Annotated in this window: 96 protein-coding genes, 1 tRNA gene and 1 pseudogene (2 of these 98 running past the window's edge); 57 read left to right on the top strand and 41 right to left on the bottom strand. The window is 63.2% G+C overall.

From position 1 onward, the window contains the following. The 5 genes from xylB to BLP76_RS14520 form a co-directional block, all read right to left on the bottom strand. A protein-coding gene (xylB, locus tag BLP76_RS14540) for a xylulokinase (protein ID WP_092814797.1) crosses the window boundary here: on the bottom strand, window positions 1-50 show its beginning. It extends 1,405 nt beyond the left edge of the window; 50 of the gene's 1,455 nt are visible here — the first part of the coding sequence; the start codon lies at window positions 48-50; its stop codon lies beyond the left edge, outside the window. A 117-nt stretch (window positions 51-167) separates the two neighbouring features. Next, entirely contained in the window at window positions 168-1,406 is a 1,239-nt protein-coding gene (locus BLP76_RS14535) for a matrixin family metalloprotease (protein ID WP_092814794.1), read from the bottom strand. Between the two features lie 193 nt (window positions 1,407-1,599). Further along, the gene (locus tag BLP76_RS14530; RefSeq protein ID WP_171904411.1) at window positions 1,600-2,772 is read right to left on the bottom strand and encodes a GNAT family N-acetyltransferase; all 1,173 of its coding nucleotides are present in this window, start codon (window positions 2,770-2,772) and stop codon (window positions 1,600-1,602) included. A gap of 115 nt (window positions 2,773-2,887) precedes the next feature. Continuing rightward, window positions 2,888-3,439 (bottom strand): DUF924 family protein, encoded by a 552-nt coding sequence (locus BLP76_RS14525; protein WP_092814788.1) that lies wholly within the window; start codon window positions 3,437-3,439, stop codon window positions 2,888-2,890. 8 nt (window positions 3,440-3,447) lie between these two features. Continuing rightward, on the bottom strand, window positions 3,448-5,286 hold the full coding sequence (locus BLP76_RS14520; protein ID WP_244514595.1) for a long-chain-acyl-CoA synthetase: 1,839 nt from the start codon (window positions 5,284-5,286) through the stop codon (window positions 3,448-3,450). A gap of 74 nt (window positions 5,287-5,360) precedes the next feature. Here BLP76_RS14520 and BLP76_RS14515 point away from each other — a divergent pair, with 74 nt between their 5' ends. Then, window positions 5,361-5,615, top strand: coding sequence for a sulfurtransferase TusA family protein (locus BLP76_RS14515; RefSeq protein WP_207145419.1), 255 nt, complete (start codon window positions 5,361-5,363; stop codon window positions 5,613-5,615). A 42-nt stretch (window positions 5,616-5,657) separates the two neighbouring features. Here BLP76_RS14515 and BLP76_RS14510 read toward each other — a convergent pair whose 3' ends face one another. Beyond that, window positions 5,658-6,953, bottom strand: coding sequence for a D-alanyl-D-alanine carboxypeptidase family protein (locus BLP76_RS14510; protein WP_170130569.1), 1,296 nt, complete (start codon window positions 6,951-6,953; stop codon window positions 5,658-5,660). Window positions 6,954-7,140: 187 nt separating this feature from the next. On the opposite strand from BLP76_RS14510, the gene BLP76_RS14505 reads away from it, so the two are divergent. From BLP76_RS14505 to pyc, 7 genes are all read left to right on the top strand, one after another. Beyond that, window positions 7,141-8,187, top strand: coding sequence for a TAXI family TRAP transporter solute-binding subunit (locus tag BLP76_RS14505; protein WP_200170614.1), 1,047 nt, complete (start codon window positions 7,141-7,143; stop codon window positions 8,185-8,187). Window positions 8,188-8,525: 338 nt separating this feature from the next. Next, on the top strand, window positions 8,526-10,718 hold the full coding sequence (locus BLP76_RS14500; protein ID WP_092814778.1) for a TRAP transporter permease: 2,193 nt from the start codon (window positions 8,526-8,528) through the stop codon (window positions 10,716-10,718). A gap of 88 nt (window positions 10,719-10,806) precedes the next feature. After that, entirely contained in the window at window positions 10,807-11,970 is a 1,164-nt protein-coding gene (locus BLP76_RS14495) for a M20 aminoacylase family protein (protein ID WP_092814775.1), read from the top strand. 114 nt (window positions 11,971-12,084) lie between these two features. Beyond that, the gene (gene treZ / locus BLP76_RS14490; RefSeq protein WP_092814771.1) at window positions 12,085-13,866 is read left to right on the top strand and encodes a malto-oligosyltrehalose trehalohydrolase; all 1,782 of its coding nucleotides are present in this window, start codon (window positions 12,085-12,087) and stop codon (window positions 13,864-13,866) included. After that, window positions 13,859-16,564: a malto-oligosyltrehalose synthase gene (treY, locus tag BLP76_RS14485; RefSeq protein ID WP_170130570.1), complete on the top strand. Its 2,706-nt coding sequence runs from the start codon at window positions 13,859-13,861 to the stop codon at window positions 16,562-16,564. The genes treZ and treY overlap by 8 nt, the downstream gene beginning before the upstream one ends. 134 nt (window positions 16,565-16,698) lie before the next feature. Beyond that, window positions 16,699-16,974: a glycine zipper domain-containing protein gene (locus tag BLP76_RS14480; protein ID WP_370642387.1), complete on the top strand. Its 276-nt coding sequence runs from the start codon at window positions 16,699-16,701 to the stop codon at window positions 16,972-16,974. A gap of 113 nt (window positions 16,975-17,087) precedes the next feature. After that, window positions 17,088-20,570 carry a pyruvate carboxylase gene (pyc, locus tag BLP76_RS14475; protein WP_092814899.1) on the top strand — a complete coding sequence of 1,161 codons (3,483 nt, stop codon included), beginning with the start codon at window positions 17,088-17,090 and terminating at the stop codon, window positions 20,568-20,570. A 9-nt stretch (window positions 20,571-20,579) separates the two neighbouring features. On the opposite strand, the gene BLP76_RS14470 is transcribed toward pyc, so the two are convergent. Both BLP76_RS14470 and BLP76_RS14465 read right to left on the bottom strand, forming a co-directional pair. Continuing rightward, complete coding sequence (locus BLP76_RS14470) at window positions 20,580-21,167, bottom strand: O-acetyl-ADP-ribose deacetylase (protein ID WP_092814762.1); 588 nt, start codon at window positions 21,165-21,167, stop codon at window positions 20,580-20,582. A gap of 42 nt (window positions 21,168-21,209) precedes the next feature. Further along, window positions 21,210-21,989: a 3-hydroxybutyrate dehydrogenase gene (locus BLP76_RS14465; RefSeq protein WP_092814759.1), complete on the bottom strand. Its 780-nt coding sequence runs from the start codon at window positions 21,987-21,989 to the stop codon at window positions 21,210-21,212. A gap of 163 nt (window positions 21,990-22,152) precedes the next feature. On the opposite strand from BLP76_RS14465, the gene ku reads away from it, so the two are divergent. From ku to BLP76_RS14450, 3 genes are read left to right on the top strand one after another with little or no spacing between them, the layout of a single operon-like run. Beyond that, window positions 22,153-23,094 carry a non-homologous end joining protein Ku gene (gene ku, locus BLP76_RS14460; protein ID WP_092814756.1) on the top strand — a complete coding sequence of 314 codons (942 nt, stop codon included), beginning with the start codon at window positions 22,153-22,155 and terminating at the stop codon, window positions 23,092-23,094. A 6-nt stretch (window positions 23,095-23,100) separates the two neighbouring features. Continuing rightward, on the top strand, window positions 23,101-25,746 hold the full coding sequence (gene ligD, locus BLP76_RS14455; RefSeq protein ID WP_420867635.1) for a DNA ligase D: 2,646 nt from the start codon (window positions 23,101-23,103) through the stop codon (window positions 25,744-25,746). 47 nt (window positions 25,747-25,793) lie between these two features. Then, entirely contained in the window at window positions 25,794-26,690 is an 897-nt protein-coding gene (locus BLP76_RS14450; RefSeq protein ID WP_092814751.1) for a glucosamine kinase nucleotide-binding domain-containing protein, read from the top strand. 35 nt (window positions 26,691-26,725) lie between these two features. Here the strand turns inward: BLP76_RS14450 and BLP76_RS14445 are convergent, their stop codons facing one another. From BLP76_RS14445 to BLP76_RS14435, 3 genes are read right to left on the bottom strand one after another with little or no spacing between them, the layout of a single operon-like run. Next, entirely contained in the window at window positions 26,726-27,592 is an 867-nt protein-coding gene (locus BLP76_RS14445) for an SDR family oxidoreductase (protein WP_092814748.1), read from the bottom strand. After that, window positions 27,592-28,716 carry a tRNA epoxyqueuosine(34) reductase QueG gene (gene queG, locus BLP76_RS14440; RefSeq protein ID WP_092814896.1) on the bottom strand — a complete coding sequence of 375 codons (1,125 nt, stop codon included), beginning with the start codon at window positions 28,714-28,716 and terminating at the stop codon, window positions 27,592-27,594. Before queG ends, BLP76_RS14445 begins: the two co-directional genes overlap by 1 nt. Window positions 28,717-28,727: 11 nt before the next feature. Continuing rightward, the gene (locus BLP76_RS14435) at window positions 28,728-29,420 is read right to left on the bottom strand and encodes a glutathione S-transferase family protein (protein ID WP_092814745.1); all 693 of its coding nucleotides are present in this window, start codon (window positions 29,418-29,420) and stop codon (window positions 28,728-28,730) included. A gap of 156 nt (window positions 29,421-29,576) precedes the next feature. Here BLP76_RS14435 and BLP76_RS14430 point away from each other — a divergent pair, with 156 nt between their 5' ends. Beyond that, window positions 29,577-30,383: an undecaprenyl-diphosphate phosphatase gene (locus BLP76_RS14430; protein ID WP_092814742.1), complete on the top strand. Its 807-nt coding sequence runs from the start codon at window positions 29,577-29,579 to the stop codon at window positions 30,381-30,383. A gap of 106 nt (window positions 30,384-30,489) precedes the next feature. On the opposite strand, the gene BLP76_RS14425 is transcribed toward BLP76_RS14430, so the two are convergent. The 4 genes from BLP76_RS14425 to cysQ form a co-directional block, all read right to left on the bottom strand. After that, window positions 30,490-31,467 (bottom strand): complex I NDUFA9 subunit family protein, encoded by a 978-nt coding sequence (locus tag BLP76_RS14425; RefSeq protein WP_092814893.1) that lies wholly within the window; start codon window positions 31,465-31,467, stop codon window positions 30,490-30,492. A gap of 81 nt (window positions 31,468-31,548) precedes the next feature. Then, entirely contained in the window at window positions 31,549-32,421 is an 873-nt protein-coding gene (locus BLP76_RS14420) for a TrmH family RNA methyltransferase (protein ID WP_092814739.1), read from the bottom strand. Next, window positions 32,418-33,317 (bottom strand): class I SAM-dependent methyltransferase, encoded by a 900-nt coding sequence (locus tag BLP76_RS14415; RefSeq protein WP_200170613.1) that lies wholly within the window; start codon window positions 33,315-33,317, stop codon window positions 32,418-32,420. Before BLP76_RS14415 ends, BLP76_RS14420 begins: the two co-directional genes overlap by 4 nt. After that, the gene (gene cysQ / locus BLP76_RS14410; protein WP_171904409.1) at window positions 33,307-34,143 is read right to left on the bottom strand and encodes a 3'(2'),5'-bisphosphate nucleotidase CysQ; all 837 of its coding nucleotides are present in this window, start codon (window positions 34,141-34,143) and stop codon (window positions 33,307-33,309) included. The genes BLP76_RS14415 and cysQ overlap by 11 nt, the downstream gene beginning before the upstream one ends. A 140-nt stretch (window positions 34,144-34,283) precedes the next feature. On the opposite strand from cysQ, the gene BLP76_RS14405 reads away from it, so the two are divergent. The 10 genes from BLP76_RS14405 (at window position 34,284) to gyrB (ending at window position 47,090) form a co-directional block, all read left to right on the top strand. After that, window positions 34,284-35,069, top strand: coding sequence for an SRPBCC family protein (locus tag BLP76_RS14405; RefSeq protein WP_092814734.1), 786 nt, complete (start codon window positions 34,284-34,286; stop codon window positions 35,067-35,069). 78 nt (window positions 35,070-35,147) lie between these two features. Further along, window positions 35,148-35,639: a (2Fe-2S)-binding protein gene (locus BLP76_RS14400; RefSeq protein WP_092814731.1), complete on the top strand. Its 492-nt coding sequence runs from the start codon at window positions 35,148-35,150 to the stop codon at window positions 35,637-35,639. 81 nt (window positions 35,640-35,720) lie between these two features. Continuing rightward, entirely contained in the window at window positions 35,721-38,093 is a 2,373-nt protein-coding gene (locus tag BLP76_RS14395; RefSeq protein ID WP_092814728.1) for a xanthine dehydrogenase family protein molybdopterin-binding subunit, read from the top strand. Window positions 38,094-38,104: 11 nt separating this feature from the next. After that, window positions 38,105-38,923, top strand: a complete 819-nt coding sequence (locus tag BLP76_RS14390) for an FAD binding domain-containing protein (protein ID WP_092814725.1) — start codon at window positions 38,105-38,107, stop codon at window positions 38,921-38,923. Between the two features lie 313 nt (window positions 38,924-39,236). Beyond that, window positions 39,237-39,500 (top strand): 30S ribosomal protein S20, encoded by a 264-nt coding sequence (gene rpsT, locus BLP76_RS14385; RefSeq protein WP_092814887.1) that lies wholly within the window; start codon window positions 39,237-39,239, stop codon window positions 39,498-39,500. A 666-nt stretch (window positions 39,501-40,166) separates the two neighbouring features. Continuing rightward, on the top strand, window positions 40,167-40,601 hold the full coding sequence (locus BLP76_RS14380) for a rhodanese-like domain-containing protein (protein ID WP_092814884.1): 435 nt from the start codon (window positions 40,167-40,169) through the stop codon (window positions 40,599-40,601). 68 nt (window positions 40,602-40,669) lie between these two features. Further along, window positions 40,670-42,115, top strand: a complete 1,446-nt coding sequence (gene dnaA / locus BLP76_RS14375; protein ID WP_244514593.1) for a chromosomal replication initiator protein DnaA — start codon at window positions 40,670-40,672, stop codon at window positions 42,113-42,115. 174 nt (window positions 42,116-42,289) lie between these two features. Next, on the top strand, window positions 42,290-43,405 hold the full coding sequence (gene dnaN, locus BLP76_RS14370) for a DNA polymerase III subunit beta (RefSeq protein WP_092814722.1): 1,116 nt from the start codon (window positions 42,290-42,292) through the stop codon (window positions 43,403-43,405). A 4-nt stretch (window positions 43,406-43,409) separates the two neighbouring features. After that, window positions 43,410-44,555, top strand: coding sequence for a DNA replication/repair protein RecF (gene recF / locus BLP76_RS14365; RefSeq protein ID WP_092814719.1), 1,146 nt, complete (start codon window positions 43,410-43,412; stop codon window positions 44,553-44,555). 99 nt (window positions 44,556-44,654) lie between these two features. Beyond that, window positions 44,655-47,090, top strand: coding sequence for a DNA topoisomerase (ATP-hydrolyzing) subunit B (gene gyrB, locus BLP76_RS14360; RefSeq protein WP_092814716.1), 2,436 nt, complete (start codon window positions 44,655-44,657; stop codon window positions 47,088-47,090). A gap of 64 nt (window positions 47,091-47,154) precedes the next feature. On the opposite strand, the gene BLP76_RS14355 is transcribed toward gyrB, so the two are convergent. Both BLP76_RS14355 and nirK read right to left on the bottom strand, forming a co-directional pair. Further along, complete coding sequence (locus BLP76_RS14355) at window positions 47,155-48,015, bottom strand: SUMF1/EgtB/PvdO family nonheme iron enzyme (protein ID WP_092814713.1); 861 nt, start codon at window positions 48,013-48,015, stop codon at window positions 47,155-47,157. 99 nt (window positions 48,016-48,114) lie between these two features. Continuing rightward, window positions 48,115-49,239, bottom strand: a complete 1,125-nt coding sequence (nirK, locus tag BLP76_RS14350) for a copper-containing nitrite reductase (RefSeq protein ID WP_092814710.1) — start codon at window positions 49,237-49,239, stop codon at window positions 48,115-48,117. 334 nt (window positions 49,240-49,573) lie between these two features. Between nirK and BLP76_RS14345 the strand changes: the two genes are divergently transcribed. The 4 genes from BLP76_RS14345 (at window position 49,574) to BLP76_RS14330 (ending at window position 53,124) form a co-directional block, all read left to right on the top strand. Then, window positions 49,574-50,389: an APH(3')-I family aminoglycoside O-phosphotransferase gene (locus BLP76_RS14345; protein ID WP_092814707.1), complete on the top strand. Its 816-nt coding sequence runs from the start codon at window positions 49,574-49,576 to the stop codon at window positions 50,387-50,389. A 135-nt stretch (window positions 50,390-50,524) separates the two neighbouring features. Then, the gene (locus BLP76_RS14340; protein ID WP_092814704.1) at window positions 50,525-50,767 is read left to right on the top strand and encodes a DUF2249 domain-containing protein; all 243 of its coding nucleotides are present in this window, start codon (window positions 50,525-50,527) and stop codon (window positions 50,765-50,767) included. A gap of 10 nt (window positions 50,768-50,777) precedes the next feature. Continuing rightward, window positions 50,778-51,986: an NnrS family protein gene (locus BLP76_RS14335; protein WP_092814701.1), complete on the top strand. Its 1,209-nt coding sequence runs from the start codon at window positions 50,778-50,780 to the stop codon at window positions 51,984-51,986. A gap of 229 nt (window positions 51,987-52,215) precedes the next feature. Next, complete coding sequence (locus BLP76_RS14330; RefSeq protein ID WP_244514592.1) at window positions 52,216-53,124, top strand: MBL fold metallo-hydrolase; 909 nt, start codon at window positions 52,216-52,218, stop codon at window positions 53,122-53,124. A 78-nt stretch (window positions 53,125-53,202) separates the two neighbouring features. Here BLP76_RS14330 and BLP76_RS14325 read toward each other — a convergent pair whose 3' ends face one another. From BLP76_RS14325 to BLP76_RS14310, 4 genes are all read right to left on the bottom strand, one after another. Further along, window positions 53,203-54,318: a class II histone deacetylase gene (locus BLP76_RS14325; RefSeq protein ID WP_092814696.1), complete on the bottom strand. Its 1,116-nt coding sequence runs from the start codon at window positions 54,316-54,318 to the stop codon at window positions 53,203-53,205. A 78-nt stretch (window positions 54,319-54,396) separates the two neighbouring features. Next, window positions 54,397-54,810: an alternative ribosome rescue aminoacyl-tRNA hydrolase ArfB gene (gene arfB / locus BLP76_RS14320; RefSeq protein ID WP_092814693.1), complete on the bottom strand. Its 414-nt coding sequence runs from the start codon at window positions 54,808-54,810 to the stop codon at window positions 54,397-54,399. A gap of 82 nt (window positions 54,811-54,892) precedes the next feature. Further along, on the bottom strand, window positions 54,893-55,243 hold the full coding sequence (locus BLP76_RS14315; protein ID WP_092814690.1) for a carboxymuconolactone decarboxylase family protein: 351 nt from the start codon (window positions 55,241-55,243) through the stop codon (window positions 54,893-54,895). Between the two features lie 94 nt (window positions 55,244-55,337). After that, window positions 55,338-55,958, bottom strand: a complete 621-nt coding sequence (locus tag BLP76_RS14310) for a class I SAM-dependent DNA methyltransferase (protein WP_092814687.1) — start codon at window positions 55,956-55,958, stop codon at window positions 55,338-55,340. Between the two features lie 359 nt (window positions 55,959-56,317). Between BLP76_RS14310 and BLP76_RS14305 the strand changes: the two genes are divergently transcribed. Further along, window positions 56,318-56,394, top strand: a tRNA-Arg gene (locus BLP76_RS14305). A gap of 89 nt (window positions 56,395-56,483) precedes the next feature. Here the strand turns inward: BLP76_RS14305 and BLP76_RS14300 are convergent. From BLP76_RS14300 to BLP76_RS14290, 3 genes are all read right to left on the bottom strand, one after another. Then, on the bottom strand, window positions 56,484-56,807 hold the full coding sequence (locus BLP76_RS14300; RefSeq protein WP_139163754.1) for a hypothetical protein: 324 nt from the start codon (window positions 56,805-56,807) through the stop codon (window positions 56,484-56,486). 172 nt (window positions 56,808-56,979) lie between these two features. After that, window positions 56,980-59,091, bottom strand: a complete 2,112-nt coding sequence (locus tag BLP76_RS14295; RefSeq protein ID WP_092814681.1) for a KAP family NTPase — start codon at window positions 59,089-59,091, stop codon at window positions 56,980-56,982. Window positions 59,092-59,107: 16 nt separating this feature from the next. After that, entirely contained in the window at window positions 59,108-59,329 is a 222-nt protein-coding gene (locus BLP76_RS14290) for a hypothetical protein (RefSeq protein ID WP_092814678.1), read from the bottom strand. A 166-nt stretch (window positions 59,330-59,495) separates the two neighbouring features. Here BLP76_RS14290 and BLP76_RS14285 point away from each other — a divergent pair, with 166 nt between their 5' ends. After that, window positions 59,496-59,870, top strand: coding sequence for a helix-turn-helix transcriptional regulator (locus BLP76_RS14285; protein ID WP_092814675.1), 375 nt, complete (start codon window positions 59,496-59,498; stop codon window positions 59,868-59,870). A 174-nt stretch (window positions 59,871-60,044) separates the two neighbouring features. On the opposite strand, the gene arsH is transcribed toward BLP76_RS14285, so the two are convergent. The 3 genes from arsH to BLP76_RS14270 form a co-directional block, all read right to left on the bottom strand. Further along, window positions 60,045-60,761, bottom strand: a complete 717-nt coding sequence (gene arsH, locus BLP76_RS14280) for an arsenical resistance protein ArsH (protein ID WP_092814672.1) — start codon at window positions 60,759-60,761, stop codon at window positions 60,045-60,047. Between the two features lie 113 nt (window positions 60,762-60,874). Next, entirely contained in the window at window positions 60,875-61,237 is a 363-nt protein-coding gene (locus BLP76_RS14275) for an ArsR/SmtB family transcription factor (RefSeq protein ID WP_092814878.1), read from the bottom strand. Window positions 61,238-61,541: 304 nt separating this feature from the next. Continuing rightward, complete coding sequence (locus BLP76_RS14270; protein ID WP_092814670.1) at window positions 61,542-62,702, bottom strand: mandelate racemase/muconate lactonizing enzyme family protein; 1,161 nt, start codon at window positions 62,700-62,702, stop codon at window positions 61,542-61,544. An 80-nt stretch (window positions 62,703-62,782) separates the two neighbouring features. Between BLP76_RS14270 and BLP76_RS14265 the strand changes: the two genes are divergently transcribed. The 4 genes from BLP76_RS14265 to BLP76_RS14250 all read left to right on the top strand — a co-directional run bounded on the left by BLP76_RS14265 (window position 62,783) and on the right by BLP76_RS14250 (window position 68,870). Next, window positions 62,783-63,199, top strand: coding sequence for a hypothetical protein (locus BLP76_RS14265; RefSeq protein ID WP_092814667.1), 417 nt, complete (start codon window positions 62,783-62,785; stop codon window positions 63,197-63,199). A 273-nt stretch (window positions 63,200-63,472) separates the two neighbouring features. After that, window positions 63,473-64,123 (top strand): hypothetical protein, encoded by a 651-nt coding sequence (locus tag BLP76_RS18825; protein ID WP_092814664.1) that lies wholly within the window; start codon window positions 63,473-63,475, stop codon window positions 64,121-64,123. Between the two features lie 115 nt (window positions 64,124-64,238). Then, a complete protein-coding gene (locus BLP76_RS18820) occupies window positions 64,239-64,847 on the top strand; it encodes a hypothetical protein (RefSeq protein WP_170130564.1) in 609 nt (202 codons plus the stop codon). 252 nt (window positions 64,848-65,099) lie between these two features. Beyond that, window positions 65,100-68,870, top strand: a complete 3,771-nt coding sequence (locus tag BLP76_RS14250) for a beta strand repeat-containing protein (RefSeq protein ID WP_170130565.1) — start codon at window positions 65,100-65,102, stop codon at window positions 68,868-68,870. A 132-nt stretch (window positions 68,871-69,002) separates the two neighbouring features. On the opposite strand, the gene BLP76_RS14245 is transcribed toward BLP76_RS14250, so the two are convergent. After that, window positions 69,003-69,839, bottom strand: coding sequence for a PfkB family carbohydrate kinase (locus tag BLP76_RS14245; RefSeq protein ID WP_092814655.1), 837 nt, complete (start codon window positions 69,837-69,839; stop codon window positions 69,003-69,005). Next, the gene (locus BLP76_RS14240; RefSeq protein ID WP_092814652.1) at window positions 69,826-70,839 is read right to left on the bottom strand and encodes an SIS domain-containing protein; all 1,014 of its coding nucleotides are present in this window, start codon (window positions 70,837-70,839) and stop codon (window positions 69,826-69,828) included. Before BLP76_RS14240 ends, BLP76_RS14245 begins: the two co-directional genes overlap by 14 nt. Before the next feature lie 283 nt (window positions 70,840-71,122). On the opposite strand from BLP76_RS14240, the gene BLP76_RS14235 reads away from it, so the two are divergent. From BLP76_RS14235 to BLP76_RS14200, 8 genes are all read left to right on the top strand, one after another. Continuing rightward, window positions 71,123-71,818 (top strand): GntR family transcriptional regulator, encoded by a 696-nt coding sequence (locus BLP76_RS14235; protein WP_244514591.1) that lies wholly within the window; start codon window positions 71,123-71,125, stop codon window positions 71,816-71,818. A gap of 143 nt (window positions 71,819-71,961) precedes the next feature. Then, window positions 71,962-72,804: a sugar phosphate isomerase/epimerase family protein gene (locus tag BLP76_RS14230; protein WP_092814649.1), complete on the top strand. Its 843-nt coding sequence runs from the start codon at window positions 71,962-71,964 to the stop codon at window positions 72,802-72,804. A gap of 815 nt (window positions 72,805-73,619) precedes the next feature. Then, complete coding sequence (locus BLP76_RS14225; protein ID WP_244514590.1) at window positions 73,620-74,852, top strand: ABC transporter substrate-binding protein; 1,233 nt, start codon at window positions 73,620-73,622, stop codon at window positions 74,850-74,852. A gap of 118 nt (window positions 74,853-74,970) precedes the next feature. Further along, window positions 74,971-75,819 carry a carbohydrate ABC transporter permease gene (locus tag BLP76_RS14220; RefSeq protein WP_244514589.1) on the top strand — a complete coding sequence of 283 codons (849 nt, stop codon included), beginning with the start codon at window positions 74,971-74,973 and terminating at the stop codon, window positions 75,817-75,819. Further along, entirely contained in the window at window positions 75,813-76,673 is an 861-nt protein-coding gene (locus BLP76_RS14215; protein ID WP_092814639.1) for a carbohydrate ABC transporter permease, read from the top strand. Before BLP76_RS14220 ends, BLP76_RS14215 begins: the two co-directional genes overlap by 7 nt. 140 nt (window positions 76,674-76,813) lie before the next feature. Next, window positions 76,814-78,232: an NAD(P)/FAD-dependent oxidoreductase gene (locus tag BLP76_RS14210; RefSeq protein WP_092814637.1), complete on the top strand. Its 1,419-nt coding sequence runs from the start codon at window positions 76,814-76,816 to the stop codon at window positions 78,230-78,232. 125 nt (window positions 78,233-78,357) lie between these two features. After that, window positions 78,358-79,506, top strand: a complete 1,149-nt coding sequence (locus BLP76_RS14205; protein ID WP_092814634.1) for an ABC transporter ATP-binding protein — start codon at window positions 78,358-78,360, stop codon at window positions 79,504-79,506. A 587-nt stretch (window positions 79,507-80,093) separates the two neighbouring features. Beyond that, the gene (locus BLP76_RS14200) at window positions 80,094-81,644 is read left to right on the top strand and encodes a hypothetical protein (RefSeq protein WP_092814631.1); all 1,551 of its coding nucleotides are present in this window, start codon (window positions 80,094-80,096) and stop codon (window positions 81,642-81,644) included. Window positions 81,645-81,697: 53 nt separating this feature from the next. On the opposite strand, the gene BLP76_RS14195 is transcribed toward BLP76_RS14200, so the two are convergent. From BLP76_RS14195 to BLP76_RS14185, 3 genes are all read right to left on the bottom strand, one after another. After that, window positions 81,698-82,909: a thioesterase domain-containing protein gene (locus tag BLP76_RS14195; protein WP_092814628.1), complete on the bottom strand. Its 1,212-nt coding sequence runs from the start codon at window positions 82,907-82,909 to the stop codon at window positions 81,698-81,700. Between the two features lie 42 nt (window positions 82,910-82,951). After that, entirely contained in the window at window positions 82,952-84,685 is a 1,734-nt protein-coding gene (locus tag BLP76_RS14190) for an amino acid adenylation domain-containing protein (protein WP_092814625.1), read from the bottom strand. A gap of 66 nt (window positions 84,686-84,751) precedes the next feature. Continuing rightward, window positions 84,752-85,990: a polysaccharide biosynthesis/export family protein gene (locus BLP76_RS14185; protein ID WP_092814622.1), complete on the bottom strand. Its 1,239-nt coding sequence runs from the start codon at window positions 85,988-85,990 to the stop codon at window positions 84,752-84,754. A gap of 156 nt (window positions 85,991-86,146) precedes the next feature. On the opposite strand from BLP76_RS14185, the gene BLP76_RS14180 reads away from it, so the two are divergent. The 3 genes from BLP76_RS14180 to BLP76_RS14170 all read left to right on the top strand — a co-directional run bounded on the left by BLP76_RS14180 (window position 86,147) and on the right by BLP76_RS14170 (window position 90,471). Next, a complete protein-coding gene (locus tag BLP76_RS14180; protein WP_092814619.1) occupies window positions 86,147-86,890 on the top strand; it encodes a sugar transferase in 744 nt (247 codons plus the stop codon). Further along, window positions 86,880-88,844, top strand: coding sequence for a tyrosine-protein kinase domain-containing protein (locus BLP76_RS14175; RefSeq protein WP_170130531.1), 1,965 nt, complete (start codon window positions 86,880-86,882; stop codon window positions 88,842-88,844). The genes BLP76_RS14180 and BLP76_RS14175 overlap by 11 nt, the downstream gene beginning before the upstream one ends. A 217-nt stretch (window positions 88,845-89,061) precedes the next feature. Further along, on the top strand, window positions 89,062-90,471 hold the full coding sequence (locus BLP76_RS14170; RefSeq protein ID WP_170130530.1) for an O-antigen ligase family protein: 1,410 nt from the start codon (window positions 89,062-89,064) through the stop codon (window positions 90,469-90,471). A 52-nt stretch (window positions 90,472-90,523) separates the two neighbouring features. On the opposite strand, the gene BLP76_RS14165 is transcribed toward BLP76_RS14170, so the two are convergent. Beyond that, window positions 90,524-91,984, bottom strand: a complete 1,461-nt coding sequence (locus BLP76_RS14165) for an oligosaccharide flippase family protein (protein ID WP_092814611.1) — start codon at window positions 91,982-91,984, stop codon at window positions 90,524-90,526. Then, entirely contained in the window at window positions 91,975-93,306 is a 1,332-nt protein-coding gene (locus tag BLP76_RS14160) for a glycosyltransferase (protein ID WP_092814608.1), read from the bottom strand. Before BLP76_RS14160 ends, BLP76_RS14165 begins: the two co-directional genes overlap by 10 nt. 327 nt (window positions 93,307-93,633) lie before the next feature. On the opposite strand from BLP76_RS14160, the gene BLP76_RS14155 reads away from it, so the two are divergent. After that, window positions 93,634-94,833 (top strand): glycosyltransferase, encoded by a 1,200-nt coding sequence (locus tag BLP76_RS14155; RefSeq protein ID WP_170130529.1) that lies wholly within the window; start codon window positions 93,634-93,636, stop codon window positions 94,831-94,833. A gap of 490 nt (window positions 94,834-95,323) precedes the next feature. Here BLP76_RS14155 and BLP76_RS14150 read toward each other — a convergent pair whose 3' ends face one another. Further along, a complete protein-coding gene (locus BLP76_RS14150) occupies window positions 95,324-95,668 on the bottom strand; it encodes a hypothetical protein (protein WP_092814602.1) in 345 nt (114 codons plus the stop codon). An 817-nt stretch (window positions 95,669-96,485) separates the two neighbouring features. Between BLP76_RS14150 and BLP76_RS18815 the strand changes: the two genes are divergently transcribed. Next, window positions 96,486-96,977 (top strand): 4'-phosphopantetheinyl transferase family protein, encoded by a 492-nt coding sequence (locus BLP76_RS18815; protein WP_170130528.1) that lies wholly within the window; start codon window positions 96,486-96,488, stop codon window positions 96,975-96,977. On the opposite strand, the gene BLP76_RS14135 is transcribed toward BLP76_RS18815, so the two are convergent. Further along, window positions 96,972-97,778: an IclR family transcriptional regulator gene (locus BLP76_RS14135; RefSeq protein ID WP_092814594.1), complete on the bottom strand. Its 807-nt coding sequence runs from the start codon at window positions 97,776-97,778 to the stop codon at window positions 96,972-96,974. The two genes, BLP76_RS18815 and BLP76_RS14135, sit on opposite strands and share 6 nt — an antisense overlap. Before the next feature lie 112 nt (window positions 97,779-97,890). On the opposite strand from BLP76_RS14135, the gene BLP76_RS14130 reads away from it, so the two are divergent. The 12 genes and pseudogenes from BLP76_RS14130 (at window position 97,891) to BLP76_RS14075 (ending at window position 109,215) form a co-directional block, all read left to right on the top strand. After that, on the top strand, window positions 97,891-99,243 hold the full coding sequence (locus BLP76_RS14130) for a UbiD family decarboxylase (RefSeq protein ID WP_092814591.1): 1,353 nt from the start codon (window positions 97,891-97,893) through the stop codon (window positions 99,241-99,243). Beyond that, entirely contained in the window at window positions 99,230-100,261 is a 1,032-nt protein-coding gene (locus BLP76_RS14125; RefSeq protein ID WP_092814588.1) for a DUF4392 domain-containing protein, read from the top strand. Before BLP76_RS14130 ends, BLP76_RS14125 begins: the two co-directional genes overlap by 14 nt. Further along, window positions 100,246-100,974 (top strand): maleate cis-trans isomerase family protein, encoded by a 729-nt coding sequence (locus BLP76_RS14120; protein WP_092814585.1) that lies wholly within the window; start codon window positions 100,246-100,248, stop codon window positions 100,972-100,974. Before BLP76_RS14125 ends, BLP76_RS14120 begins: the two co-directional genes overlap by 16 nt. Further along, entirely contained in the window at window positions 100,971-102,071 is a 1,101-nt protein-coding gene (locus tag BLP76_RS14115) for a pyridoxal phosphate-dependent aminotransferase (RefSeq protein WP_170130527.1), read from the top strand. The genes BLP76_RS14120 and BLP76_RS14115 overlap by 4 nt, the downstream gene beginning before the upstream one ends. Next, a complete protein-coding gene (locus tag BLP76_RS14110; protein ID WP_092814579.1) occupies window positions 102,068-102,862 on the top strand; it encodes an ABC transporter permease in 795 nt (264 codons plus the stop codon). The genes BLP76_RS14115 and BLP76_RS14110 overlap by 4 nt, the downstream gene beginning before the upstream one ends. A 13-nt stretch (window positions 102,863-102,875) precedes the next feature. Next, a complete protein-coding gene (locus tag BLP76_RS14105; protein ID WP_092814576.1) occupies window positions 102,876-103,652 on the top strand; it encodes an ABC transporter ATP-binding protein in 777 nt (258 codons plus the stop codon). 18 nt (window positions 103,653-103,670) lie between these two features. Beyond that, window positions 103,671-104,681 (top strand): ABC transporter substrate-binding protein, encoded by a 1,011-nt coding sequence (locus tag BLP76_RS14100; RefSeq protein WP_092814573.1) that lies wholly within the window; start codon window positions 103,671-103,673, stop codon window positions 104,679-104,681. Between the two features lie 19 nt (window positions 104,682-104,700). Further along, window positions 104,701-105,282: a UbiX family flavin prenyltransferase gene (locus BLP76_RS14095; protein WP_092814570.1), complete on the top strand. Its 582-nt coding sequence runs from the start codon at window positions 104,701-104,703 to the stop codon at window positions 105,280-105,282. Further along, entirely contained in the window at window positions 105,283-105,765 is a 483-nt protein-coding gene (locus BLP76_RS14090; protein ID WP_200170593.1) for a PNPOx family protein, read from the top strand. Between the two features lie 517 nt (window positions 105,766-106,282). After that, complete coding sequence (locus BLP76_RS14085) at window positions 106,283-107,293, top strand: aldo/keto reductase (protein ID WP_092814568.1); 1,011 nt, start codon at window positions 106,283-106,285, stop codon at window positions 107,291-107,293. A 171-nt stretch (window positions 107,294-107,464) separates the two neighbouring features. Then, window positions 107,465-108,004: pseudogene (locus BLP76_RS14080) on the top strand (methylenetetrahydrofolate reductase C-terminal domain-containing protein); the annotation flags it as partial. Window positions 108,005-108,126: 122 nt separating this feature from the next. Then, entirely contained in the window at window positions 108,127-109,215 is a 1,089-nt protein-coding gene (locus BLP76_RS14075; RefSeq protein WP_092814562.1) for a methylenetetrahydrofolate reductase, read from the top strand. A gap of 134 nt (window positions 109,216-109,349) precedes the next feature. On the opposite strand, the gene BLP76_RS14070 is transcribed toward BLP76_RS14075, so the two are convergent. The 5 genes from BLP76_RS14070 to BLP76_RS14050 form a co-directional block, all read right to left on the bottom strand. Continuing rightward, the gene (locus BLP76_RS14070) at window positions 109,350-110,210 is read right to left on the bottom strand and encodes an RNA polymerase factor sigma-32 (RefSeq protein WP_092814559.1); all 861 of its coding nucleotides are present in this window, start codon (window positions 110,208-110,210) and stop codon (window positions 109,350-109,352) included. 161 nt (window positions 110,211-110,371) lie between these two features. Then, window positions 110,372-110,935, bottom strand: coding sequence for a CarD family transcriptional regulator (locus tag BLP76_RS14065; protein WP_092814556.1), 564 nt, complete (start codon window positions 110,933-110,935; stop codon window positions 110,372-110,374). Window positions 110,936-111,245: 310 nt separating this feature from the next. After that, window positions 111,246-111,584 carry a ferredoxin FdxA gene (gene fdxA / locus BLP76_RS14060; RefSeq protein ID WP_092814553.1) on the bottom strand — a complete coding sequence of 113 codons (339 nt, stop codon included), beginning with the start codon at window positions 111,582-111,584 and terminating at the stop codon, window positions 111,246-111,248. Window positions 111,585-111,718: 134 nt separating this feature from the next. Continuing rightward, entirely contained in the window at window positions 111,719-112,132 is a 414-nt protein-coding gene (locus BLP76_RS14055; protein ID WP_092814550.1) for an RNA-binding S4 domain-containing protein, read from the bottom strand. 30 nt (window positions 112,133-112,162) lie between these two features. Further along, window positions 112,163-115,343: the 3' portion of a helicase-related protein gene (locus tag BLP76_RS14050; RefSeq protein WP_092814547.1), read on the bottom strand. 47 nt of this gene lie beyond the right edge of the window; the window shows 3,181 of its 3,228 coding nt (coding positions 48-3,228); its start codon lies off the right edge, out of view — the gene reads right to left on this strand; it ends in the stop codon at window positions 112,163-112,165.

Here is a 115,343-nt window from a genome sequence, read left to right as displayed (position 1 = left end):
ATCAGGATGACCTTGATGGACGACGTGCCGATGTCGATGCCGAGATACACGGAAAACCCCCTGTCTGCCTCGCCCACCTCTTAGCTGCGCACGGGGCCGAGGTCGAGATCGGGTTGCCCGCAAGGATGCGCCGTGGGCGCGGGAGGGGGGCGGCGGGGGGCCGAGTGTCAGCTTGTCAGCGTCAGAAAGATGAAATCGCTTTCGTCGAGAGCGCTGACGGCGATGTTGTTCAATGTCAGGACATCTCCGCCACCGAGATCGAGGGTGGCGTTGCCGGCGCCGTCCTGGGCGATCGCGAGCTCGGAGAAGCTGCCGAAGCCGTTGTCGGAGACATCGATCCGGTCAATCCCGTTCTCGAAGCCGAAGATGGTGTCGTCGCCATTGTCTGCGACGCTGGCATAGATGTCTGCGGCGCCGTCAGAGGTGCCGAGATAGATCTGGTCGTCACCCGTGCCTCCGAAGAGGAGGTCGGCACCGTTGCCACCGTAAAGCGTGTCGTTGCCGGCCGCGCCATAGAGCGTGTCGTTGCCGTCGCCGCCCTGGAGCACGTCGTTGCCGGAGGCTCCGCCCAATTCGTCGTTGCCGGTGCCGCCGTTCAGGGTGTCGTTGCCGGCGCCGGCGTAGAGGGCGTCGTTGCCAACCTCGCCGTTCAGATCGTCGGCGGCCGTATCGCCGCCGCCGAAGAGAAGATCTGCGCCGTCGCCACCATAGATGCGATCTGTCCCGCCGCCGCCGCCGAGCGCATCGTTGCCGCTGCCGCCGTGGATCGTGTCGACCCCGTCACCGCCATAGACCGTGTCATTGCCATTGCCGGCATCGAGATAATCGCCGAAATTGCCCTTGCCGCCGAAGATGAGGTCGGCGCCGTCCGCGCCGCGGAGGTTGTCCGCTCCCGTGCCGCCGAACATGGTGTCGGCGCCGCCGCCACCGGAAAAATTGTCGGCTTCGGCGGATCCAACGAGATAATTGTCGCCGCTATCCGGCCCGTAGAGGGACTGCAGCTCGGTGATGTTTGCAGCGTTCAGCGTGATCACGCCCATCGAATAGGGGTACATGATCGAGGTGGGATCATCGTCGTGGTCGAGGCCGATGGCGTGGCCGATCTCGTGGGCGAGCACCGACAGGTGATCCTGATCCGGATCGGCCTCGTCGATGGTGATCTCGGCGCTCGTGATGGTCGTGCCGCTCATATAGGTCACACAATTGCCGAGCGTGCCGCCGTAGCCGTCGATCGGACCCTGGTCGATCTGAATGTCCGCGGACATGAAATTGGCGGCTCGGACGAAATCGGGCTCCATCCACGGATCCCAGATCGCAAAAGCCTCGGCGAGGTTGAAGCCATAATCGGGCGCCACCGACGCGAAGGTTATGATCGCCTGGTCGAAGGTCGTTCCGTAATTGGCCATCGTCGTTTCCTCTGAGATCGCTTTCAGCTCGTTACACGAGATTCGTAATATTCTCCTGAGAGGACGAAACGATTGCGGCTAAAACCTGAAGCAAATGTTGCCGGAGGTTGTTTTGGCGTGCTGCGCCTGTCTTGCGGGAACCTTCCGGACGTGGTGCGGAACGCACCTGCCGGGCAAGATCGGGGCAGGCGGGTCAGCTGCGGCCGAAGCGTTCTTGCAGGCGGTCGCGAACGGCCCGTGCCTGCCGGCGGAGGAGCCTGCGCCCATGTTCCGCCGAGCGGGCAAGCCGCGCCCGTGCGGCGGAGGGAGTGACCTCCAGAACAGCGGATTCGTAAGGCTCCGAATGGTGCCAGTAATGGGTGAGAAGCCTGGCATCTGCGGTGTTCGAAAGAGGATCGATCCGGGCGATGGTCGGGTCCGACAGCCATAGACGGGTGTTGCGCAGGAGCAGCTGCACGCCCGGAGAAAAGTGCGAAAAACTCTCGTCGAAAGCGATTTTCCAGGGCACGAGGAGAGAGCCGGAGACGAAGGTGATCGACGAGGCCGCGAGCTTGCCGCCGACCGTCATACGCTCGATTCTGGCAGCATCGCGTGCGCCGAGCGCGAGGATTGCATCTTCGGCGAAGCGCCTGCCGGCATGGTTGAGGATGGCGGTGCCGCGGCGGCCCTTCCAGCCGGCGGCCTCCAGCGCGAGGAAATCGTCGAGTGCCGCGGGGAGCGCTGGGCCGATCGCCGTTGAAAACTCGACCGGGCCCACGTCCTCCAGCCGGCGGCGAAGGCGGCCGATGTCCTTGCGGCGCTGTGACGAGATGCCAGCTTCGAATTGCTGAAGGGCATCGGGCTCGACGGTGAGGATCGGGCGTTCTTCGCGGAAGATCGTGTGAACCCGACTATCGGCCGCGCGCCGCATGCTGATCCAGGTGTCGCAGAGGGCAGGGGTGTCGTTCAGCATCAGAAGCTCGATGCCAACGTCTGCGAGATCGGCGAAGAGCGCCCGGGCGACGGCGTGGCCGCGCGCGCGATCAAGCAGCGGCACGCCGAGGGGGCCGTAATTGTGGCTCCAGATGTGAGCCATACGCAGCGCGCCGCGGTGAAATGGTGCGCATAGGATCGGTGCGAAAAAGACGAGGCGCGTGCCGGCATAGAAAAGAGCGAGCTCGACCTCTCCGTTGCCGAACGCCTTGATCGCGGGGCCGAGGAAGGCCGGAAGATAGAACGGATTGGCGTCGAGGCTCTCGCTCGCCAGCCTTTCGATCTCGTCGGCATGGACGCTCAAGGCTTCCGGCTTCTCGATGAGAAGACGGAATGTGGGCTCGGTGGAAGGGCCCGGGGTTTTCACCCAGCCGGCGTCGCTTGTGAGGGGCATCATCTCCATTATACCAAGGTAGCAGACGCCGCGCGGCACGGAGGGAATTAGGTAAAATTATCCCTAACAAGATCGCTCGACTTCGTAGAACGCACCGCAGGATCGGCCCCCCGATTCAGCCGGAAAATCCGCCTCCCTCCAGAAACCGCCGCTCCGCCGGGCTCGTGTGCCGGCCAAGCACGGCGTTTCTGTGGGGGAAGCGGGCGAAACGGCGGATGATGTCGCGATGCTCCAGGGCAAAGGAAAGCGTGCCGGCCTTGTCGAGCCGATGGCTGAGCGCGACGCAACGGTCCTGCTCGGGCAGGCTCTCTGAATGCATGAAGGGCATGGCGAAGAATTTCGCGACATCTGCCGAGACCTGCTTCTCGTAGCCTTCGGATATCGCTTTCCTGGCAAGGCGAAGCGCCGCCGGGTCGTTGGCGAAAGCCTCCGGCCGCTCACGGCAGAGATTGCGGGAGAATTGATCGAGGACGAGAATGAGGGCGAGAGCGCCGTCCGGCGTCTCGGCCCAATCCTCGAGCGCACCCTTCGATGCCGCTTCATGCAGGGCGCCAAAGCGCTCGCCGATCTCGCGATCGAAGGCGCCGCTCTTCTTGAACCATTTCTCCGGGCCCGCCTCGCGCCAGAAGGCGATGACGTCGTGCGGGCCCGGATTTGTCTCTGACATCTCTTGCCTCAAAGCCGGAGATCGCCGCTCTCGACCTCGGCGTAGAGGTCCGTGTCGAGCGGCACATAGGTCTGCTTTTCGGGGTGCAGCATATAGAGCGGGTCGGCGATCCGGTTCGGGTCGAAGCCTTCGCGCACGAGATCGACCTTGCGCTGCTTGAAGGTGCCGGTCATTTCCATCGATTGCTGCAGCCGCAGGAAGATCGGCCGCGCATAACGCGGCAGGTGCCGTTCCACATGGACGTAGAAGCCGTTCATATCGAAGGCCTCTTCGACGACGAGCGAGGCCATGCCGGCGCGCCCGTCGGTGTTGGGCACGGCCACGCCGAAGACATTGGCATCCTTGACGCCCGGATAGACGGTGATCGCCTCCGCCACTTCGGAGGTGGCGACGTTCTCGCCCTTCCAGCGGAAGGTGTCCCCGATGCGATCGACGAAATAGAAATAGCCCATTTCGTCCTTCTTCATGAGGTCGCCGGTGCGAAACCACATATCGCCCTTCTCGAAGACGTCCTTGAGGATCTTCTTCTCGGTCGCCTTGGGGTCGGCGTAGCCTTCGAAACGCTGGCTCGGGCGGCTCGGATCGTCGATGATCTGCGAAATCACCTCACCGATCTCACCGGGCACGCATTTCATGCAGAAGCCATCGGGACCGCGCTCCGGCTCTTCGGAGGAATGGTCGAAGCGGACGATCTCGGTGACGAAACGCTTCTCCGCCCATTTCGGAATGCGCCCGACGGAGCCGACCTTGCCGTCGAAATTGAAGAAGACGGCGTTGCCTTCCGTTGCCGCATACCATTCCAGGATCTTCGGGATGGCGAAGCGGTTCTTGAAGTCTTCCCAGATGTCGGGGCGCAGGCCGTTGCCGCAGGCGAGCCGAAGCTTGTGCTGACGCTCCTTGGGGTGCGTCGGGCTGTTCAAGAGATAGCGGCAGAGCTCGCCGATATACTGGAAGATCGTGCATTCGTAGTCGACGACGTCGTCCCAGAACTGGCTGGCCGAGAATTTCTCGCGGATGACGACACTGGCGCCCGCCGTCAGCGCCGCGCCCGAGGCGAGCACGCTGCCGGTCGTGTGGTAGAGCGGCAGGCAGACATAGATGCGGTCGTGCGGCTTCATATCCATGGCGCCGTTGAAGCCGAGCGAGATGGCGAGCACGCGGTAATGGTTGATGTTGGCCGCCTTCGGCATGCCGGTCGTGCCGCTCGTATAGATGAAGAGACAGCGGTCCGACGTGGTCAGCTTCGGCCTTTCGGAGGCATCGAGCGGCTCGCGGCTGAACGTGTCCAGCGCCTCGTCGAGCCGCTTCCATGCGTCCACCCCGCGGCCATAGGCCCAATATTCCGCCTGCGTCTGCAGGAAAGGATCGGCGGTGTGAAAGCCGTCGGCGATCGCCGTGTCGACGATGATGTGCTTCGGCTCGACGATGTTCACGCAATTGGCGAGGACCGGGCCGCGCAGATTGGTGTTGAGGCAGGCGGTGACGCCGCCGGCCCGCGCGATGCCGAGCCAGGCGGCCATGTATTCCGGCTTGTTCGGCATCATGAGCGCGACGCAATCGCCCTTTTTGACGCCGTTGGCGATGGCCCAGCGGGCATATTGGTTCGCGCGTTCGTTGTATTCGCGGTAGCTCATGCGCTCGCTCTCGGCGATCATCGCCGGTCGGTCGCCATGCTCTTTTGCGATGTCCTCGATCAGATCGGGAAAAGTACGGTTGCGGTTCTTTGCCGCCGAGCTGACTTTGCGAAGTGCACGCAGGGCGCCGCGTACATAGGCGAGTTCGCTCTTGATTCTTTCGATAAAGCCCATCGTCTCCCCCGCCGCTTCAGGCAGAAGAGCCCGCGGCATTCTTGCTGTTTCTGAAATCTCTTCCCATACCAGGGACGGAAATTGAAGAGGTCAAGCCTGCAAGGAGGCCGATATTGGCCATTCATTCAGGGGATGAAGAACACAACTGCCACGTCATCGATGTGCGCGGGCTGAAATGCCCGTTGCCGGTGTTGAAAACCGCCAAGGGGATCGCCTCTCTGCCGCCGGGTATACGGGTCGTGGTTCTTGCGACCGACCCGATGGCGGCGATCGACATTCCGCATTTCTGCAACGAACGCGGTCACCGCTTTTTGGGGCGTCGCGACGACGAGGGTGTCAGCCGCTACGAGATCGAAACCGGCGGCTGAGGATCCCTGTCGAAAGGTCGCCGGGCCGGGCGGCGCTTATGCTTACCGGTCGGGCCGCGGGCGCGGCATCAGGGCCGGGGCTGCAAGGAGCAGGACGGGATCGACGGGCGCTGCCTTGTTCGCTTCTTCGCTCGGCGCGAACGCCGTCGCAAGCTGCGGCCGGGGCGGGATGGCGATCGTCGGGCGCGGACGTGGCATGACCCCGAGCTGCGCGCTCAAAATCTCCTGCGCAAGGTCGTCGACGCCCGGGCCTTCAACACCTCCGGTTGCGACGACGATCGGGGTCACGGGGCCTTTGCGCTGGCCGATATGGGAGGGTTTGAAGCCGTCTCCCTCGTCGACCATGATGAGGCCGCCCTTCATGGGCTTGTAGATCGGGTTCGACTTGGAGGCGACCTTTTTGCCCTTTTGCGGGCTGCACACCTGATCGCGCATGTCATAGGGCTCGGTGTAGCGGGAGCCGGAATTGATGCGGGTGATGTCGGGGCCGCCTGAGAAGAGCCCTCCGCCGCGGTCGAAGCCTGCATCCAGCAGACGGGCGGCGCGTTCGGCGCGGTCGATGGCGTTGTCGGCGCCAAGAACGACCGCGATCAATTCGCGCCGGCCGCGCTGCGCGGTCGCGACCAAGTTCCAGCCGGAATCGCAGATATAGCCGGTCTTCATCCCGGTGGCGCCGCGGTAGCGGCTGATCAGAAGGTTGGTGTTGCGCTTCACCACTCCCCCGACCTTGATGGCGGGGACGTTGAAATAATGCTGGTAGCGCGGGAATTCGTCGAAGATCGCGCGTGTCAAAAGCGCGAGGTCGCGTGCGCAGGTGACCTGGTGCGGGCTGTAAAGGCCGTGCGGGTTGACGAATTGCGTGCGCGTCATGCCGAGGCGCTTCGCCTCGAGGTTCATGCGCAGCAGAAAATTGTCGTAGCCGTCGCCGACGGATTCCGCGATCGCCATCGCCATGTCGTTGGAGGAGCGCGCCAGCATGACCTTGAGCGCGTTGTCGACCGTCAGGACCGAACCGGGTTTGAAGAAGCGCGCAGCATAGGGCTGGTTGTAGGCGTTCTGCGACATCACCACTGGCGATTTCAGCGTGATCTCGCCAACCTCGAGGGCGCGGAAGACGACGAAGGCCGTCATCAGCTTGGTCGTGGAGGCGGGATACCAGGGGCGGAGCGCATCGTGCTCCTCAAGGACGTCCCCGCTCTTCGCATCGACCAGGAGATAAGGTCCCAGGACGTCGCCCGTGCCAGCCGTTTCGTTGGCGGCGGCAAGCGGAGCTGTCACAAGAAACAGGAGAGCGAGCAGCAGGCGCGCCCCCGAAAGCATGCGAAGCGGAGATGTCAAGGTTTCGGCCCCACGGTTGTCTGGGTCAGACTTACGCGACCGCCGCTGCGTAACACAATTCGGCCCGCTTTCACAAACGCGCCTTGCTTGAGTTTCCGTGAGCGCTCGCGCGGGCTTTGCTTTCCGGCCGATAGCCCATAAGCTCAGTCTTCCAAAACAATAAGACTGCAATGGTGGGAGGAACAGAATGCTATTCCAGCGCAAAGTTTTACGCTCCTTTGTCATGGCCGCGACCAGCCTTGCTCTCGTTGGCGCGATTGCCTGGCCTTCTTCGGGGCGGGCCCAGGAAGAACAGAATTACCTTCTGGCGACGGCTTCAACGGGAGGAACTTATTATCCGGTGGGTGTTGCTCTTGCCACGCTCATCAAGGTCAAGCTGCAGCCGACTGAGAAGATCGGCATGTCGGCGATCAACTCCGCGGGCTCGGCCGAGAACATCAAGCTGATGCGCGACAACGAAGTCCAGTTCGCCATCCTGCAAGGCCTTTATGGCGCTTATGCGAAGAAGGGCTCCGGCCCGCTGGAAAATGAGGGGCCGCAGGAGAACCTCCGCTCCGTCACCATGCTGTGGCCGAATGTCGAACACTTCGTCCTGAAATCGGATCTCGCGGAAACCGGCACGATGGCCGATGTCGCGAACGCCAAGGGCAAGTCGATCAATCTCGGAGCGCAGAATTCCGGCACGCTCGGCTCCAACCGCACCATTCTCGGCAATCTCGGCTACGACATCGATCAGGATTTCACCCTTGCCTATTCCGGCTACGGGCCGGCGGCCGAAGCCTTGCAGAATGGGCAGGTGGTGCTGATCTCGACGCCGGCGGGGGCCCCGGTCGGTGCGATCAGCCAGGCTTTCGCGAATATGGGCGACGACATCACCGTCCTCGATTTCACCGACGAGGAGATGAAAGAGGCGAACGGCGATTTCGAAGAATTGTGGACGCGCTTCACGATACCGGCCGAGACCTATCCGGGGCAGGAGAAGGAGATCAACACGATCGCGCAGCCGAACTTCCTCGCCGTGCGCGACGATGTGCCGGAAGAGACGATCTACAAGATGACGAAGACGATCTACGAGAACCTGCCCTTCCTGCAGGGCATTCATCCGGCGACGAAGAATATGAAGCTCGAAGCGGCGATCGCCGGTCTGCCGCTGCCGCTGCATCCGGGCGCAGCCCGCTATTACGAAGAGCAGGGGATCCCGATCCCGGACCGTCTCAAGGTCGCGGCGCAGTAGAGTATGAGCCTTGGCTGTGCGTGGGGTGTTGACCCGTTTTCGATGCACAGTGTGGCGGTTGCCGGACCTTTCTTCTCCCCTCTCGGGAGAAGGTGGCGCCGGATGAGGGGTGGCCGCAGCATCAAGCGTTTGAGTTCGTGGCCGCTCTCACCCCTCACCGCCCGCTACGCGGGCACCTCTCCCCAACGGGGAGAGGAATGGAGTGCGCGGCGCGTACCAGGGAGAACGTCGATCCCACCACAAGAGGGAGACTGGGATGCATGCGGCTCCGGCCCAGCGGACATTTGGCTCCGCGCCATGAGAGTGCGCCATCCTGCGTCTCTTCCGCGGACTAGCATATGAGCGCTGATCGTAGCCACGATGGTGAGGACGCGCCGCGCGCTGAGGAAGACAGCCTTGGCGGAACCGCCGCGAGCCCGATTGGCGTCGGCAAGGACAAAGACGGCGAAGTCGAAACCCATGTGAGGAGCCTCACCTCCTGGCCGGCGCGGGTGTTCGCCGCCTGCGGCATCGCCATCTCGCTCTTCCATATCTGGGCGAATATCGACGGGCGCATTTCCACCTTGTGGCTCGTCGGCATTCATTTTGCCGGTTTCGCCTTCCTCGCCTGCCTGCGCTATCCGCTCAAAATCGGACGTTTCGTGGCGCCGCTCTGGCTCGATGCCGTCACCGGAGCCGTTATCGCCGGTGCGACGCTCTTCATCATCGGATCGGAAACGGCGATCTATGCGCAGGGCGTGCATCTGTCGCCGGAGCATTGGGTGGCGGCGATCCTCGTCATCCTCGGCGCGATCGAGCTGACGCGGCGGACGACGGGGCCGATCATCCCGGTCCTCATCGTGCTGGCGCTCTCTTATGTCTCGTTTCTCGGCGCCTATGCGCCCGGCGTCTTCCGCTTCGCCGGCCTCTCCTATGAGACGGTTCTCTTCCGCTCGATCTTTGCAGACGAGGGCATGTTCGGCACGATCGGGCGGATCTCGGCGAGTTTCGTCTTCATGTTCATTCTTTTCGGCGCGTTTCTGGTGCGCTCCGGAGCGGGTGATTTCATCATCGATTTTGCCCGCGCGCTCGCCGGCCGCCTCGTCGGAGGCCCCGGCTTCGTCGCCGTCTTTGCCTCAGGACTGACCGGTACGATCTCGGGCTCGGCCGTCGCCAATACGGTGTCGACCGGCGTCATCACCATTCCGCTCATGAAGAAATCGGGGTTTCCGCCACGTTTCGCCGCCGGCGTGGAGGCCGCGGCCTCGACCGGCGGACAGCTGATGCCGCCGATCATGGGGGCGGGCGCCTTCGTCATGGCGTCGAATACGCAGATCCCCTATCTCGATATCGTCGCCGTCGCGACACTGCCGGCGATCGCCTATTTCCTCACGGTCGCTTTCTTCGTCAGGATCGAGGCGAAGAAGCACCATATCGTCGGCGTCGACAATGAAAGCCGCAGCGCCTGGGAGGTGCTAAAGGCGGGCGGCCCGGCCTTCCTCGTCCCCGTCGCAACCCTGATCGGACTTCTGATCTACGGTTTCACCCCGGTCTATGCCGCCGGCTGGGCGATCCTCTCCGTCGTTGCCGCCTCCTGGCTCACCAAGAACCGTATGGGGCCGAAGGCGATCCTGGAGGCCCTGGCGCTCGGGGCGCAGAACATGATCATGACGGCGGTGCTTCTCATTGCCGTCGGGCTCATCGTCAACGTCATCGCCATGACGGGCATCGGTAACACCTTTTCGCTGATGATCGCGGACTGGGCGGGCGGCAATCTTCTGATCGCGCTCCTCTTGATCGCGCTCGCCTCGCTCGTGCTCGGCATGGGGCTGCCGGTGACGGCTGCCTATATCGTGCTTGCGACGCTCTCCGCCCCGGCCCTGCAGGGGATGATCGAGAACGGCTATCTTGTCGATCTTCTGACGTCGGGCACTTTGCCCGAGGCGGCGCGCGGACCCTTCCTGCTCGCCGATCCCGAGGCGATGACGAAGCTTGCCGCGCCGATGAGCCGCGAGGCGGCGAACGCCTTCATCGCCGCGGCCCCCGCCGAAGTCCTGCGCCTTGTCCATGGCCAGGCGCTCGATCCGGCGCTGATCACGGCAGCACTTCTTTCGGCCCATATGATCATCTTCTGGCTGTCGCAGGATTCCAACGTCACGCCGCCGGTCTGCCTCACCGCTTTTGCGGCCGCGGCGATCGCTCGCACGCCGCATATGGCGACCGGGATGACGGCCTGGAAGCTCGCCAAGGGGCTCTACATCGTGCCGATCCTCTTCGCTTATACGCCGTTCCTGCACGGCAGCGTGCCGGAGGTGCTTCTCGTCTTCGCGCAGGCGGTGATCGGCTCCTATGCCGTCGGAGCCGCCTTCGAGGGCTATATGGAAGCGCCGCTCGCCTGGCCGCTCAGAATTCTGGCGGGCGTTGCGGGCGTGGTCGTGCTGTGGCCGGGCCTGCCGGTCGCGACGGCGATCGGCGCGGCGATGACTTTTGCGCTGCTCCTGTGGACGATCCGGCTCGACCGTCGCGGCAGAACGGCTGAAGCTCTCGCCTGAGCGCCGAACCCGAAGCCTGGCAAGCTCTCGGTGCTTGCCAGGTGCGATGCAGGCGCTAGCATCGGCTCTTTCACGAAAGAGCTGCGTCATGCCCGTCATCAACTCCCTTGCCGAAGCCGCCGACGAGATCACGCAATGGCGGCGCGATTTTCACCGCAACCCGGAGCTCCTCTACGACGTGCCGCGGACCGCGAAGGTGGTGGCGGACAAATTGCGGGCTTTCGGCTGCGACGAGGTGGTGGAAGGCATCGGACGCAGCGGTGTCGTCGGCATCATCCGCGGTCGCGGAGAAGGCGATCGCGGCATCGGCCTTCGTGCCGACATGGACGCACTGCCGATCGAGGAGGAAAGCGGCAAGCCGTGGCGCTCCGAAACGCCCGGAAAGATGCATGCCTGCGGCCATGACGGGCATATGGCGATGCTGCTTGGTGCGGCGCGCTATCTCGCCGAAACGCGCAATTTCGCCGGACGCGCGGTGATCGTTTTCCAGCCCGCGGAGGAAGGTGGCGCCGGTGCGCGCGCCATGATCGAAGACGGGCTGATGGAGCGTTTTGCCATCAGCGAGATCTACGGCCTGCACAATATGCCGGGCATTCCGGTCGGCCAGTTCGGCATTCGTCCGGGCCCGCTGATGGCGGCGACCGACAATTTCGTTATCCAGATCGAGGGCAAGGGCTCGCATGCCGCCAAGCCGCATGCGGGCGTCGATCCCGTTCTCGTCGGCTCGCAGATCGTCAACGCGCTGCAATCGGTCGCTTCGCGCAATGTCGATCCCCTGAAGAGCGCCGTTGTCTCCGTGACGACCTTTCACGCCGGGGATACCTTCAACGTCATCCCACAGCGCGGCACCTTGAAGGGCACGGTGCGCACGCTCGATCCGGGCATCCGCGACCTGGTGGAGCGGCGCATGAACGAGCTCGTGCCGACGATCGGTCAGGCTTTCGGCGCGCGCGCCCGTCTCGATTACCAGCGGCATTACCCGGTGACCGTCAATCACGAGGAACAGACGCATAAAGCGGCGGCCGTCGCGCGCGAAATCGCCGGGGAGGGGGCGGTCACCGAAAACACACCGCCGCTGATGGCGGGAGAAGATTTCTCCTATATGCTGGAAGCAAGGCCCGGCGCCTTCATCTTTCTCGGCAACGGCGATTCCGCCGGCCTTCACCATCCCGCTTATGATTTCAACGACGGCGCAGCACCTTACGGGGCGAGCTATCTGGCGCGTCTCGTCGAAACGGGGATGCCGGCTTGAGGCTCGGAACGCTGGGATCGCCCGAGCGTTGACCGGCCACTGCACCCGCAACACTTTTAGTCGATATATTCCGTGACCCAGAGCTTCTTATTCGAAACGACATGGGGCGCATTCATGCGCCCGGAAGGCGGCGCCCGTTTCCGCTTGTGGGCTCCCGCTCAGAGCGCATTGACGCTGCGCCTCGCCGGCCAGGATCTGGCGATGAACAAGGCCGATCGCGGCTGGTTCGAGCTCACCGTGCCGGAGGCCGAGGCGGGGCAGGACTATCAGTTCGTCCTGGAAGACGGTTTTGCCGTTCCCGATCCGACCGCAAGGGCACAGGCGGGCGACGTGCATGGGCCGAGCCGGCTCGTCGATCCGAAGGCGTATCGCTGGCAGAGCGCGGGCTGGCGCGGGCGCCCGGCCGAAGAGCTCGTCACCTACGAATTGCATGTCGGCACGTTCAGCCCGGCCGGCACCTTTGCGGGGGCCGAGGAACGGCTCGATTATCTTGCCGATCTCGGCGTCACCGCGATCGAGCTTCTGCCGGTCGCGCAGTTTTCCGGCAATCGCGGCTGGGGCTATGACGGCGTTCTGCTCTATGCGCCGCACAGCGCTTATGGCGGGCCGGAGGGGCTGAAAGCGCTCGTCGATGCCGCGCATCAGCGCGGACTGATGGTCATTCTCGACGTCGTCTACAATCATTTCGGTCCGGACGGGAATTACCTCCACATGTACGCCCCGTCCTTCTTCGATCCGGAGCGGCACACGCCGTGGGGGGCGGGTATCCATTACGATGATGCGGCCGTGCGCTCGTTCTTCATCGACAATGCGCTCTATTGGCTGGAAGAGTTCCGGCTCGACGGCATGCGCTTCGATGCGATCGATCAGATCAAGGGGCCGGGCGCCGATACGCTCCTGCCGGAACTTTCCTCCCGCATCCGCGAAAAATGGCCTGACCGCCATATCCATCTGACGACAGAGGATGAACGCAACATCGTCTCCCTGCACGAGCGCGACGACGATGGCGCCCCGCGCTATTTCACTGCGGAGTGGAACGACGATTTCCATCACGCCGCGCATTGTGCGGCAACGGCCGAGCATGAAGGCTATTACAAGGATTACGCCGACGATCCCGTCGGCCATCTGATGCGGATCCTGGGCGAGGGCTTCGCCTATCAGGGTGAGGTGTCTGAGCATTGGGGCGGGCCGCGCGGCGTTGTCAGCGCCGGCCAGCCGCCGACGGCCTTCGTCACCTTCCTGCAAAACCACGATCAGGTCGGCAATCGCGCCGACGGCGAACGGCTCGCCGTTCTCGCCGACGAAGAGATGCTCAGGCTTCTGACGGCCATCCACCTTCTGCAGCCGCAATTGCCGCTCCTCTTCATGGGCGAGGAGTATGCCGAGACGCAGCCCTTCCTCTTCTTCACCGATTTCCATGGCGAGCTTGCAGATCTCGTGCGCGAAGGCCGGCGCCGCGAATTCACCGCCTGGGAGAGCTTTCGCGATCCCGCACGCCGGGCGGCGATCGCCGACCCGAACGACGTGAAGACGTTCGAGCGCTCGTGCCTCGACTGGTCGGGTGCGGCGCGTGGCGAAGGGCACGAACATCTCGCTTTCACGCGCGAGCTCTTGCATTTGCGCCACCGCGAGATCGTGCCGCGCCTTGCCGGCATGCGGGCGATGAATGCTGAGACGGAACGTCTTGGGGACCACGGCTTCCGCGTCACCTGGACGATGGGCGACGGGGCTCGGCTGACGCTTCTCGCCAATCTCGGCGACACGCCCGTCTCCACCGACGGCTACAAGCCCTCGGCTCCGATCTTTGTCTCCGGCCCGGGGGTCGATGCGGAGATCGCCGACGGGCTCGTGCCGGCGCTCGCCGTCGCCTTCTTCATGGAGGCGTCCCATGCGTGAGGCAGGTCCGCCGCTCGAGGCGGTGCCGACGGCCACCTATCGCCTGCAGTTTCGTGAGGGGATGGACTTCGACAAGGCGGCCGGGCTTGCACCCTATCTGAAGCGCCTCGGCATCAGCCATCTCTATGCCTCGCCGATCTTCACGGCGGTGCCGGGCTCGACCCATGGCTACGACGTCGCCGATTTCGCCGAGCTCGATCCGGCGCTCGGCGGGGCGGAGGGGTTTGCCCGCCTGGCTGATGCTCTGAAAGAGAACGGCCTCAAGCTTCTCCTCGACATCGTACCCAACCATATGGGCGCCTCCACGGCCAATCCCTATTGGGCGGACGTGCTCGAATGGGGCGAGGAGAGCCAGTATGCCGGCTATTTCGACATCGACTGGTCGGCGGCGAAGCTGCTCATTCCGGCGCTCGGTGCGCCCTATGGCAAGGTTCTCGAAGACGGGGAATTCGGGCTGCGTTTCGACAAGGACGAAGGCCGCTTCCGCTTCACCTATTACGACATCGCGCTGCCGCTGGCGCCCAATACCTACGGCCGGATTTTGGGCGAGATCGACGAGCCCGATTTTCAGGAGCTGTCGCTGACTTTCGCCACGGGTTCGGCCGATGGGGCGGGGCTTCTCCAGGAGCGGCTTGCTGCGCTTGCGGAAGATCCTGAGGCGCTCTCCAAGATCGAAGGCGCCGTTCGCGAGATCGCGGCAAACCAGGAGGCGCTGCACGAACTCCACGAAGTGCAGAATTGGCGGCTCGCCCATTGGCGCATGGCCCGGGAGACTTTGACCTATCGCCGCTTCTTCGAGATCACCGATCTCGTCGGCGTGCAGGTCGATCGCCTGTCCGTTTTCGAGGCGACGCATGCGCTGGTGAAGGAGCTTGCGGCGAGAGGCGATGTCGCGGGGCTCAGGATCGACCATATCGACGGGCTTGCCGATCCAAAGGCTTATCTCGCGCAGCTCGCGGAGATCGAGAACGCGCCCTATGTCGTGGTCGAGAAGATCCTCGGCCCCGACGAAAGGCTGCCGGAAACCTGGCGGACGGCGGGGACGACCGGCTACGAATTCGCCCACGCCTTGACGGCGCTGCAGGTCGATACGGAGGGGCTTTCCCGCCTCGATGCGGCGTGGCGCGAGGAGACGGGCGAAACTCGGCCGTTTTCGGAGATCGTGCGCGAAACCAAGCGCCGCATTCTCACTTACAATCTCGCGGGCGAGCTCGCCTATCTCGTCGAACGCGCTCGCGAAATCGGCGAGAACGATCCGCTGACGCGCGATTACGGGCCGGATTCGCTGCGCCGTGCTCTGATTGAGGTCGCGACATCCTTCCCGGTCTATCGCAGCTATGTCGACCTGTCGGGTGCATCCGAGCAGGACCGCAAGCTTCTGCGCAGAGCGGGCGAAGAGGCCAAGCTCTCGCCCTTCGTGGAGGATCCGGGGGTCGTCGACTTCCTGGTTGGCCTTCTCCTTTTGGAGAACCTCTCCGACCACGAGACGGTCGCAAGCGCGCTCTATCTTGCCCGCCGCTTCCAGCAGACGACGGGGCCGATGATGGCGAAAGCGCTGGAGGACACGGTCTTCTATCGCTTCAATCGGCTGATTGCGCTCAACGAGGTGGGCGGCGAGCCGGAGCCCGGACCGCAGGCGAGCTTCCACCCGGCGATGCAGGAGAGGCTCGAAACGCAGCCACAGGCGCTGTCGACGACGGCGACGCACGACACCAAGCGCGGCGAGGATGCGCGCGCCCGTATCTCCACGATCAGCGAAATGGCGGAGGAATGGGCGGACGCGGTGAAGCGCTGGAACGCCACCCTTCTGCCGCTCGTGGCGGAGATCGACGACGGGCCGGCGCCGGAGCCGAACGTCATGTGGCTCTTCCACCAGGCGCTTCTCGGTGGCTGGCCGCTCGAACTGCAGGCGGACGATCATGACGGCATGCGCGATCTCGTCGAGCGACTGGAAGCCTTCATGCTGAAGGCCGTGCGCGAGGCGAAAGAGCGGACGAGCTGGACCGCCGCCAATACGGCTTACGAGGAGAAGCTCTCCAACTTCGTGCGTTCGGCGCTCTCCAACGATTTTGCCGCCTATCGCCAGGATTTCCTCAAGGTGAGCGCGCCGCTCTTTGCGGCCGGCGCGGTCAATTCGCTGGCGCAGACGGCGATCAAGCTGACGGCACCCGGCGTGCCGGACGTCTATCAGGGCACGGAATTGTGGGATCTCTCCTTCGTCGATCCCGACAATCGCCGGCCGGTCGATTTCGACAGGCGCCAGGCGCTTCTTGGCGAACTCGGCGAGATGAATTTCGCAGAGACGCTTTCCCGCTGGCGCGAGGCCGTGCCGAAAGCGTGGCTCGTGCAGCGTCTGCTGCGCCTGCGTGGTGAGCACCGCAAACTCTTTCTCGAGGGCGGTTATGAGCCGCTTGCCGTCGAAGGGCCGATGGCGGCGCAGATCACGGCCTATGCGCGCCAGGTGGAGGGCGAAGCCCTCGTCGTGATCGTACCGCGGCTGCCGCTTTCACTGCTTGAACGGGAAGACGGGATTTCTCTCCGCTCCGATGCCTTTGCGGAGACGTTTGTGTCGCTACCAGGTGGATTTGCGCGGTTTTCCGATCTCCTCGGCGGTGGCGATGTCGAGGGTGATCGCATCGCGGCGTCGGAGCTTTTTCGGCGCGCCCCGTTGGCGCTCCTGTTCGCCTCGGCCTCCTAGGATTCTGCCAGTAAGCGGTGTGTCGCGCCTAAACCCCCGGCTTGGATGATGAAATGTTTGGAACCTTGGCATGGGTGCCGGTGTTGTGAGAACGGTTGACCGCACCCGGACACGGAGAGGATGGACGTATGAAAATTAAAGCCATTGCCATTGCTGCTGTTGCTGCCCTCAGCATCACTGCCTGTACGCAGACGGACAAGAACGCAGCGACCGGTGCTGCCATCGGCGGCGTCGGCGGCGCAGCGATCGGCGGGCTTGCGACGAAATCGGTTGGAGGCGCCGTGGTTGGTGGCGCGATCGGTGCCGCTTCCGGCGCCATCATCGGCTCGGTGGCGAGCCGCCCAGGCTATTGCTACTACCGCGACCGGTATGGCCGCCGCTACACCGCGGAGTGCCCTGCGGGTTACTGATCGCGCATAGCTGGTTCGAAAGAGAGGCCTCCGGCGCAAGCCGGGGGCCTCTTCATTTGCGTCGCCGAAAACCGGCCGGTAAGAAAGTGCGTTCCTGCAGAGAGAGGGTGGCCTTGCGGAAAGTTTCTAAGCTCCTCGTTGCCAATCGTTCCGAAATTGCAATCCGTGTGTTTCGCGCAGCCAACGAGCTGGGGCTGAAGACGGTTGCCGTCTTCGCCGAGGAAGACAAGCTCGCCCTGCATCGCTTCAAGGCCGACGAGGCGTATCTGATCGGCTCCGGGCCGCATCTGCCGAGCCAGATGGGCCCGATCGAGGCGTATCTGTCGATCGACGAGATTTTGCGCGTCGCCAAGGCGAGCGGCGCCGATGCCATCCATCCGGGCTACGGCTTTTTGTCGGAAAGCCCGGAATTTGCCGAGGCCTGCCGCGAGGCGGGCATCACCTTCATCGGACCGTCGCCGGAGACGATGCGCCGGCTCGGCAACAAGGTCGCTGCACGCAATCTCGCGGTCGAGGCGGGTGTGCCCGTGATGCCGGCGAGCGAGCCTCTGCCCGATGACGAAAACCATTGGAAGAACGTTGCCGCTGAGATCGGCTATCCGGTCATGCTCAAAGCCTCGTGGGGCGGCGGCGGGCGCGGCATGCGCGTCATTTCCGGCGAGAAAGAGCTCGTGGAGACCGTCCGTCAGGCGAAGCGCGAGGCGAAAGCTGCCTTCGGCAAGGACGAGGTCTATCTCGAAAAGCTCGTCGAGCATGCGCGCCATGTCGAGGTGCAGGTTCTCGGCGACCGGCACGGCAACCAGGTGCATCTTTTCGAGCGCGACTGTTCCGTGCAGCGGCGCCACCAGAAAGTCGTGGAGCGCGCGCCGGCCCCCTATCTGAGTGCAGAAAAGCGCGAGGAATTGTGCGGTTACGCGCTGAAGCTCGCCAAGGCTGCCGATTATGTCTGCGCCGGTACGGTTGAGTTCCTGCAGGATTCCGTGACGGGCGAATTCCACTTCATTGAAGTCAATCCGCGCGTTCAGGTGGAGCACACCGTCACCGAAGAGGTGACGGGCATCGACATCGTCAAGGCGCAGATCCGGCTGATCGAAGGCGAGCGCATCGGTGATCCGAAATCGGGGGTGCCGACGCAGGAGAAGATCTTCCTCAACGGCAACGCCCTGCAATGCCGTATCACGACGGAAGATCCGGAAGAGAACTTCATCCCGGATTACGGACGTATCACCGCCTATCGCGGCGCCACCGGCTTCGGCATCCGCCTCGACGGCGGCACGGCCTATTCCGGCGCCGTCATCACCCGCTTTTACGATCCGCTTCTGGAGAAGGTGACGGCCTGGGCGCCGACACCGGAGGAGGCGTTGAAGCGGATGCACCGGGCGCTGCGCGAATTCCGCATCCGCGGCGTGGCGACCAATCTCACCTTCCTTGAAAACATCATCACGCATCCGTCTTTCCAGGATAACAGCTACACCACGCGCTTCATCGACGAGACGCCGGAGCTCTTCGATACGGTGCGGCGCCGCGACCGTGGCACCAAGCTGTTGAATTATATCGCCGATGTTTCCGTGAACGGGCATCCGGAGACGCGCAACAGGCCACGGCCACCGGCCGATGTGCCGGCGCCGGTACCGCCGCTGTTTGAAGCGAAGGCGATGCCGGAGGATTTCCTCGGCACACGTCAGCTCCTCGACCGCGACGGACCGGAGGGGCTGGCACGCTGGGTGCGTGCACAGAAGCGGACGCTCATTACCGATACGACCATGCGCGACGGGCATCAATCGCTGCTCGCGACCCGCATGCGCACGCATGACATCGCAGCGATCGCGCCGGCCTATCAGGCGGCGCTGCCGGAGCTCTTCTCGCTCGAATGCTGGGGCGGGGCGACCTTCGACGTTGCCATGCGCTTCTTGACGGAAGATCCGTGGGAGCGACTGAAGCGCATCCGCGCCGGGGCGCCGGGCATCCTGATGCAGATGCTGCTGCGGGGCTCCAACGGTGTCGGCTACACCAATTATCCCGACAACGTCGTCCGCTTCTTCGTTGCCCAGGCGGCCGAGGCGGGGATCGACGTGTTCCGCGTCTTCGACTGCCTCAATTGGGTGGAGAATATGCGGGTGTCGATGGATGCCGTGATCGAGAGCGGCAAGATCTGCGAAGGCACGATCTGCTACACCGGCGACCTCTTCGATCCGGATCGCTCCAAATACAACCTCGCCTATTACGTCGATCTTGCCAGGCAGCTGGAAAAAGCCGGCGCGCATATGATCGCCGTCAAGGATATGGCGGGCGTCTTACGTCCTGCCGCGGCGAAGGCGCTCTTCAAGGCGCTGCGCGAGGCGACGGATCTGCCGCTGCATTTCCACACGCATGACACGTCGGGCATCTCGGCCGCCTCGGTGCTGGCTGCGGTCGAGGAAGGCGTCGATATCGTCGATGCGGCGATGGATTCCGTCGCCGGGCTCACCTCGCAGCCGGCGCTCGGCTCGATCGTGGAAGCGCTCGCCTCTGGCGAGCGCGCAACGGGTCTTACGCGCGATGCGATCCGCAAGATCGCGTTTTACTGGGAGGCGGTGCGCTACCAGTACGCGGCCTTCGAAAGCGATCTCAAGGCGCCGGCCTCGGAGGTTTATCTCCACGAAATGCCGGGCGGGCAGTTCACCAATCTCAAAGAGCAGGCGCGGGCCCTCGGGCTCGAATCGCGCTGGCACCGGGTGGCGCACACCTATCACGACGTGAATTTGATGTTCGGCGATATCGTCAAGGTGACGCCGTCTTCGAAGGTCGTCGGCGATATGGCGCTGATGATGGTGAGCCAGGATCTCTCCGTCGACGACGTGCTCGATCCGAGCCGCGAGATCGCGTTCCCCGATTCCGTCGTCAAGATGATGCGCGGCGAACTGGGTCAGCCGCCCGGAGGCTGGCCGGAAGCGATCCAGAAGAAGGTCCTGAAGCACGACAAGCCGATCACCGTGCGGCCGGGCTCGCTGATGGAGCCTGCGGATCTGGAGGCGGAGCGTGCGAAGGCGGCGGAGGCGGCCGATCACGAGATCTCCGACGAGGAGCTCGCCTCCTATCTCATGTATCCGAAGGTCTTCACCGACTTTGCGAGGGCACAGGAGGATTACGGGCCGACGGAGGTTCTGCCGACGCCTGTCTATTTCTATGGCCTTGAAGCTGGCGACGAGGTGATGGTCGAGATCGAGCGTGGCAAGACGCTCGTGGTCCGCTGTCAGGTGGTCGGCGAACCCGACGAAGAGGGCCAGGTGCGTGTCTTCTTCGAGTTGAACGGTCAGCCGCGCTTCGTACGTGTGCCCGACCGCGCCCATGGCGCGGGAGATGCGGCACGGCGTCCGAAGGCGGAAGCGGGCAATGCCGATCAGGTCGGGGCACCGATGCCGGGCGTCATCTCGCAGATCGCCGTCAAGGTCGGCGAGAAGGTGACGGCGGGCGACGTCCTTCTGTCCATCGAAGCGATGAAGATGGAGACCGCGATCCATGCCGACCGTGACGGCACGATCGAAGCGATCACCGTCAAAACCGGCGATGCCGTCGACGCCAAGGACCTTTTGATCAGCTACGCGGCGGCCGAATAGGCTCTTTGATCATCGGCCCGGGTGTTCGGCCCGGGCCTCCTCTCCGGCGATTTCGGCCTCCTGGCCGATCTCGGCGAGGGCGCGGCGGTGCTGCTCTGCCGATTCTTCGGAAAAGCAGCAGAAGATGATTTCCGACAGCGCGCCCGGATGGCCTTCCGAATAGCCGACGCAGGTGGAGGTCGCGATCGTCGCTGCGCGATCGGCGGGAAAGCCGTAGATGCCGGTCGAGATCGCCGGGAAGGCGATCGTCTCAAGGCCGTTCTCCACCGCGATATCGAGCGAGCGCTTGTAGGCGGAGGCGAGAAGCTCCGCCTCGCCATGGCCGCCGCCCTTGAAGCGCGGGCCGACCGCATGGATGACATGGCGGGCCGGCAGATCGTAGCCATCCGTCAGACGCGCCTCGCCTGTGGGACAGCCGCCGAGCGTGCGGCACTCGTCGAGGAGCCTGGGACCGGCCGCGCGATGGATCGCTCCGTCGACGCCGCCCCCGCCGAGCAGCGACTGATTGGCGGCGTTGACGATTGCATCCACCTCAAGCGTGGTGATGTCGGCAATGATGATCGAGAGCGTCGTCTCGGCGATTTTAAGCGTGTCCATCTTCCGAGAAGGCCCTTCGACCAACTTCCGTTCCTTTGCCCTTTAAAGAGCCGTCCAGCCGCCGTCGATTGACAATGGTGTCCCGGTGATCTGGGCGGCCGCGTCGGAGCAGAGAAAAACGGCCATGGCGCCGATATCCTCGACCTTCACGAATTGCTTCGTCGGCTGGCGCTCCAGCATGACCTCGCGGACGACGGTCTCGCGGTCCATGTTATGCGTCTTCATCTGGTCTTCGATCTGGCCTTCGACGAGCGGGGTCTTCACATAGCCCGGGCAGATGGCGTTGCAGGTGATCGCGGTTTCCGCGAGCTCCAGCGCCACGGTTTTCGTGAGGCCGACGACGCCGTGCTTGGCGGAGACATAGGCGCTCTTATAGGGCGAGGCGGTGAGGCCGTGGGCGGAGGCGATGTTGATGATCCGCCCCCAGCCGGCTTCCTTCATGCCGGGTACGGCGGCAGCCGTGGTGAAGAAGGCGGAGGAGAGATTGATCGCAATGATCTGGTGCCATTTCTCGGCCGGGAAATCTTCCACCTTCGCCACATGCTGGATGCCGGCATTGTTGACGAGGATCTGAACCGGTCCGATCTTGGCCGCCTCTTCGATGAGGTCGCGGCATTCCGCATCGACCGACATGTCGGCCTTCACATATTTCGCCGTGACGCCGTATTCGGAGGCGATCTTTTCGGCGAGCTCGTGGTCTTCGGGGCGATCCGTGAAGGAATTGATCACGACATTCGCCCCTTCGGCGGCGAGCGCCTTGGCGACGCCGAGACCGATCCCGGAATTCGATCCGGTGACGACGGCGGTCTTGCCTTTCAACATGCTTCTTCTCCTGCGATTTCTTCGTTGCACGTGAAAATGCTGCGGGAGGCGCGGTTTTCCAGGCCAGTTACCGTGGCTGCAGGGCCGGCATGCGCGGTGGAACAACGCCCGCGGGCGCGGCGTTGAACAAGCCCGTGAGTCTTATCAGTTAGTTGAGTCCGACATGCCCGCCGCCCGTCCTGTCTGGAAAGGTCAGCTGCGCCTCTCTCTCGTTTCCATCCCGGTCGAACTCTATTCGGCGACGAAGACGTCTTCCAAGATCTCCTTTCGTCAGATTCACGAACCTTCCGGCAAGCCGGTGAAATACCAGAAAGTGGTTCCAGGCGTCGGCCCGGTCGATACGGATGAAATTCTGAAGGGCTTCGAATACGAGAAGGGCAATTACGTCCTTCTGTCGGAGGACGAGATCGACGAGGTGAAACTCGAGACGAAGAAGACGCTCGAGCTCACGCAGTTCGTCGGATCTTGCGAGATCGATCCGCTTTATTTCGACAAACCGTATTTCATGGTGCCGCAGGACGAGCTCGCCGAGGATGCCTTCCGCGTGGTGCGCGATGCGCTGCGCCAGTCGGAGAAGGTGGGGCTCGGGCAGCTCGCGCTCCGCGGCAAGGAATATCTCGTTGCCATCAAGCCCTGCGGCACGGGGCTTCTTCTGGAGACGCTGCATTACGAGGAAGAAATCCGCAAATCGGATTCCTTCTTCTCCGGCATCGGCGACGAGGAGGCGGATGAGGATCTTCTGGGCGTCGCCTCGGAGCTGATCGAGCGCAAGACCGCACCCTTCGATGCGGGCGTTTTCAAGGACCATTACGTGAAGGCGCTGCGCGACGTGATCGATACGAAGCTCAAGAAGAAGCGGCCCAAGGTCGTCGAAAGCGACGAGGACGAGGCGCCGAAACGCGGCGGCGACAACGTCATCGATCTGATGGCGGCGCTGAAGGAGAGCCTGGAAAAGAGCGACGAGGGCGGCAAGACCGGCGGAAAATCCTCGGCGAAGAAATCGTCTTCTTCGGCGAAATCGTCGAGCAGCAAGGCCGGCACCGGGAAGTCCTCGTCCCGGGCGAAGTCCTCCAACTCATCCGGGCGGCAAAAGAAATCCGCCTAAGGGGACGTGATGGCGACGGCAGATCTTCTCAAGACCTATCGCACCAAGCGCGACTTCGCCAAGACGCAGGAGCCGAAGGGCAAGCGCGGCAAGGCCAAGGGCGCGAGCTTCGTCGTGCAGAAGCACGACGCCACCCGCCTGCATTACGATTTCCGTCTCGAGCTCGACGGTGTTCTGAAGAGCTGGGCGGTGACCAAGGGTCCGAGCCTCGATCCGGGCGAAAAGCGCCTAGCCGTCCATGTGGAGGATCACCCGCTCGATTACGGCGGCTTTGAAGGCACGATCCCCAAGGGTCAGTATGGCGGCGGCACGGTGATGCTGTGGGATCGCGGCACCTGGGAGCCGCTCCACGATCCGCATGAGGGCTTGAAAGAGGGCAAGCTGCATTTTCGCCTCGACGGCGAGCGCATGAAGGGCGGCTGGACGCTCGTCAAAATGCGCGGCCGGCCCAAGGAGAAGCGTGAGAACTGGCTCCTCATCAAGGAACGCGACGAGACGGCCGACGATGACGATCCGCTCCTGAAAGACCACGAAACCAGCGTTGCGACGGGCCGTAGCATGCAGGCGATCGCCGAGGGCGCGGATTCAGCCGTCTGGGAATCGGAACCCGAGAAGGGCAGTCAAGCTGCCGTAAAGGGCGAGACGAGCGCCAAGCGCAAGGCGGCTGCCAGGAAGAACACGAGGAAAAAGGGCGCCAAAACCACACAGCCGGCCTTCCGCTCGCCGCAGCTTGCGACGCTCGTCGATACCGTGCCGTCGGGTGCCGGTTGGGTCCACGAAATGAAATATGACGGCTACCGACTGATCGTGGCGCTCGGTGAAGGGGGCCCGAAATTCTTCACCCGCAGCGGCCAGGATTGGACGGCCAAGTTCGCCAAGCTTGCCAAGGCCTTCGCTCCGCTTGGCGAGCGTTCCGCTCTCGTCGACGGCGAACTCGTCGCCTTCGACGACAAGGGGCGAACCGATTTTTCCAGCCTGCAGCGGGCGATCGGCGAGGGAGGCGACCTCGCCTTTTTCGCCTTCGATCTTCTGGAGATCGACGGTGAGGACGTGACCGGCGAAAAACTGAGCGAGCGCAAGACGCGGCTCAAAGATCTCCTGAAGCCGCTGCCGAAAGATTCCGCCATCCAGTTTTCCGAACATGTGCGCGGTGAGGGCGAGAAGGTGCTGTCGGCGCTCTGTGCCGGCGGGCATGAGGGCATCGTCTCGAAGAAGGCGGATGCGCCCTACCGCTCGCGACGCACCAAGACCTGGCTCAAGATCAAGTGCACCAGACGCCAGGAATTCGTCATCGGCGGCTGGTCGCCTTCGCAGCGGCGCGCCGGCTTTTCCTCTCTCCTTCTCGGCACATTCGAGGACGGCGAGCTCCGTTATCACGGGCGCGTCGGCACGGGTTTCGACCAGGACGATCTCGATGCCTTGTCGACGCGGCTGAAAGCGATCGAGCGAAAAACCCCGCCTTTCGCCGATGTGCCGAAGGCGGCGGCGCGCGGCGCGCATTGGGTGAAGCCCGAGCTCGTCGCCGAGATCGCCTTTGCCGAATTCACCGGCGACAACATTCTGCGCCATCCCTCTTTCCTGGGGCTGCGCGAGGACAAGGAGGCCAGCAAGGTGAGCCTTGAAAAGCCGGTTGCGACGACAAAAGCCGACGCCTCGTCGGCTTCGAAAGGTGGCGCGGGGAAGCAAGGATCGGGGAAGCGGGGCGCGGGCCGGGCCTCATCCGGGGGTGACGCAAGCGCCGCGGGCGACGGCGACGATATGCGGATCGCAGGCGTGCGCCTCACCTCGCCCGATCGTGTCGTCTTCCCGAGCCAGGGCCTGTCGAAGCGCGATCTTGCGGAATATTACGCGGCGATCGGTGAATGGATGCTGCCTTATCTCGCCGAGCGACCGCTCAGCCTCGTGCGCTGTCCGCAGGGGCGCGCCAAGAAGTGTTTTTTCCAGAAGCACGATTCCGGCGGTTTTCCCGACGAGATGAAGCGCGTGGAGATCATTGAGGGCTCCGGCGACACAGAGCAGTATTTCTATGTCGACGATCTCGCGGGGATCGTCGCCGGGGTGCAGATGGGGGTGATGGAATTCCACATCTGGGGTTCGCGCATCGATCAGATCGAGAAGCCGGAGCGCATCGTCTTCGATCTCGATCCCGATGAAGGGCTCGATTTCGGTGATGTGAAGACGGCCTCCTTCGACCTCCGCGACCGGCTCGCCGATCTCGGCTTTCAGAGTTTTCCGATGCTTTCCGGCGGCAAGGGCGTGCATGTCATCGTGCCTTTGACGCGACGCGCCGAATGGCCCGAGGTGAACGCGTTCGCACGCGGCTTTGCGGTGAAGCTCGCTGAAGAGGCGCCGGAGAAGTACGTGGCGACGATGTCGAAAGCGAAGCGCAAGGGGCGGATTTTCATCGATTATCTCCGCAACGAGCGCGGCGCGACGGCGATTGCACCCTTCTCCACGCGTTCGCGCGACGGGGCGCCGGTGGCGACGCCCGTCTCCTGGGACGAGCTCTCATCGGTGAAAGCGGCGAACGCCTACACCGTGGAAAATCTCCCGAAACGGCTCAAGGCGCTTCGCGGCGATCCCTGGGACGAATATCAATCCGTGCGGCAGTCGATCACGAAGGCTGCGATGAAGGCGGTCAAAGGCGATTGAGCGCGGACCGTCGCCTCCGCATCGCAGGGCACCGGGAACAGGTCTTTATGGAAAGAACGATTCTGGCAGTCGATGCCGGGGGCACGAAGTGTCGCGCACGCCTTGTCGCCCCCGATGGGACGGTCCTGGCGAGCGGCGAGGGCGGCGCCTGCAATCCTTCCACGGAACTTCGAGGCGCGATCGCCGTCCTCGATGCCCTCGTCAATGTTCTCTGCCGGCAGACCATGCCGCAGACCGAGCGCGGATCGGTGGTTCTTAGCCTCGGTGTGGCGGGCCTCGTCGATGTCAACCGGCGCACGGCTTTTCTCTCCGCACATGAGGGGTTCGCCGAGATCGTGGCGATGTCGGACGGTTATGCGGCGCTCATCGGGGCGAGCGGTGGGCGGCCTGCGCGCCTTGTCATCCTCGGCACCGGTGCGGCAGGCCACCGGCTTTTTGCCGACGGGACATCGATCCAACGCGACGGCTGGGGCTTTCTCGGAGGAGATCGGGGCTCGGGTGCCTGGCTCGGCCGCCGGGCCGTAGAGGCCGCGTTGAAGAGTTATGATGGCGCGGCGCCCGAGAGCCTCCTGTCGCAGAGGCTCGTCGCGCTTCTCGGCAGCGGCGAGGCCGCGATTCTGGACTGGCTGTTGCGGGCGACGCCGCGGGATTTTGCTTCGCTCGTGCCGGAGATCGTCGCTGCCGCCGAGGCGGGCGATGGCGTGGCCGACGCGCTTCTGGAAGCGGCGGCCGATGAGGCCGCAGCCCTGGTGCGGTCTCTTGAAGAGAGCGACGGGGGAGAGAGCGAGGGCGAGCCGCTCTACCTCTTGGGTGGGCTTTCGGAGCTATTGCGCGCACGCATCGAAACGCGGATCGAGCAGCGTTTCGACGTGCCGCAGGGCGGCGCGCTCGACGGCTGTCTCCTCGCCGCGCGCGGGCAGGCGCCGCAGGAGCGGCGCCGGTAGGAAAGAGGTTCTGCCTGCGGGCGGAACCTGACCGGTCAGCCGTTTTCGGCGGCGAGAATGGCTTTCAGCCCCTCGCGGTAGGTCGGATAGGCAAGCGTGACGCCGAGCTCGCGCTTGATCTTGTCGTTTTTGACCCGCTTGTTCTCGCCATAGAAGGTGCGCGCCATCGGGCTCATATCGGCGGCCTCGAAACGGATTTCCTCCGGCGGCTCGACACCCAGAAGTTCAGCGGCGTAGGTGATCACGTCCTGCGGCGCGGCGGGCTCGTCATCCGTGCCGTTGAAGAGGCCGGACGCATTCTGCCGGAGAGCGGCGGCTGCGATCTGGCCGATGTCCTCGCCATGGATGCGGTTGAACACCTGTCCGTCCTTGATGATGCGGCGGCTCGTGCCCCTGCGGATTTTCTCGAAGGGGCCGCGGCCCGGACCGTAGATGCCGGAGAGGCGGACGATGGAAACGGGAATGCCTGTCGTCTCTGAGAACGAGAGCCAGGCGTTTTCCGCCTCGACACGCTGCTTGGAGCGCGTGGAGACCGGCCGGCATTCCGAAGTCTCGTCGACCCAGCCGCCATCATGGTCGCCATAGACGCCGACCGTGGAGAGGTAGCAGATCGAATCCGGACCCGCTTCCGACAGGGTATCGCCGAAGACGTTCAGCACGGGATCGCCCGTCTCGTCGGGTGCGACGGAGACGAGGACATGAGTTGCCTCGGCGAGCGCGTCGGAGACGGCGCCGTTATAGGAAGCGCCTGCGGTCCCGTCGAAGAGGAGCGGCATGGCGCCGAGAGCGGCCATCGCATGCAGGCCTTCGGCGCTGCGCGTCGTGCCCCAGACGCTCTCCGGTTGAAGTGCGTCCATCGTGAAGCGCGCCGAATAACCGAGACCAAAGCAAAAGAGATCCATCAATCCTCGCCAAGCAAATTCCATTCGCCGCGCACGGCGGCATCTTCTTCTTGCGGCAAAAGTTCTGCCCGTGCCCTCTCTGCCGTTTCGGGGGCGAGCCTGGCGAGTGCCCAGATCGCCGCGCCGCGCACAAGTGGGCTGTCGTCATCGAGCCTTGCCCGGGCTTGCGATGCAAGTCCGGGATCGCCCGAATTGCCGATCGCGATCAAGACATTGGAGACGAATTTTGCCCGTCCGATGCGTTTGATCGGCGAGCCGGAGAAATGCTGCCGGAAGGCGGCGTCGTCCAGGCAGACGAGATCTTTCAGGGAAGGCGCCTGAAGATCCGCGCGGGCTTTCAGCTTCGCCTCAGAGGCCGTCTCGGCGAATTTGTTCCACGGGCAGGCGGCGAGGCAGTCGTCGCAGCCATAGATGCGGTTGCCGAGATCCTTGCGAAATTCGCGCGGGATGAGGCCTTTGTCTTCGATCGTCAGATAGGAGATGCAGCGCCTCGCATCGAGCTGATAGGGCGCCGGGAAGGCGTTCGTCGGGCAGGCATCGAGGCAGCGCCGGCATGAGCCGCAATGGTCCGTTTCCGCCTGATCCGCGGGAAGCTCGGCGGCGGTGAAGATCGCGCCCAGAAAAAGCCAGGAGCCGTGTTCGCGCGAGACGAGGTTGGTGTGCTTTCCCTGCCAGCCGATGCCGGCGGCAGCCGCCAGCGGCTTTTCCATGACGGGGGCTGTGTCGACAAAGACCTTGATCTCGTCGGGGAGATCGCGGCGGCGCGCTTCGGCGGCGAAACGCGAACCGATGCGCTTCATCGCGCCCTTGATGAGGTCGTGATAATCGCGGTTGCGGGCATAGACGGAGATGGTCGCCTTCTGCCGCTCTGCGAGCGTGGCGAGGGGATCGCCTTCAGGGCCGTAATTCATGCCGAGCATGACGACGGAGCGAACATCGCGAAAGATGCGGCGGGGATCGGAGCGCCGCTCTGCCGTTTCGGGCATCCATTCCATGCTGCCGTGGCGGCCCGCGTCGATCCACACGCCAAGGCGCTTGCCGGCTTCGCCGAGCCCCTCCGGCGGTGTCACGCCGAGGGTGATAAAACCTTCCTCACGGGAAATTTCGGCCAGGAACGCCTTCAGGCGTTCCGCGTCTAGAAGTCGAGATCGGCGTAATGGGCCGGCGGCGCCACGCCGCGCATCTGGTCGTTGAGGAGCGGCCGGAAGGACGGTCTCGATTTGATCCTCGCGTACCAATCCTTGACTTCCTCGTATTCCTGCCAGGGCACCTCACCCAGAAAATCGGCCACGGAAAGTGCTGCTGCTGCGGCGAGATCAGCGTAGCTCATGCGGTCGCCGGCAAGCCAGCTCTGTTCCACGATCAGGTGGTCGATATAGCGCAAATGCATGCGGATATTAGCCCGGCCGGCGCGCAGAAGCGAGGAATCGGGCGAGGAATCCATGCCGAGGCGAGACATCTCGCGTTTGATGACCCGCTCTTCGGCGAGATAGACCGTCACCTCGGGATCGAACTTTCCGAGAAACCAGTCGAGAAGCCGGCGCACCTCGGCGCGGCCATCGGCGCTTGCCGGCAGAAGCCGGTGTTCGTCGAGGGCAAAGCCGCGGGTCTCGTCGAGATATTCAGAGGCCGGCCAGGCGCCGACGATCGGCGGGCCGTTGTCTTCCTGCATCACCGGCAGGGTGCCTGCCGGGTTCATCAGAAGGAATTCCTCACGGCGCTCCCAGGGGCGCTCCTCGATCAACTCGCATGTGAGCTCGCATTCCCCCACCGCCAGACGGATGAAGCGGGAGGGAACGGACAACGGATGGTGGTAAAGCCGGATCATCAGCGGGGCTGGCTATCAAACTGGTGAAAGGAAATGGGAACGCTCATTGCGGCATGGTAGGAGCCGCACGCTCGCGACGATTCGCGGGCGTGCGTTTGCCATGGCGGCGCAATCGGGCGAAGGTTGGGCGCTCGCCTATGTGGGAAAGGAAAGAGCTTGGATATCGGAACCATCTTTGATGCCGCTTTCCTCGGTTTGATCGAAGGGCTGACGGAGTTCATTCCGGTTTCGTCGACAGCGCACATTCTGCTGGCCGGGCATTTTCTGGGCTTCGAATCGACGGGCAAGACCTTCGAAGTGCTCATCCAACTGGGCGCCATTCTGGCCATTTTGTCGGTCTATTTCGGGCGGTTGTGGCGCATGGCGACACAACTTCCGACGAGTCCCGACGCAAGGCGCTTCGTCATCGCGATCCTCCTCGCTTTCCTGCCGGCCGCAGTCATAGGTGTCATCGCGCACGATTTTATTAAGAATGTCTTATTCGAGACGCCGGTCTTGATATGTATCACCCTGATTGTGGGTGGCATCATTCTCGCGTTCATCGACCGGCTGGACCTGAAGCCGGTCCATCATGACGCGATGCGTTATCCGCCGGGGCTCGCCTTCAAGATCGGCGTGTTCCAGTGCCTGGCGATGATCCCTGGTGTTTCACGCTCCGGCGCGACCATTGCCGGCGCGCTTCTGATGGGCTGCGACAAGCGTTCGGCGGCGGAATTTTCCTTCTTTCTCGCCATGCCGACGATGGCCGGCGCCTTCGCTTATGACCTCTTCAAGAATCGCGCGCTCTTGTCCGCCGACGATGCGGTGATCATCGGCGTCGGCTTCATCTTCGCCTTCGCGGCGGCCCTCGTCGTGGTGCGCAGCCTGCTCGACTTCGTCTCCCGCCACGGCTTCACGCCGTTCGCCTGGTGGCGCATCGCCGTCGGCACGGCTGGTCTTATCGGGCTCTGGCTCTGGGGCTGATTTCTGCGCCTGATCTCTGCAGAGCGGCGGGAGCTCGTCCCGCCGCTTCAGCATTTTTGGTATCTTCGGCGCGCCGCCTGGTGACGGCTGGCGCTCCGGCCTTGCCTCAGACGGGATGCTTCTCGGCGAACTGCCCGTGGTCGCGGAAGCGCACGAGGTAGGTCGGGAGAATCAGCTCCAGCGCGGCGGGGTCGATGCCGAGGCCTTCGAGCGTGCGGCCTTCCGCCTTCGCCTCTTCCGAGACGACATTGTCGAGCCGGAGCTGACGCACCTGATCGTAGGTGAGGGGCGGCGAGGGCAGTTTGCTCATGATGCGGCCCATCGGCTTGGCGACGCTGAAAGGGATCGACACGATCTTGCGGCGGCGGTTGATGACTTTCAGCATGAGTTCCATGCATTCGCGGAAGGTCAAAACCTCCGGGCCGCCGAGCTCGTAGGTCGCGCCGGGCGTCGCCTTGCCTTCGAGGCTCTTGGCAACCGCCTCGGCCACATCGCCGACGAAGACCGGCTGAAAGCGCGAGCTGCCGTCGCCGATAATCGGCAGGATCGGAGACATCGCCGCCATGCCGGCAAAGCGGTTGAAGAACTCGTCTTCCGGCCCGAAGACGATCGACGGACGCATGACGACGGTATCCGGCCGATGTTCGCGCAGCCCCGCTTCGCCTTCCGCCTTGCTGCGGAAATAGGGGATGTCGGAGTTCGCGTCGGCGCCAATGGCGGAGACATGGACGATATCATCGACGCCTGCGGCCTTCGCCGCTTCGCCGATGGTGCGCGGACCTTTCGCCTGTACGGCATCGAAGTTCTGGGCCCCGCCCTGGTAGAGGATGCCGACCAGATTGACGGCGGCGTCGGCGCCGTCAAGGGCGCGCTCCACCGACCAGGGGTAGCGCAAATTCGCCTGCATCGGGACGATCTGGCCGACCGAGCCGAGCGGGCGCAGGTGGAAGGCGAGATCTGGGCGCCGCACGGCGACGCGGATGCGCCAGCCCCGCTGAGCAAGGGCACGCACGACATGACGGCCCAAAAAGCCAGAGCCCCCGAAAACGGTGACGAGGCGGGTCGGTTCGCTCGGTGGTTGCACGTTCAACTCCTGCCAGGCGTGGGGCTTCTCAGGCGAGAAGCGCGGGTTTCGGACACATATAGTCTCGGCGGCATGCGGCCATCAACGGCCCGTACTTCGTAAAGGTTGAGCCTTTCCCAAGGCTGCGGCGTTTTGCGGATGTTTCAGCGCCTCGTAGATCATCAAGCCGGTGGCGACGGCGAGATTGAGGGAATCGGCGCCTTCGCGCATCGGGATGCGCAAAAGGCCGTCGCAGGCTTCGGCGAGCGCATCGGTCAGACCCTGGCGCTCATTGCCCATGACGAGGACGAGGGGTGGCGTATAATCCGCCTCGCGGAAATCCTCTGTGGCCGAAAGATGCGTGCCGAGGAGGCGGGCCGAATTGGCATTTGCTGCGGCGAGGAAGGCTGCCTCGTCGGCGGTCGCCAGCGGCACGTGGAAGAAGGAGCCCATGGAAGCGCGCACCGTTTCCAGCGAAAACGGATCGCAGCATTCGCCGATCAGCGCGACGCCCGCGACGCCCGCCGCATCGGCCGTGCGCAAAATGGTGCCGAGATTGCCGGGATCGCGGATGCGGTCGAGCCCGATCCACAGGCCTTCGCGGCCGATCTCCTTGCGGGGCGCCAGCCTCTGCTCGAAGACGCCGATGACGGAATGCGGGTTGTCGCGGCGCGAGAGCTTTTCCAGCACCGGACGGCTGACGGACAGAACGCGCCCTCCCGCCCCTTTGACGGCGGCAGCGGTATCGGCAACCGCACCCTCTTGCAGGCTGTCTGCGGAGGCGATGAAGTCATGGACGCGAAATCCCGTCTCCAGCGCGTCGCGCACGAGCTTCAGACCTTCGCCCAGAAAGAGGCCGGTGCGGTCGCGCTCCTTCTTCTTGGCCGAAAGGGCCGAGAGCTGTTTGACGATGGGGTTCGACGGGCTGGTGACGCGGTGAAAGCCCGGGCGCCACTCTTCCTCGGCTTCATTCATTGTGGTTTCTCCGCCCGGCAATATAGGGCCGTGGGCAAGGCCTTTGCGCGGCCTTCGCCAAGGAGCGCCATTTCGCCGGACGTGACCCTGCCGCCGACGATATCGGCCGCAAGCTGGTGCAAGGCGAGATATGAGGCGCGGATGGCATAGGCCGTCAGGATCAGCGTTCCCCCGGGCTTCAGGCATTGGGCGCAGAGCTTCAGCATCTCCGGCAGATCCTCAAACAGATGCCAGGTCTCGCCCTTCGGCCCGCGGCCGTATTTCGGCGGATCGAGCAGGATCATGTCATAGAGATTGCCGCGACGCACCTCGCGGGCGGCGAACTTGCCGGCATCGTCGAGGAGCCAGCGGATCGGCTTGTCATCGAGCCCTGATAGCGCCTGATTTTCGCGGGCCCAGGCGATCGCCTTCTTGGAGGCGTCGACATGGGTGACCTGGGCGCCGGCCTGCGCGGCGACGAGCGAGGCGATGCCGGTATAGCCGAAGAGATTGAGGAGTTTCGGCGCCTCAAGTCCCTTGAGCCGCTCTTCGACGAAATTCCAATGCACGGCGTGTTCGGGGAAGACGCCGACATGGCGAAACGAGGTGAGGCGGCAGGTGAAGGCGAGCGCGCCGTGACGGCAGGTCCATTCCGTCTCATTGGCGTTCTGCCGCCAGCGTCCGGCGCCTTCCTCCTCCACGTCGCCGGTGAAGACGGCGTCGGCCCGCTGCCATTGCTTTTCGGCAAGAGAGGGCGCCCACATCGCCTGCTCCTCCGGCCGATCGAGCAGCATCGGCCCGAAGCGTTCGAGCTTGCGGCCGTTGCCGCTGTCGAGAAGCGCGTAATCCTCGTGGCCGCGGCTTGCAAGAACCTGCGGCTGGAAGGCGGCGTCGTCCGGAAGGGGGTCAGTCTGCACGATTGCCGATCAGAGTGTCTGTGAGCGCCGGGTCGCCGATCGCCAGGAAATAAGGGTTCTGGAACGGACGCGGCCCTCCTTCGTGTTCGCGACCATAGAGAAACGGCGTGCCGTCGAGGTTGAGAACCTGGCCGCCGGCCGCCTCCAGAACGGCCTGGCCGGCCGCCGTGTCCCATTGCATGGTCGGACCGAGACGGGGGTAGAAATCCGCCTCGCCCGCAGCAAGCAGGCAGAATTTGAGCGAAGAACCGATCGAGCGCGTCTCCGCGGCTTCGAAACGGTCGAGAAACGCGGCTGTCTCCGGCGACATGTGCGAGCGGCTGGCGACGGCGATCGGCCTTGACGGCACCGGTCGGATGCCGATCGCCTGCATGTCGGCGACTTTGCCCGACGGGCGCTCCACCTCGCCGCGCCAGGCCTCCTGCTTGAGGCCGCAAAAGAACTTGCCGAGCACCGGCGCGTAGACGACGCCGGCGACCGCACGGCCGTCTTCGACGAGCGCGATGTTGACGGTGAACTCGCCGCTGCCGCTCAGGAATTCCTTTGTGCCATCAAGCGGATCGACGAGGAAGAAACGGTTGCCGCATTCGGGCGGCCCGAACTCCGAGCAGGCCTCTTCGGCGACGATCGGGATGTCGGGAAAAGCGTCGCGCAGTTTTTCGGTGATGAGCTTTTCGCTCGCCCGATCCGCCGCGGATACGGGTGATGAATCGGCCTTCTTTTCCACGGCGAGGTCGCCGTCATGGATTTCGAGAATGGCCTCCCCGGCGGCGATCGCGATCGTCATCAGCGTATCGAGCGGCGCGGGCAGTTGGCTGAGTGGCATGAGGTCCCTTGTTGTCTCCGGCCTTGTCGTCTCCGGTCTTGCCATCAAATAGCCTTTGCCGGGGTTTGTTTGCCAGTTGAGTATGAATGGGCCTGTGTGCACAATCGAACGCAATCAACAAGGGGGCGTAGGGAGGCAGTATGAAACTCACCGGTGAATACGTGATCACGGCGCCGCGAGAGAAGGTCTGGGCGCTCCTCAACGATCCGGACGTGCTGCGCGAATGCCTGCCCGGCTGCGAAGAACTCCATCAAACGGAAACCGGCGGCCTCGCCGCGCGGGTGACGACGAAGATCGGGCCCGTGAAGGCGACCTTCAACGGCACCGTCGAACTGCAGGATATGAACCCTCCCGAAAGCTACCGGATCGCCGGCGAAGGCCAGGGCGGGGTCGCGGGCTTTGCCAAGGGAACCGCGGATGTGCGCCTTGCCGAAGAGGGCGAGACGACGATCCTGACCTACGATGCCGATGCGCAGGTGGGCGGAAAGCTCGCCCAGCTCGGCAATCGCCTCGTCGGATCGACAGCGAAGAAGCTTGCCGACCAGTTTTTCTCCTGCCTCGCCGAAAAGGCCGGCGGTCACACCATCAAGGCCGATGAGGCGGCCCCGGCTGCCGGCACGGCCGATGAAGCCGCGCTCTCAGAACCTGCGGACATGGCGGCGATCCCCGGAGCCACGGTGCCGCCGCTTGCGACAGGCGTGCCGGAAGTGGGCGTCCAAGAGACCGCGACCGGTACCCGCAGCGAGGCCAGACGCGAGGGCGAGCATGAATCGGCCTTCTCGCATGCGGCCCATGAGCTGGAGCATGCCGCTGAAGAGGCCGAGGAGGCTGTCGAAGAACGCGCCGCCGGCGGGTTCCTCGGCGGGCCCATGGTCTGGGGCTTTATCGCGATCCTCGTTCTGATCGCGCTCTGGGCAATCTTTTGAGGTGGCGGCCGCATTCCCGGCCGCGATCTGAATAACGGGCGACACGCCCCCATAACAAAACTCATAGGGAGGGTTTCAATGGTCACTGTGACGATGACGGTGAATGGCCGTCAGGTCTCCAAGGAGGTGGAAGATCGCCGCCTCCTCGTCGACTTTCTGCGCGAAGATCTGGAGCTGACCGGCACGCATGTCGGCTGCGACACCTCGCAATGCGGTGCTTGTGTCGTGCATCTCGACGGCAAGGCGATCAAATCCTGCACCATCCTTGCGGCGCAGGCGGACGGGACGTCCATCACGACGATCGAAGGGCTCGCCGACGGCGCCGAGCTGCATCCCCTGCAGGCCGCCTTCAAGGAGCATCATGGTCTGCAATGCGGCTATTGCACCCCCGGCATGATCATGTCCGGCGTCGATATCATCCGCCGGCACGAGGGGCAGCTCGACGAGGACACGGTGCGCCACGAGCTGGAGGGCAATATCTGCCGCTGCACGGGCTACCACAACATCGTCAAGGCGATCCTCGCCGCGGCGCAGGAGATGCATGGCGAGGTCCGCCAGGCCGCCGAATAGACGCGTTGATCTTGGATCCGGACCGCCCCGCAAGAGACCCGACAAAGGGTCCGGCAAAAGGGCGCGGCCGAAGGAGGAAACATGGCTCAAGATGGCATCGGCGCGCGGGTCGCGCGCAAGGAAGACAAGCGATTCATCACCGGTAAGGGGCGATACGTCGACGATATGCGCGTCGCCGGCATGAAGCATGTCGCTTTCGTGCGAAGCCCTTATGCCCACGCGAAGGTGGGCGGCATCAATTCAGAACAGGCGCGCAACATGCCGGGCGTGCTCGCCGTTCTCACAGGCTCCGAACTTGTCGCCGACGGCATCGGCAATCTCATCTGCGGCTGGATGGTCCATTCCAAGGACGGTACGCCGATGAATATGGGCGCATGGCCGGCGCTGGCGCCGGAGGTGGTGCGCTTCGTCGGTCAGGCCGTCGCCATGGTGATCGCCGAAACGCGGGCCGAGGCCCGCGATGCGGCCGATGTCGTGGCGGTGGAATGGGAAGAGCTCCCCGCCATCACCGATCCGGCAAAGGCGCTGGGCGAGGGTGTCCCGCAGCTTCATCCCGAGGCGAAGGGCAATCTCATCTACGATTGGGAAATCGGCGACAAGGCCGCGGCCGACAAGGCCCTGTCGGAGGCCGCCCATGTCACGCGCATGGAGATCGTCAACAACCGTCTCGTTCCGAACGCCATGGAGCCGCGGGCGGCGCTCGCCCAATACGATGCGGCGGAAGATCATTTCACCTTATGGACGACGTCGCAGAACCCGCATGTGGCGCGGCTCGTTCTCTCCGCCTTCTACAATGTCGCTCCGGAACACAAATTGCGGGTGATCGCGCCGGATGTCGGCGGCGGCTTCGGCTCCAAGATCTTCATCTATCCGGAAGAGGTCGCCTGCCTGTGGGCGGCGCGCAAGACCGGGCTTGCGGTGAAATGGACCGGTGATCGCTCTGAGGCGTTCCTGACCGACGCGCATGGCCGCGACCATGTCACGGTCGCGGAAATGGCCTTCGACGCCAACAACCGCATCACCGCCTTCAAGATCGACACGATCGCCAATTTCGGCGCCTATATGTCGCTCTTCTCCTCCTCGGTGCCGACCTATCTCTACGCCACGCTTCTGTCGGGGCAGTACGATATCCCGACGATCCACTGCAATGTGCGCGGCGTCTACACCAACACCGCGCCTGTCGACGCCTATCGCGGCGCTGGGCGGCCGGAAGCGACTTATGTCGTGGAACGGATGATGGAGACGGCGGCACGCGAGCTCGGCGTGGCGCCGCCGGAACTTCGGCGGACGAATTTCATCCGCGAATTCCCGCATCAGACGCCGGTGATCATGAATTACGACGCCGGCGATTACGAAGCCTCGCTGAGCGCGGCTCTGTCGGCCTCCGATTATGCCGGGTTCGGCGAGCGCAAGGCGGAGGCCGCGCGACGCGGCAAGCTCCGCGGTATCGGGCTCTCCTGCTATATCGAGGCCTGCGGCATCGCGCCCTCGCAGGCAGTCGGCTCGCTCGGCGCCGGTGTCGGACTTTGGGAATCGGCGGAAGTGCGGGTCAATCCGGTCGGCACGATCGAAGTCCTGACCGGCTCGCACAGCCACGGCCAGGGGCATGAGACGACGTTCGCCCAGCTCGTTGCCGAGCGGCTCGGCGTGCCGATCGACAATGTCTCGATCGTGCATGGCGACACCGACAAGGTGCAGTTCGGCATGGGCACTTACGGCTCGCGTTCCGGCGCCGTCGGCATGTCGGCGATTTCGAAGGCCATCGACAAGGTCGAGGCGAAGGCGAAAAAACTTGCCGCGCATCTCCTGGAGGCGGCCGAGGGCGATATCGAGATCGCCGATGGCGAGGTTCGGGTCGCCGGCACCGACAAGAAGCTCGGCTGGCACGAGGTCTGCCTTGCCGCCTATACGGCGCACAATCTGCCGGAGGGGATGGAGCCGGGCCTCAAGGAGGGGAGTTTCTACGATCCGGCGAACTTCACCTTCCCGGCCGGTGCCTATGTCTGCGAGGTGGAGGTCGATCCCGATACCGGCCATACCGAGATCATCCAGTTCGTGGCGGCCGACGATTTCGGTCGGATCATCAACCCGATGATCGTCGAGGGCCAGGTGCATGGCGGCATCGCGCAGGGCGTCGGCCAGGCGATCCTGGAGGGCTGCATCTACGATCCCGAGAGCGGCCAGCTCATCACGGCGTCTTACAACGACTACGCCATGCCGCGGGCGCATGACCTGCCGTCCTTCAAGGTGTCGACCACGGAGACGATCTGTCCGTCCAATCCGATCGGCATGAAAGGCTGCGGCGAGGCGGGCGCCATCGGCACACCGCCGGCGGTGATCAACGCCATCACCGATGCGATCGACAACAACGACCTTTCCATGCCGGCGACACCGGAGAAGGTGTGGCGGGCCCTGCGGGCCGGCGCCACGGCGATGCGGCAGGCGGCGGAATAGGAGCAAAGCCCATGTATTCTCTCACCTATAAGCGTGCAGACAGCGTGGAAGAGGCCCGGCGCTTGTTCCAGGAAGCGTCCGATGCCGCCTATCTCGCCGGCGGTCACACCTTGCTGCCGACCATGAAGCAGCGGCTGGCCGCGCATGACGTTCTCGTCGATCTCACCCGCATCGGCTCCATGAAGGGGATCTCGGTCGAAGGCGACCGGGTCCGGATCGGGGGCGGCATGACGCATGCGGAGGTCGCGGGCTCCAGCGAGGTGCAGCGGGCGATCCCATCGCTTGCCGCACTCGCCGGCTCGATCGGGGATGCGCAGGTGCGCCATCGCGGCACGCTCGGAGGCTCGATCGCCAATGACGATCCGGCGGCCGATTATCCCGCAGCCGCGCTCGCGCTTGCGGCCACGATCATGACCGACAGCCGCGAGATCGCGGCCGACGATTTCTTTACGGCGCTCTATGAGACGGCGCTGGAGGAAAGCGAGATCGTGACGGGCGTCAGCTTCGCCATTCCGGAGACGGCGGGTTATGCGAAGTTCCGCAATCCCGCCTCGCGCTATCCGATGGCCGGAGTTTTCGTGGCACGCCATCGCGATGGCTCGGTCCGCGTCGCCGTCACCGGGGCCGGCAATGAAGGCGTTTTCCGCTGGCAAGCTGCGGAATCGGCGCTCGCCGGCGATTTCTCCGCCAATGCGCTTGAAGGCCTCAGCGTCGATCCCGATCTGATGATGGGTGACATTCACGGCTCGGCCGAATACCGGGCGAACCTCGTCGCCGTCATGGCGCGGCGGGCTCTCGCCAATCTCGGCTCGGCCGAAGCGATCATCTGAGGCTTCGCACGCAGCATTTGTAAGAGGGAGCGGCCGCGGATGCGGCCGTTTCGTTTTCGGCGACCGAGGCGACGAGGAAAGTCGGGCCTTTGCCCCGGTGACGGGAGTTACAACGGCGGGGCTAGTCTGTGTCGCTCAGGTCGCGTAAAAATGCTTGTTTGCGGCAGGTGGAGCTTGCCGTTGACTGCCGGGCAGGGCGCAACTATAGCATCGGGCGACAACGCGGCCGTTTACGGCCGCGCTTTCTGTTGGGCCGAAGCGACAATTGTCGGCGCCGACAGAGCCCTTCAATTGGCAACGAACGGATCTTGATATGGCCAATACACCTTCGGCCAGGAAGGCTGCTCGGAAGATCGAGCAGCGCACGGCCACCAACAAGGCGCGGCGTTCGCGCCTGCGCACTTTCCTGCGGCAGGTCGAAGAGGCCATCGCCTCGGGCAACTCCCAGGCCGCCCAGAGCGCTCTGCGCGAGGCGCAGCCGGAATTGATGCGCGGCGCTTCCAAGGGCGTCCTGCACAAGAACACCGCGGCGCGGAAGATGTCGCGTTTGGCACAGCGCGTGAAGGCCCTCGGCTGAACGCAACCTGGCGGCGTCTTCGGCGCGCCGCCTTCGCCTGAGATGACATGGCAGGGCGGGCTTTGCCCGCTTTCCACACATAGCCAAAGAGACGCTGCAGTGCCCTTTTTGCGGCCGGCGTCGAACGCTCCCGGCAGAGTCTGGTTGAGCCGCACTGTCAGAATTATCCTTTTATTAACAAAAGTTTATGGGCAAGACGGACGTCTGGACCCGGATTTTTGGACCGGATTGGGAGTCAAGCCCAATTGCGCGGCAACGATTCTGACTCGCTTCGAAAGCCGTTGCCGAAAACGCACATATTGCTCAAGACTCTGAGACTCCAAGGGCTTGCGGTGCGACGCTGGGACGGTCTTCCCGAAGGTCATGTCGGAGTCGTTTTTAGTTCGTTCCGTCTGCGGCGGATTCGGTGGTTGCCCCCCCCTCTGCTCTGTGGTTTTTAGATCGCCACGACGGGGCGACCCGAATGCCCTCAGCAAAAGGTGAAGCCGAACGGCGCCAGGAATCCTTCCTGGCGTGGTGGATGCCTTGCGCCTGGGCGGGCCGAAGCCTGCGGTTCTCTCCGTCGCGGCGGTCTTTCAAGACCGTCAAAATCAAAAGGCTGGGATCCCCTCTTACGGGTGTTTTGGGCGGCCGGGTCATGACTCGGGCGGACAGGAGGCATTTGTCTTGCGTACAGCGGCTTATCAGGGTGACGTCGGACCGGAGGAGGCCTGGAAGGCTCTCTCAGAGTCGGATGCCGTGCTGATCGATGTGCGCACGCGTGCCGAATGGGCCTATGTCGGTCTCCCGGATCTATCGCCCCTGGGGCGCCAGCTTTTCTTAGCAGAGTGGCAATCTTTTCCCACGCAACAGGTCGATCCGGAGTTTGCCGGAAAGCTTGTGGCAGCCCTTGGGGAGGCTGGGGTTGGGCAGGAGGTGCCGCTCTATTTCATCTGCCGGTCGGGAGTGCGTTCCGCTGCAGCAGCGGCGGCCATGACGGCGGCAGGGTATGGCCCATGTTTCAACGTTTCGGGAGGGTTCGAGGGGGACCGCAACGAGGCTGGACATCGCGGGCAGATCAACGGCTGGAAAGCGGTGGGATTGCCCTGGACACAGTCGTGACTGTGGTTCGGGTGCATGAGGTGAAAGGCCTGGCGCGTCAGCGCCCGGCGCAAGGAGGACGAGGCAGTATGTCTGCAGAGGCGGCGAAAATCATGAAGGAGCAGGACGTGGCGGAGACAGACGTCGAGCGGCGTGACTGGGACGAAGCCTGGGCGCGCGTCAAAAAGCGGCTCCGGACGGAGCTCGGTGACGATGTCTTTACGTCATGGTTTGCGCGCATCGAATGCGACGGGGTTGCGGCGGGTGTCGTCAGCCTTTCGGCGCCGACCCTGTTTTTGAAGGGATGGATCAAGAGTCATTACAGTGATCGCCTGGTGGCGCTCTGGAACGCCGAATATGGCGATGTGCGCCGGGTGGACGTCGTCAAGCGCAGCCCTCTCAAGTTTCCTGCGCAAGTCAAAGTTGTGCATTCTGAACCCGCGCCGGTCCAGCCTCAGGCCGCGCAGGAGGATGCGGAAGATCGCTTTGCCGGTTCGCCTCTCGATTCCCGGCTGACCTTCACGAGCTTCTGCGAAGGCGCTTCCAACGAGGTGGCGTTCCGCGCGGCCCGTGCCGTCGCCACGGCGCCCGACGGTGCACCCCCCCTCTACAATCCTCTCTACATCCATGCCGGTGTCGGCATCGGCAAGACGCATCTGTTGCAGGCGATCGCGCATGAGACGCGCAAGATGCATCCGCAGCGGCGGGTGATGTATCTGACGGTGGAGCGCTTCACCTTCCAATTCGTCGCCGCCCTTCGCGACAAGGCCGCACTCGACTTCAAGGAAAAGCTGCGCTCGATCGACATCCTCCTGATCGACGATATGCAGTTCTTGACGGGCCGCAGCGTGCAGCAGGAATTCTGCCACATGCTGAACGCGCTTCTCGACAGCTCCAAGCAGGTCGTCGTCGCAGCCGACCGCGCGCCGGGCGAGCTCGACGGGATCGACGAGCGCGTACGCTCGCGCCTCAAGGGTGGCGTGGTCGTCGGCATGGCACGCCCCGATACGGCGATGCGTCGCAAGATCCTCGATCTTCGTCTGGCGGCCGCCCGCGAGCGCGATCCCAAGATCCAGGTGCCCGACAATGTGCTCGATTTCATCGCCCGCATGGTGGTGAGCAACGGGCGCGATCTCGATGGCGCCCTGAACCGGCTGATTTGTCGCGCCCAGTTCTCCGACCAGCCGATCTCGGTCGACGCCTGCGAACTGGCGATCGCCGATCTCATCGGTGACCGTGAGCCGAAGCGCATCCGCATCGAAGACATCCAGAAGATCGTCGCCCGCCACTACAATGTGAGCCGGCAGGATCTCGTCTCCGCGCGCCGCACCCGCACCGTCGTCAGGCCCCGGCAGATCGCTATGTATCTCGCCAAGACCATGACGCCGCGCTCGTTTCCGGAAATCGGCAAGCGCTTCGGCGGGCGCGACCACACGACGGTCCTGCATGCCGTGCGCAAGATCGAGGGACTTGTCGGAGCCGATCAGAAGCTTTCCGACGAGATCGAGCTCCTGCGCCGATTGTTGCAGGATTAAGGCCTCCGGCGCCGGCGATTTCTTCCTCCACCGGCGCCTCCCTTCCTGGTTCTTCCGCACAAGCGGCCACGCGCACTTGCTTTTGTCAGTGAGGCGCGCCAATTTGACCGCCCGCCGCTGCGATGCACCCGTATCCGCAGTGGCTTCGGGCCCTCCAATTCCTGGAATGCCGGTATGAAAGTTGCGATCGAAAGGGCTGCCTTCCTGAAAGCCCTGACCCCCGTCCATCGCGTCGTCGAACGGCGCAACACCATTCCGATCCTGTCGAATGTGCTGTTGCGCGTGGTCGAGGGCGGCGTGCTCTTGAAAGCCACCGACCTCGATCTGGAGGTGTCCAATCGGATGCCGGCGATGGTCGAGCAGCCGGGCGCCGCCACCGTGCCGGCGCATATGCTCTACGACATCGTGCGCAAGGCGCCGGAAGGCTCGGAGATCTCTCTGACGACCGGCGACGGCGGCACCATGAAATTGATGGCGGGGCGCGCCCGCTTCGAATTGCAGATGCTGCCGGATTCCGATTTCCCGGACCTCGATCCGGGCGAGCTTCCGGTGCGCTTCTCCCTGACGGCGAGCGAATTGCGGCGTCTCATCGAGCGCACGCAGTTTGCGATCTCCACCGAAGAGACCCGCTATTACCTGAACGGCATCTTCTTCCACGTCGCGGGCGAGGGGCCGGATCGGCGTCTGCGCGCCGTGGCGACCGACGGGCACCGTCTCGCCAAGGCGGAAATGACCGCGCCGGACGGCAGCGACGAGATGCCCGGCATCATCGTGCCGCGCAAGACGATCGGCGAGATGCAGCGGCTTCTGGAGGACGGCGACGCCAATGTGACGCTCGAACTCTCCGATACCAAGATCCGTTTGAGCGCCGGTTCGATCGTGCTGACCTCCAAGCTCATCGACGGCACGTTTCCCGATTACGAGCGGGTCATCCCGTCCGGCAACGACAAAGAGATGGTCGTCTCCAAGGACGTCTTCAAAAACGCCGTCGACCGGGTCTCGACCATTTCCTCCGATCGCGGCCGCGCGGTGAAGCTGGCGCTTTCCGAAGGGCGTCTGGTCTTGACCGTCAACAACCCGGATTCCGGCAGTGCGACCGACGAGATCGATGTCGATTATGATGCCGAGCCTTTGGAGATCGGCTTCAATTCGCGCTATCTCCTCGACATCGCCGACCAGCTGACGACGGGCGAAGCACGTTTCGAGCTCGCCGATCCGGGATCGCCGACGCTCATTTGCGACAAAGAGGGCGGCGACGCGCTCTATGTGCTGATGCCGATGCGCGTGTGAGGTCATGATCGCGGCACCTGCGGCTTGTCAGCAGGTCACGCTCGCTTCCCTGAAGCTGACGGACTTTCGCAATTATAAGGCGGTCGCCTGCGACCTCCGGCCGGGGCTCGTCGTTCTCACCGGCCGCAACGGTTCCGGCAAGACCAACCTCCTGGAAGCCGTGTCCTTCCTGTCGCCCGGCCGCGGCCTGAGGCGTGCAAAACTCGGCTCGGTCGCCCGCACCGATGGTGCCGGGGGCTGGGCGGTTGCGGCCGATATCGCTGCCGGCGAGGAGGTTAGGCGCGTCGGTACCGGGCTGCGGTCGGCGGAAGAGGCAAGCCGCGAAGTGCGCGTCGACGGGGCGACGGCCCCCTCTTCGGAAGCCTTGTCGGAATATTGCCGGGTGCTTTGGCTGACGCCGGCCATGGACGGGCTCTTCACCGGCGCGCCGGGAGACCGAAGGCGGTTTCTCGACCGGCTGACGCTCGCCATCGATCCGGGGCACGGGGCGCGGGTGCGCGCCTTCGACCGGCTCATCTCAAGCCGCAACCGCCTGCTTGAGGACGATGCCGGGCCGCGCTGGCTTTCGGCCGTTGAGACGGAGCTCGCCGAGGCGGCGCTTGCCGTATCGCTCGCCCGCCAGGAAACGGTGGCGCTCCTTGCCGGGCTGATCGCCTCTCATGGCGAGACCTCGGCCTTTCCCTCCGCCGGGCTTGCGCTTGAGGGCGATTTCGAGGCGGGGCTGGTTGTGGGCCGTTCGGCAAGCGAGGCGGAGGAGGCCTACCGCGCCGCGCTCGCCTCTGAGAGGGGGCGCGACCGCGCCGCCAAGCGAACCCTTTCCGGACCGCATCGCTCCGATCTCGCCGTCACCTTTGCCGCCAAGAATGCGCCGGCTGCACTTTCCTCCACCGGCGAACAGAAGGCGTTGCTTCTTGCCATCATCCTGGCGGAGGCGGAGCTCGTTGCCCGCGTTGCGGGGATGACGCCCATTCTGCTCCTGGACGAGGTGGCCGCCCATCTCGACGAGGGACGGCGGGCGGCGCTTCTCGCCCGGCTCGAGGCGCTCGGCGGGCAGAGTTTCCTCACCGGCACCGACAAGGCGCTCTTTTCCGCCGTCAATGACAGCGGTCAGTTCATCGAGGTTGTCGACGGGCGGCTTTTGGGCGCTTAAGAGAGGAAAGCGAAAAGCATGGCGCACCACCTTCATTGGCGTTGCCACAATCCCCATCTATAAGGGGAAAACTCATCTCTCTAGCCGATTCGGAAGCCTATGACGGACACACCCGAGACGCCACGCATTAGCCTCCCGTCAGATTACGGGGCAGGCTCCATCAAGGTCCTGAAGGGCCTCGATGCCGTGCGCAAGCGACCCGGCATGTATATCGGCGATACCGATGATGGCTCGGGCCTGCACCATATGGTCTACGAGGTCGTCGATAACGCCATCGACGAAGCGCTGGCGGGCTGGGCCTCCGAAGTGTCGGTCACGCTCAATTCCGACGGCTCCGTCACGGTGATGGACAACGGCCGCGGCATTCCGACCGATCTGCATCCCGAAGAGGGCGTGTCGGCTGCCGAAGTGATCATGACGCAGCTGCATGCCGGCGGGAAGTTCGACCAGAATTCCTATAAGGTTTCCGGCGGTCTGCACGGCGTCGGCGTCTCCGTCGTCAATGCGCTCTCCTCCTGGCTCAAGCTCAAGATCTGGCGCGACGGCAAAATCAACGAGATGCGGTTCGTGCACGGTGTCGCCGAGCAGCCGCTCGCGGTGATCGGCGATGCGGGCGATATGACCGGCACCGAAGTCACCTTCATGCCTTCGACCGAAACATTCACGATGACGGAGTTCGACTTCGACACCTTGGAGCGCCGCCTGCGCGAGCTCGCTTTCTTGAATTCGGGCGTGAAGATCCGTCTCACCGATCGCCGTCATGCGGATGTGCGCGAGGAGCTTCTGGAATATGAAGGCGGCCTTGAAGCTTTCGTGCGCTATGTCGACCGGTCGAAGAAGCCGCTGATGCCGGCACCGATCACCGTCTATCACGAACGCGACGGGATCACCGTCGAGGCGGCTCTGTGGTGGAACGACAGCTACCACGAGACGGTGCTTCTCTTTACGAACAACATCCCGCAGCGCGACGGCGGCACGCATCTCGCCGGCTTCCGCGGGGCGCTGACGCGGCAGGTTTCCGCCTATGCGGAGAGTTCCGGCATCGTCAAACGCGAGAAGGTGTCCCTGACCGGCGACGATTGCCGCGAAGGGCTTTCCTGCGTCCTGTCCGTCAAGGTGCCCGATCCGAAGTTTTCCTCGCAGACCAAGGACAAGCTCGTCTCCTCCGAAGTGCGGCCGGTGGTGGAATCGGTCATCAACGAGGCGCTCTCCACCTGGTTCGAGGAGCATCCGGCGGAAGCCAAGATCGTCGTCAGCAAGGTGGTCGAAGCCGCCGCTGCGCGCGAGGCAGCCAGAAAGGCGCGCGATCTCACCCGCCGCAAAGGCGCGCTCGACATTTCCTCGCTGCCCGGCAAGCTCAAGGATTGTTCGGAGCGCGATCCCTCCAAATCGGAAATCTTCATCGTTGAGGGTGATTCGGCCGGCGGGTCGGCGCAGATGGGCCGCGATCGCGGCTATCAGGCCGTTCTGCCGCTTCGAGGCAAGATCCTCAATGTCGAGCGCGCGCGCTTCGACAAGATGCTCTCCTCCGATCAGATCGGCACCTTGATCACGGCGCTTGGCACCGGCATCGGCAAGGAAGAATTCAACCCCGACAAGCTGCGCTACCACACCATCGTCATCATGACGGATGCCGATGTCGACGGCGCGCATATTCGTACGCTGCTTCTGACCTTCTTCTACCGGCAGATGCGCGAGCTGATCGACCGCGGGCACATCTTCATCGCGCAGCCGCCGCTCTACAAGGTGACGCGCAACCGTTCCGAGCAGTATCTGAAGGACGAGCGGGCGCTTGAAGATTACCTGATCCGCGGCGGTCTGGACGAAACGGTTCTGACGCTGGCGCACGGCGAAGAGCGGGCGCTCGAGGATCTGCGCGCCATCATCGACGAGGCGCGGGGCCTGCGTACCGCACTCGATCGGCTGCATTCGCGCTACAATCGTGCCGTCGTGGAGCAGGCAGCGCTTGCCGGCGCCCTCGATGCGGAGCGCATGGCGGTGCCGGCGGAGGCGTTGCAGATCGCCGCCAAGACGGCCGAACGCCTCGATCGCATGGCCGACGAGACGGAAAAGGGCTGGCAGGGCGAGATCCGCGACGGCGGCGTGCTCCTGCAGCGCACCTTGCGCGGCGTGACCGAGGTCGTGCGCCTCGATTCGGGGCTCATCGGATCGGCCGATGCGAAGTCGATCAATCATCATGCTCAGTCGCTGATGTCGGTTTTTGATGAGCCGGCAAGGCTGCGGCGCAAAGAGGTCGACAGCACGGTGTTCGGGCCGATGCAGCTTCTGGAGGGCGTCTTCGCCGTCGGGCGAAAGGGCATCACGCTGCAGCGCTATAAAGGGCTCGGCGAGATGAACCCCGATCAGCTTTGGGAGACGACGCTCGATCCGGAAAGCCGCTCGCTTCTGCAGGTTTCGGTCAAGGACGCGGACGCGGCCGAGATGATCTTCTCAGGGCTGATGGGCGACGATGTCGAACCGCGGCGCGAGTTCATTCAGACGAATGCGCTGCAGGTGGCCAATCTCGACGTTTGAGGCTCGGTCCATCGATTGACGCGCCCCTGTGCATTGCCGGGGCGAGGCGCATCTGCCGCTCGTTTCAGAAGCCGAAGACTTCGCCGATGCGTCCGAAGAAGCCTTTGTCTTCGCGCACCAGCCGGATGCCGAGATTGGCGGGCGGGATGCCGACCGAGCAGGCGCCGGCCGATGGGTCGCGCACGAAGCTCGTTAGATAGGCGCGGTGTTCGCCTTCGGCGATGCGCACGCCGCAGCTTTCATGGCTTTTCGACGCGCCGGTTTCGTCGAGCCGGTGGCGCGTGAAACAGGTCGACGTCCATTCCCAGACATTGCCTGAGACATCCAAGAGGCCGTTCTCGTTTTCGCCGAAGCTGCCGATGGGGCGCGGTTCGGCCTCGACCTTGCGGGCGCGCGCGGCCTCCGCGTCATAGCTTGCAAGCCAGCGTTCCGCCGGATTGTCCGTATCGGTCGTGACGCCGAGTCCATCGTCGTGAAAGCGCGAGCCGGCTGCGATCGCCCATTCCTCGTCCGACGGCAGGCGGTAATGGTCGCCGGTCGCCTCCGACAGATAGGCGGCGTAGGCCATTGCATCGTCGTAACTGACGCCGACGAGGGGGAGCGCCGCGTCTCCCGCCTCGTCCAGCGCCCGGCAGGCGCCCGCGGCGACGCAAGCGGAATATTCGCCGCGCGTTACCTGCCGTTTCATGATGAAGAAGGCGCGCTCTGGTCTGATCTTCGCAAGCGGGGGATCGACGGGATGATTGCCGCGGAGAAATTCGCCGGAGGGCCGATAGGCGACTTCCTGGCTCTCGATGCGCACGAATGCGGCATCATCCGTCGTCTCATCCGCGGCAGAGGCGGGCGCGACGAGGGCGGAACCGGAAAAGGCGAGGAGGAGTGCGCCTGAGGCAATGGCGTCGCGAAGCGTCTTATGAAGCTGCATCGTCCCCTCCTCGCTCTTTTGGGGTTAGGCGGCCCGCCGGGGGGCATGGCGGGCCGCTCCGCCGGCCTGTCGGTCAGCGGGAAGGTCGTCGTCGGATCTTCAGGCAGAGATTGGGCCGGGGGCGCTCACCTGCATCATCAGGTCGTTGTCCCAGTCGCCTTCCACCTTCACATGGCCGGTGGCACCGAGCTCCGCCGCCTCGATCAGGTTGTGGTTGACGTAGGCGTAGATGCCGGGCTGGCGGAAGGTGTAGATGGCCGCCGCCGCGCTGCCGCCGCGCACGAACCAGGTCTCCTGATCCTTCTGCGGAGCATTGGCGAATTTGCCGTTCTCCCACACCCAGTCGCCGTGCCCGCCGATGAGATGCGGGCGGCTGTCGCGGTTGGCGCAGGAATGGATGAAGAGCACCGTCTCGCCGACCTTTGCCGTCATGGCGCCTTCGCCGGTCAGCGCACCGACCTTGCCGTTGAAGACGACATGGGTCGGGATGAGGCCGCGCATCACGTCGAGCGTATCGGAATAGGATTCGCCGGGGCTGTCATAGGTCCTGTAGTTCCCGTCCTCGTCCCGGGGGATGTAGAGATCGAATTCGCCGATCGTGTAGATGCGGTCGTACTTGAGCGGCTTGCCGTCGCCATCCTTGAGGCCGTCGCGCGGCAGAACCAGGACCGCACCGCTCATGCCGGAGACGACGTGCCAGGGCACCATGCCGGTCGGCGCGCAATGGTAGATGAAGACGCCGGGGCGGAAGGCCTTGAAGCGCAGCACCGTCTGCTCGCCCGGATTGATGAGAGTGAGGCCGCCGCCGCCGAGCGCGCCCGTGGAGGCGTGGAAATCGATGTTGTGCGGCATCGTGTTGGTTTCCGGATTGACGAGGGTCAGCTCCAGATAATCGCCTTCATGCACCACCATCGTCGGTCCGGGCATCGAGCCTTCGTAGGTCATGGCCTGGAATTCGGTGCCCTGGTCGTCGACGACGACCTTCTTCTCCTGCACCGTCATCTTGAATTCGACGATCTTGGGTCCGCCCTTGGCCACCTGGTCATGCGCCATGACATGCGGCGGCGTGACGAGCTTGCCCTTCACGCGCGGTAGATCGCCGACCGTGGTCGCGGGGGTGAGGCCGTCGGAGGCCTTCTCGGTGGCACGGGCAGGAGCGCTCGCCAGAAAGGCGGCTGTGGCAGCACTGGCGGCACCCATCAATGCGGAGCGGCGGGTGATCATCGATCTCGTCCTTTTTCTCGATCTCGTTCGATGACGGGAATGAACACCCGATCGCGGAAAGCGTTTTTGCGGAAAAGCAAAGAACGGAACGGTGGCCTATTTGGCGTGGTGCGGCATTCTGTCAGTAACGGCACGGAGGTCGTCTGCGACATTCTGTCAAAAACTGCTGTGGAGGCCGCCGATTTCTTGGCTTGGTGGGTTGCGGCAGCGTGCTGCGGTGGTTCGGAAAGACGTGACAGATCGGCTTCGGGCGCGGCGTCCTGCCCTGCGAGGTTCGCAGCAAAGGCCGCATTCGTGACCTATGGAAAGCGCCTCCTTGCGGAGGGGGTTATGGATGAGCGATGTGGATCGAGAAGAGGCGTGTGAGCCGGCTCCGGTGCCCGGCCATATGTCCGCCGACCTGGCGGGCTATCGGTGGATGCGCGACAGGGTCGGTCAGTCGGGCGGTTCTGTCTTTCGACTGCATGGCAAACTGAATGGCCCGGACGCGTTTTTGAAGCATGGCCAAGATGCCCTCGCGGATGATCTGAGCGATGAAATGGTGAGATTGCGCTGGCTCGCCGGATACATATCGGTGCCGGCGCTCATCAGTTTCACGCGTACGTCGGATGAGGCATGGCTTGTGACGACGGCCATCCCCGGGAAGACTGCCTATCAGGTGTTGGAGGCCGATCCCGCGGCGGGCCTCGCCATTGTCGACGCGCTGGCGGTGTTCTTGCGCCGGCTGCATGCGATCCCAGTGTGCGCCTGCCCCTTCACGAGCGATCACGTTTACAGCCTCGCCCGTGCGCGAGAGCGCCTCGATGCGGGCCTGGTCGATGTCGAGGATTTCGATGACGAGCGGAAAGGATGGACGGCAGAACAGGTGTGGGAGGAGATGCATCGCCTGTTGCCATTTGCGCCGGATGTGGTCGTCACGCATGGCGACTTTTCTCTCGACAACCTCTCGATCCTCGATGGTGAGGTGACGGGGTGCATCGATGTCGGGAAAGCCGGTATCGCGGATCGATACCAGGACCTTGCCATCATGTGGAACTGTCTTGGGGATTTCGACCGTTCGCTTCAGGAGCGGTTTCTCCGGCAATACGGCGTCGTCGATGTCGATTGGCAAAGGCTGCAATTCCACCTCATGCTGGATGAGTTTTTCTAAGGCAGAGAGACGGCCAGATGGGTGTTTCGTCCCTTCGCAGAGGAAGCCTCGCGTCCCTTGTTTGTGGTGGCGCAACGAGTGATGACAGCCGCCGGCTTAGTCTTCGGGTCTCTTTTGAAACGTGGAGGGTGAGTGATGACCGTTTCTGCCGCCGAGGATCGGCTCGTCGATTTGCGCGAGGTCACGAAACCGATGCGGCGCGTCGCCTTCTTTGCCGCCTTCGATGAGCTTCAGACGGGCGAGGCCCTGCTCATCGTCAACGATCACGATCCGATGGGACTGTTTCATTATCTGCAGATCGCCATCCCGGGCGATTTCACCTGGGATTATGTCGTGCGCGGCCCGGATGAATGGCGCGTCAGGATCGGTCGGATCTGAGGCTTGAGCGATGTCTGCGCTTTCTGCCGCGGCCGCCGCGGATCCCGGCCGCCGGAGCGGCTGGTTTTTCGCCACCCCCTTCCGCCCGTTCTTCATCGGCGCCTCGCTGTTCGCCGCGTCGGCCGTGCCCGTCTGGCTTTGGCTCTATCTGGTTGAGCCCGTCGAGGTTGCCGGCATGCCGGCGCTCGAATGGCACGCGCATGAGATGGTGTTCGGCTATCTGCCCGCCGTGATGGCGGGTTATCTTCTCTCACTCGCCGCCAAGGGCACGGGCGAGAGCGCTTTGCCGGAGCGGTCGCTCGCGCTTCTTTTCGTCCTTTGGACCGCCGGCCGCCTTCTGCCGCTCGTCGTGCCGTTTGCGATCGGAACGGCGGTCGATATTCTCTTTCCTCTCGCCGTTGCGGGCCTGCTTCTGCAGCTATCGCGCCTTCCGGGCGGCAGACAGTCGAAGCACGGGCTTGTGCTCTTCCCGCTTCTTGCCGGGGCCTCGCTGGCGCACCGTGTCTTCGCTTTCGGTGATGGGCCTCTCGATTACGAGATGACGGCACTTCTCTCCCGCCTCGGCATCGCCGTCGGCGCCCTCCTCATCGGGGCCGTCGGAGGGCGGCTCGTGCCCGAGTTCACGCGTCTTGCCCTTGGGGAGGAAGCGGGCGGGCGCGTGCCGGAGCCTTATCGGCGCTTCGATCTGATCGCGCTTTTGTCGCTCTCCGCCGGTCTTGTCGCCTGGGTGCTCGTGCCGTCGCATCCGCTCACGTTCGTGCTGGCGGGGAGTGCGGGTCTCATCAACCTTGCACGTCTCGTGCGCTGGCGCGGCTTCCTCCTCGGTGATCTGCCAACGCTTGCTCTTCACGGCGGCTATCTTTGGTTGATTGTCGGGCTTTGCCTCGCCGCACTTGCCGCATCGCCTGCCTCTCTTGTGCCCGCCGATGCGGCGCTGCATGCGCTCTCTGCCGGGGCGATCGGCACGATGACGCTTGCCGTGATGGCGCGGCTTGCGGTTTCGGCTGAGGCGGGGAGACCGGCCGGGAAGGCGGTGCGCCTCGCCATTGTTCTCGTCCATGCTGGCGCCCTTCTGCGGGTTGCGGCGCCGCTCGACGTCGATCTCTACCGTCCGCTCCTGGTGGGCGGCGGGACGTTTTGGTCGTCCGCCTTTTTTCTCTTTTTCGTCGTCCAGATAACACCGCTCTTCGCGGGACGTGGCCGCATCCGCGGAACCTGAAAAGCCTCTCGCCTCACAGCGATTTGTCCCAGGCGCGTTGCCGCCGACCTGACAAGCGCCGTCTGCCTCCTAGTTTTGGTTAGGAGACTTGACCGTGAGGGAGGTTCGTATGCATCTCGACAGGAGATCACTTTTTCTCACCCTGGCCGCCGGGACAGCCGGCGCGGCCGCCCTGACGCGCGGCATTGGCAGAGCCGATGCGCAAAGCGCATCTGAAGGAAATCAAGAGATGGCCGGAATGCCGGCGGCACCGGACGAGCAGCTTCCGAGCGCCTATCGCTATCAGCTTGGCGATTTTCTCGTCACGCAGCTCTCCGACGGTATGGCGGAACGCCCGCTTCAGGACGGTTTCGTCGTCAATGCGGGGCTTGAGGACGTGCAGGCGGCGTTGCGCGAGGCGTTTCTGCCGGAGGACAAGCTCTTCATCCCGTTCACGCCGCTTACATTGCGGACGGGCGACGATCTCATCCTCTTCGATACCGGCTTCGGGGAGAAAGGCCCGCCCACGGCCGGCCAGTTGAAACGGGGCATGGCGGCGGCCGGCATGGCGCCGGAAGACGTCACCAAGGTGGTGATCAGCCATTTCCACGGCGATCACATCATGGGGCTCACCAGCAAGGACGGCGCGCCGATCTATCCGAACGCCGAAGTCTTCGTGCCGGAGCCGGAATATGCCTATTGGATGAGCGACGACAACAAGGCGAATGCCCCGGAAGGGCGGCGCGGGAATTTCGATCTCGCGCAACAGATTTTCGGCACGCTCGATGATCGCCTGACGCAGTTTTCCTGGGACGAGGAGTTTTCTCCCGGCATCACCGCGATCGACGCCCATGGCCATACGCCGGGCCACACCGTCTTCGCCATCGCCTCGGGCGACGAGAAGATGATGTTCCTGTCCGATACGACCAACCATCCGGCGCTCTTCGTCACCCATCCGGACTGGTCGGCCGTCTTCGATCAGGATGCCGATGCGGCGCGGGAGACGCGCCACCGCATCCTCGACATGGTGGCCGAGGAGCGCATGCGCATCGCTTCTTACCATTTCCCATTCCCGGCGACCGGGCATATCGGCAAGGACGGCGACGGCTATCGCTTTGTGCCGGCGCAATGGATGCCGGTCTTGAAGGGCGTGAGCTAACGCGTCCTTGATCTGTGCAGGGGTGCCAAAACCTCCCGCCCTGGGCGAGAGGTTTTCTCCTGAGCGGAGGGGTGGGCGCTAAAAGCCTAGAAAGCCGGCCATTTCGTTGATCAGGACGCGCTGGAACGCCTGGGTGCGCGGCGAGGGCTGCTGACCTGAAATGCGCTCCTCCAGCGGATCCGGCGCATGGATCTCAGAGCGCGACAGCGTCTCGATGACCTGGTGTCCGCAGAAGGGCACATGCAGCTCCGAATAGCCGCCTTCATGGACGACGACGAGGCGGCTGCCGCAGAGTTCGAGCGCCCTTTCCATCAGAGTTCGTGTCATCTGGCGGAAGGTCGAGGCCGAGGTCAGCATGCGTCCGAGCGGGTCGACGCCGGAGGAATCAAAGCCGCAGGCGACGATGATCGCATCCGGACGAAACCGGGTGAGGGCCGGGCTCACGATCTTTTCGAAGGCATAGAAATAGGCGTCGTGGCCGCCGCCCGGCAGAAGCGGGACGTTGATGTTGTAGCCTTCGCCGGCCCCTTCGCCGCGGGCCTCGATCCGGCCGGAGCCCGGCGGGTAATTGTTTTCCTGGTGGAGCGAAATCGTCAGGACGTCGCTGCGGTCGTAAAAGATCGCCTCGGTGCCGTTGCCGTGATGCACGTCCCAATCGACGACGGCGATGCGCTCCGCCCGCCGCTCGGCAAAGGCCGCCTCTATGGCGATGGCGATATTGGCAAGAAGACAAAAGCCCATTGGCCGGTCGGGCAGGCAATGATGTCCGGGCGGGCGCGACAGCGCATAGGCGTTGACCATTTCCTCGCCGAGGACGGCACGAAGCGCTTCCGTTGCAAGGCCTGCCGACAGGGCCGCGATCTCGTAACCGCCCGGCCCGAAGGGCGTGCGTTGACCGAGCTCGCCGCCGCCCGCGTCGGAGAGCTGTTTGAATTCGCGAAGGTAATGTTCGGGATGGACGCGCCGGAGCATCTCGTCCGTCGCCGGTGCGGCAGAGCGCTGATCGAGCTCGGCGATGAGGCCGGTGCGCTCCAAGAGGTTCTTGAGCCGCCGTTTGCTCTCCGGGCTTTCCGGTAGCCCGTTCATGGGCTGAACCAGCCCGCCGGCCGGCACCATGAAGGCGTAATTGCCGCCACCGTGCCAGAAACAGGCCTCGTCGCTGAAGAAGCCGGTATGTCTCAGTCCATCGCTCATCCGATATGGCTAGACTGCCTGTTCTTGTCTCACAAGCAAAGAGAAGGCGAGCCGGGCATTTCGCCGGGGCTTACCTTCTCACCATTCGCCGCGTCTTTCTTTCTTCAGGCTCCCGCGCGCCTTCTTTGCCTTCAAGCGCCGCTCCTTTGAGGCGCGGGTCGGTCGCGTCGGCCGGCGCTTCTTGGGTGCCGTCAGAGCCTGGCGGATGAGCATGACGAGGCGCTTTTCGGCATCCTCGCGGTTCTGCTCCTGGCTGCGGAAGCGTTCCGCGCGGATGACGAGGACGCCGTCCTTGTTCAGGCGGCGGCCGGCAAGGCCGGTGACGCGCTGCTTCACGTCCGGCGGCAGGCTCTGCGAGGCGGCGAGCGCAAAGCGCAGCTCCACCGCGCTTGCCACCTTGTTGACGTTCTGCCCGCCGGGGCCGGACGCCTGGACGAAGCGCTCTTCGATTTCGTCTTCGGCAAGCGCGATGTTGGTGGAAATGCGGATCATGCTCAAAGATCGCGGCCGGTTCTGTTCTTCTCAATCATCAAATGGCTTCGTCAGGCCGCCCGCCACCTTCCACGATTGCGCCTCAGCCGTGGTCTTGCAGAAAGGCGTCGAAGGCTCTGAGGGCCGCACCTCCATAGACCACCGAGGGGCCGCCGCCCATATGGATGGCGGTGCCGATCGCCTCGGCCACCTCCGCGCGCGTGGCGCCGCAATCGGCCACGGCTTTGGCATGGTAGGCGATGCAGCCGTCGCAGCGCACGGAGACGGCGATCGCGAGCGAAATGAGCTCTTTGATCTTCGGCGACAGGGCGGCCTCCTCGGAGGCGGCTTCGCCGAGCGCGCCGAAGGCCTGCATCAGATCGGGAATGGCGCCTTGCAGAAGCTCGATGCCGTCGGTGACCTCCTGCAGGGTTTCCGGGAAGTTCTCGCTCATCGCTCTGCTCCTTTTCCTGCGGCTCTCGCACGGCGATGCTATCGCGGCTTCCGAGGGCGGAGCGTGACACGTATTGACGCGCTTCGGGGCTCGATCACGCGGCAGACAGCAGGCACAGCCGGCAGCGATAGCCCTCGCGTTCGTGATAGGGCGCGTCGATGAGCCCGTTGATGCGCAGATGCCCGTTCGCCTCGAAGCGCGTGAGGGCATCGGGATAGGCCTGCGCCTCCCAGACATTTTCGTGCACGGTAATGACGAGCGGTGCGTTCTTCTTCACCACGCGCGCAAGATCGGCGATCGCCTCGGGGCCGACATGGCCGGAGGTGAAGACGCCGACGCTGATCGCCGCATCATAGCTGTCGTCGGCAATTTTCAGGGGCTCTGTCAGATCCGCCACGTCGAGATTGCGGTAGACGTTCTTCTCGGCCGCGACTTCCAGCATGCCCGGCGACAAATCGATGCCGTCGACGGCGCCGAGCCCATGGCGGGAGAGTTCTGCGCCGACGAGGCCCGTGCCGCAGCCGGCATCGAGCACGCGGGCCGTGTCGTCGACGAGGTCGGCAAGGGCCGCGGCCGCAAGTTTCGGCGCGACGTAGCCCATCCCCCGCAATGTGTCGGTGTCGTAGTCTTTGGCCCATGCGGCATAGACATTGCGCGTTTCGTCGCGGTCCCCGGCGAGCGCGTAGACGCGTTTCAGGATCGGATTGTCGCTCACGGCTTTGTGCCTCCCTGCTTCGCTTGAGCAAGAACTAGGCAGATGTAAGCGTGATGGCAAATCGGGGGCGTGGCGGACGGTGGCCCATGGCGCGCCCCTGGGCGCCGCGGCTTAGTTCTTTGGAATCCGGCGGGTCGGCGGCACGGTCACGCCTTCTGCATCGACGCCCCTGGAGGCGGGGCCAGGGGACGGACGATGTGGGGCAGCGAGTGCGGGCGGAAGGCGATGGGAGTGCCGGTGATGAGGCTGAGCGTGAGACGCCGACAAAGGCGGTTCGCGGCCAGCGCCCTCATAAACGCGCAACAGGCGTCGACACGCCGTTGCAGGCCCGCCTTTGATCGGTTACATGGGCGTGAGCTGCACCCGTAGCTCAGCTGGATAGAGCGCTGCCCTCCGAAGGCAGAGGTCACAGGTTCGAATCCTGTCGGGTGCGCCACTTTCTCCCGAAATCCTAAGCGCTTAGTGATGTCGTCTTTGAGGCGGCAGGGGCCGTAGATGGCGCCGGGCGGCAAATAGGCGACACGCTCAGCCCAACAATTCCCGCGCCAGCGCCCGCAGGCCGTGCGGGTCATCCGGCTTGGCACTCTGCCCCTCGGAATCACGCCGCGGCTCTCCTGCGGCCTGGTTGACACTCTCGCGGGCCGATGCTGGCGCCGGCAGCAGCCGCGGCTGATCCTTCAGTGCCGCCACCTCCTGGCGAGGCGCCACGAGCTCGGCGTGCATGGCCTGCAACGCCTGCAACATCGCCTGTTGCCCCTCCTCGACGGGAGGCGTCGCAGACTGTTGCAGTTCGCCCGGCATCTCCTGCGGCTCGGCATAGGCGCGGATCGCCTCAGAGAGATCGATCACCCGCTTCCCGTCGCCCCGGACGGTGCATGACAGGCGGCCGGCATCGATATGACGGTGCACGGTGGCCCGGTGCTTGCCGAACAGAACGTCGCGGCGGGGAGGTTGCGATGATCGTCGATTTTCATGTCCTAGAGCAATGACGCTCGAGGACCTCGTTCACTTGGCTGCATCTTTAGAACACGGTCTCACCGCGCAACACGTTCCTCAGTCGCTGCAGACACTCCGCGAGCCATGGGTCAGCTGGCTCTCGTGGTTCGCCCAGCTTTTCCAGCGTCGTGAAAACTGCGTCGGTATCGATGAGTTTGTTGAGCGAGGTGGGATCGACGCCGTAGCCGGGAGGCACCTTTAGTGCAGCGAATGTGGCTATTGCCTCTAAGCTGTCGAGCTGATCGGTAAAGGCGGAGCGGATCTCGGGGGTCCAATGTTCTGTATTCGCGAGCACATACACTGCTTCCAATGTCGGCACGCGTTTGAGAGCAACACCGCTTATCACAGCCTGCTGGTAGCGGGGTACTTCTCGAGCTAAGAGGTCCTTTGTCTCCTCCAGGGTCAGGATCTCGCCGCCCCTTCCTGTTTTCGAGTGATAGGTCAGGCCATGGGCAAAGAGATTCTTCCGTAGTATCCATGGAACAAGAAGGAGATCCTGCTTCCGAATCAGTGAATGGATTAAGCTCTTGAGGCGTTTCCGTTTCTGAGTATCGCGCGTTGCGGATCGATACAGGACGGCCGCGGCATCGTCTGCAATACTTCCCGACATTGCGGGGCCGCTTGCCCAATCAGTCTTTCGGCGCAAGGCAGAAGACATAGCTGGCCAAAAGACCTTCTCACCCCGCTCAGGAAGCAGATGAAGCAGGTCGTCGATCCTGTCGATCGCTGCCGCTAGCTTACCTTCCTCCATGAGGGTGCGCAGAGCGCGTTCCAACTCGGTAACATCGCCAATATTCCAAAGAGCCTCTATATCGGCGCGTCGAATTGCTCCCGGCGGATTACCTAGGTAGAGCATCCGGACGAGGTTTCGTCGCCTGGACAACTTATCTCCATTGTCCTCTGCTGAACCCTCTCCGAACCGCGGAAATAGGAGTTTGAGTGTCTTCTCGTGAGGCTCGGCAGCCGACCCTAATATGTCGACCACCCCCAGATCCGACTCGTTGTTCATGCTTCGTGCAGCGCGTTTGCTCATCTCCACTTCGGGAGGGTCATTGACTAGTGCGTCAAGATGGTCGGCGATTTTATCGCGCAAACCCGGGGACTTGCTGATGATCCAGCAGTACCCAAGCACATCGTAGGGGCAGATCTCTCCGCTTACTGCCCGCTCAAGCACCGTGAAAGCGCCAACCAAACGTTTGACCTCTCGTGGCGTCTTGATGGCATTGATTATGTGGTTGAACAGAGCGCGCTGACTCTCACTGCGGGGAGGCTCTAACGGGATTCCGTACCCAGAAATGGCAGAATTGAGGAGAGCATGTGCGTCCTCTGAAAACAAAGGGCGGAGCGGGATTGGGTGCTGGATAATCTTCTCAAGGTAACTTTCGCCCGACCTACGGCGTTCGTCGCCTTCCCCTCGACCCAAGGCTTGCACGACCCGCACCGGATCGTAGGCGACCAGGTAGGACACACCCTTGATGTCGCCAATCGCCTTCACCAGTCGCGCTACTGCGCGAACTTCTTCGTCCTCCACTCGGTCCAGCTCGTCGATCAGGACGACCACTGCGCAATCTGCCTCGGCAATCTTCCGCTCCAGCACGACCCGCTCCTCGTCCGGTGTCAGCACCTTCGGCATGACAACAGCATCACGCAATCCTAGTGCTTGAGACTTCCAGACAGCCGTGGCGGCGCCCGCTCCCCCGACAAGATCAATCATCGCAGCAGCGCCTTTGCCGGCGAGGTCGATCGCGCCCCAATAGCGATCGACCTGCTGCATGAGGTCGCCAGCCTTTTCTCCGAGGCTTCGTCCAAGCCCCCCGCGAAGTGCATTGAAGAAGCCGGAGACCAGTTCGTCTCGGCCACTGAATAGCCACGGATTAAACGTCGCAACGACCACGTGCTCGGTCGCCTCAAGATGTCGGGCCAAGAGATTGAGGACGCTTGACTTCCCGAGCCCCCACTGGCCTGTCAGGCCAACAACGTATCCGGTGGATCGGCGACCTATTACCTTGTTGTTGTCATCCAGCTCCTCGATGACAAGGGCTCGTGCCAGATTCTCAACGAAGGGTATTCGATCCAGTCGATCCTCTCTCTCGGATTCAATGGGGCGATCCTGGCGAGCCGCTTCGAGATAAAGCATCGAGAATTCCTAGAATTCACACCTCTATTTTGTCGATCCTTACACTGATCCGATGGCTTGCCTCAATCCGAGAGGAGGTCGACGGCGGCTTCTTCGAACGGGGAGAGGTTGTGGACTCGGGAGCCAGCATCTCCAGCGCATCCGCCATCCCATCGACGCGGCCCGCTACGTAAGCGCAGCCGGCGACGAAGAAGAGGCTGGCGATCATCGCGAGGGTCATCAGGAAGTGTCGCGTCATGCGGCCACCTCGCTGGCGCCGGTGGCCGCTTCCGTAGGCGCGGTGAGCGTGTCCAGCAGCCGCCAGGCGACCGCGTCGGAATCGAAACCCACGCACTGGCAGAGCCAGTCGAGCTGGTACCGTTTCCCTCCGAGATCGAAAAGCGCCTCGCGGCCGTAGTCGCGCCATGAGCCAAATGGCTTCGGCGGATACGCATCTTGGTCAGATCAGCCGGGCGATCGCCACAATCCGGCGTGGTTTTCAAGAGCCCTTGCGGATTGACGATATCGCAAGCTCGGCTGGCATGAGCACATCGTCCCTTCATGCACATTTCAAGTCGATCACGCGGATGACGCCGCTCGAATATCAAAAGCAGCTCCGCCTGCAGGAAGCCCGACGCTTGATGCTGGCGGAGGGGGCAACGGCGGGTGTTGCGGGATTTACGGTCGGCTATGAAAGCCAGTCCCAGTTCAGCCGTGAATATCGCCGGCTCTTCGGCGCTCCCCCGCGCCAGGACATCGAACGCCTGCAGCAGACGGAAAACTTCATCCAGACAGTCTAGAGGAGAAACGGGCGATCTTGCCGCCCCGAGTTCCTCGTCCAAGACAGGGATCTTCGCGGCCTCGCGTGAGAAGAGGATCAAACGCCGGGTATCCACATTGTTCGCTGGCCGAGATCGAGGCGGCGGAGAGGCTGCTCAGGCACGACCCGTCCGCCTCGCATCAGCCGGGCACAGCTATGTGGCGGCCGACAGGTTCATCCGCTGTGCCAGAGCTTCGGCGCTTTCCTTTCGCTCGGAGTAGCGATCCGTCAGATAGGGCGAGGCGTCGCGTGTCAGCAGCGTGAACTTGACCAGTTCCTCCATCACGTCGACCACACGGCTATAGAAGGGTGACGGTTTCATCCGGCCCGCTTCGTCGAATTCCTGCCAGGCTTTGGCGACCGATGACTGGTTGGGGATCGTGATCATCCGCATCCAGCGGCCGAGAACGCGCATCTGGTTGACGGCATTGAAGCTCTGCGAGCCGCCCGAGACCTGCATCACCGCAAGCGTGCGCCCCTGCGTCGGACGGATCGAGCCGACCGAGAGAGGAATCCAGTCGATCTGTGCCTTCAGGACGGCACTCATCGCGCCATGCCGCTCGGGACTGGTCCAGACCTGCCCCTCCGACCAAAGCGAGAGGTCGCGCAATTCCTGAACCTTGGGATGGTTGACGTCATCGCCATCGGGCAGGGGCAGACCGTGAGGATCGAAGATGCGTGTGTCCGCCCCCAAATGCTTCAAGAGGCGCTCGGCCTCGAAGGTCAGAAAACGGCTGTAGGAGCGTTCGCGCAGCGAGCCGTAAAGCAGCAGGATGCGCGGTGGATGGGCCGAGGGTTTTGCCGGGTGCAGCCGGTCGAGGCTCGGAAAATCCACGCAGCTCTCATCGAGATTGGGAAGCTCATTCGGCATCGGTGGCGTGTCTCCGCTCGTTTGAATGATCTGCCGCCGCGCTCATGCCAGGCTTTCGGTGAGGGTCGGAGGTGGAAAGCGAGAAAGCCTCGAAGACGCGAGCAGCACGCGCATCAGACATGGGGTGTTACCTTTGTGAGGTTGCGGCACGTGGAAAGGGCGGCGATCGCGGGATCGCACACCTCCGGATTTCCCTGACAGCAATCGCGCATGAGGAACGCGACAAGGCCGGAAAGCGTGGTCAGCGCCGCGCTGTAGACAATCGAGCGCCCCTTGCGACGGGATGTGACGAGGCCCGCTTGTTCGAGGTGGCTGAGATGGAAGGACATACGAGACGACGAGGCCCCGCCCATCGCTTCGCCGATCGCCCCGGCGGCCATTCCTGAAGGGCCCGCCGCAACCAGCCGCCGGACGATGCGAAGCCGCGTTTCCTGCGACAGCGCCGCGAAGGCGTTCAGGGCTTCTTCCTCGCGCATCATTGCCTCAATAACTCAAGAAGTATTGAGGCAACAGATAAGGCGCCGTTGCGCAAAACCCAGCAGAAATCTCCTGCGTCGATCGGTGGACGCCATGCCGGTGGGTCTCACCCCACGAAGGAGCCGCAGGAGGAGGTTACGTCGACGCTGTCCTCGTCTCCCGGCGGTGCGGCGCGCGATCACCGCTCCGTGCGGCTCCGTCCCGCTGTTGATCCTACATCGGCCAGCCGCCCGACCGTGCTTACATGGAGTTTCGATGATGTTGTCCGTAACGAGACGGCCCGCCAGGGCGTTTCGAAAGCTGTCAGCCGAGGCGTGCCACGACATATTTCTCCATCACCGCATCGTTGAGCGTCACGCCGAAACCCGGGCCTTCGGGCACCGGAAGCTTGCCATTGCGGGCGCAGCTCTCGAAGGGTTCGTTCGCGACCTCGACGTAGCCGGGAATGGTCGACCAGTAGGGGAAATGCTCCTGGATGTAGAAATTCCGGATGCATGCGCTGAGATGCGCGCCGACGCTCGCCCCGAGCGAGCTTGCGCAGACATGCGGCTGGACCTTCAGACCGTAGGCCTCGCCGAGGGCGGCGACCTTGAAGGCTTCGGCGAAGCCGCCGACATTGCCGATATCGGGCTGCAGGATGCCGACGGAACGCGTCTCGAGCAGGTCGCGGAAGCCGTTGATCAGGTGGTGCCGCTCGCCGGTGGCGATCGGGATTTGGATATGCGGGGCGATCTGGCGCATCGCGCCGAGGTCGCCCGGATCGATGATCTCTTCCACGAAGGAGATGTCGTATTCCTCGATCCCCTTGCAGAACAGGATCGTATCCGAGTGGGAAAGCCCGCCCGCCAGATCGAGCATCAGCAAGACATCGGGCCCGATGGCCGCGCGCATGTCCCGCACGAAGGCGATGGCGTCCTTGACCACGGTGCGGTCGTCCGCGAAGCGATTGTCGGGGTGGCGCAGAGTGCCGTTCGGCCGGATGCGGGCCAGCGGATACATCTTCAGGCCGCGATGCCCATCGCGAACGGCCGCTTCGGCCTTCGAGATGACTTCGGCACGGGATTTCGCCCCGAAATACCAGCCATTGGCGTAGTAATCGAGATTGTCCCGCAGGCGACCGCCGAACACATCATAGACCGGCAGGTTGAGCGAGCGCGCCTTGATATCCCAGAGAGCGGTTTCGATTGCGCTGAGCGCGGAGGCGGCGATCCCGCCGGGATTGCGCAGCCAGAATGCCTGGTCGATCATCTCGGCCACGATCGCGTTGATGCGCCTTGCATCGCGCGACACGACAAACCGCTCGCAGAGGTCGCGGATCATCCCTGCCGCTCCGCTGCCTCCGCAACCGAAGGAGGGCGCCGCTTCGCCCAATCCCGTGATCCCGGCGTCGGTCTGAAGCTCGACGATGACCGGCGTCAGCCCTTGGCCTTTGACATGGTAGACGGTTGCAGAGGTAATTTTCACGAGGGTTCCTGCTGTTCGACTGTGGCGGCAGAGCCGACTTTCGCGCGATCTTCGGCAAGGCTAAGAACCCTGTCAAACGCGTGAAAAATGAAAACAAGGCCCTGCCGGCGAAGGTCACGGTGCGCGACGATCAGATGGACAAACCGACAATGGACGAATTCCTGGCTTCTGCGCGGCAGTTGCTCGACCAGTACCAGCGCCAGCCGCATCAGACCCCGGAGACGATCACGACGCTGCCCGGCTACCACGAGATGCTGGAGGCGGCGGTGGAATGCGGGCTCAGTGGACCCGACGTCGAGCTCGACAGCGAGTTCTCCTGCCGATCGCCGGAATGGATTGCCGGCGCCTCCGCGGAGGAGCGCCGCAAGTGGCTGCATTCCGTGGTCCGGGCGGAGCGGTGGAACAGCGAATATCCGATGGCCGTTCTGGAGGCACTCGAGGGCGGCCAGCTCGCGGCTCTGGTGCGGGGCATGGCCGTGGACGCTCCGGCGAAGTAGCCCAGGCTCGCAGCGTGCACGCGATCGTGGCTGGAGCGCTTCGCTTCCTCGCATTGCATCATTTCGACACGAAGATCCTTTCGCCAATCGCGACCTCCGCCGGGGTCTCGCTGCCGGGGTGTGGGGCGGGGCGGTCTGCTCCCTCTGCTGTTCCAACAGGTCTGTGGGGCGTGAAAAACACCCGGCGGGCCTGGACGCGCCGGTTTCGCGCCGGTACGTCGCCTCGGGCGACAAAGGAGAAGCAGAATCATGACGTTGCACCGACTGGCATCAATGTCCGCTCTCATCGTGGCAAGCGCACTGATCGGTGCCTGCAGCCGCGAGCCGGTCGTTGAGGACAATGCCCAGCCTTTCAGCGTCGTCGGCGTGCAGCTCGGGATGGCGAAAGATTCCGCCATAGAAGCGATCGGCTTCTCCTTCTGCGACAACGAAGCGCCGGATCGGGCCAAGTGCTTCTTTGAGGACAGCGAGCGCGACCTCCGTTTCTTCGGCCGCCATATCGATCTGGCCACGGCGGAGCTCCGCGATCCTTATACGACGATCACGCGTATCTCTTTCAACTATGACGGGGACAGGCCAAATCCTTATGCGATCGAGGACGATTGGGGGCTCGACGGGCGTTGCCTCAACGAGTGGGACCTCGATCGCATCGTCGACAAGTCGGGCTCGTCGGACCTCGCGGCCGTCGCCCGCCAGCTGCGCGAATGGGGCGCGGCGCCGACGACGGGCGACTTCGTCTGTGTCTCGACCGAGGGTGAGTTTGTCGAAATCTCGGATTTCGGTGTCGATCAGGGGAATGTGGAGATGTTCTACATCAACGATACACTGTTTCGGCTCTTCGGCTATGTGTTCGAGGCGCGCGAGGCCTCGGAGGCGGCCAAGCGCGAACAGAACGAGCAGATCTTCGGCGAGCCAGAGAGCTGAATCCGATCCCTGTCGAAGGGGATTCTCGCAGACGCATCATCCGCGTCGGAACGAGGAGCCATGGTCCGCCTGCGTCTGGGACACGCTCTGCGCCACGCCTGAAGAGGCGCGAGAGGTGCGCTCGCGCTCCAATTTGATGATGTGTCTCGATCAGGCGCTCGCCGGGCTCTCCGATGAGCGCGCGCAGCAGCTCCTCGATATTCCGGTGGAGCGCGTCCATGCGCTGCGTCGCGGCAAGCTCCAACAGTTCTCGCTTCTTGAGCTGACGAACCTGGCGAAGCGGGCCGGCATTTTTCTTGTCCGGATCGACGGCGAAGCGGCGGCCATCCAGCATCAACCCGAAACCGGCCTGTATCGTGGCGTGTTCATCGCGCTCGCCGGCCGCCCCGAGTTTTACGCGCCCGATTTCTATGCGATCGAGCGCGGCGACCTCGGTCACGCAGGCCGGTTGTCGCTCAAAGGCGAGCCAGGGGCCAGAGCCGGGAAGGAGCTGAGCGGTCCCTGCTCCCCCTGCCTCTCGGGCTCCGACGCCCTCCAGCAACAGCTTCACCAAGGATGTGCGGCGGACGCTCTGTTTCGCGCGCTCGGGGGGGGCGCACGCTCGGCGGTCGCGTGCGTCAGATTTTGCCTGCTCTCTGAGGCGCAAACCCCGGATTTCGGCGCCGGCCCTTGTCAGTTCAATTTGTACGACATGACTGCACTTAGATTTAAAATAAAAATGTAGTATTATATAGTATTTGTATTTCTTCCTAGAAATAAGATTATTTTCTATATTTTATTCTTATAAACTACAGATCATCGCCATGTAAATTCATATAGCTGGCTAAAATTTGCGGTTTAACCAAAAATGTTCTACCTGTAGCTGCATATCGGGCGATAACGCGGCCATTAATCCTCTCGCAATATTTGTTGACTAGCGATGGGGGTGAAGTGCGGCAATTTGCTCGCCTCCCACCACGCAAGGAAGACGACCGCGATGGCAACTATCAATGGCACCAACAACGACGACACCCTCCAAGGAACGGCTTTTGCCGACACCATCTACGGTCTAGAGGGTGCCGATTCGATCTCGGCGCTTGAGAGCAGCGATGACATCCGGGTAGTTGCCGATGCCGTTGGTGGTGGCGACACCATCGATGGTGGCGACGGCACGGACACTGCGCGGCTCGATGCGACCGGCATCGCCGCAGCCGTGGATTTCACGTGGGTCGATGGGGGCACCAGCCTCATGACGTCCGGCGCCGACACGCTGGCGAGCCTCACCAATGTCGAGCGCTTCGACATCTCAACGTCTGGCGTTTTCGATGATTCGATCGCGACCGGCGACGGGGCCGATACGATTTCGACCGGCGAAGGCGCCGATTCGATCGATGCCGGAGATGGCTTTGATCGCATCAGTGTCGTCGCTGATGTCAGCGGAACGGGCGACAGCATCGACGGCGGCGCCGGCACGGATACCCTGACCCTCAACGCCAGCGCCCTTGCGACCGACGTCAACTTCGTCTGGGGCGATACCGTATCCAGCGTCATGACGTCTGGGGCCGATACCCTTGCGACGGTCGACAACGTCGAGACCTTCAACATCAGCACCGGCAGCGGTGCGGATTCCATCATCACTGGTGACGGAGGTGACACGATCGTCAGCGGTGATGGTGATGATACGATTGCCTCCGGTGCGGGGAGCGACACGATCTCCGCGGGCAACGGCTCAGATTCGATTGATGCCGGTACGGGAAACGACACGATTACCGTCCTGGCGGGTGACGACAACGCCACCGCGACGCCGGGTGACGACGACGTTATCGACGGTGGCGACGGTTATGACCTCCTTTACTTGAACGCCAGCGGCGCTACCGGCCCCATCATCTTTACCGGTGACAGCGTCGATGGCGGTGTCATGACCAACGCCGGTGAAAACGACACGCTTGCGACGGCCGTCAACATCGAGGCCTTCTATGTGACGGGTACGGCAGCGGCCGATACGCTGAGCGGCGGTGTCGACAATGATACGCTGTTCGGCGGCGACGGTGCGGACAGCATCCTCGGCGGTGGCGGGAATGATTCCCTCAACGCCGGCAACGGCAGCGACATCGTCGACGGCGGTGACGACAACGACAGCATCTATGTGGTCGCCGATGCCGGAGAGACCGATACGGTCGACGGCGGCGCGGGTACCGATACCCTCTACATCGATGCGAGCAGCAATGCGGGGCCGGTCATCTTCACGGGTGACGATTCCCTGAGCGGTGTGATGACGGATTCCACCGGCACCAGCACGCTGGTGGGCGCTGACAGCATCGAATCCTTCAGGGTCGTCGGCTCCAACCAGGATGATACGATCAACTCCGGCGGCGGTGATGACACGCTGGTCGGCGGCTTGGGTGCGGATTCCATTCTCGGTGGCGGTGGCGCCGATTCGATCGATGGCGGTGCCGGCGACGATTCCCTCTTCGGTGGTGCGGGCGTTGACCGGATCTTGACCGGAACGGGCACCGATACCGTCGATGGCGGCGCTGACAATGATTACATCACCGTGCTTGCCGGTGGTGGCGACAGCATCAATGGTGGTGACGGCGACGACACCGTTTACATCAGCGCGGAAGGCGGCACCGGCGTCGGGCTCGAAATGAGCGTCGATGGGTCCAACGTGGCCACCGTGACCGACGGGACGACGACGCTCGCGACGTTCGAGAACGTCGAAGCGTTCAATGTCACCGGCAGCACCACGGCGGCCGATACGCTCACGGGCGGCGCCGGCAACGACACTCTCGACGGCAATGGCGGCAACGACACGCTCGATGGCGCCGCCGGCAACGATTACCTCTACGGTGACACCGGCGATGATTCTGTCATCGGCGGGGCCGGGAACGACTACCTCAGCGGGAATGACGGTAACGATACGGCCGAAGGTGGTGACGGGAACGACACGCTCAGTGGCGGCGACGGTGCCGACAGCCTGAGCGGCGATGCCGGCAACGATCAGATCTACGGCGGCAATGACGACGACTTTATCCTCGGCGGGGTCGGGGCGGACTATCTCACCGGCGATGTCGGAAACGACACGATCTCCGGTGGCGATGACAACGACACCATCTATGGCGGCGACGGGGCCGACAGTCTCGATGGCGGTGCCGGGAATGACACGATTGATGCAGGCGCTGGAACCGATACCGTCAAGGCAGGAGCCGGCGACGACTTCATGACCGTGACCGCAGGTGGCGGCGATACCATCGATGGTGGGGATGGAGCCGACACGGTCTCCCTGACCGCCGATTCCTCGGTCACCGGGGCGCTGACCTTCAGTGTCGATAACGGGAATGTCGCCACGTTCAACCAGGGTGCCACGACGCTCGCGACGGCGGATAATGCCGAGAGCTTCATCGTTTCTGGTGGGACGGACAGTGACACGTTGAGCGGCGGAAGCGCGGCCGATACGCTGACCGGCGATGACGGTGCCGACAGTCTCGTCGGCAATGGCGGCAACGATCGGATCGACGGCGGAAACGACGACGACACGATCTCCGGCGGTGCCGGGGCCGACACCCTCATTGGTGGCGCCGGCGTGGACGTGATTTCTGGTGGCGACGGCGCCGATTCCATCCAGGGTGGAGCGGGTGCCGATACGCTGACCGGCGGTGCCGGCAACGACACGTTCTCAGGCCTTGCCTCCAATCTCGACGGTGACACCATCACCGACTTCGGTCTGGGTGATGTCATCTCGGTGCAGCTCGGCGGTAGCGACACCATCGAATCGTTGGATTACAGCAATGGTCTGCTCACCTTCGACGTCGACAATGGCATCACCACGAGCTCGATCACCATCGATGTGACGGACGGCCTGAACGCCAGCTATTTCTCCGTCAGCGGCGGGACGATCTCTTACGCTGTTCCGGGTGGCGGCCCTTCGGGCCCGACGACGCCGGTCGGCACGGACGAAGACGACAGCCTTCCCGGCACGGATAATTCGGAATCGATCGCAGGCGGTCTCGGGGCCGATACGATCGAAGGCGGCGGCGGTGCCGACACGATCTATGCCGGCGACGGCAACGATCTGTCCTTCGGCGGCGACGGCGACGATCTGATGTTCGGCGGCAACGGCAACGACACGGCGGCCGGCGGCGAAGGCAACGACCAGATGTATGGCGGTGCCGGCGACGACCAGCAGGCCGGCGGTGCCGGTGACGACTTCATCGGGGGCGGGTCCGGCAACGACCTCGGCTTCGGCGGAGCTGGCCAGGACGTGCTCTTCGGTGCCGACGGGGCCGATACGACCTATGGCGGCGACGATGACGACACGAGCTATGGCGGTGACGAGGACGACGTCGTCCTCTCCGGCAACGGCAACGACGTCTCGGGTGGCGGTCTCGGTGACGATCAGCTGGGCGCCGGCGCTGGCGACGACACCATCTATGGCGGTGCCGGCAACGATACGATCTTCGCCTCCGACGGCGCCGACGTCGCCTATGGCGGCGCAGGTGACGACGTCATCTATCTCGGCGCCAATGACGGGGCGCAGGACATCTACGTCTCCGTTGCCGACAACGGCTCGGACATGGTCTACGGCTTCGAGGACGGCACCGATCTCATCAACCTGACGGGATCGGGCTTTGGAAGCTTCGCCGATGTTCAAGGGTCGATCGGCAGCGATGCCGATGGAAATGCCACGATCGATCTCGGTGACGGCGACATCCTGACCCTCGTCGGGGTCGACGCCGCCGATCTCGATCAGTCCGATTTCCAGTTCTGATCGGCTGATACCGACATCAACGCTTCAAGAGCGGCCCGGGGATGAGATCCATCCCCGGGCCGTTCGCTTTTCTGAAGCGGGTGTTTTTTGGCACGCGAACTATTCACTCGCGCCTATTCGCTTGGCTCGCGCCTATTCGCTTCGCTGGGGGAAGCCGCCCTCGTGGAGGCAGGTGGCGCTGGCGCGGCGGATGCCGGCCCTGGCCGCCTCCGCGTCGTCGGCGCCTTGAAGGCGCGCCACCAGGAAGCCCGCGATGAAACTGTCGCCAGCGCCCGTCGTGTCGACGGGGCTGATCGGCTCCGCCGGCAGATGCAGGCTGCGGCTTGGGGAAATCACGGAAGCGCCCTCGGCCCCGCGCGTGACGACGACGAGGCCTGCACCTTTGTCGAGCAGGCTTTTGCCGAGCGTTTCTGCGGCCTGCGGTGAGCCCGGCTCTGAGCAGAAGGCGATGTCGAGAGCGTCGTGCGTCAGGTGCTCCGGCGCGTTGTTGACCGAGAGATCCTGCGAGAGCGAGCAGCCGGCCGCCTTGAGGCGCCGCTTCAGCGCGCCGCCATCATCAAACCAGCCGATGTGGATATGTGTGGCTTCAAGAAGCCGCGCGAATGCCGCTTCGCTCGGCCGGTAGCCGGCGCAGGCGCCGAAATCCTCAAGGGCGATGATGCGCTCGCCGTTCTCCGTCACATGCACCTGGGTGACGGAGGTCGGCTTTTCCTGGCGGACGAGAAAGCGCGTGTCGACGCCGTTGCGGTGAAGCTCGCGGGCGATGATGTCGCCATTGTCGTCGTGCCCGACGGCGCCGAAATAGGCGGAGGGCAGGCCCAAAATCTGGGCCTGCACCGCGACATTCACGGCATTGCCGCCGGCAAGGTGCGCCGAGGGGTGGAAGCCGGCGCCTTCGTCCGGCTTCGCCCCGATTTCGTCGATGCAATTGTCACCGACGGCTGCAAGCCATGGCTCAGTATTCGACACGGCGATAATAGCGGCGGGTGGTGAGCGGATGGTCGCGCATCACCTCAAGATGCGCACTGATGCGCTCCAGCATGGTGGCGAGGAAGGCCGGGGCGAGCAACTCGCGCGCTTCCGCCGACAGCCCCTCCGTCGGGTAATCTTCGGTGTCGAGGATGGTGAGCGAGCCGCCGACCTTCGGCACGAAGGCTTCGACGCGTTCGGCCAGCGCCCGGTTCGGACCTTCGCCCTTCATCAGGATGACGGAGACGCCCTTTTCCACGAGCTCCAAAGTGCCGTGGAAGAAGTCGCCTGCATGGATCGGGCGGGTGCGGATCCACTGCATCTCTTCCAGAATGCACATGCCGTAATAGAACGCCTCGTACCACACATTGCCGGCGCCGCAGACGATGTGCCAGTCGGAGCCCGCGATCACCTTGGCGTAATCTTCCGCCTTCGGTTCGACCGCCTTTTTCAGGCGCAGAAGCTCGCGCGGCAAGTGCTGAATTTCGGCGACGAGGGCATCGTAATTGTCGATCTCGCCGCGGTGTTTCATCACCGAAAGCGCGGCAAAGAGCGACTGGACGTAAAAACTCTCAGATGAGGTGTCGTCGGCGGCGAAATTGACGATCGCGTGGTCGGCGTCGCGGCCGAGCGGCGTATCGGCATGGCCGACGAGAGAGACGACCTCGGCGCCCCGTTCCTTGGCGAGTTCGACGAAGGCGACGCTTTCCTTCGTCGTGCCGGACAAGGACGGGAGAATGACGAGCGAGCCCTGTTTGAGATTGGCGGAGCCGGCGGCGAGGAGCTCCGCCGTATGGCCGCCAAAAACGGGGAAGGAGGAGCGGGCGCGCAGAAGATCCACGGCGGGCTGCATCAGGATCGCCGCGCCGCCCGTGCCGAGGAAGAAGATGTTGGGCGCGCCGGCTTTGAGAGCCGCGCCTACGATCGCGTCGAGCTCCCCGGCCGTTGCAACCGCGCCCGATTGGATCGCGAGAAAACGCTTTTCGTCAAAATTGAGCATCAGCGGATGATCCTTCTAGCCTTCCAGACAGGTCGCCTTTCGGTGGCGGCCATGTTGTCTGACAAGTTGATGGCCCGACAACAGACACTTGTCAACTCGCTACGTTCCGCCTTAGGCGGGTAAGGTGTCGATGCGGGTGCTGCGCGCCTGTACATGGCAGGGGTTAGGGCAAGCGTTGGGGCCGGGGTTAGGGCCGGGATCCGGGGTGGCCGGAGACCCGATGCCGCAAAGGGGCGAGGACGAAGACATGGCTGGCGCTGGTGGAGGAGGGCAGACGACTGTCATGCGGTTCCGCGACGGCATTCTCAATCTCGTTGCGGAACGGGGCTTGAAGGCTGGCGACAAGATCCCGACGGAGGCCGAGCTCAAGGCGCATCTCGGCGGTTCGCGCCCGACCATACGCGAGGCGCTCAAGCTTTTGGAGCAGGCGGGGATTCTCTCCGTCGAGCACGGGCGCGGCCGCTTTCTGACGGCGGCCGGGACGCTGCATGTGGCCCGCTCGATCACGCATTTCGAGAGCATTACCGAGATGGCCGGCCATTTCGGATACAGTTATGAAAACCGTGTGTTGGGGTTTTCTGAGGAGACGCCTGACAAGGCGGTGCGGGCGGCGCTGAAACTTGCGCCCGGCGAGACCATCATCCGGCTGGAACGGCTGCGGTTGCATGAGCGCAAGCCGCTCATCTACTGCCTCGCCATGATCCGCCGCAGTCTGATTTCCGATCCGATCTACGAGGTGGATTGGAGCGGCTCGCTCAATGCCGTCTTGGAACGCTACGGCCACGCGCCGCGCATGTCGACGGCGGAGGCCCGCGCGGAAATGCTGCCGGAAAGTGCCATTTCCCGCCACGGACTTGCCGATTTCGGGCCGGCCTTTCTGATCGACGAAACGGTTTTCACACGCTCCGGCGAGCCGATCATGTTTGCCAGCGACTGGTATAAGGGCAGTCATTTCGCGTTCAATTTCGCGCGGAAATGAGGGGCCCGGCGGCCCTCATCGAGATCGGCTCCGCCCTGAAGGGGCCTGCTGCGACTCGCCTCTGAGAATTGTCAGACGTCTGATCTGCTGGTATCGATCGGCCACGGAACGGGAAAACGATCATCAGAGCCGGGCGGGAAAACATGTCTACGCTTGCGGAAAATCAGCTTTGCGGGATGAACTTCCATTATTTCCGCCACTCCTTCGCGCGGTTTCTGGACGATGTTGCGAAAGTCGGTCTGACGCGCGTCGAGCTGTGGGGCGCTCAACCGCATTTCTACCTGGGCGATCCGTGGCTGCAATCGGCCCGCAAGATCCGCGACGACATTCGAGCCCGCGGCCTCGAGCTCGTTTGTTTCACGCCGGAACAATGCGTCTATCCGATCAATATTGCGGCCGAAGAGGCCGTAATCCGCGAGCGCAGCCTGAGCTATTTTCTCGACAGCCTGTCAGCCTGTGTCGAACTCGAGAGCCCCTATCTCCTCGTCACTCCGGGCTGGGGCTATGCCGACCAGGATGCGGCCGAAGCCTGGAAACGGTCGGCCGAGGGCCTCGCCCTGCTTTGCAGGCACGCCGAAAGGCTCGGCATCACGCTTTTGCTGGAGCCGCTGACGCGGGCGGAATCGAACGTCATCAACACGAGTGCCGATCTCGCCCAGATGATGGCGGAGCTTCGTTCTCCTGCGGTGAAAGCCATCCTCGACACGGCTGCGATGGCGGCTGCCGGCGAGACGATCGGCGATTATCTCGCGCGCTTCGGGCCGGATCTGGCGCATGTGCATTTCATCGACGGAGACGATGGGGGCGCCCATCTCGCCTGGGGTGACGGATCCTACCCGCTGCACGCATTCCTCGCCGAGCTTCAAAGCGGTGGCTATGCGGGAAGTCTCTCGTTCGAGTTCACGTCTTCCAAGTACTGGCTCGATCCTTTGCCGCCGATGCACGACAGCGCCGAGCTGATCCGCCGCGAGCTTCGGACGCTGTAAGGTTCCCCACCCCAAGGGCGGGCGGGGCGCGGGCCCCGAAGAGACCGGGCGCTGCAGGGAAGGGCGAGGCGGGGCGGCGTTTTTCGGTGACGCCAGCTTCCCGGCGGCCTGTCTTTTTGCTTTTGCAAAGCACAATTTTCTGCCGACCGCTTCAGGTCCGAGCTACCTCGGCGTGTGGCTTTCTTTTGGATGCCGTTGTCCTGCTTTTGCTAGAAAAGCCAAGGATTTCGGATCTTGAGATTGTCGAATGCTGCATTGCAGCAATAATGAGCATGGCGAAATTTCCGCCTTGACACTCTCCTGACGGCAATGTTGTCTGACGTCTAATGGAAAGGGTCACCTCTTTTCAGCGACTTCGACACCATGCCAAAGGGGTTGGCGCGATGGGCTCAGGCGAGATCAGTGTTGCTGCGGCAACCCTTGTTGATGCCGGGCGCAACTTTGGCTCGGTGGCAGACGCAAACTGCTGCGCGCGTGCTTCAGCAGAGCTCGCCAGCACCCTGAAGATTCGCAACTCCGCCGATAACGCCGGTTTCCAGGCCTCTCTCCGTGTGCCTGCGCAGGATTTTCCATGCGCCTCGGAGGCCGCCCGCCTCCGCCATGAAGGAGGTCGGAGGACACGGGGAGCGTCCCCGCGGCCTTCGGTGCGATCTGCAATCGGTTCTCGACCTCAACGCTTGGGTAAGGGCAGTTGCCCCCATGCGGATGTCGCCCCTCGCGCAAAAGATGTCAGACTAGTTCTGCCGCAAACCCATTTGCCTTGCGGATGTGCGCCCCTCGGGCGCCGGCCGGCTGCACCGCTGAAAGAGGTCGTGGTGGCCGATCCCGACGCCCCTGTGACATATGAGGGGACGGTCTCCGTCCTAACGAAATTCGGTCTCGAGCAGCTTTCGCCGTACTTTGAGGATCTGGCGAAGAAGTATGAAGAGCTGCATCCCGGCGTGACCGTCGAGCTCGACCAGGAGAGCGACGACAGCGTCAAGGGCAAGACGAAGACGCTCGTGGCTTCCAACTCGCTGCCCGATATCTATTTCACCTGGACCGGCAATTGGGGCCACAATTTCGTCCGCGGCAACCGTGCCGTCGATCTGACGAAGGTGATCGGTCCGGGCACGGAATGGGGCGAGACCTTCGCTCCGGCTGCCGTCAAGTCGTTCATCTACAACGATAAATATTTCGGTATCCCGCTTTATCTCGACGCCAAGTTCATGGGCTACAACAAGGCCATGTTCAAGAAGGCCGGCATCGACAAGCCGGAAACCTTCGACGAGCTGATCTCCGCCTGCGATGCTCTCAAGGAGACGGGCGTCACGCCGATCTCGCTCGGCAACAAGGAAGCATGGCCTGTCGTCCATTATGTCGGCCAGCTGCTTGCCTACAACGTGCCGCAGGAGACGCTTGAGAAGGATTTCGATCCGAAACAGGCGGACTACTCGCATCCCGGCTACGTGAAGGCTCTCAAAGAGTTCAAAGAGATCGAAGAGCATTGCACGGACGGCACCTCGATGAACGGCACGTCCTATGCGTCAGCGTTGCAGGCGTTCAGCAACGCTCAGTCGGCGATGTACTATCAGGAAATCCTGGAGTTCGATCAAAGCGCGACGAAGGACACGCCATTGAAGGTCGAGGATTTCGGCTTCTTCCAGCTGCCAGCGCCGGCCGATGCGGAAGGCGATCCGAAAGCCATCGAGGGTGCGCCGGAGGGCTACATGATCAATGCCCGCTCCTCCAACATCCCGCTTGCGATCGACTTCATGAAGTTCGTTACCTCGCCTGAGAATGCCAAGACCCTGTCGGCACCCCCTTACGGTCAGCCGACCGCGGTCAAAGGTGTCGTCGACGAAGAGGTGTCCAGCCCGACCGTGGTCGAGGGGATGCAGGATATTGCCGAGGCGTCCTATCTCATGCCCTGGCTCGACACGGCCAACACACCGCATGTGGCCGCGGCGTGGCTGACCAGCCTGCAGGCGCTCGCCGGAGACACCATGACCCCCGAAGAGGTCGTGGAGAAGGTCCGGGAGGCGGCCAAGGCGGAGGCCCGTCGGTGAAAACGACAGGTTCGGATCTGGGGCGGCTTTCCGTCAGCACCGGAAACGAAGACGCACTTGAAACGGTGGCAGGTGGGCGCTGGCGCGCCCACCTGCCACCGTCGCATCGCTTCGCTGGGTGGCGATCTCGCTGATCGTCCTGTGTTGGTTCGTCTATTATCCGATCGTCGACAATTTTCTGATCAGCACGACGGAGGAAGACATTTTTACCGGCGAGGTCCTGCATGTGGGGCTCGCCAATTACGAGCGGCTGATCAACGACCCCGTCGTCTGGCGCGCGCTCTGGAACAATTTTGCCTATGCCGGGCTCTCGATCGTCTTTCAGGTCTTCGGCGCTTTCGTCCTGGCGGCGACCATCGAGGGACTGGCCAGCGACCGCTGGCGACGTTTCTGGCGCGCGGTCTATTTCATTCCCTCCGCCATCTCGATCACCGTCAGCGGCCTTCTCTTCTATTTCATCTACCAGCCCAAGATCGGCCTGTTGAACGCGGCTCTTGAGAATATCGGGCTCGGTTTTCTCATTCAGCCCTGGCTCGGCAGCGAACAGACGGCGATCTACGCCATCATCGCAATGAGCCAGTGGCAGGGCTTTGGCTATTCGACGCTCTTGTTTGCAGTCGCCATCCAGAAGATCCCGCGCGAATTGTTCGATGCGGCGATCATGGACGGGGCGGGCCCGATCCGGCGGCTGTGGAGCCTCACCTTTCCGCTCACCCGCGAGATGACCGGTCTCATGGTCATCGTCACCATCACCGGAGCCTTCCAGGTGTTCAACGAGGTCATGGTGATGACGGGCGGTGGGCCGAACAACAGCAGTCAGGTCCTCGGTACCTGGCTTTATCAGCAGGGCTTCATCGAGAACAATTTCGGCTATGGCGCGGCGATCGCGGCGGTGGTCTTCGTCGTCACGCTCCTCACCGGCATCGCCCAGCTCTGGTATACGAAGCGGCGGAGGGTGCAATGGTGAGCACGGAGACTGCGGCACCCGTCAAGGAGACCAGCATCTGGACAGCGGTCTCCAAGGCTTTTCTTTGGTCGTTCCTGATCTGCCTCGGCATCGTTGTCGTCTATCCGCTCTTGTGGATGGCGATGAACGGCTTCAAGAACAACGTGCAGATCTTCGGCGATCCGTTCGCCTTGCCCACCCATTGGTCGTGGCAGAACTATGTGCGCGCCTGGAACCAGGGCGTGCGCGACTATGTGGTGGTGAGCGTCCTCGTCACGGTCGCGTCCGCGATCTGCACCGTCATGATCAGTGCCTGGACGGCGTTCGGTCTGACGCGCAGCAAGCTTCCGGGCAAGCCGATCGTGCTGATCGTGGTTCTGGGCGGCCTGATGCTCAGCCCGACCGTTGCGCTCATCCCGCTCGTCAAAATGTTCCAGGCGCTCGGCCTCTACAACACCTTCTGGGCGCTCATCATCCTCTACACGGCGTTTCGCGTGCCGTTCACCACCTTCCTCATCCGCGCCTACATGCTCGATTTGCCGAGCGAGCTTGACGAGGCGGCGACGATGGACGGTGCGAGCGAGGGCCAAAGGTTCTGGCGGATCATCCTGCCCATGTGTCGGCCGATCATCGCCTCGTGCATCATCCTGCACGTCCTCTTCTCCTGGAACGAATACATCTTCGCGATGGTGTTCACGAGCGGCACGGACATGACGACTTTGCCGGTCGGGCTGACGGCGATCATGGCCAAGCACGGCACCGACTATTCCGTCGTCTTCGCCGCGATGACCATCTCGGCTCTGCCGATCGTCATCATCTTCTTCGCGACCCAGCGCTACTTCATCCGCGGTCTTGCCGAGGGCATCGGCAAATAGGCGATGGGCGCGAGGGATCTTCGATATCTCGGGAGACGGGCAGGGTCTGTCGTTGCGGACGGACCTGTGCCGGCCGCGGTCGCAAAGTCCGTCCGCCTGACCGTGCTCCCCCAATCCATCGTTACGGCTAGGAAAGTCTGATGGCCACAATCACTTTGAGGCAGCCGAGTGCCGCGCAACCGAGCGACCGGGCGTTCTGGCTCCAGGATATCGGAGCCGATGCGGTTACGCCGCCGGTGGCGGGGAGCGTGCGCGCCGATATCGCCATCGTCGGGGGCGGGTATACCGGCCTGTGGACGGCTTTGCGGATCAAGGAAGCGGCGCCTGACACCCGCGTCGTTCTCTTGGAGGCGGATTTCTGCGGCTCCGGCGCGTCAGGGCGAAACGGCGGTCAGGTGCATTCCTGGTTTGCCGAGATCGACCGACTGAGTGCGGTGGTCGGCGAAGAGGAGGCCCGGAGCCTTTGCCTTGCCTCGGTCGATGCGATTGCCGAGCTCGAAGAGCTGCAGCGCTCCGGTCTCGTCGATATGGATCTGAGGCTCGACGGCTGGCTATGGACGGCAAGTTCGATCGCGCAAGAAGGCGCCTGGGCGAGAGCCGTCGCCATGACCGAGGCGGCGGGCGCCGAGCGCTTTGAGCTCCTCAGCGCAGAAGACATCGAACGCCGTACCGGGTCGAGCGCCTCCTATATCGGTGTCGTCGAGAAGAATGCGGGCACGGTGCAGCCGGCGAAGCTTGCATGCGGTCTTCGCGATCTCGCGATCTCGCGCGGTGTGACGGTCCATGAGCACAGCCCCGTCCAAGAGATCGTTCCTGGTGCGACATTAAGCTTGCGCACGCCGAACGGCGTGGTCGAGGCCGATAAAGTCGTCCTCGCAGCGAACGCCTGGCTCTCGGCCCTGCCGGAACTCAGGCGTCATATGTATGTCGTCGACAGCCGGGTCGTCGCGACGGGCAAGGCGCCTGCAATTCTCGATCGCATCGGTTGGAGAGACGGGGCGTCCATCTGCGATTCCCAGGATCAGGTGCTTTATTATCAGCGGACGGACGAGGGGCGCGTCGTGCTCGGGCGCGGCACCGGCGGCGTCGCGTTTCGCGGCGATTTCGGTCCGAGCTTCAACCGCAACCCGGAGGGGGTGCGCGATAATGTGCGCGAGCTTCATCGCCTCTATCCGAAATTGCGTGGTGTCCCGATCGAATTCGACTGGGCCGGGCCGATCGACTGCGTGCCGGAACATGTGCCGGTGTTCGATCACCTGAAGGGCCAGCCCAACATCTTCTTCGGCATGGGCTACAACGGCACGGGCATCGCGCAGGCGCCGATCGGCGGTCGTATCCTCGCGAGCCTGGCGCTCGGTCGCAAAGATCGCTGGAGCCAATGCGGGCTCGTGGGCCTTGCCGGACGCGCGAGCCTGCCGCCGGAGCCGTTCCGCTATATCGGCGCGAAGCTTGTCGGAGCTGCAATCGAGCGCAAGAACGAGGCGGAGATCCGCAACCGCGTTCCGGACCCGGTGACGCGTCTCCTGATCAAGCTGATGCCGGGAGCTTCAGAGCATTGAGCGGCACCGAAAACGCCAGCCGGGCTCCGCTTTCGGTTCGGCAGGCTCGCCAGAAACGAACATTTTGGATTGCCGGGTGCCGTGCGGGTCAGCGCAACCGGAACGAAGCGACGAGGAAGTAAGCCATGGTGGGTGTTGCGCTCAAGCAGGTGAAGAAATCCTACGGCAATCACGAGGTTCTTCACGGCATCGATCTCAATATCGATCCTGGTGAGTTCATCGTCTTCGTGGGGCCGTCGGGTTGCGGAAAGTCAACCCTGTTGCGCGTCATCGCGGGGCTCGAGGAAATGACCTCCGGCGAGTTGCGCATCGGGGGCAGGCTCATGAACGACGTGCCGCCCGCCAAGCGCGGCATCGCCATGGTGTTCCAGTCCTACGCGCTCTATCCGCATATGACGGTCTACGACAACATGGCCTTCAGCATGAAGATCGCGCGCGAGAAGAAGGCGAAGATCGACGCGCGTGTGCGCCAGGCGGCGGAGATCCTGCAGCTCACGCCCTACCTCAACCGGCTTCCCAAAGCGCTTTCCGGCGGGCAGCGGCAACGCGTTGCGATCGGTCGCGCGATCGTTCGCAATTCGGAGGTCTTTCTGTTCGACGAGCCGTTGTCGAATCTCGACGCAGCCCTGCGTGTGGCGACCCGCATCGAAGTGGCGAAGCTGAAGGAATCTCTGCCCGACACGACGATGATCTACGTGACCCACGATCAGGTGGAGGCGATGACCTTGGCCGACCGTATCGTGGTGTTGAAGGACGGCTGCATCGAGCAGGTGGGGACGCCCGAAGAGCTCTACCGCGAGCCGACGAACTTGTTTGTCGCCCAATTCATCGGTTCGCCGGCGATGAACCTTCTGGCGGCGCGGATCGAGGAGACCGGCCCGAAAACCCTCATCGCCTACGCCAACGGAACGCGGATGCAGGTTCCGGTTCTGACGCCCGCTTCCGCCAAAGGGGCCGCCGTCGACATCGGCGTGCGGCCGGAGGAACTGCGGATCACCGAGGGTGAGCATATCTTTGAGGGCGTCGTCGATTATGCAGAGTATCTCGGCGAAGTTCAGCTCGTCTATTTCAAGACCGAGGATGAAGCGCACCCCTTCATCGCCAAACTCCCCGGCAATGTGCATGTCGAACGCGGGGCGCGTCTTAAACTCGGCGCAGACGCCGAAAGCCTGCATGTGTTCGATGTCGAGGGGCGGGCGTTTCGCGGCTTGGACGGGGCGGGAAGCGAAGAGGCCGAGCGCGCCTCGGTGGCTGCCACAATCTTAGAAAAGTAGCGTATCCTGCATAGAAAATTAGCGCATCCTGCTGCGGATGGTTTTCGCCGCGCGTGCCTGATCTCAAACCGGGTGCGTCTGCGTCTGCGTTTTCCTCGGCTCTGGCTCTCGGCTCTGGCGTCTCGATGAGCATGCTGCGCGCCTGTCCCCGGCCGTGCGCGGCGGGGCAGACTTTTCCTCTTTTGGATCGCCGCTCTTTGGCGCTTGTCGTCATCCCGCAGGGGCCCGTTCTAGGGTCGCCCTTCGCAGACGCCATTCGTCCCCGGGTGTGCCGCCATGAGCCCTTCCTCGCTCAGCAAGGCAATGTTAGGCTTGCTCGCTTGTGAAAATCGCTTTGTTCTAATTTTAACAAATATATTCTATAATATTTTTGCGATTATGTTATGGTGAAGTAGAGTAATATCTAGAATTCAAAGTTAACCAGAACATAACTTGTCCCAAGGATGGCGGTTTCTTATCTCATTTCTAACAATCTGCGTGCCTTTGGTGGCCCTGAGTTGTTGCGGGCGGTCGGGCTCTGCTGCGGCCTCTTCGGCGCAGGCTTCACCCCAGCATCAACTCCAACGGTCAACAACGGTTGGATTGATATGGCCTCCACGACACGCACGGGTGCGCTCACCGTCGATTTGAAGAGTGCGATGAGCGCCGATGCGTTCGTCGATACGATCGGCGTCAACACGCATCTGAACTGGACGGACACAGCCTATGCACGGGCCGGGCTCGTTGAGAGCGAGCTCGTTTATCTCGGTATCGACAATCTGCGGGACGTCATCCCGCTCGATTTCCAGGCCAAGGTCTATGAGGATTTCGCGGCCAAGGGATACGACTTCAACTTTCTCGTTCAGGTGGTCGACGGGGCGCCTCTGATCGATCAGGGGGTCAAGGCGGCCGCCGATTTTCTGAAAGCCCATCCCGGCAGCATCGACGCGATCGAGGCTCCCAACGAGATCAATCTCTGGCCCGCGAGCCTTGCAGGCAAATCGGGGCTTGCCGCCGGCGGCACGATCCAGGCGCATCTTTATCAGGCCGTGAACGCCAATGCCGCCCTTGGCGATGTCCCCGTGGTCGGGCTCTCGGTGGCGTATGCCAATGAGAAGGTGATGGGTTCGCTCGGCGATCTCTCGAAATGGGCCGATTACGGCAACGCCCACATCTATTTTCCGAACTCTCTGAAGCCTCAGGAGCAATGGGATACCATTCTTGATGCGAGCCGGATTCCGACCGGCGACAAGCCCGTCGTCGTGACCGAGACCGGCTTCTACACTCTCTCCGACACCACGATGGGCGTGAGTGAAGAGGTGCAGGCCAAACAGATCCTCAACGTGTTGATGGATGCGGCCGAAGATGGCGTCGAGAAGACGTATATCTATCAGCTGATGGACCCCTACAGCGATCGCAACCTCGATCCGGAAAACAATTGGGGGCTCTTCAACGCCGATGGCTCGCCCAAAATGGCGGCGACGGCTCTGCACAATCTGACGACGATCCTTGCCGACAATTCGGATGTTTCCGCGAAGGTGCAGGGGACGCTGCAATACGGGATCGAAAACCTGCCCGACACGGCGAAACATATGGTTCTGACGGAGGCCGACGGGACGGTCGATCTCATCATCTGGAACGAGGAACTGATCTGGGACAGTGCGACGGCCAGCGAAAAGGCCGCCTCCGCCTATGTCTCGACGGTGACGGTCGAAAGCACGGCGGACCTCTCCGTCTACGATCCCATGGTCAGCGGCACGAAAGCGATCGCGCAAACCGAAGACGGCCAGCGGATCTCATTCGAACTCTCCGATCATCCGATCGTCATCGAGATCAGCGATGATGACGGGACAGTGGTGCCGCCGGCTGGCGGATCGCTTCCCGTACCCCCGAAAGGGCCGCCGGCCGCGCCCGCCGGACACGATTCGTCCGCCGGTCCGCGGAGCCTCTTCGGCGCCTTCACAGCCCGCGTCGAGCAGCGGGGCGCGTCTTCAGACGGTGAAGATCACGAGCCCGCCAGCGGTTTCATCTCCCACGCCGTCGCGCGGTCTGTCGCCGGCGCCGATCTCGGATTGGGCCTCGAGGCATTCGACCATGCCGCGCAGGGTTTGACGGATATCTTCGACGACGCCCTGCAAGGGGATTGGCTGGCCTTTTGACCGGCTACGCGAACCGCCACTGATCGGGGCCCTGTCTTGCGGCCTGTGCCGGCTCACCCGCTTTGTGGCTCAGGCGGGCGGCCACCCGGCTTGAGAGGGCGCACGCTCCACACGTCTCGATGAGCGTCCTCGGAGAGGCGGTTGTACCGGGCGAGCGTCTCATCGAGGGCTTGAGCCATCTGCTCGAGGCCGGTCCCGCTCCAAATTTCGGTGTGGGTGCCCGCCACCCGCGCATGGCTGAGTTTGCCGTGGATCAGTCCTGTCCAGCCGAAGGCCTGGTCGATGAAGCGGCTTTTCGGCTGATCGTCGCTCCAGATGGTCAGGACGTCGCCACGGTAATCCGGCGTGGGCTGCCTTTCTCCGGCTGCGTCGATCGCCCTGAACAAGGCGAGGTCATCCGGATCAAGCGCCTGTTCCGGCTCATTCATCATGCGTCGAACGCGATTGCGTGCAGAGATCAGGCGCCGGCGCACGGTGTCGCTCCGCCGGTGCAGGTCGCGGAGGCCGGATAGGCCGTGCGGTAACGCCTCTCTCAGATGGGCCGAGGCGCGATGCAGGAAGAAAGCCGTCCGCCCGAACATCGTCCCACCGCCGGCGCGATAACCGGGTGCCCAGCCATCGACGACGACGACGAGAGGGACTGTTTCGCCCGTATCCTTCAGCTGGCGCGCGATTTCGAGCGAAAGACGTCCCGCAAAACAGAAGCCGATGAGGATATAGGGACCCCGAGGGCGCGCATGCCGGATTGCGGTGACGAAACGCGCCGCGATTTCCGAATAGGACTGGCAAAAAGGATCGACCTCTTCCGGCATCGGCACCGCGAGGAAAGGCTGGTCGCTGCCGAGCCTTGCGGCAAGCTCGCGGTAGATGACCGTATCATGGACGGCGATGATCGGGACACGGGAGCCTGCCGGTTGGAGAGCAATGGCGCGCGATTGCGCCTGGCTTTTCGTGGCGATGATTTCGGCGAGGGCAGTGACGGTCGGGGCGCGATAAAAGTTCTCCAACGCAATGTTGCAGCCATAGAGCCTGCGGATCTGCGCGAGGCACCGATAGGCCGTGAGCGACGAGCCGCCGAGGGCGAAGAAATCGTCGTCCGGGCCAATATCCGTCACCTGCAGGAGATCCTCCCAGGCCGTCAAAAGAGCCGCGACGATGGGCGCGTGCTCGCATGTAGGTTTGGACGATCGCTCCGGGGCGTCAGGCGCCTGATACGGGTCTTCCGTCTGTGCGAAAGTGCCGTCTATGTAGGCTTCCTCAGTCAAGATCGGCTCCTCTGCCGTGGCCTTCGGCTTTGTTGTCTTCTCTCATGCAGCTTCTTCTCTCGCGGCTCTGTGCCCGGCCGGTGCCATGGCGGGATTGCCCCCTCTTTCGTATCCGGGACTTCCGGGGCTTTCCGACAAGGTCGCAAGAAGCGCCGCCCGGTCGAGCTTGCCGTTTCGGCTGACCGGAAATTTCTCCAACACGAGCAATCTTGCCGGAACGGCCTCCGGCGACAGTTTCTGACGCAGACTTTCCATGATCGCCGCCTCATCGGGCATCGCCTGCGCAGAGCGCAGAAAGGCGACGACCTGTTTTTCGCCGGGACGGATCTCGCGCACCGTCGCGACGGCGTCGGCGATGTTCGGCATCCCCTCCAGGATGGCTTCGATCTCGGACAGCTCGACGCGTTTGCCGTTGATCTTCACCTGCAGGTCGGCGCGCCCGATGAATTCGATGTCGCCATCGGGATTTCTCCGCACGAGGTCGCCGGTGCGGTAGAGTTTCGCCCCGCTTTCTTTGGCAAAGGGATCGTCGAGGAACGACCGCTCGGTTCGCTCCGTGTCGGCGAAATAGCCGAGCGCCACGCCGAGGCCGCCGGTATAGAGTTCGCCGATCTCGCCATCCGGGACCGGTTGCATGTTGCTATCCAGAATATGCGTCGTGGTGCCGGAAATCGCCTGGCCGATCGGCGCCGATGACGGCAACGGGCCCGTTGGCGGCAGCGGGTAGGTGGTGGTGAAGGTGGTGTTTTCCGTCGGACCGTAACAGTTCACCAGATGCGTGTGCGGGAGCAGTCGGCGCGCCTTCTCGGCATGTGCGACGGAGAGAACGTCGCCACCGGTCAAGATCTGCCTGAGGGGGGTGAGATCCTCGGACACCTCTTCGATCATCAGGTTGAAGAGACCGGAGGTCAGCCACAATGTGGTGACGCCATGGCGGCGAACGGCCTCGCCGATATCGAGCGGTGAGGGCTTCGGATTGTCGATGAAGGCGAGGGCGCCGCCATTGAGAAGCGGTGCCCAGATCTCGAAGGTCGACGCGTCGAAGGCGAGGGGCGCGAATTGAAGAAAGACCTCGCTTTCGTCCATCCGGGCGTAATCGGCGTCCTTCACCAGCCGCACGATGCCTCGATGCGGGACCATCACCCCCTTCGGCGCGCCGGTCGAACCGGACGTGAACATGATGTAGGCGAGATCCTCCGCGCCGGGAGGTGGGCTTACAAGGCGCGGTTCTGCGGCGGCGATCCGCTCAGCCTCATGCTGCACACAGAAGATGTCGCCGTCCCAGTCGGCGCCTGCAGGAACGCGGGCGAGCAGCTCCTCGTCGACCATTGCGAGAGGGGCGTTCAAACGTGCGAAGAGCGCGCCGATCTGAGCGTCGGTCAGGCTGGGGTCGATCGGCACATAGGCGGCGCCAAGTTTTAGAATGGCAAGATAGACCGCCACACTGACCGGTCTCTGGAGGGTGAGGGTCGGGACGAGATCGCCCCGTCCGACGCCCCGCTGCCTCAAAACCTGGGCGATGAGGTTCGACCATTGGTCGAGCGCGAGATAGGTGATCGGGCCGGCGTCTGCGAGAAGTGCCGCAGCGGCGGGCCGCCGGGCGACCTGCTCGGTAAAACAATCGACGACAGAGCGAGAGGGGGCCGGTGTCTGAGATGTTTTATCTCCAGCTTCGGTACGCTCCGTCGGACGTCCTACCGTTTTCTCTGTTGGAGCTCGATTGCTTCCGCCGAACAGCGCTGCAAGCCTGCCGGCACTTCGTCCCGTGAAAGCCATTTCGCGTTCCTGTCGTTCGTTCCGAATGACGGCGAGGCGTTATCTGGAGATTCCGCCGCCGTGCGATCAGTTGAGTTGCGTCGTGAAGAGTTCCCGCGGCAGCTCCAGCTTCACCTCGACAACATCGCCCGGCATCAGCCGAGCGTCTTCCGAGGCGGGCAGGCTCTGTGGTTTGCCCTCAGAGTTGCTGCGATGGATGATGATGTCCGCGGGGGCGTGCCGGCGCACAAGGTCTGACTGCAGCAGGCCGGCATAGAGGAGTTTCTGGCCTGCCGAGAGCAACCCCGTCCGGGTGGTTTCCAGCTCGAGGCGGGCATCCTTCAGGGCTTTGAGCAGGGTCACCTCGCGCTCGGCGTCGAGGGTGTTGTACCGACGGGCGAGCCCGTCGCGCTCGACGGTCGCGCGCAGCTTTTCGACGGTGGTTTCGAGCTGCTGGCTGCTCGTCAACAAGATGGCACGACGCGCATCGCTGATCCGTGTCGATTGCGCGAGGCCCTTCTTGTCAAGCTCTTTCAGATTGTCGAGCTCTGCGCGCGCTGCCGCCAGTTCCGCAGTCTGCATTTCGTCCCGCTCTTCCAAGGTGTCGATCTGGCGCTCGGTCTCCCTGAGTGTCTTGGCGAGCTGTTCGCGGTCCAGAACGTGATCGGAAAGGTCGAGGGAGAGCTGTTTTTTCTCGGCCTTGAGGATCTGGGAGACGAGTTCGGGGGCGATCGGGACTGTGGGAATGTCCGTGTGCCCGATGTCGTCGCGGCCCTGCAGCTCGGCTTCGAGGCGCCACACGGTCGCCTGCTGATGGGCGAAGGCGATCCATAAGGCCGCGTAATCGGTGCGGGCATTCTCCATCTCGATGAAGGGATCGGCCTGGCGCAGCCGTGCCACGTCGTAACCGCCGGCCAGCGTCACCGCCTGGCGGACCGTGAGATCGGGGCGATACGTGACTTCGCCCGGTTCACCCACATCGCCATGTACGTAGACGGGCCGGCTCGCAACGAGATCGAAGAAGACATCGTCCGCCGTGATCGACACGACCTGACCATTAGGATTTTGTAGTTTCGGACGGTAACTTTTTCCTGGCGCGTCGCGTTTCAGCCGCGCACGCACCTGCGAGGGTGAAAGCCCCTCGACTTTGATATCTCCGAAGAGGGGAAGTGAAACGACGCCGTCTGCCGCAACCGTGGTGCGTCGTGTCAAGTCCTGAACGCCGGTAACCGTCATTTCTACGATGTCGCCGGTCTGGAGCGGGAGTTCGTCGGCTGCCGATACGCTGCTGAGCGAAAGCATAAGAATGAGAATAACTAGTTTCATTAGCTTTCTCTCGTATTTAAACTTGTGGAGAAAGTGCGGTTCGGCAGGCGCATTCCCGTTCCACTCGCTTTCGACTTAACGAGGATGTTGACAGGAATTCTAACAAATGTCTAACTGAAATTAGCATAATTTTAATCTTTGAGGCTGGTGCTGTCGATGAGCGAGCTTTCGGACTTCGAGTTTGCCTCGCGTTCCGGCAATGCGTCTGTCAGTCCTGTTGCCGTGCAGGATGTCGCGATCCTGCCGCGACGAATGCCTGTCCTCGTCAGGGGGGAGGTCTGTGATGCCGAGGTTGGCGAGGGTAGCCCTTATCTTCTCGCCCCCTCCAAGCGGATGGCCGACATCGTTTTGGCTCTTGCGCTGATCGCGCTCTTTCTGCCGTTGATGGCGCTCATCTACGCCGCGGTCAGGATAACGAGCCGGGGCCCGGTCATCTTCCGCCAGGAACGAAGCGGTTTGGGCGGGCGAAGCTTTCAGATCTACAAGTTCCGCTCGATGTATTTCTCGAACGGCGAGGATTTTCGCCAGGCCGGTCGAAGCGACGGGCGCGTGACGCCGGTCGGACGGGTTCTGCGCATGACGAGCGCGGATGAGCTTCCACAGTTTTTCAACGTGCTCTTCGGCGACATGTCGATCGTGGGACCACGCCCCCATGTCGCGTCGCTGGATGCGGCGTATGCCACGCTCGTGCAAGGCTATCCTGGCCGGGTGCGGGCGCGACCGGGCATTACCGGGCTCGCCCAAATCCGCGGGCAGCGGGGCGAGACGCCAACGGTGGAGGTGATGCAGGCGCGCGTCAATTCCGACCTGGAATATGTGCGCGAAGCCTCGCTCCGCCTCGATGCCCGAATCCTCGTCGTCACCATCATCTACGTGTTGTTCAGCAAAGATGCGTACTGACCCTCTCTCCATAGCCGGGGCGCAGGAGACGCCCACTCAAGCCGGCGTCGAAACCGGTGCCGGCAGTCTTCTGTGGATGCTCGGCCTCCTCGTCCGGCGCAAATGGGTGGTGGTGCTCGTCGCCGCGGTCGTCTTCATGGGGATGGCGGCGGTGATTGCGAAACTGACGCCTTCCTACCGCGCCACGGCTCTCGTCCTGCTCCCTTCCGTACCGGTCGACGATCCGCGGACGGCCGAGGAAAAGACCGTCTCGCCCATGCTTCCTTCCTTCATCATCGCCTCGGAAGCGGCCGTTCTGGGCAGCGAGGAAGTCGCTCGCAGGGTCATCGAGACGTTGGATCTCCAGGACGAACCGAGCTTTGCCGCGAAGCCGTCCTGGCGAACGAGGCTGCGGAACTGGGGCGCGTCCTTCTTCGGGGGAAACGAGGTGGGAGCTTCGGCCTGGAGCGCCGACGAGCTCGAGCGGGACCGGCTTCTGCAAATCTACATGAAGAAGCTCTCCACCTATAATGACGGGCTGTCGACTGCCGCACTGATCAGCTTCACCTGGAGCGATCCGCATCTCGCCGCCAAGATCGTCAATGCGCACGCGGCCACCTATATCGGCATGCAGGTCGAGCGACGGACGCTTGCGCTTCAGCATGTCGTCGACCTTTTGAGCGCACAGATGCAGGAGCGACGTGCGGATGTCGAAGCGGCGACCCATGCGCTGTCATCGGCCCAAGCCGCATCGGGAGGGAACTCGCCGCTTGTTGCTTCAGTCTCCGGGTCAGGGGCCGCTTCGGTGGCAGGGTCGTTGCCGGATCTCCAAAGCGATCTCGATAGAGCCCGGGGCGCGCTGGCGCAGACACAGAGCCGTCTTGTCGAAGCCACATCGAGATTGCACGACGGCCAGCTGCAGAGCGCCGATTTCGTCGCCGATGATGCCAAGGTCGTGTCGCGGGCTTCTGTGCCGACGCGCCAGATTTTTCCCAAGGTGGTGCTTTTCCTCCTCGTTGCCGCAATCGTTTCACTCGCGGCCGGGCTTGCGGTCGCGATGGTGGTCGATCATCTCGCGAGCCGGTGGCGACGCAACGCCGCTCAGGTCGAGAGCATCGGTCTTCCGATCTTGGGGGCGATCTCGCTCAACGTCTCGAGCCGGCTTTCCTCGAACCGAGGCATCCGTGTGAGGTTCTGGGAGGAGATCCGATTCGTGCGCAACCGCCTGCTTCATGAAAGCGGGAAGCCAGCGCGCGTGGTGCTTGTCGTCTCGGCGATGCCGCGGGAAGGCAAGTCGCTTGCCGCGGCCGCGCTCGCTCAGAGTTTCGCGGCGACGGGGAGAAGGGTTCTTCTGCTGGATGCCGACCTCCGGCACGGGGCGGGCGATCATGCGTGTGTGCCATCTCTCGGGAAAACGGGGCTCAGCGATCTGCTCGGCGCGTCTGGCGGGAAGGGGCGTTCTGGGCAGCGTGATGCGATCATGGCCGTTGAGGGGACGTCGCTTCATGTTCTCGCGGCCGGGAATGCTGCCGGAAGTGATGCGAACGCCATCGATGCTCTCGCATCGCCGGTCTTGCCGAAGCTCATCGAGGCGCTGCGGCGTGACTACGATGTGATCGTCATCGACAGTCCGCCGCTCAACGTCGTCTCGGACGCAACGTCTCTCGCCACACTTGCCGATCAAACGCTGCTTCTCTGCCATATCGGGCGTTTCTCGCCGGCCGCCCTCGATCAGACGATCACGCTCCTGCGCGCCTGCCGCGCGGAGATCTCCGGCGTGGTGCTGACCGGGAACAGCGTTTTCGCGAAAGAAGGTATTTTGCGCCACGGCGCGCCGGTTCCGTCGCGGGCCCAAAAGGGGCTTACGAAACTGCGCCCGACCCTCACGGTTGCCTCACTCGTGAAGGCCTATCCTACCCCGCAGCCCGTCGGTGGGGCATCCCTGCCGGAAGCTGCGGCCGCCTCTCCGTCCTAGGATGAGAGCCGGGGGGCCGGCGGTTCCGCCGCCGGCGAGCGACACTGGGCGAGATCGGGCCTCCGAGGGAGCTTCGCCCAGCCGTGCTTTCCCAAGCGGATCTGCGCCCGCCGGCGGTGGGCCGGGTCGGTTCGTTTCTGCTTCTGGCGGACCTGCTTCTGACGGGCTTTTGGGTCGCGTCTTGCTGCAGGCGCAGATTCTGGCCTTGATCGGGATCATGGCCGCGCCTGCGTTCACGAGCGCGGCCGGCCTTCTGCGGCTCGCTCTACCGGCGGGTGCTCTCGTCGTTGCCGTTTTCTTTCTGCTGCGGGGCGATATGAGGCGGTATATCGCCTTCTGCCTGTGGCTCTTCCTTCTGACGCCGTTCATCCGGCGGATGGTCGATTTTCACGCCGGCTTTCTCGATTACAGCCCTCTGCTGCTTTCGCCCTATGCGGCGCTCGCTCCGGCTGCCGGCGCACTTGCCTTTGCAATGGCGAATCTCCGTCACCCGATGTCTGCCGGGCTTCTCCTCGTCGTGGCGGCCGCGGTCTATGGGCTCATGCTGGCAGCTCTCAACGGCCAGTTCCTTCCCGGGGCCTACGATCTCCTTCTCTGGGTGTTACCGGCGGCGTTCGGCATGTTCGTGGCGTGCAATCCCTCCTGGGTCGGACATCTGCGACGCGATCTCACCGTGTTTTCGGTCTTCTCCGGCATCGTTCTCGGCCTCTATGCGCTCTATCAGTTCCGCTACATGCCCGGCTGGGACGCGCTTTGGATGAAGAAGACGCTCATGCCGACGATCGGCGAGCCCTATCCCTATAAGGTTCGCGTCTTCGCCACGATGAACTCGCCCGCATCTCTGGCCTTGTTTCTGCTCTTGCCGTTGTCGATGCTCATCGTCTCGAAAGGCGCCCTGCGCTGGGTCGCTTTGGCGCTCGGCTTCGTGGCGCTCGGCCTCACGGCGGTGCGGACTGCCTGGGTCGGCATCTTCATCATCGGCGCCTATTGTTTCCTCCTCGGGTCCGGCCGCATCAGAACCTCGATGCTCGCGCTCGCCCTGGTGCTCGTGGTGGTGGCGCCCATGGCCCTGCTGACCGATCAGGGGACAAAGATCGTCAGTCAGCGAATCGAATCCATGCTCGATGCCCGCTCCGACGTCAGTGCCAATGAGAGGCTCCACGTCTATTCGGCCGCCTTCGAGGAAATGGAGCGCCATGTGTTCGGCTCCGGCCTTGGGGGATCGCGGGCAGATCCGGCCACCAAGAGCGGCGTTCAGGCGATGCAGATCGATAGCGGCCCGATCGCTGCGATGCTGGCGGTGGGGGTCGTCGGCGCTCTCGTCTATTACGTGGGGATCGGCTTCGTCGTCGCCTTTCTCTTCATTCCGGGCCCCACGTTAAGGGCGGAGGAGAGGGCGCTCGTTCTCGCCGCGCAGGCAATTGCCGTGTCCTATCTCGTGATGAGCCTCCTGATCCCGGCCACTTTCGGGGAGCATGGGGTCGTCTTCTGGTTCATGCTCGGTATGGGGGTGGCGCAAATCACGGCTGCGCGTGCGGAGATGCGCCTCACGTCACAGAACCGGGCGTCGCCCGCTGCCGGTATCGCACCTGGACCCGCGGTCGCCCCTCTTCCCACGCATCTCTGATTGCCGTTTTCGGGACGGATCGATGGGCGGCGGTCTGCCGCCCGGCGGTGCCTCACAGATGGATGAGCCGATCGCGCAGATAGCGGAGGTCCGCAAGGGTCAGATAAGGACGCGGCAGCGGCAGCTTCAGCGAGAGTTTGATCCCGATCAGGATGAGGGTGAGGCGGAGAAGCGTGACCGCGAGGATTGCCCAGGCCGCCCCAAGCGCGCCGTCGCGGGAGGCCATGACGTAGACCGACACCAGCATGGCCACAAAGCATGTCGCCTCCACGGCGGAGACGTAGCCGGGGCGGTTCAATGCCTGGAAGAGCTGCGCGCTGATATTGGCAAGGCCGAAGATGATCGCCTCTGCGAGAAGGACGTGGAAGATCGGAACCACGGGCGCGAATTCCTGGCCGTAGAGCAGCACCAGGAGCGGGGCTCCCCACCACATGCCTGTGAGCCAGGTGAGGACGAGAAGGGCAAGCGCAAAGCGAAAGGTATGATCGTAATGCCGCTTTGCATCGCTCGCTTCGGCTCTCGCCATCTTGGAGAGGAGCACGCTGTTGATTGGCATGATCCACGCCATGGCAATGCGGGAGAAGCTGAAGGCAATCACATAGAAGCCCAGCTCTGCGGGTGCGACGAGGCCGATCAGGATCAGACGGTCGGTATATTCCGCACAGGTGGTGACGATGTCGGCGGGCCCGGCGCGTAGGCTGTAGGAGAGCATCGACCGTGCATGGCGTCGAAAATCGCCTCGTGCGATGCCCATGCGGCCCAAGAAGGCTGGGATCTGCGTGATGAGCGCCAGGCTGATCCCCGCAATCGACGCCAAAATGGCGGCTTGCCAATTCATCTCCGCGAAGGCCAGCACCCCCATAAGTGCGCAGAAATAGAAAAGATTGGGCGCGAGGCGGCCGTAATTGTTGAAGGTAAAGGCGCCCAGTCCGATGAGGGCGCAGCACAGGAGGGCCTGTGAACCGCCGAAGACAGAGGTGAGCGCGGCGATACGGGCGTAAAGGATCGCTTGCGGATCGTACTGCGTCATCAGGTGGGGGATTGCGACAAGCGCGACCGTGAGAACGAGGCTTCCCCAGCCGGCCGCCAGCACAAAAGCGATCTGCGCGATCCTTGCTCGGTCATCCCGGTTCTTGGCCACATGATAGGTCGTGGCGGCGCCGATGCCGGCTGTGGAGATCAAAGCCAGGAACTGCGTCCAGAGCACGACTGCGGAATAGATGCCGCGACCGTCCGGCCCAAGCAGCCGCGCGGTGATGATGCCGGTGACGATATTGACGAAGAGGATGGCGGCAAAGGTCGCCATCGATTGCATGACGGCATAGATGGCGGTGGGCGCTTTTAGGATGCGGCCCGGCAGATGCAGGAGGCTCGCGGCGAGAATGGCGCGCATGGAGGGGGCCGCCACGGCGCCATCGCCATTGATGGGCGTGAGGTCCACGGACGCGATGCCTGCGGTCGCGATGCGTGCGGTCGCGGCATCGGTTTTCGCCTGATCGCCAGCTACAGCCACAGGGCCGGCTTCCGCGGGTATTCCGGCCCATCCCGATTGGCGGTGCCGGGATTGCCGTCGACGAGAGCCGCGTTCGGCTGCGAGTATTCCGGTCGAGAGGCCGAGAAGAGGCCAGGATGCCAGCGCGGAGCCGAGGCGGTCTCCTCGCACGCAAGCCGCATCCTCTGGTCGCTGAGAACCTTCTCGTAGATCTCGGCAATGCGCGCCCGGAAGACGTCCGGCGAGAAACGTTTCCGTGCTGTGCCGGCCACAAGCGATGCCGGTACGCGCTCCTGCTGTCTCAGGACTGCGAGCACGGCCTTGGCGACGGCGTCGGCATCGTCGCGAGGGACGAGAGTGCCTCCCGCCTCCGTGCAGACGGCGTCGCGAACGCCCCCGATGTCCGTGGCGACGACCGGTCTGCCCACGATTTGCGCTTCCGCGAGGACCATGCCGAAGGATTCGTTGCTCGATGAGGTCAACGCCACGACATCCATCCCGGCCATCCAGGATGGCATGTCCGCCTGAAAGCCGGTGAAGCTCACGCGGCCGCGCAAAGCCGGGGTCTCCGCCATGCGATGGAGGCGTTTTGCGTACTCTTCCTTATCTTTGAGTGCGAGCGGGCCGACGATCCAGAAATGGGCGGCGGGCTCCTGTGCTGAGATCTTCTCGGCAGCCTCAAGGAAAACGTGCTGCGCTTTTCGCGGCTCGATGACGCCGAAGATGCCGATATTGTAACGCGCGCCTTTCTCCACGATCGGCGCGGTCGGGCGCGCTTTGGCTGCCTTTTCGATGAATTGCGGGTCGACGCCGTTCGGAACGATCTCGACCTTTTCACGGGAGACGCCGATCGTATCGAGGAGTTCACGGCTCGCCCCGGAAACGCAGATGAAGCGATCCACATGACGTGCGGTCCAGCGAAGGGCGAGCCGGTGCTGCGGTTTGATGGGCAGGATCTCATGCACATGCATGACCACCGGAATGCCGAGGCGACGGGCGGCGGGGAGCGCGTAAAGCGCTCCGACCGGGTGGTGAACGTGAACGAGCTTGATCTTTCCGGAGGTCAATAGGCGTCCAATCTGACGGCTGCCGGCGCGCCATGCCTGGAAATAATTCCAAAGCGCGAGAGGATCTGAGGTGGCGCGCATCCGCTCGACGCCGCAAGCGGCCAGCGGGATCGAAAGCGAACGGGCGGCCTCCGCAAGATCGCCGCCGTCGGGGCAGGTGAGGACAGGGGAATAGCCGTATTGCTCCATTCCTCGCGCGAGCGTCAGGATCACGCGCTCGGCCCCGCCGAGAAAGCCGACGCGACTTACGTGGAGAACGGCGCGCTCTGCACACATGCTGGCACCCTCATCTTCAACCCTTGCCTCACGACGCGGAGCCGTGCCGAGCCCTGCTCAGAGCGGCGTGCCGTTGGCTAAGTTTTTAGATGAAGACGGAATATTCTTGGCGCAGTCAATATATAATGCTAATTAATTTATAATTATGCTAATCCCAGAGTGGCTCGAACGCTCGACCTGCCGAAAGCCGCAGAGCGAGTGCTTTGGCCGAGGCGCATGCGCCTGGTCGCTGCGTCGGGCTGGTTGCTGTGCCGGGCGGCGGTCGTCTCCTTCCGGGGAGGGCTGGAGCGCTTGTGTGGGCGTGAGGCTTTCGGGTCTGGAGGGGGAATGAGGGTTGCTCTGATCCACGAAGCGCTGACCGTCTACGGCGGCGCCGAAAAGGTGCTCGAGGAGTTGATGCGGATGTTCCCGGAGGCTCCCGTCTTCGTACCGCTCTACGAACCGTCGGCGTTTCCTGAGACGTTCCAAAAGGCCGATATTCGCGCCACCTGGATCAACAGGTTTCCTCTGGTGCGGCGCCACCCCCGTGCGCTCTTTCCCCTCTATCCTCTGCTGATGAGCTCGATCGACCTCTCTGGCTACGACCTCGTCATCAGCAGCTCGTTCAACTTCGCGCACAATGTGGTCACGCCACCGGAAAGCTGCCATGTGTGCTACTGCCATTCCCCGCCCCGCTTTCTCTGGGATTACAACGCCTATGCCCGACGCGAGGGCTTTGGCGTCTGGAAGCGGCGGGTCGTGGAATCCATGCTCCCGCGGCTTCGTTCCATGGACCGCGCCGCGGCGCAGGGGGTCGATTTCTGGGTGAGCACGAGCACCCTCGTGGAGCAGCGGATCCGCAAGACCTACCGCCGTCGCAGCACCATCATCCCCCCGCCTGTCGATGTGAACGAGTTCAAGCCGGGAAGCGGCCGTGGCGAGTACTTCCTGCTCTTGATGCGCCTCGTCGGCTGGAAGCGGCCTGATATTGCCGTCAAAGCCTGCAGCGAGCTCGGCGTGAAGCTCATCGTGGCAGGCGACGGCAGGGAGATGCGGCATCTCAAGGCTATTGCCGGGCCGAGTGTCGAATTCGTCGGGCGTGTGGATGGGGAGGCGAAGGCCGAGCTCTATCGAAATTGCACGGCTCTAATCCTGACCTCCGTGGAGGATTTCGGCATTACGCCGCTTGAGGCGATGGCTTCGGGACGCCCGGTGATCGCATTGGGTGAGGGGGGAGCTCTCGACACGGTGGTGCCCGGTGAGACCGGGGAGCTGTTTGACGAACAGACCTGCGAGAGCCTGAAACGGGCGCTCATGCACTTCAATCCAGAGCGCTATGATCCTGCTGCTATTCGGCGGCATGCCGAGATTTTCGACAGCCGCCAGTTTCGGACAAGGCTGAACAGCTTTCTCGGTCGCTCGATCAGGCTCTATTCTCGGAGGATGAGCGAAGCCGCTGTCGATGAGCCACACCTTGCCGGAAGCCCGGAGGTGAGTGCTCCGGAGTGGCAAGCGGAGCCTCGCTTTCCCGTGCGTATGCGCCTTTGAAATTTAGTACTCGCAGGTGTTCGATAATTAAATATATCGGTTACGCAAGGAAACTGGAAAGTTCCATTAGAAGATAGATGGTATTTTAATCCAATTTGAAATCCATCTTGTTATGCCTCTCATTTCTCCATATAATTTTGCGAGGTGATTGCTTGTAGGTGAGTGTGTATGCCGTGTCACAATATCTCCACTGGCGAAAGCTGTGAGCAATGCCGTTTCTGGGCGCGTCAAGGCAACAAATTTGCCGGGGAATGTCGCCGTTACCCGCCGCATTATTCAGAAGGGTCGCGTGGTCGCCCGCTGGAGTTGAAGCGGGTCTACCCGATGGTCCCTCCAACGGATTGGTGCGGAGAATTCAGGCCAAAGGTGGCGGAATTACTTTAATTGCGGATCTGCGCCTTGCTCGGAGCCGGGTGGCGATACTTCGAGGCGGGCTTGATGTTTCCGCGATAGTCGGCGGGTATGCGATTTCGGAGATGCCGCGAAGGAGTTATGGGCGCCGATCGTTTTCCCAGATCGTGTGGATGCGATGCGCGCTCGGTGTCGAGATCTGAAACAGCTTTGCCACTTCGATCTGTTTCATGCCGCGATCGAAGGCGGCATAAACGGCAGTCTTGCCGAGGCGCGTCAGCCGATCGCCTTTTTTCCAGGCGGGGTTGAATGCGCTGAGGTCGACCGGGCTGGCCTCCCCGCTCGGGCGGAGTTTCGCGATGACCTCGTCGAGCGCGGCGGCCGCGGCGAGGCAATAATCGCGCTGTGCCTCCAGGTATCTGAGTTTCGCCTCTGGTGAGAGGGTCTCGTATTCGGACCCCTCCAGTAACGGCCGCATCATCATGTCTAGAATTCTCCCTCCGGATTGCTGATCGGATGCGCCAGGTGGCCTGCCGGTCGTCCCGAATCGTTGGGCTACGCCTAAATCTTGTTCATGGGTACGCGGATTTCTAGGGCGATAGGATAAAATTGAGGCCTCTACTGCTACATTTTGTTGACTTTTTCTATTTTCTTGATGTGATGCCAACCATAAGGAATCCGCGACCCCTGCCGTCTCGGACCGATGCCGCTGCAGATTAAGGGTGTCGAGGATATGTTGGCGTATCGGGGCCTCTTCCTTGTCTGTGCTGCTGTCGGGTGCTGGTTCGCCTTGTATTGGGTGGTGGGCTGTGCGGCCTCGGCAGAAAGCGGCGTGTGTCGGGCTCCGGATTCCAGGCGGATCGCCGTTCCGTTCGAATTCGCTCGGACGTTCTTCTCTCCTTTCTACCCGGGCTATGCGCTGAATGTCGGTGTCCTCATGCCGCATATCGCGGCCCATCGGATTGCTCTCAGGCACAGCGAGGCGGAGGGCTTCATCGACACGAATGCGGGTATGAGTGGAGTTCTGCCGCGCCGGAGTGGGTGATGTCGTGTCACCTTCGCTGGCTGAAGATGACATCCACCTCTGGACCTGGCGGCTCGACGGCGATTTCCTGAGTGCGTGCGGTGACTGGCTCACCCCTGAGGAGAGAGATCGCTGCGCAGGGCTGTCTGAGCCTCATGCTCAGATCCGCTTCGCCGCGGCCCGCAATGGTCTCCGGTTTCTGCTGGCCCATTATCTCGGTAGCGAGCCCTCGGACGTCGTTTTGAAAGAAGGTCGGTTCGGGAAGCCTTGCCTCGGCTTGGACGCCAGCCTGGCGTTCAATCTCTCGCATGCCGGTGACATCGCTGCCGTCGCACTGTGCCGTGGCGGCGAAGTGGGGATCGATATCGAGGCGGAAACGGCGGGGCATATCGAGCTCCGCGGGATCCTCTCGGCGGAGGAGGGGTGGCAACTTCACCTGCTCGGCCTGCCGCTCGACCGTTCCGTTCTGCTTCAGATCTGGGTTTGGAAGGAGGCGGTGTTGAAGGCGTCGGGCCTCGGCCTGACGGTCGATCCCGATACAGTCGTTCTCACTTTCGAGCGGCAGGGGCGCCGGCTCCTGGCGCGAAGCGGTGCGATTCCAGATTTGGGCTCCTATGGGCTCCGGAGTTTTGTGCCGGTGCCGGGGTTTGTCGGGGCCGTGGCCGTGACGCGGGAAGGTCTGCGGATGTTCTCTTTCTCGCTTTGCCGCGAACACCTGAACGAGGCATGCCGGATGTGGTCGGACGTGGGCCGGATCAAGGCCTCATAACTTGCCCGGGCCGCCCTCCGTGCAGCCCATCTCCAGAGAGATCCGCGATGCCGCATTGCAGACCTGCCTGACCAGCTCATCCTGGCGGGCCTCGTCGAAGCGGTACATGGGCAGCGTGATGGTGATGGCGCCGACGGGGCGGTGCCGAAGGTCGCGCACGATTGCAGAAATGCCGCCTGCATCTTCCGAAAGCTCGCCGCGATTGATGGCAAAGCCGCGCATGCGGATCTCGTCGATCTGGCCGCGAAGTGCCTGCGGGTCGGTGATTGTGTGAGGCGTATGGCGCGGCAGGCTCTCTGCGAGGATCGCCTCGATCTCCGCTTCGGGCGCAAAGGCCAGAAGCAGCTTGCCCGAGGCCGTGCAGTGGGGTGCGTTGCTTTGGCCGGGCCCTGCATAATGCGTAATCGCGTTGGTGCCGATGACCTGGTCGAGGCTGATCGCTTCCAGCCCGTTCCAGACGCTGAAGCTCGCCGTCTCGCCTGTGTCGTGCGCCAGGCGCTCCATGTGTTTGTGGGCGATCGTGGAGATGCCGCGGCTCGTCAGGATCGGCGCTGCGATGGCGATCAGGCCGATGCCCAGGATGATGCGTTCGCTTGCCGGCTCGCGCTCCAGAAGCCCCTCGTCTTCGAGCGTGGCGACGACGCGTGAAATCGAGCTTTTGTGGAGCCCGATGCGGCGCGCGATCTCGTTGATGCCGATGCTTCCGCCGGCCTGCGACACGCAACGCAGAACCTCCACGGCGTGCCTTGCGGCGGCAACTCCGGGACGGCGGGCGGTCGGTTCTGCTGAATTCTTAGGCATCGCTGCATTCTGACCTCTTTGAGGCACCTAGTGCTTGACCTCTGTCAGATGAAAGTCAATCATAGCTAAACGCAACAGCGTTGCGCAATGCGCAACAATAGGAAACGGTTTAATGAAGGCCAAAACGGCATTCCGCGAGGTGGTGCGTGAACTGGAGGCGCAAGGCGCCCTTGCAACCGTGTCGCGGCAAGTTGATCCCAAGCACGAACTGACGGCTGTCATGCGGCAAATGCAGAAGGGCGAGAACAAAGCGCTTCTGTTTCGTTCCGTTGCCGGTTCCGATCAGCAGGTCGTGACCAATGTCTTCGGCTTCCGCAGCCACGTGGCTGCTGCGCTCGGTCTCGAGGAAGCCGATCTTCTTCCCTCGCTTGTCCAATTGGAGAACCAGCGCCTGCCGACGGAAAGAGTAGACCAGGCTCCCGTTCAGGAAGTCGTTGTGGCCGGCGCCGATGTCGACGTTTCCCGCGATGTTCCGCAGGTGGTGTTCTCGGAGCTCGATGCCGGAGCCTATCTGACGGCCGGCGTCTTGATCGCGCCGCATCCGGAGACCGGCGTCTACAATGCTTCTTGGAACCGCTGTCAGCTTGTCGGCGGTGACCGGATGCGGGTGCGGATGATGCCGCCTCAGCATCTCGGCCGCTATCATCAGGTGGCCGAGGAAAAGGGGCAGAACCTCCCTTGCGCCATCGTTGTCGGGGCGCCTCCGGGGGTGATGTTTTCAGCCGCCTCGAAGGTGCCGTTCGAAGTGGACGAACTGGAAGTGGCCGGCGCCTGGCAGGGCAGTCCTTTGCGCGTCACGCGCTGCAAGACGATCCCGGTCGATGTCCCTGCGGATGCGGAGATGGTGATCGAAGGGGAAGTTATTGCCGGCGTGCGCGAGGATGAGGGTCCCTTCGGCGAATTCACCGACGGTTATGTGCCGGTGATGAAGAACCACGTCTTCCGGGTGACCGCCATCACGCGGCGGCGCGATGCGATCTATCACGCGATCCTTGCCGGTGGCACCGAAGATCTCAATCTCGTCGGCGTTCCGATCCAGACCGAGATTTACAAGAAGGTCTCGTCCTTCGTGCCGCGCATCCGCGACATTGCCACTCCTGGTTATGTCTTCGGCTGCGTGATCTCCATCGAGAAGAAGAGCGAGGATCAGTCGAAGAATGCCGTGCTTGCGGCTCTTGCTGCCTATTCGTGGACAAAAGTCGTCGTTGTCGTCGATGAGGACGTTGATCCTTTCAACGCGGCCGATGTTCTATGGGCGATTCAAACGCGTGCGACGCCCGATACAGGCGTTTACGTTTTTCCGCGTGTGCCGAGCTATACACGCGAGGACGTGCGGGAGGTGCATCGCGGCAAGATCGGCATCGATGCGACCGTGCCGCTGCATATGAAGAAATTGTTCGAGCGACGACGCTTTCCGGGGGAATCTGACGTGCGTCTGGAGGAGTATATCGATGGCGGGTGTTAGCCTCGAGAATATCGGTGAGGCGATCGACCATCTGGTCACCGCGCCCATGTCGAATTGGACGATCCTGAAAGGCATTCCGCTTCTGAAGCTTTATGCGCGAGCGCGCGAGAAAGCCGGCGGCGAGGCGGTGACGCTGACTGCCACGCGGCTTCTGGAGAAGCGCGTCGGGCCGGGTGACCGTGTCCTCGTCCTGAGCGGCTTCATCATGCGAGATTACGGTCTGCCGGAAACGGATGGGCCGATCGGCGCGGCCGTTCTGGCGCGAGCCCTTGCAATCAGTCTCGGTGCCGTGCCTGTCGGCATCTCGGAGGCCTCTGTCGTGCCCTGTATGGAGGCGTGTTTTTCAGCTGCGGGGCTCATCCCGGCCACGCCCGATAGCCTCGGCTCCGGACGCAATCGCTGCGCACTCCTCGACTTTCCTGTCGATGCGGCTGACGCGGAGCGTGCGGCGACCGATATTCTCGATCGTTATCAGCCGAAAGCCGTCATCGCGGTCGAACGGCCGGGCGCCGGCGCGGACGGGCATTATCACGGCGGCGGTGGTTTCGAGATCTCCGGCTTCACGGCCAAGACCGACGTTCTCTACCGGATGGCGCGCGAGCGGGGCATCGCCACGATCGGTATCGGCGATCTCGGCAACGAGCTTGGCATGGGCACCGTTGCGGACGAGGTTCGGGAATATGTACCGCTCGGCGAGACGATCGCCGCCGAACAGCCGGCCGACGTGACGGTCGTCGCCAATATCTCCAATTGGGGCGCCTACGGGATCGCCGCCTGTCTCGCCGCCTCGACGGGGCGGGAAGCAGCCTTCCACGACGGGCGTGAGGAAGAAAGGCTGATCGAGGCTTGCGTTCGTGCGGGCGCGATCGATCCTGTGGGAGGGCAATTCCGGCTCTATGTCGACGGAACCGACGCGCGCACCAATGCGGCCATGGTTGATCTGTTGCGCTCGCTGGTCGTCTTGAGCCGGGAGGGCGGCAACGTCACGGATTATCAGACCTCATGGCAGAAGCGTTGACCTCGGGCTCCGCTCTCTCCAGGCTTCGGGTCGGCCTCATCGTCCCCTCCGTCAACGCGGTGATCGAGCCTGATTGCGCGCGCATTGCCTGGCCTGATGTTACCTTTCATGCGACGCGCGTCATGTTGCGCGAGACGACGCCCGAGGGACTTCGTCAAATGAACGAAGGCGTTGCGGCCGCCGCCGATCTGATCGCTTCCGTGACCCCCGATGTCGTCGCCTTCGCCTGCACCAGCGGCTCCTTCATCGACGGCGAGGAGGGGCTCGCCCGCCAGATCGCGTCGATCGAGGTGCGGGTCGGTTGTCCCGTTGTTTCAACTTCGCGCTGCATCGTCGCAGCGATGGCACATCTCAACGCGACTAAGGTCGCCCTTGCGACGCCTTATCTCGACGAGGTGAATGCGGCCGAACTGGCCTTCCTTGAAAGCCATGGCCTGACGGTGACGAAATTGCGTGGGCTCGGGCTTTCCGGAAAGGCGATCCGCGAAGTGCCGCCGGAGCGTGTGAAGGAGCTGGTGCGTGATGTCGATACGCCGGACAGCGAGGCGATTTTCGTGAGCTGCACCGATCTGCGGGCACTCGAGGTCGCCGAGGAGCTTGAACATGAATGCGGCAAGCCGGTTTTGACGAGCAATCAGGTCACGTTGTGGGGCATCCGCAATGCCCTCGGCGGGGTTCCCGCGGTCACAAGTTACGGGAAGCTGCTGGCATGACCCTCAACCCGCAAAGCGCCGAAATGTCTTCGACGCGCCTTTATGAAGCGGAGACCTCGCCCGATTTGATCGCTGAGCGGTACGGCCTTGCCCGCGAGGCCGTCATCGACTTCTCCCTCAACGTCAACCCGTTCGGGCCGCCGCCGGCTGCTGTCGAGGCTGCACAGCGCGCCTGCGGCGCCATCCACCTTTATCCCGACCTCAATTATTCGCAGCTGCGGCGGGCGCTTGCCGCGCGCCACCGGGTCGATGAAGGGATGTTCTTCTTCGGCGCCGGGCTCGACGACGTCATCAAGCTCATTCTGCAGGCCTGGACGAGTGCGGAGGATGACGTCCTCGTGCATCTGCCGACGTTTCCGCGTTACGAGCTCGAGGCGTCCCTGCGCGGTTGCCGGATCGTTGCGGTGGAAAATGCCGAGCCGGAGCTGATCGACGCGGGACGGATCGAAAACGCGCTCGTGGCCCACAAGCCGGCACTCGCCTTCATCTGTTCGCCGAACAACCCGACCGGCGCACGTCTCACCCGAAGCGAGATCGCACAGCTTGCAGAAGCGGCGCCGGAGACCATTCTGGTCGTCGACGAAGCCTTGATCAATCCGGCGGAGGTGGGCGCCGTCGGCCTCGTCGCCAATCACCGCAATCTCGTGGTTCTGCGCACCTTCTCGAAATATTTCGGCATTGCCGGAATGCGTGTCGGCTATGCGATCGCAAGCCCGGATCTCGTTGCCGTCGCCGAAGTCGGACGGCCACCCTTCAACCTCGCTTTGCCGTCGCTCGACGCGGCGATCGCAGCCCTTTCGGACCGTGAGTTTCTCGCCCGCTGCAAAGCGACCTTTGCGGAAGAGTTTGCGCATTTCCTGACGGAGATCGCGTCCGATCCACGCCTTAAGGTGCGCGGCCACAACGCCAATATGATCCTCCTCGATCTCGGCGGGCGCGATCCAGGAGAGGCGGCTGAAAACCTCGCGCGCCGTGGCCTCATCGTCGCCGACGCCACATCCTTCCACGGGCTTGAGAACGACCATGTCCTGCGCATTTCGCTGCGCTCTCGGGCGGACAACGACAAGCTCATCAAGGCCTTGAAGGAGCTGCCATGACCGGCTCGTCGGGACAGGCCGAGAAAAAGGGGCGGAGCAAGGTCCGGCTGCCCTTCGACAGCCTCATTCTGTGCCTTGCCGTCGTCCTCGCCTGGCAGGCCGTAACCTATTTCGGCGATGTTCCCGCCTATCTCCTGCCGCCGCCTTCGGCGATCGCGGAGCGCATCTACTCCGATTTCGGACTGCTTCTCAGCCATTCGCTGGTCACCGCCAAAGAGGTCCTGATCGGCTTTCTTCTGTCGATCGTGATCAGCGTGCCGCTCGCCGCGATCCTGGCGCAGTTCCCGCTGGTCGAGCGGATGCTCTATCCGCTTCTTGTCGCTTCGCAAACCGTGCCGAAGGTGGCGATCGCGCCGCTGCTGGTCGTCTGGTTCGGCTTCGGGCTGTTTCCCAAGATCCTGATTGCCTTCCTCATCTGCTTTTTCCCGATCCTGGTCGATTCCCTCGTCGGCTTTCGCTCCATGCCCAAGGAAATCGCCTGGCTCGCGCGTTCCACCGGGGCGTCGCGCTGGAAGGTCTTCCTGCATTTCCAGGTGCCGGCCGCTCTGCCGAACATCTTCGCCGGGGTGAAGGTCGCTTCGACACTCGCCATCGTCGGGGCGATCGTCGGAGAGTTCGTCGCCGCCGACAGTGGGCTCGGCTATCAGCTCATCGTGGCCAATGGTTCGCTCGATGTGACGCTCTCCTTCAGTATCCTGATCGTCTTGAGCGTCATGGGGATGTTGTTGTTTGCCCTCGTCGATCTCGCCGAGCGCCTGGCGCTCCCCTGGCATGTGTCGCAGCGCTCGTGAGGATACGGTGACAATGGAGCCCGCCCTCGATTTTTCCGCCGTCAACAAGACCTTCACGACATCCAGCGGGCCGGTGAAGGCTCTCGACGATGTCAGCTTCTCCATCGCCGAGGGTGAATTTCTGGCCGTCCTCGGGCCGAGCGGCTGTGGCAAGAGCACGCTTCTGTCTCTCGCGGCTGGTCTAGAGCGTCCGACCTCCGGGGGCGTGAAGACGGCGGGCCGGGTTATCGATCGGGCCGTGACCGATATCGGTATCGTCTTCCAGACCGATGCGTTGCTCGACTGGCGCAGCGTCCTTCAGAACGTGATGATCCAGCCGCAAATGCGCGGTCTCAGAACGAGCGAGTATGAAGGCAAGGCACGCGAGCTTCTGGAGCTTGTCGGGCTTGCGGGCTTTGAAGAGAAATATCCCTACGAGCTCTCGGGCGGCATGCGCCAGCGCGTCTCCATCTGCCGCGCGCTCGTGCACAATCCTTCGCTTCTTCTGATGGACGAGCCTTTCGGTGCGCTCGACGCGCTGACGCGCGAACAGATGGTGATGGAGCTACATCACATCTGGCTTCGCACCCACAAAAGCGTGATGTTTGTCACGCATGATATTCAGGAGGCGGTTCTCTTGGCACAGCGTGTGCTGGTCATGACGCCGCGGCCTGGCCGAATTGCTGAGATCATCGAGGTGGATCTCCCTCTCCAGCGTACACCAGACATTATGGAGAGTGAGAAGTTCACGCAGAAAGTCGCCCATATCCGCCACCTCTTCGAGGCACATGGTGTGCTGAAGAAGTACTGATATTTGGAGAAGGATCGAATGAAACTCACGCGACGCACTCTTCTTGTCTGCGCGACGGCGCTCGGATTGACCCTTCCCGCAGGGATGACCGAGGCCTTGGCGCAGGACAAAGACCTCAAAAAAGTCACCGTCCGTCTCGCCTTCAACTACAACGGCCACCGTTCGCCGTACCTTCTGGGCGTCGACAAGGGCTTCTACGAGGAAGAAGGCCTCGACGTGGAAGTCCTCGAGGGCAAGGGCGTGACATCGTCCATGCAGCTCGTCGCCAACAAGCAGGACACCTTTGCCATCATCGATCCGCCCTCGCTGATGCTGGGTGCGGCGCAGGGTATGCCGCTGCGCATCGTGGCGCAGCTCTACCAGGTGAGCCCCAATGCGGTGATCAGCTGGAAGGAAGAGAACATCAAGAAGCCGGCCGATCTCGTCGGCAAGACGGTCGCCACATTGCAGGGCGACACGACGACGACCATGCTCTACGCGCTTCTCGCCCGCAACGACGTCGAGCGAAGCGACGTCAAGATCGTGGCGACCGATGGTGGCACCCGCAACCAGACCTTCCTGGCAAAGCGTGCCGCAGCGCTGACCGGATTTTCCAATGATTCCTATCTCGGTATGAAGGCGACCACCGAGGGTGACGTCGACTACTTCATGTATTCTGACTTCGGTATCGACACGATGGGCGATGCGTTGGCCGCCAATACCGATACGATCGAGGAGGACCCGGAGATGATCGCCGCCTTCGTCAAGGCGACGTTGCGTTCCTATGCCTATGCGCTGGAACATCCGGAAGAGGCGATTGATTCCTTGATCAAGCGTTCCCCGACCCGCGACAAGGATGTGGCGGTGGAGAAGCTCAAGGCGACGGCGGACCTGATGACTTCTGACGTGACCGAAGAGCACGGCATCGGCTATTCCGACAAGGCGCGCTTCGAACAGACGCAGGAGCTGATGGCGGAATTCGGCGGGCTGACCAAGACGGTGGACGATGTCTCGGTCTATTACACCAACGAGTTCCTCCCCAAGAATTGAAAGAGGTAGGTAAGTCCTCGTGCGCAAGCGTCTCGTCGTCGGTATCAGTGGTGCATCAGGTGTCATTTACGGGGTTCGGGCTCTCGACCTGCTTCGCGAGCTCGACGTCGAAGTGCACCTGGTGATGACCAAATCGGCACAGATCACGCTGGCGCACGAGACGGACCTGAAAGTGGCGGATGTCCACGCCCGCGCCGATGTGGTCTACAAGCCTGAAGACATCGGCGCGGCAATCGCCAGCGGCTCCTTCCGCACGGAGGGCATGCTGGTGGCGCCCTGTTCGATCCGCAGCCTTTCCGAAATCGCCTGGGGTGTTACGGCGGGGCTTCTGAGCCGGGCCGCCGACGTCGTCTTGAAGGATCGCAGGCGCCTCGTCCTCATGGTTCGCGAGACGCCTTTGCATCTCGGGCATCTGCGCACGATGACCCAGGCGACGGAGGCCGGGGCCATCATCATGCCCCCGGTTCCGGCGTTTTATGCCAAGCCGCAATCGCTCGACGATATGGTCGAACAAAGTGTCGCTCGCGCTCTCGACCTTCTCGGTCTTCACAACGACAAGGTCCGCCGCTGGGGCGAGCCGGCACCGCAAGCCGAGGCTTGAATGTCGGAAGACGGCGAACGAGGGGGTGCTGGGCTCGACCCTCTGACGGAGGATGCTCTTCCGGATGCCCGCATCGCTGCGTTTCTTGCCTCGTATCACGTCCTCACGCTCGCATGCTCGGACGGGGAGGAGGTCTGGGCGGCGAACTGCTTCTATCTATGGCTGCCGCGGTCGGCTTCATTCGTCATCCTGACGGACGGCTCGACCCGCCATGCGGTGATGATGCAAGCCCGACGCGACGTGGCGGGCTGCGTCTCGGGGCAGCCGGAGAAGGTCGAAGACATCAAGGGCGTGCAGTTCTCCGCACGTGCGACCTGTCTCCCCGATGCGTCTGCCCGCGCGGTGCGGGCTCTCTATGAAGAGCGCTTCCCGGTTGCAAGCAAGATGCCGGCCCCCGTTTGGCTCCTTGCGGCGGACTTCCTCAAATACACCGATAACAGTCTCGGCTTCGGCACGAAAATCCTCTGGAGCCGGAAAGACTGAACGCCTCGGCGGCGACTGGATGTTTTCCTGAGCCGCTTCTAAACGCCGCGCGCAATCCGTGCAGTGCGCGCGCAGGCCCCCTCGGTTTCTCCCGCAACCGCGATCCGGCAGACGCGCTGGCATAGGCCTCGCTTGAATCCCGTCTGCACCAGAGGGTTGTGCGATGGGCCGGACAGCGCCGTGGGTGACATGCGATTGAGCCGGCTCATCGTGGTCGGGGTTCGTCTATCATCCTTATTTTTAATAGAAATGATCGATCAGACATCGCGTGGAGCCGGCTCTCTGCGACAATAGACTCATAGTCGACTTGCGACCCTGGGTTTATATATCCTCTCCGCTTGCAGCAGGGAGCGTCCACGCGGTCGTGAGAATTGCCGGGTGCCGATGTCTCAATTTCGTTTGTCTCATCGGTCGGCAACTCAAAAGACATGGTGTGGGGTTTGCTGCCTGCATAATGAAATAAAAATCGTTTATCTTGTTGTCTGATAGAATTGATTAGCCAAAGGATCATCTGCGAATGCAGCAGAGAAAGCTTGGGCGCTATTCCGTATCAGCCATTGGTCTTGGCTGTATGAGCATTTCGCATGCCTACGGTACGCCGTTGGCACGTGCGGATGCCGAACGTCTCCTCAATCAGGCGCTGGAGTGTGGATACAGCCTCCTGGACACTGCGGTAATCTACGGATACGGGGCCAACGAATCTCTGATCGGTGAGGCACTCAATGGCCGTCGGGACGAATTCGTGCTCGCCAGCAAATGCGGCATCTTCCGTGCCGATGACGGGAGCCGTGTGATCGACAATCGCCCCGAGCGGTTGAAGCGGGCTTGTGAAGACAGCTTGAAGCGCCTCAAGACGGATGTCATCGACCTCTATTATCTGCACCGCTGGGACAAGGTGGTGCCGATCGAGGAGAGTGTGGGTGCGCTCTCGGAGCTCGTCCAGGAAGGCAAGATCAAGGCGATCGGCCTCTCGGAAGTTTCGGTGCCCACCCTGGTGCGCGCGCATGCGGTGCACCCGATTTCCGCGGTCCAAAGCGAATATTCGCTTTTCACCCGCAACCCGGAAATCGCGATGCTGGCCGCCTGCCGACAGCTCGACATCACCTTCGTTGCCTTTTCCCCCCTCGCGCGCGGCCTTCTGAGTGGCCAGCTGCGCGATCCCGCGAAACTTAAGCCGGGGGATTTGCGCCGCAATATGCCGAGATTCCAGGGGGCCAATTTCGTTGCCAATATGCAGCTTATCGACGGGCTCAAAGAGATTGCCGACGATGCCGGGTGCACGATGGCGCAGGTCGCCCTGGCGTGGCTTCTCGCCAAGGGAGACGACATCATCCCGATCCCGGGCACGACCTCAAGGGCGCATCTCCGGGAGAACGCCGAGGCCGGGGATATCGTCCTGCCCGCCGGGGCGCTTCCACGTCTTGATGCCCTGATCAACGAGAAGACCGTGCGCGGCGCGCGTTACAGCGCCGCCATCCAAAGTGAGATCGATACCGAGGAATTCGGCGCCTCATGTGGAGCGCTCTGAGGCGTTTTCCTGGCGGGTATCTGCATGCGGAAGCCGGCGGTCGATGTTGGCGGATTTGTGATCTTCGCATCGCTGCCGTGTTGCTTCGTTAGGCGGCGGTGGTGGCGCTGCGGGAGCCGGAGCGGCGCAAACGAAACCGTTGCGTGACGCGCACGACCAAGTCCAACCTCCATATTCGAGGCACAAAGGCAAAGCCGGAGCCGCCGCTGCGCTCTCGGCCGTCATGCTTCGGGGGCAGGAGGGCAGGGATCTATGTACCGGCTGCGCTTATGGTCCGTGCGCCATTCCAGGGGTCTGGAGCGGCTCTACAAATGGGTTGAGGGCACGATGGTGGCACTTGACCCGCTCTTCTCTCGGCTTGGTTACGACCGCGTCGAGCGCCCGATTGCGTTCGTCGAACGCAACGTGAAGGGCCTTCTCTTCGATTGTGAGATGTGCGGTCAGTGCGTGCTGTCGTCGACGGGCATGTCCTGTCCGATGAACTGCCCCAAGCAGCTTCGAAATGGACCTTGCGGCGGCGTCAGGCCAGGGGGCTTTTGCGAGGTGCGGCCCTGGATGCGCTGCGTCTGGGTGGATGCCTGGAGTGGCGCGCAGACAATGCGCAACGGAGCTTGGATCGAAGAGGTCCTGCCGCCGGTCGATCGCAGTCTCAAAGGCTCGTCCTCCTGGCTCCGCGTGGCACGCGAGAAGGCGGCCGCGCGGCGGGCCGCGCCGGTGCGAAGCAGGGCGCGCGCCATCGTCGCCCGCGCCTTTTCGGGAGCCAGGCGCAATGAGCCTGCCTCTGCGCCGCTTGCCGAGGAGCCGACAAGCGCCGTCAATCAGGAAGCGCAGCGGTGAGCGGGTCGAGCGAATTCACCCATCCGTTCCAGGCTTACGAGGCGCCGCCGCTTGGGCATTCCTCCGGAAGCCGATTGGAGCGGGTCCTCCGGCAGGGTCGTTTTGCCGTGACGGCGGAATTGAACCCGCCTGATTCCGCCAATGCGGAAGATGTGTTCGAGGCGGCACGGCCTCTTGCCGAAGTCGTCGATGCCATCAACGCGACCGATGCCTCCGGCGCCAATTGTCATATGTCGTCGATCGGCATCTGCTCGCTTCTGACCCGGGCCGGCTATGGCACGATCTATCAGATCTCGTGCCGGGATCGGAACCGGATCGCCATCCAGGGCGATGTCCTCGGGGCCGCGGCGATGGGGGTCAAGAACGTGCTTTGCCTGACGGGAGACGGCGTCGGGGTGGGAGATCAGCCCGGGGCGAAGCCCGTTTTCGACCTCGATTCCATCTCGCTCTTGCGGGCGCTCAAGACGATGCGTGATGAGGGTGCGTTCTTGTCAGGCCGCAAGATCAGCAGCCCGCCGCATCTTTTTCTCGGGGCGGCGGAGAACCCCTGCGTGCCGCCCCTCGAGTGGCGCCCGGAGCGTCTGCGAAAAAAGATTGAGGCCGGGGCCGAATATATCCAGACCAATTATATCTTCGACATGCCGGTCTTCGAGGCCTTCATGGCGCGTGTGCGTGATCTCGGTCTCGACAAGAAGGTATTTATCCTCGCCGGCGTTGGCCCGCTCGCCTCGGCGCGTGCGGCGCGCTGGATGCGCTCCAACGTTCCCGGCATCCATATCCCCGAGCATGTCATTGAGCGGCTGGAGAAGGCCGAGAAGCCCGGCGAAGAGGGTAAGCGCCTGGCTATCGAGCTCATTCAGCAGATCCGCGAGATCAAAGGTGTCGCCGGCGTGCACGTCATGGCCTATCGCCGCGAACATCAGGTTTCCGACATCATTCTCGAATCTGGAGTTCTGAAGGGACGCCGGCCTGAAGGGTCACGGCGGGCACGGACAACGCCAGGCGCCAGGTCAGGCAGAGAGGCGGGAGACGAGGTGTCGTCGGCCTCAATGGAGACACAGCCATCTGACGAAGGGGTGCGCTGAAAGCGGAACGCTTCAGCCGATCTCGCCCCGTCAACACTACCCTGGCGACATCGTCCGCTCTTCGACGTGCGGTCTTCATACGAAACGGGCGCAGCCTTGCGACTGCGCCCGTCATCTGATTCACCGCGCGCCTTTCAGGCGAGCGTGATGCGATTGTCTTCCGTCAGTGCCGTGCGCAGCTTCTCCAAAGCGCGGCTTTCAATCTGACGCACGCGCTCCTTGGAAATGCCGAGTTCCTGGCCAAGCGCTTCGAGCGTCGCCCCGTCTTCTTCAAGGCGGCGCCGGCGGACGATCTTCAATTCGCGTTCGTTGAGCACGCTCAAGGCTGAATAGAGCCAGCCTGACCAGCGCTCTGAATCGATATGATTGCCGACCGTCTCGTCCTGGAGAGGGGCGTCCGAGGCGATGAAATCCTGCCGATCGGCGCTGGAGCCGTCGGATTCGATGATCGGTGCGTTGAGGGAGGTATCCGGGCCGGAAAGCCTAGAATCCATCAAGGCGACATCGTTGCTGGACACGCCGATAGCCTGCGCTATCTCGTTATACATCTCCGGTGCATTGATCATCTCCGAGCCGCGGGAGAGACGGGCTCTGAGACGACGGAGATTGAAGAAGAGCGATTTCTGTGCCGACGATGTCCCGCCGCGCACAATCGACCAGTTGCGCAGGATGTGATCCTGGATGGAGGCGCGGATCCACCATGTCGCATAGGTGGAAAAGCGGACTTCCCGTTCGGGCTCAAAGCGAGCCGCAGCTTCCAGGAGCCCGACATGGCCTTCCTGGATGAGATCGTTCATGGACAGCCCGAAATGCCGGAAGCGTGCTGCGATCGAAATGACCAATCGCATATGGGCCGAGGTCAGGCGATGCAGTGCCTGCTGGTCCCGTTTTTCCTTCCACGCGACCGCGAGTTCGCGCTCTTCGTCCCGTTCAAGATAGGGGGCCTTCATGGCCGCCCGGACTATCTGGCGTCGTGAGTTGCTGGAATCGTTCATGCCAACCTTCCCGCCTGTGTGAAACTCTGCCCGTCTGCGTCCCTTCCCTGTAACACTTCTAAACACCGTTTTGTTTCCGCTGAAACAGAAAAACCCGACCTAGCGATCGGGTTCCCTGTTCACAAAAGCGTTTTTGGCCCTAAATGGGCCGCGCCCCGGATTTAAGCGGCTTCTTCGCGCGCCTCATCCTCTTCCTGAGCGCGCTTGCGCTTGGGGCTCGCCTCGATCATTTTCTCGATCTTGCGCTGTGCTTCCGTCTCGGAGGTCTTCTCCACGGCGGCCACTTCGCGTGCCATCCGATCGATCGCCGCTTCGTAGAGCTGGCGCTCGGAATAAGACGGCTCCGGCTGTGCCTCGGAGCGGTAGAGATCGCGGACGACTTCCGAAATGGCGATGAGATCGCCGGAATTGATCTTGGCTTCGTATTCCTGCGCGCGGCGGCTCCACATGGTGCGCTTGACGCGCGCGCGTCCGCAGACCGTGTCCAGGGCCTTGGCGACGGTCGGTTCGTCAGCAAGCTTGCGCATGCCGACAGAAGCCGCCTTGGCGACAGGGACGCGCAACGTCATCTTATCCTTGTCGAAGTCGATGACGAACAATTCGAGGCTCATTCCAGCAACTTCTTGCGTCTCCACATCGACGATGCGACCGACGCCGTGGGCCGGGTAAACAATGCTCTCGTTCGTACGAAAACCCTGACGCTTCAACGACTTCTTTGTTGTCATACGCGTGCGACTCCTGAGTTCGGAAAAGGCAGCTTCGCCGGGGGCGTGGTGCCGAGGGCGCTTTAGTCTGCGCGGGGGACCTTTCTGGCGACACAGGGCTGACGACACAAAGTTTACCGCTGCCTCGGGCAGCGGCTATCATCCTGTCGTTATTCCATGCCGGAATTATGAGATCGGAACACGAGCACGTCCGATCTTCCGAACATAGTTCAAAAGGGCGTAGAAATCAAGGATTTGTTGCACGCGCACGACAAACGCGCGCGGGGGCGGGGTGCCTCCGCGCTGTCAGGTGCAGAATTGGACGGCCGGCTTAGTCGCCTTCACCGGCTTCCGGCGAGAAGTACTTCTCGAGCTTGTTTTCCTCGCCATCGTGTTCCTTGGAGTCCGGCAAAGGATCACGCTTCATGGTGAGGTTCGGCCATTTCTCCGCATATTCGGCGTTGAGCGTCAGCCACTTCTCCAACCCCGGCTCGGTATCGGGGCGGATCGCATCGGCCGGGCATTCCGGCTCGCACACACCGCAATCGATGCATTCGTCAGGATGGATGACGAGCATCGTCTCGCCTTCATAAAAACAGTCGACCGGGCACACCTCGACGCAATCGGTATATTTGCACCGGATGCAATTGTCGGTCACGACGTAGGTCATTCTCTACTCCGCGTCAGCGCTTGCGTTCGGGGCGTAATGGCTTTTCGGCGAGGGTGCAAGGGTGTGCGGCCAACCCAGACATGCAGCCGCAGGCGCTTTAATAATGAGCGTGCCCGGACAGTTACCAGAGCCCGTCAGTTCCGCCGCTTCATCGCAATGAGCGCCCGCCTTTCGCGCGGGCTCGGGCGGTGCTGAGGGGCGGGCGGGGGCGTCTCCTCGGGCGCTAAGCCGGCCTCACCGGAGGAGGGCTCAACGCTCCCGCCGACGTCGCGGTAAAGTGTCGTCGCGACCGAAGAAGAGCCGCGGCGTTCGCTGAAGCCAAGCGCTTCAACGACCTTCACTCCTCCAGGCAAAGCGAGGGTGAGAACGTCGCCGATGCGCACCAGACGGCTCGCCTGATCGACCTTCTGCCGATTGATGCGCACATGCCCGTCGCTGATGAATTTCTGCGCGGCGGAGCGCGTCCGCACGAAGCGAGCGTGCCAGAGCCAGCGGTCGAGCCGCTGCGCCTCTGTCGTGCCCGCCTCGTCCGCCGACGCTTTCGCCAATCGCGCTCCCTTTCGGCTGGTCCCGAGCTCCTACTTGTCGGAGGAGCCGAGCTTTTCCTTCAGCGCGGCAAGGGCTGCAAACGGGCTGTCCGGATCGGCCCGCTTTTCCCGTTCCTGTCTCTGAGGACGCTGGGGCGGCCGCTTGGGAAGACCCTGTTCGCCGCGGTGGCGGAACTTGCCCTTCTTGTGCTGCGGCTTTGATGGTGCCGGGCCGTGCGGGGCCGCCGCCGCTTCGCCAGCCTCGGCTGCCGGTTTCTGGGCGCCGCCACGGTTCGCTGCCCGGCGTGGAGCGCGCTTCGCCTTACTGGGCCGACGGTCCTCGCGCCGCGGCATGCCGCCATAGCGCCAGATCTCCAGGAAGGCCGGCTCGGCCTTTTCTTCGGCCTCAAGCTGCGCCTCGCCGGCTGCCTCGGACGAAGCGTCTGCGCTCGTGGCTTCTGGCGTTGCCGCTGGATGTTCGGCTGAGGGTTCCTGCTCGACCGCAGGTGCTGCGTCTTCCGGTGTCAGCGGGGGCGCTGCGCCTTCGTCGGCGACCATCCCGGCTTCGGCGCCTGCACCGGTTGCCGGATCGCTTCCCTCCAGAGGCGTCTCTTCGCGGGGTGCGCCTTCGACGTCGGCGCTTTCCACACTCGTCGGAGCCTCTGCATCCGCGGCTCTTACGGGCGCCTCTGTTCCTGCTGCCTCGGCGGTTGCCTCCACGTCCTGGCCGTCCGCTGCTGCGGCCGCTTCGGCTTTTTGCGCCGTCTCCGCATCCGCGGCTTCGTCGGGGACCGCCTCCGGCGTGGCAGGGGTCTCTGGCAAGGGCCGCCGCTCAACGCGGTAGCCGAGGCCGTTCAGGATGACGCCCATATCTTCGCCAGAGGCGCCGAGGAGCGAGGTCATCGCGGAAGTTACGGTGAAACCGCCGCCTTCCTCGATCGCGCCTGCGGGCGGCTCAGTCTCCCGGCCGGGCCGCCAGGTGAGGGCGGGACGGATGAGGTCGGCCAGCCGCTCGAGAATATCGATGCGCACGGCACGGCGCCCGAAGATGCGGTAGCCGAACCGGTGGTAAATGGCCGGATCGATCTCTGGGTCGACGTTGACGGAGGTGCGGCCGGAGGCCGAGACGGAGGCCACCTCGGCGATGCTGTCGCGATCGTCGCGGCCCTTGTGCAGGGCTTCGAGCTCCGCCAGCAGAGTTGCCGGCGCGGGCTTCAGGAGCATCGGCAGATAAATGTGGTAGGCGCCGAAACGGACGCCGTGGCGCCTCAGACCGGCGCGGGCGTCCTGGTCCAGGGAGCGCACTTCTTCAAGAACGTCGCGGCGGTCCAGAATGCCGAGCTTCTCCCTCAGCTGATAGGCGATGCCGCGTGCCAGGCCGGAGAGGCTCTCATCGGCTTCCAGTTCGAGAAGTGGCTTCAAATGTGTGCTGATCTGATTGGACAACCAGACGGCCAGCCGTGCCTCGACTTTCTCCCGGCTCGGGCCCGTGAGCTGCTCGTCAGCAAGGAGCAGGATCCGCGGCTTCAAAGGTTCACCTTCGGCAATCAAACGCGCCACGGGTTCGCCGTGCCAGCGGATGATCGCGCCGGATGTCAGCAGAAATCCCGCATCCTCTGAACGCGACAGACGCTCTGCCCGTTCAGCAACCGCCGTGCCCAGCGCCTTTGCTGCCGCTGTGCGAACCGTTTTTGCATCCGACCCCTCCGCCTTGGCGTCGGGTGTGAAGCGAAAGCCGATCAGCGTGCCGACATGCTCGCCCTCCACCAGCACGTCGCCCCCGGGGGTGATCTCGGCCTCAAGCATTGTATTCTCCTTCAACCGGCGCATCAGAACGCTAGTTCGCCGATCGACAAAGCGTTTTGTAAGCCTGTCGTGAAGTGCGTCAGATAGCCTATCCTCAACGCGCTTCGTCTCTTCGCGCCAATAAGTCGGGTCGGCAAGCCAGTCCGGCTGATTGGCCACAAAGGTCCACGTACGAATTTCTGCGATGCGCGCCGACAATGTGTCGATGTCGCCATCGGTGCGGTCGGCTCGCTTCACCTGCGGCGCAAGCCAGTCGGGTGGAACGGAGCCTTTGTCCATAAGAAAAGTGAAGATCGAACCGATCAGCCCGGCATGCTGAGCCGGCGCAATGCGTCGATAATCGGGCAGCCGGCAGATATCCCACAAGCGCTCCACGGCCTTGGGGTGCGTCAGTCGGTCGGTGATGTCGTCATCGCGCACCAGAAGCTCAAGCGCGACCTGGTCGGCCGCTGGCGGCGATTTCGTCAGGAACGGATGCTTCGGCGCCTGTTCCAGCGAGGCGCGCAGGGCCTCGTGAGATGAGAAATCGAGGCGATCATTGCGCCATTGCAGCACTCGAACCCCTTCGAAACGATGGCTTTCCAGCGCTTCCACCAGGGGCGGCTCGAAGGGAGAGACCGTTCCCGTCACGCCGAACGTTCCGTCGCGCATATAACGCCCGGCGCGCCCTGCGATCTGGCCAAGTTCTGCGGCCGTCAGCGGGCGGTGCTGGTATCCGTCGAACTTGCGTGCCGATGCGAAGGCGACATGATCGACATCGAGATTAAGGCCCATGCCGATCGCGTCCGTCGCGACCAGAAAGTCGACATCGCCTGACTGGTAAAGCTCCACCTGACGATTGCGCGTGCGTGGCGAAAGGGCGCCGAGGACGGCCGCCGCGCCGCCGCGCTGGCGGCGCATCAGCTCTCCGATCGCATAGACTTCGTCCGCCGAGAAGGCGACGATTGCGGAGCGTTCCGGCAGGCGCGTCAGCTTCTTCTGCCCGGCATAAGCCAGGACCGACATCCGCGGGCGTGTGACGATATGCGCGCCCGGCAGAAGGCCTTCGATGACGCCGCGCATCGTCGATGCGCCAAGCAGCAAGGTTTCCTGGCTGCCGCGCAGCGATAGGATTCGGTCGGTGAAGACGTGGCCACGTTCAAGATCGGCGGCGAGCTGAATTTCGTCGATGGCCGCAAAGGCTGCGTCGGTGTTGCGCGGCATCGCCTCCACGGTGGAGACCCAGTAGCGCGGCTCGGCCGGGACAATCTTCTCCTCGCCGGTGACGAGCGCCACCTTGTCGGCGCCGGCGCGCTGAGCGACACGGCTATAGACCTCCCGCGCCAGAAGCCTGAGCGGCAGGCCGATGATGCCGGTCTCGTGACCGAGCATGCGCTCGATGGCGAGATGGGTCTTGCCGGTATTGGTGGGGCCGAGCACCGCTGTG

It is taken from the genome of Afifella marina DSM 2698 (assembly GCF_900102695.1).
In the GTDB taxonomy this organism is placed as follows: Bacteria; Pseudomonadota; Alphaproteobacteria; order Rhizobiales; family Afifellaceae; genus Afifella; species Afifella marina.
The sequence above is the reverse complement of the archived record's forward strand: the minus strand, read 5'-3'. Positions and strand labels throughout refer to the sequence as shown.

Excerpts from the sequence above, each read along its gene's own strand:
- BLP76_RS14340 (WP_092814704.1), top strand. The coding sequence starts at position 50,525 with ATGACCGTTTCTGCCGCCGAGGATCGGCTCGTCGATTTGCGCGAGGTC.
- BLP76_RS14325 (WP_092814696.1), bottom strand. The coding sequence starts at position 54,318 with ATGAGCGATGGACTGAGACATACCGGCTTCTTCAGCGACGAGGCCTGT.
- BLP76_RS14105 (WP_092814576.1), top strand. The coding sequence starts at position 102,876 with ATGGAGCCCGCCCTCGATTTTTCCGCCGTCAACAAGACCTTCACGACA.
- BLP76_RS14500 (WP_092814778.1), top strand. The coding sequence starts at position 8,526 with ATGAGCGCTGATCGTAGCCACGATGGTGAGGACGCGCCGCGCGCTGAG.
- BLP76_RS14120 (WP_092814585.1), top strand. The coding sequence starts at position 100,246 with ATGGCAGAAGCGTTGACCTCGGGCTCCGCTCTCTCCAGGCTTCGGGTC.
- BLP76_RS14235 (WP_244514591.1), top strand. The coding sequence starts at position 71,123 with ATGCGGTTCCGCGACGGCATTCTCAATCTCGTTGCGGAACGGGGCTTG.
- BLP76_RS14335 (WP_092814701.1), top strand. The coding sequence starts at position 50,778 with ATGTCTGCGCTTTCTGCCGCGGCCGCCGCGGATCCCGGCCGCCGGAGC.
- BLP76_RS14205 (WP_092814634.1), top strand. The coding sequence starts at position 78,358 with ATGGTGGGTGTTGCGCTCAAGCAGGTGAAGAAATCCTACGGCAATCAC.
- BLP76_RS14090 (WP_200170593.1), top strand. The coding sequence starts at position 105,283 with ATGTCGGAAGACGGCGAACGAGGGGGTGCTGGGCTCGACCCTCTGACG.
- BLP76_RS14290 (WP_092814678.1), bottom strand. The coding sequence starts at position 59,329 with ATGACGCGACACTTCCTGATGACCCTCGCGATGATCGCCAGCCTCTTC.
- BLP76_RS14175 (WP_170130531.1), top strand. The coding sequence starts at position 86,880 with ATGCGTACTGACCCTCTCTCCATAGCCGGGGCGCAGGAGACGCCCACT.
- dnaA (WP_244514593.1), top strand. The coding sequence starts at position 40,670 with ATGTCTGCAGAGGCGGCGAAAATCATGAAGGAGCAGGACGTGGCGGAG.
- BLP76_RS14250 (WP_170130565.1), top strand. The coding sequence starts at position 65,100 with ATGGCAACTATCAATGGCACCAACAACGACGACACCCTCCAAGGAACG.
- BLP76_RS14130 (WP_092814591.1), top strand. The coding sequence starts at position 97,891 with ATGAAGGCCAAAACGGCATTCCGCGAGGTGGTGCGTGAACTGGAGGCG.
- treY (WP_170130570.1), top strand. The coding sequence starts at position 13,859 with ATGCGTGAGGCAGGTCCGCCGCTCGAGGCGGTGCCGACGGCCACCTAT.
- BLP76_RS14330 (WP_244514592.1), top strand. The coding sequence starts at position 52,216 with ATGGCCGGAATGCCGGCGGCACCGGACGAGCAGCTTCCGAGCGCCTAT.
- BLP76_RS14505 (WP_200170614.1), top strand. The coding sequence starts at position 7,141 with ATGCTATTCCAGCGCAAAGTTTTACGCTCCTTTGTCATGGCCGCGACC.
- rpsT (WP_092814887.1), top strand. The coding sequence starts at position 39,237 with ATGGCCAATACACCTTCGGCCAGGAAGGCTGCTCGGAAGATCGAGCAG.
- BLP76_RS14445 (WP_092814748.1), bottom strand. The coding sequence starts at position 27,592 with ATGGATCTCTTTTGCTTTGGTCTCGGTTATTCGGCGCGCTTCACGATG.
- fdxA (WP_092814553.1), bottom strand. The coding sequence starts at position 111,584 with ATGACCTACGTCGTGACCGACAATTGCATCCGGTGCAAATATACCGAT.
- BLP76_RS14315 (WP_092814690.1), bottom strand. The coding sequence starts at position 55,243 with ATGAGCGAGAACTTCCCGGAAACCCTGCAGGAGGTCACCGACGGCATC.
- BLP76_RS14070 (WP_092814559.1), bottom strand. The coding sequence starts at position 110,210 with ATGAACGATTCCAGCAACTCACGACGCCAGATAGTCCGGGCGGCCATG.
- cysQ (WP_171904409.1), bottom strand. The coding sequence starts at position 34,143 with ATGCCACTCAGCCAACTGCCCGCGCCGCTCGATACGCTGATGACGATC.
- BLP76_RS14405 (WP_092814734.1), top strand. The coding sequence starts at position 34,284 with ATGAAACTCACCGGTGAATACGTGATCACGGCGCCGCGAGAGAAGGTC.
- BLP76_RS14200 (WP_092814631.1), top strand. The coding sequence starts at position 80,094 with ATGGCCTCCACGACACGCACGGGTGCGCTCACCGTCGATTTGAAGAGT.
- BLP76_RS14400 (WP_092814731.1), top strand. The coding sequence starts at position 35,148 with ATGGTCACTGTGACGATGACGGTGAATGGCCGTCAGGTCTCCAAGGAG.
- BLP76_RS14065 (WP_092814556.1), bottom strand. The coding sequence starts at position 110,935 with ATGACAACAAAGAAGTCGTTGAAGCGTCAGGGTTTTCGTACGAACGAG.
- BLP76_RS14155 (WP_170130529.1), top strand. The coding sequence starts at position 93,634 with ATGAGGGTTGCTCTGATCCACGAAGCGCTGACCGTCTACGGCGGCGCC.
- BLP76_RS14295 (WP_092814681.1), bottom strand. The coding sequence starts at position 59,091 with ATGCTTTATCTCGAAGCGGCTCGCCAGGATCGCCCCATTGAATCCGAG.
- recF (WP_092814719.1), top strand. The coding sequence starts at position 43,410 with ATGATCGCGGCACCTGCGGCTTGTCAGCAGGTCACGCTCGCTTCCCTG.
- BLP76_RS14435 (WP_092814745.1), bottom strand. The coding sequence starts at position 29,420 with ATGATCCGGCTTTACCACCATCCGTTGTCCGTTCCCTCCCGCTTCATC.
- BLP76_RS14355 (WP_092814713.1), bottom strand. The coding sequence starts at position 48,015 with ATGCAGCTTCATAAGACGCTTCGCGACGCCATTGCCTCAGGCGCACTC.
- BLP76_RS14395 (WP_092814728.1), top strand. The coding sequence starts at position 35,721 with ATGGCTCAAGATGGCATCGGCGCGCGGGTCGCGCGCAAGGAAGACAAG.
- BLP76_RS14160 (WP_092814608.1), bottom strand. The coding sequence starts at position 93,306 with ATGTGTGCAGAGCGCGCCGTTCTCCACGTAAGTCGCGTCGGCTTTCTC.
- BLP76_RS14110 (WP_092814579.1), top strand. The coding sequence starts at position 102,068 with ATGACCGGCTCGTCGGGACAGGCCGAGAAAAAGGGGCGGAGCAAGGTC.
- BLP76_RS14190 (WP_092814625.1), bottom strand. The coding sequence starts at position 84,685 with ATGGCTTTCACGGGACGAAGTGCCGGCAGGCTTGCAGCGCTGTTCGGC.
- arfB (WP_092814693.1), bottom strand. The coding sequence starts at position 54,810 with ATGATCCGCATTTCCACCAACATCGCGCTTGCCGAAGACGAAATCGAA.
- BLP76_RS14275 (WP_092814878.1), bottom strand. The coding sequence starts at position 61,237 with ATGCGCGAGGAAGAAGCCCTGAACGCCTTCGCGGCGCTGTCGCAGGAA.
- BLP76_RS14100 (WP_092814573.1), top strand. The coding sequence starts at position 103,671 with ATGAAACTCACGCGACGCACTCTTCTTGTCTGCGCGACGGCGCTCGGA.
- BLP76_RS14085 (WP_092814568.1), top strand. The coding sequence starts at position 106,283 with ATGCAGCAGAGAAAGCTTGGGCGCTATTCCGTATCAGCCATTGGTCTT.
- BLP76_RS14535 (WP_092814794.1), bottom strand. The coding sequence starts at position 1,406 with ATGGCCAATTACGGAACGACCTTCGACCAGGCGATCATAACCTTCGCG.
- BLP76_RS14240 (WP_092814652.1), bottom strand. The coding sequence starts at position 70,839 with ATGCTCAATTTTGACGAAAAGCGTTTTCTCGCGATCCAATCGGGCGCG.
- BLP76_RS14210 (WP_092814637.1), top strand. The coding sequence starts at position 76,814 with ATGGCCACAATCACTTTGAGGCAGCCGAGTGCCGCGCAACCGAGCGAC.
- BLP76_RS14115 (WP_170130527.1), top strand. The coding sequence starts at position 100,971 with ATGACCCTCAACCCGCAAAGCGCCGAAATGTCTTCGACGCGCCTTTAT.
- BLP76_RS14465 (WP_092814759.1), bottom strand. The coding sequence starts at position 21,989 with ATGTTGAAAGGCAAGACCGCCGTCGTCACCGGATCGAATTCCGGGATC.
- BLP76_RS14420 (WP_092814739.1), bottom strand. The coding sequence starts at position 32,421 with ATGAATGAAGCCGAGGAAGAGTGGCGCCCGGGCTTTCACCGCGTCACC.
- BLP76_RS14135 (WP_092814594.1), bottom strand. The coding sequence starts at position 97,778 with ATGCCTAAGAATTCAGCAGAACCGACCGCCCGCCGTCCCGGAGTTGCC.
- BLP76_RS14185 (WP_092814622.1), bottom strand. The coding sequence starts at position 85,990 with ATGAAACTAGTTATTCTCATTCTTATGCTTTCGCTCAGCAGCGTATCG.
- BLP76_RS14285 (WP_092814675.1), top strand. The coding sequence starts at position 59,496 with ATGAGCCAAATGGCTTCGGCGGATACGCATCTTGGTCAGATCAGCCGG.
- BLP76_RS14215 (WP_092814639.1), top strand. The coding sequence starts at position 75,813 with ATGGTGAGCACGGAGACTGCGGCACCCGTCAAGGAGACCAGCATCTGG.
- BLP76_RS14520 (WP_244514595.1), bottom strand. The coding sequence starts at position 5,286 with ATGCCGCGGGCTCTTCTGCCTGAAGCGGCGGGGGAGACGATGGGCTTT.
- BLP76_RS14530 (WP_171904411.1), bottom strand. The coding sequence starts at position 2,772 with ATGCCCCTCACAAGCGACGCCGGCTGGGTGAAAACCCCGGGCCCTTCC.
- BLP76_RS14450 (WP_092814751.1), top strand. The coding sequence starts at position 25,794 with ATGGAAAGAACGATTCTGGCAGTCGATGCCGGGGGCACGAAGTGTCGC.
- ku (WP_092814756.1), top strand. The coding sequence starts at position 22,153 with ATGCCCGCCGCCCGTCCTGTCTGGAAAGGTCAGCTGCGCCTCTCTCTC.
- nirK (WP_092814710.1), bottom strand. The coding sequence starts at position 49,239 with ATGATCACCCGCCGCTCCGCATTGATGGGTGCCGCCAGTGCTGCCACA.
- BLP76_RS14525 (WP_092814788.1), bottom strand. The coding sequence starts at position 3,439 with ATGTCAGAGACAAATCCGGGCCCGCACGACGTCATCGCCTTCTGGCGC.
- dnaN (WP_092814722.1), top strand. The coding sequence starts at position 42,290 with ATGAAAGTTGCGATCGAAAGGGCTGCCTTCCTGAAAGCCCTGACCCCC.
- BLP76_RS14150 (WP_092814602.1), bottom strand. The coding sequence starts at position 95,668 with ATGATGATGCGGCCGTTACTGGAGGGGTCCGAATACGAGACCCTCTCA.
- BLP76_RS18825 (WP_092814664.1), top strand. The coding sequence starts at position 63,473 with ATGTCCGCTCTCATCGTGGCAAGCGCACTGATCGGTGCCTGCAGCCGC.
- gyrB (WP_092814716.1), top strand. The coding sequence starts at position 44,655 with ATGACGGACACACCCGAGACGCCACGCATTAGCCTCCCGTCAGATTAC.
- BLP76_RS14170 (WP_170130530.1), top strand. The coding sequence starts at position 89,062 with ATGGCCGCGCCTGCGTTCACGAGCGCGGCCGGCCTTCTGCGGCTCGCT.
- BLP76_RS14230 (WP_092814649.1), top strand. The coding sequence starts at position 71,962 with ATGTCTACGCTTGCGGAAAATCAGCTTTGCGGGATGAACTTCCATTAT.
- treZ (WP_092814771.1), top strand. The coding sequence starts at position 12,085 with ATGCGCCCGGAAGGCGGCGCCCGTTTCCGCTTGTGGGCTCCCGCTCAG.
- BLP76_RS14390 (WP_092814725.1), top strand. The coding sequence starts at position 38,105 with ATGTATTCTCTCACCTATAAGCGTGCAGACAGCGTGGAAGAGGCCCGG.
- BLP76_RS14470 (WP_092814762.1), bottom strand. The coding sequence starts at position 21,167 with ATGGACACGCTTAAAATCGCCGAGACGACGCTCTCGATCATCATTGCC.
- BLP76_RS14180 (WP_092814619.1), top strand. The coding sequence starts at position 86,147 with ATGAGCGAGCTTTCGGACTTCGAGTTTGCCTCGCGTTCCGGCAATGCG.
- BLP76_RS14125 (WP_092814588.1), top strand. The coding sequence starts at position 99,230 with ATGGCGGGTGTTAGCCTCGAGAATATCGGTGAGGCGATCGACCATCTG.
- arsH (WP_092814672.1), bottom strand. The coding sequence starts at position 60,761 with ATGCCGAATGAGCTTCCCAATCTCGATGAGAGCTGCGTGGATTTTCCG.
- BLP76_RS14345 (WP_092814707.1), top strand. The coding sequence starts at position 49,574 with ATGAGCGATGTGGATCGAGAAGAGGCGTGTGAGCCGGCTCCGGTGCCC.
- BLP76_RS14495 (WP_092814775.1), top strand. The coding sequence starts at position 10,807 with ATGCCCGTCATCAACTCCCTTGCCGAAGCCGCCGACGAGATCACGCAA.